Annotated in this window: 104 protein-coding genes and 1 pseudogene (2 of these 105 running past the window's edge); 61 read left to right on the top strand and 44 right to left on the bottom strand. The window is 67.2% G+C overall.

The annotated features are described in order from the left end of the window. Window positions 1-634, bottom strand: partial view of an aldo/keto reductase gene (locus tag HCU76_RS01780; RefSeq protein WP_218508466.1) — the 5' portion only. 224 nt of this gene lie to the left of the window's left edge; 634 of the gene's 858 nt are visible here — the first part of the coding sequence; the start codon lies at window positions 632-634; its stop codon lies beyond the left edge, outside the window. 247 nt (window positions 635-881) lie between these two features. On the opposite strand from HCU76_RS01780, the gene HCU76_RS01775 reads away from it, so the two are divergent. From HCU76_RS01775 to HCU76_RS01765, 3 genes are read left to right on the top strand one after another with little or no spacing between them, the layout of a single operon-like run. Then, window positions 882-2,210 (top strand): C4-dicarboxylate transporter DctA, encoded by a 1,329-nt coding sequence (locus HCU76_RS01775; RefSeq protein WP_213955424.1) that lies wholly within the window; start codon window positions 882-884, stop codon window positions 2,208-2,210. Between the two features lie 38 nt (window positions 2,211-2,248). Continuing rightward, window positions 2,249-2,947, top strand: coding sequence for a GntR family transcriptional regulator (locus tag HCU76_RS01770; protein WP_213955487.1), 699 nt, complete (start codon window positions 2,249-2,251; stop codon window positions 2,945-2,947). A 23-nt stretch (window positions 2,948-2,970) separates the two neighbouring features. Next, the gene (locus tag HCU76_RS01765) at window positions 2,971-4,056 is read left to right on the top strand and encodes an AI-2E family transporter (protein WP_213955423.1); all 1,086 of its coding nucleotides are present in this window, start codon (window positions 2,971-2,973) and stop codon (window positions 4,054-4,056) included. On the opposite strand, the gene HCU76_RS01760 is transcribed toward HCU76_RS01765, so the two are convergent. Continuing rightward, the gene (locus tag HCU76_RS01760; RefSeq protein ID WP_213955422.1) at window positions 4,057-4,959 is read right to left on the bottom strand and encodes a LysR family transcriptional regulator; all 903 of its coding nucleotides are present in this window, start codon (window positions 4,957-4,959) and stop codon (window positions 4,057-4,059) included. A 161-nt stretch (window positions 4,960-5,120) separates the two neighbouring features. Here HCU76_RS01760 and gcl point away from each other — a divergent pair, with 161 nt between their 5' ends. From gcl to HCU76_RS01745, 3 genes are all read left to right on the top strand, one after another. Beyond that, a complete protein-coding gene (gene gcl / locus HCU76_RS01755) occupies window positions 5,121-6,914 on the top strand; it encodes a glyoxylate carboligase (protein WP_218508264.1) in 1,794 nt (597 codons plus the stop codon). 184 nt (window positions 6,915-7,098) lie between these two features. Beyond that, complete coding sequence (gene hyi, locus HCU76_RS01750) at window positions 7,099-7,899, top strand: hydroxypyruvate isomerase (RefSeq protein ID WP_218508263.1); 801 nt, start codon at window positions 7,099-7,101, stop codon at window positions 7,897-7,899. Continuing rightward, window positions 7,896-8,795: a 2-hydroxy-3-oxopropionate reductase gene (locus HCU76_RS01745; protein WP_218508262.1), complete on the top strand. Its 900-nt coding sequence runs from the start codon at window positions 7,896-7,898 to the stop codon at window positions 8,793-8,795. The genes hyi and HCU76_RS01745 overlap by 4 nt, the downstream gene beginning before the upstream one ends. Before the next feature lie 199 nt (window positions 8,796-8,994). Here the strand turns inward: HCU76_RS01745 and HCU76_RS01740 are convergent, their stop codons facing one another. Continuing rightward, window positions 8,995-9,150, bottom strand: a complete 156-nt coding sequence (locus tag HCU76_RS01740) for a hypothetical protein (protein WP_218508261.1) — start codon at window positions 9,148-9,150, stop codon at window positions 8,995-8,997. A 114-nt stretch (window positions 9,151-9,264) separates the two neighbouring features. Here HCU76_RS01740 and HCU76_RS01735 point away from each other — a divergent pair, with 114 nt between their 5' ends. The 4 genes from HCU76_RS01735 to HCU76_RS01720 all read left to right on the top strand — a co-directional run bounded on the left by HCU76_RS01735 (window position 9,265) and on the right by HCU76_RS01720 (window position 13,727). Next, window positions 9,265-10,419, top strand: a complete 1,155-nt coding sequence (locus HCU76_RS01735; RefSeq protein ID WP_218508260.1) for an acyl-CoA dehydrogenase family protein — start codon at window positions 9,265-9,267, stop codon at window positions 10,417-10,419. A gap of 8 nt (window positions 10,420-10,427) precedes the next feature. Beyond that, window positions 10,428-11,618 (top strand): CaiB/BaiF CoA-transferase family protein, encoded by a 1,191-nt coding sequence (locus HCU76_RS01730; RefSeq protein ID WP_218508259.1) that lies wholly within the window; start codon window positions 10,428-10,430, stop codon window positions 11,616-11,618. A 40-nt stretch (window positions 11,619-11,658) separates the two neighbouring features. Continuing rightward, window positions 11,659-12,627 carry a tripartite tricarboxylate transporter substrate binding protein gene (locus HCU76_RS01725; protein WP_218508258.1) on the top strand — a complete coding sequence of 323 codons (969 nt, stop codon included), beginning with the start codon at window positions 11,659-11,661 and terminating at the stop codon, window positions 12,625-12,627. 131 nt (window positions 12,628-12,758) lie between these two features. Continuing rightward, a complete protein-coding gene (locus HCU76_RS01720) occupies window positions 12,759-13,727 on the top strand; it encodes a tripartite tricarboxylate transporter substrate binding protein (RefSeq protein ID WP_218508257.1) in 969 nt (322 codons plus the stop codon). Between the two features lie 6 nt (window positions 13,728-13,733). Here the strand turns inward: HCU76_RS01720 and HCU76_RS01715 are convergent, their stop codons facing one another. Next, window positions 13,734-14,639, bottom strand: coding sequence for a LysR family transcriptional regulator (locus HCU76_RS01715; RefSeq protein WP_218508256.1), 906 nt, complete (start codon window positions 14,637-14,639; stop codon window positions 13,734-13,736). A gap of 147 nt (window positions 14,640-14,786) precedes the next feature. Beyond that, window positions 14,787-16,157 carry an NAD(P)/FAD-dependent oxidoreductase gene (locus tag HCU76_RS01710; RefSeq protein WP_218508255.1) on the bottom strand — a complete coding sequence of 457 codons (1,371 nt, stop codon included), beginning with the start codon at window positions 16,155-16,157 and terminating at the stop codon, window positions 14,787-14,789. Between the two features lie 175 nt (window positions 16,158-16,332). Between HCU76_RS01710 and HCU76_RS01705 the strand changes: the two genes are divergently transcribed. After that, the gene (locus tag HCU76_RS01705) at window positions 16,333-18,633 is read left to right on the top strand and encodes an NADP-dependent malic enzyme (RefSeq protein ID WP_218508254.1); all 2,301 of its coding nucleotides are present in this window, start codon (window positions 16,333-16,335) and stop codon (window positions 18,631-18,633) included. A gap of 84 nt (window positions 18,634-18,717) precedes the next feature. Here the strand turns inward: HCU76_RS01705 and HCU76_RS01700 are convergent, their stop codons facing one another. Continuing rightward, window positions 18,718-19,782 (bottom strand): alpha/beta fold hydrolase, encoded by a 1,065-nt coding sequence (locus HCU76_RS01700; protein WP_213955416.1) that lies wholly within the window; start codon window positions 19,780-19,782, stop codon window positions 18,718-18,720. Window positions 19,783-19,983: 201 nt separating this feature from the next. Between HCU76_RS01700 and HCU76_RS01695 the strand changes: the two genes are divergently transcribed. From HCU76_RS01695 to HCU76_RS01660, 8 genes are all read left to right on the top strand, one after another. Next, window positions 19,984-21,018, top strand: coding sequence for an ABC transporter substrate-binding protein (locus HCU76_RS01695; RefSeq protein WP_218508253.1), 1,035 nt, complete (start codon window positions 19,984-19,986; stop codon window positions 21,016-21,018). Next, window positions 21,018-21,875, top strand: coding sequence for an ABC transporter ATP-binding protein (locus HCU76_RS01690; RefSeq protein WP_218508252.1), 858 nt, complete (start codon window positions 21,018-21,020; stop codon window positions 21,873-21,875). Before HCU76_RS01695 ends, HCU76_RS01690 begins: the two co-directional genes overlap by 1 nt. Beyond that, the gene (locus tag HCU76_RS01685; RefSeq protein WP_218508251.1) at window positions 21,872-22,642 is read left to right on the top strand and encodes an ABC transporter permease; all 771 of its coding nucleotides are present in this window, start codon (window positions 21,872-21,874) and stop codon (window positions 22,640-22,642) included. The genes HCU76_RS01690 and HCU76_RS01685 overlap by 4 nt, the downstream gene beginning before the upstream one ends. Before the next feature lie 325 nt (window positions 22,643-22,967). After that, window positions 22,968-24,041: a sensor histidine kinase gene (locus tag HCU76_RS01680; protein ID WP_218508250.1), complete on the top strand. Its 1,074-nt coding sequence runs from the start codon at window positions 22,968-22,970 to the stop codon at window positions 24,039-24,041. A 26-nt stretch (window positions 24,042-24,067) separates the two neighbouring features. Beyond that, window positions 24,068-25,201 carry a sensor histidine kinase gene (locus HCU76_RS01675; RefSeq protein WP_213955411.1) on the top strand — a complete coding sequence of 378 codons (1,134 nt, stop codon included), beginning with the start codon at window positions 24,068-24,070 and terminating at the stop codon, window positions 25,199-25,201. Next, window positions 25,179-25,919, top strand: a complete 741-nt coding sequence (locus HCU76_RS01670; RefSeq protein ID WP_213955410.1) for a LytTR family DNA-binding domain-containing protein — start codon at window positions 25,179-25,181, stop codon at window positions 25,917-25,919. The genes HCU76_RS01675 and HCU76_RS01670 overlap by 23 nt, the downstream gene beginning before the upstream one ends. Before the next feature lie 209 nt (window positions 25,920-26,128). Next, entirely contained in the window at window positions 26,129-26,623 is a 495-nt protein-coding gene (locus HCU76_RS01665; RefSeq protein WP_213955409.1) for a hypothetical protein, read from the top strand. An 85-nt stretch (window positions 26,624-26,708) separates the two neighbouring features. Continuing rightward, window positions 26,709-27,656: a hypothetical protein gene (locus HCU76_RS01660; RefSeq protein ID WP_213955408.1), complete on the top strand. Its 948-nt coding sequence runs from the start codon at window positions 26,709-26,711 to the stop codon at window positions 27,654-27,656. Here the strand turns inward: HCU76_RS01660 and HCU76_RS01655 are convergent. After that, complete coding sequence (locus HCU76_RS01655) at window positions 27,653-27,853, bottom strand: hypothetical protein (protein WP_213955407.1); 201 nt, start codon at window positions 27,851-27,853, stop codon at window positions 27,653-27,655. The two genes, HCU76_RS01660 and HCU76_RS01655, sit on opposite strands and share 4 nt — an antisense overlap. Window positions 27,854-28,216: 363 nt before the next feature. On the opposite strand from HCU76_RS01655, the gene HCU76_RS01650 reads away from it, so the two are divergent. Continuing rightward, window positions 28,217-28,801 (top strand): winged helix-turn-helix domain-containing protein, encoded by a 585-nt coding sequence (locus HCU76_RS01650; RefSeq protein ID WP_218508249.1) that lies wholly within the window; start codon window positions 28,217-28,219, stop codon window positions 28,799-28,801. Between the two features lie 59 nt (window positions 28,802-28,860). Further along, a complete protein-coding gene (locus HCU76_RS01645) occupies window positions 28,861-29,346 on the top strand; it encodes a nucleoside deaminase (protein ID WP_213955405.1) in 486 nt (161 codons plus the stop codon). 18 nt (window positions 29,347-29,364) lie between these two features. Here the strand turns inward: HCU76_RS01645 and HCU76_RS01640 are convergent, their stop codons facing one another. The 4 genes from HCU76_RS01640 to HCU76_RS01625 all read right to left on the bottom strand — a co-directional run bounded on the left by HCU76_RS01640 (window position 29,365) and on the right by HCU76_RS01625 (window position 33,911). Continuing rightward, complete coding sequence (locus HCU76_RS01640; RefSeq protein ID WP_213955404.1) at window positions 29,365-30,429, bottom strand: hypothetical protein; 1,065 nt, start codon at window positions 30,427-30,429, stop codon at window positions 29,365-29,367. Between the two features lie 235 nt (window positions 30,430-30,664). Continuing rightward, window positions 30,665-31,813, bottom strand: coding sequence for an aromatic ring-hydroxylating dioxygenase subunit alpha (locus HCU76_RS01635; protein WP_218508248.1), 1,149 nt, complete (start codon window positions 31,811-31,813; stop codon window positions 30,665-30,667). Between the two features lie 28 nt (window positions 31,814-31,841). After that, a complete protein-coding gene (locus tag HCU76_RS01630) occupies window positions 31,842-32,240 on the bottom strand; it encodes an OsmC family protein (protein ID WP_213955402.1) in 399 nt (132 codons plus the stop codon). A gap of 57 nt (window positions 32,241-32,297) precedes the next feature. Continuing rightward, complete coding sequence (locus HCU76_RS01625; RefSeq protein ID WP_218508465.1) at window positions 32,298-33,911, bottom strand: glucan biosynthesis protein G; 1,614 nt, start codon at window positions 33,909-33,911, stop codon at window positions 32,298-32,300. 246 nt (window positions 33,912-34,157) lie between these two features. Here HCU76_RS01625 and bglX point away from each other — a divergent pair, with 246 nt between their 5' ends. Together bglX and HCU76_RS01615 are read left to right on the top strand one after the other, a co-directional pair. Beyond that, window positions 34,158-36,488 (top strand): beta-glucosidase BglX, encoded by a 2,331-nt coding sequence (gene bglX / locus HCU76_RS01620; RefSeq protein ID WP_218508247.1) that lies wholly within the window; start codon window positions 34,158-34,160, stop codon window positions 36,486-36,488. Continuing rightward, window positions 36,485-37,120 carry a DNA-3-methyladenine glycosylase I gene (locus HCU76_RS01615; RefSeq protein WP_218508246.1) on the top strand — a complete coding sequence of 212 codons (636 nt, stop codon included), beginning with the start codon at window positions 36,485-36,487 and terminating at the stop codon, window positions 37,118-37,120. The genes bglX and HCU76_RS01615 overlap by 4 nt, the downstream gene beginning before the upstream one ends. 147 nt (window positions 37,121-37,267) lie before the next feature. On the opposite strand, the gene HCU76_RS01610 is transcribed toward HCU76_RS01615, so the two are convergent. Beyond that, window positions 37,268-37,477, bottom strand: a complete 210-nt coding sequence (locus HCU76_RS01610) for a hypothetical protein (RefSeq protein ID WP_218508245.1) — start codon at window positions 37,475-37,477, stop codon at window positions 37,268-37,270. A gap of 193 nt (window positions 37,478-37,670) precedes the next feature. Here HCU76_RS01610 and HCU76_RS01605 point away from each other — a divergent pair, with 193 nt between their 5' ends. From HCU76_RS01605 to HCU76_RS01580, 6 genes are all read left to right on the top strand, one after another. Then, window positions 37,671-38,192 carry a nucleoside deaminase gene (locus HCU76_RS01605; RefSeq protein ID WP_218508464.1) on the top strand — a complete coding sequence of 174 codons (522 nt, stop codon included), beginning with the start codon at window positions 37,671-37,673 and terminating at the stop codon, window positions 38,190-38,192. Between the two features lie 123 nt (window positions 38,193-38,315). Next, complete coding sequence (locus tag HCU76_RS01600; RefSeq protein ID WP_218508244.1) at window positions 38,316-39,077, top strand: SDR family NAD(P)-dependent oxidoreductase; 762 nt, start codon at window positions 38,316-38,318, stop codon at window positions 39,075-39,077. A gap of 58 nt (window positions 39,078-39,135) precedes the next feature. After that, the gene (locus tag HCU76_RS01595; protein WP_218508243.1) at window positions 39,136-39,903 is read left to right on the top strand and encodes an SDR family NAD(P)-dependent oxidoreductase; all 768 of its coding nucleotides are present in this window, start codon (window positions 39,136-39,138) and stop codon (window positions 39,901-39,903) included. A gap of 46 nt (window positions 39,904-39,949) precedes the next feature. Continuing rightward, the gene (locus HCU76_RS01590) at window positions 39,950-41,086 is read left to right on the top strand and encodes a DUF5938 domain-containing protein (protein ID WP_218508242.1); all 1,137 of its coding nucleotides are present in this window, start codon (window positions 39,950-39,952) and stop codon (window positions 41,084-41,086) included. Window positions 41,087-41,098: 12 nt separating this feature from the next. Further along, on the top strand, window positions 41,099-42,985 hold the full coding sequence (locus HCU76_RS01585) for an acyl-CoA synthetase (RefSeq protein ID WP_218508241.1): 1,887 nt from the start codon (window positions 41,099-41,101) through the stop codon (window positions 42,983-42,985). Window positions 42,986-43,252: 267 nt separating this feature from the next. After that, window positions 43,253-46,018 (top strand): LuxR C-terminal-related transcriptional regulator, encoded by a 2,766-nt coding sequence (locus tag HCU76_RS01580; protein ID WP_218508240.1) that lies wholly within the window; start codon window positions 43,253-43,255, stop codon window positions 46,016-46,018. Window positions 46,019-46,028: 10 nt separating this feature from the next. On the opposite strand, the gene HCU76_RS01575 is transcribed toward HCU76_RS01580, so the two are convergent. The 3 genes from HCU76_RS01575 to HCU76_RS01565 all read right to left on the bottom strand — a co-directional run bounded on the left by HCU76_RS01575 (window position 46,029) and on the right by HCU76_RS01565 (window position 49,494). Beyond that, window positions 46,029-48,272: a molybdopterin cofactor-binding domain-containing protein gene (locus HCU76_RS01575; protein ID WP_218508239.1), complete on the bottom strand. Its 2,244-nt coding sequence runs from the start codon at window positions 48,270-48,272 to the stop codon at window positions 46,029-46,031. Between the two features lie 2 nt (window positions 48,273-48,274). Beyond that, on the bottom strand, window positions 48,275-48,745 hold the full coding sequence (locus HCU76_RS01570; protein ID WP_218508238.1) for a (2Fe-2S)-binding protein: 471 nt from the start codon (window positions 48,743-48,745) through the stop codon (window positions 48,275-48,277). Window positions 48,746-48,993: 248 nt separating this feature from the next. Further along, window positions 48,994-49,494: a hypothetical protein gene (locus tag HCU76_RS01565; RefSeq protein WP_218508237.1), complete on the bottom strand. Its 501-nt coding sequence runs from the start codon at window positions 49,492-49,494 to the stop codon at window positions 48,994-48,996. 142 nt (window positions 49,495-49,636) lie between these two features. On the opposite strand from HCU76_RS01565, the gene HCU76_RS01560 reads away from it, so the two are divergent. Both HCU76_RS01560 and HCU76_RS01555 read left to right on the top strand, forming a co-directional pair. Further along, entirely contained in the window at window positions 49,637-49,969 is a 333-nt protein-coding gene (locus HCU76_RS01560) for a hypothetical protein (RefSeq protein ID WP_213955390.1), read from the top strand. Window positions 49,970-50,114: 145 nt separating this feature from the next. Then, window positions 50,115-50,945, top strand: coding sequence for an urease accessory protein UreD (locus HCU76_RS01555; RefSeq protein WP_218508236.1), 831 nt, complete (start codon window positions 50,115-50,117; stop codon window positions 50,943-50,945). A gap of 19 nt (window positions 50,946-50,964) precedes the next feature. On the opposite strand, the gene HCU76_RS01550 is transcribed toward HCU76_RS01555, so the two are convergent. The 3 genes from HCU76_RS01550 to HCU76_RS01540 all read right to left on the bottom strand — a co-directional run bounded on the left by HCU76_RS01550 (window position 50,965) and on the right by HCU76_RS01540 (window position 53,806). Then, a complete protein-coding gene (locus HCU76_RS01550; RefSeq protein WP_213955388.1) occupies window positions 50,965-51,462 on the bottom strand; it encodes a DUF4124 domain-containing protein in 498 nt (165 codons plus the stop codon). A 173-nt stretch (window positions 51,463-51,635) separates the two neighbouring features. Then, complete coding sequence (locus HCU76_RS01545; RefSeq protein ID WP_218508235.1) at window positions 51,636-52,508, bottom strand: plasmid replication/partition related protein; 873 nt, start codon at window positions 52,506-52,508, stop codon at window positions 51,636-51,638. Window positions 52,509-52,582: 74 nt separating this feature from the next. Further along, on the bottom strand, window positions 52,583-53,806 hold the full coding sequence (locus tag HCU76_RS01540) for an MFS transporter (protein WP_218508234.1): 1,224 nt from the start codon (window positions 53,804-53,806) through the stop codon (window positions 52,583-52,585). A gap of 137 nt (window positions 53,807-53,943) precedes the next feature. On the opposite strand from HCU76_RS01540, the gene HCU76_RS01535 reads away from it, so the two are divergent. The 3 genes from HCU76_RS01535 to HCU76_RS01525 all read left to right on the top strand — a co-directional run bounded on the left by HCU76_RS01535 (window position 53,944) and on the right by HCU76_RS01525 (window position 55,010). Beyond that, complete coding sequence (locus tag HCU76_RS01535; RefSeq protein ID WP_218508233.1) at window positions 53,944-54,327, top strand: tautomerase family protein; 384 nt, start codon at window positions 53,944-53,946, stop codon at window positions 54,325-54,327. 84 nt (window positions 54,328-54,411) lie between these two features. Next, complete coding sequence (locus tag HCU76_RS01530; protein ID WP_213955384.1) at window positions 54,412-54,711, top strand: CopG family ribbon-helix-helix protein; 300 nt, start codon at window positions 54,412-54,414, stop codon at window positions 54,709-54,711. After that, window positions 54,708-55,010 (top strand): type II toxin-antitoxin system RelE/ParE family toxin, encoded by a 303-nt coding sequence (locus HCU76_RS01525; RefSeq protein ID WP_213955383.1) that lies wholly within the window; start codon window positions 54,708-54,710, stop codon window positions 55,008-55,010. The genes HCU76_RS01530 and HCU76_RS01525 overlap by 4 nt, the downstream gene beginning before the upstream one ends. A gap of 12 nt (window positions 55,011-55,022) precedes the next feature. Here HCU76_RS01525 and HCU76_RS01520 read toward each other — a convergent pair whose 3' ends face one another. The 3 genes from HCU76_RS01520 to HCU76_RS01510 all read right to left on the bottom strand — a co-directional run bounded on the left by HCU76_RS01520 (window position 55,023) and on the right by HCU76_RS01510 (window position 57,722). Then, window positions 55,023-56,150, bottom strand: coding sequence for a zinc-binding dehydrogenase (locus tag HCU76_RS01520; RefSeq protein WP_218508463.1), 1,128 nt, complete (start codon window positions 56,148-56,150; stop codon window positions 55,023-55,025). Window positions 56,151-56,192: 42 nt separating this feature from the next. After that, window positions 56,193-57,203, bottom strand: a complete 1,011-nt coding sequence (locus HCU76_RS01515; protein ID WP_213955382.1) for an aldo/keto reductase — start codon at window positions 57,201-57,203, stop codon at window positions 56,193-56,195. Window positions 57,204-57,281: 78 nt separating this feature from the next. Next, window positions 57,282-57,722 (bottom strand): tautomerase family protein, encoded by a 441-nt coding sequence (locus HCU76_RS01510; protein ID WP_213955381.1) that lies wholly within the window; start codon window positions 57,720-57,722, stop codon window positions 57,282-57,284. A gap of 99 nt (window positions 57,723-57,821) precedes the next feature. Here HCU76_RS01510 and HCU76_RS01505 point away from each other — a divergent pair, with 99 nt between their 5' ends. Beyond that, entirely contained in the window at window positions 57,822-58,406 is a 585-nt protein-coding gene (locus tag HCU76_RS01505; protein WP_213955380.1) for a TetR/AcrR family transcriptional regulator, read from the top strand. Beyond that, the gene (locus HCU76_RS01500; protein ID WP_218508232.1) at window positions 58,403-59,239 is read left to right on the top strand and encodes an amidohydrolase; all 837 of its coding nucleotides are present in this window, start codon (window positions 58,403-58,405) and stop codon (window positions 59,237-59,239) included. The genes HCU76_RS01505 and HCU76_RS01500 overlap by 4 nt, the downstream gene beginning before the upstream one ends. A gap of 128 nt (window positions 59,240-59,367) precedes the next feature. Here the strand turns inward: HCU76_RS01500 and HCU76_RS01495 are convergent, their stop codons facing one another. After that, window positions 59,368-60,396 carry an HAD family phosphatase gene (locus HCU76_RS01495; protein ID WP_218508231.1) on the bottom strand — a complete coding sequence of 343 codons (1,029 nt, stop codon included), beginning with the start codon at window positions 60,394-60,396 and terminating at the stop codon, window positions 59,368-59,370. Window positions 60,397-60,786: 390 nt separating this feature from the next. On the opposite strand from HCU76_RS01495, the gene HCU76_RS01490 reads away from it, so the two are divergent. From HCU76_RS01490 to HCU76_RS36455, 9 genes and pseudogenes are all read left to right on the top strand, one after another. Further along, window positions 60,787-61,305 (top strand): hypothetical protein, encoded by a 519-nt coding sequence (locus HCU76_RS01490; RefSeq protein WP_218508230.1) that lies wholly within the window; start codon window positions 60,787-60,789, stop codon window positions 61,303-61,305. A 160-nt stretch (window positions 61,306-61,465) separates the two neighbouring features. After that, window positions 61,466-61,915, top strand: a complete 450-nt coding sequence (locus tag HCU76_RS01485) for a MarR family winged helix-turn-helix transcriptional regulator (protein ID WP_218508229.1) — start codon at window positions 61,466-61,468, stop codon at window positions 61,913-61,915. A gap of 30 nt (window positions 61,916-61,945) precedes the next feature. After that, entirely contained in the window at window positions 61,946-62,503 is a 558-nt protein-coding gene (locus tag HCU76_RS01480) for a cysteine hydrolase family protein (protein ID WP_218508228.1), read from the top strand. Further along, entirely contained in the window at window positions 62,500-63,858 is a 1,359-nt protein-coding gene (locus tag HCU76_RS01475; protein ID WP_218508227.1) for an MFS transporter, read from the top strand. Before HCU76_RS01480 ends, HCU76_RS01475 begins: the two co-directional genes overlap by 4 nt. 106 nt (window positions 63,859-63,964) lie before the next feature. After that, complete coding sequence (locus HCU76_RS01470; RefSeq protein ID WP_213955373.1) at window positions 63,965-64,681, top strand: MgtC/SapB family protein; 717 nt, start codon at window positions 63,965-63,967, stop codon at window positions 64,679-64,681. A gap of 76 nt (window positions 64,682-64,757) precedes the next feature. Continuing rightward, window positions 64,758-65,798, top strand: a complete 1,041-nt coding sequence (locus tag HCU76_RS01465) for a serine hydrolase (protein ID WP_218508226.1) — start codon at window positions 64,758-64,760, stop codon at window positions 65,796-65,798. A gap of 186 nt (window positions 65,799-65,984) precedes the next feature. Beyond that, window positions 65,985-66,152 (top strand): annotated as a pseudogene (locus tag HCU76_RS36465) (LysR family transcriptional regulator); the annotation flags it as partial. 154 nt (window positions 66,153-66,306) lie between these two features. Further along, the gene (locus HCU76_RS36460; protein WP_371319751.1) at window positions 66,307-66,909 is read left to right on the top strand and encodes a LysR substrate-binding domain-containing protein; all 603 of its coding nucleotides are present in this window, start codon (window positions 66,307-66,309) and stop codon (window positions 66,907-66,909) included. After that, window positions 66,816-67,037, top strand: coding sequence for a tripartite tricarboxylate transporter substrate-binding protein (locus tag HCU76_RS36455; protein WP_371319750.1), 222 nt, complete (start codon window positions 66,816-66,818; stop codon window positions 67,035-67,037). Before HCU76_RS36460 ends, HCU76_RS36455 begins: the two co-directional genes overlap by 94 nt. 78 nt (window positions 67,038-67,115) lie before the next feature. Here the strand turns inward: HCU76_RS36455 and HCU76_RS01450 are convergent, their stop codons facing one another. The 3 genes from HCU76_RS01450 to HCU76_RS01440 form a co-directional block, all read right to left on the bottom strand. Continuing rightward, on the bottom strand, window positions 67,116-68,342 hold the full coding sequence (locus tag HCU76_RS01450) for an acyl-CoA dehydrogenase family protein (protein ID WP_218508225.1): 1,227 nt from the start codon (window positions 68,340-68,342) through the stop codon (window positions 67,116-67,118). 130 nt (window positions 68,343-68,472) lie between these two features. Then, a complete protein-coding gene (locus HCU76_RS01445) occupies window positions 68,473-69,492 on the bottom strand; it encodes a tripartite tricarboxylate transporter substrate binding protein (RefSeq protein ID WP_256353912.1) in 1,020 nt (339 codons plus the stop codon). A 3-nt stretch (window positions 69,493-69,495) separates the two neighbouring features. After that, on the bottom strand, window positions 69,496-70,272 hold the full coding sequence (locus tag HCU76_RS01440) for an enoyl-CoA hydratase/isomerase family protein (protein ID WP_213955366.1): 777 nt from the start codon (window positions 70,270-70,272) through the stop codon (window positions 69,496-69,498). A gap of 471 nt (window positions 70,273-70,743) precedes the next feature. Here HCU76_RS01440 and HCU76_RS01435 point away from each other — a divergent pair, with 471 nt between their 5' ends. Both HCU76_RS01435 and HCU76_RS01430 read left to right on the top strand, forming a co-directional pair. Further along, window positions 70,744-71,433, top strand: a complete 690-nt coding sequence (locus HCU76_RS01435) for an MgtC/SapB family protein (protein WP_218508224.1) — start codon at window positions 70,744-70,746, stop codon at window positions 71,431-71,433. A 217-nt stretch (window positions 71,434-71,650) separates the two neighbouring features. Continuing rightward, window positions 71,651-73,066, top strand: coding sequence for an MFS transporter (locus HCU76_RS01430; RefSeq protein WP_371319737.1), 1,416 nt, complete (start codon window positions 71,651-71,653; stop codon window positions 73,064-73,066). Window positions 73,067-73,073: 7 nt separating this feature from the next. Here the strand turns inward: HCU76_RS01430 and HCU76_RS01425 are convergent, their stop codons facing one another. Then, window positions 73,074-73,568, bottom strand: coding sequence for an Lrp/AsnC family transcriptional regulator (locus tag HCU76_RS01425; protein ID WP_218508222.1), 495 nt, complete (start codon window positions 73,566-73,568; stop codon window positions 73,074-73,076). A 64-nt stretch (window positions 73,569-73,632) separates the two neighbouring features. Between HCU76_RS01425 and ilvB the strand changes: the two genes are divergently transcribed. Together ilvB and HCU76_RS01415 are read left to right on the top strand one after the other, a co-directional pair. Continuing rightward, on the top strand, window positions 73,633-75,414 hold the full coding sequence (gene ilvB / locus HCU76_RS01420) for a biosynthetic-type acetolactate synthase large subunit (RefSeq protein WP_218508221.1): 1,782 nt from the start codon (window positions 73,633-73,635) through the stop codon (window positions 75,412-75,414). Window positions 75,415-75,496: 82 nt separating this feature from the next. Next, a complete protein-coding gene (locus tag HCU76_RS01415) occupies window positions 75,497-76,339 on the top strand; it encodes a dienelactone hydrolase family protein (RefSeq protein ID WP_213955361.1) in 843 nt (280 codons plus the stop codon). A 162-nt stretch (window positions 76,340-76,501) separates the two neighbouring features. On the opposite strand, the gene HCU76_RS01410 is transcribed toward HCU76_RS01415, so the two are convergent. Then, entirely contained in the window at window positions 76,502-79,843 is a 3,342-nt protein-coding gene (locus tag HCU76_RS01410) for an adenylate/guanylate cyclase domain-containing protein (protein WP_218508220.1), read from the bottom strand. Window positions 79,844-79,997: 154 nt separating this feature from the next. On the opposite strand from HCU76_RS01410, the gene HCU76_RS01405 reads away from it, so the two are divergent. Continuing rightward, window positions 79,998-80,357: an SPW repeat protein gene (locus tag HCU76_RS01405; protein ID WP_213955359.1), complete on the top strand. Its 360-nt coding sequence runs from the start codon at window positions 79,998-80,000 to the stop codon at window positions 80,355-80,357. Between the two features lie 202 nt (window positions 80,358-80,559). Further along, a complete protein-coding gene (locus tag HCU76_RS01400) occupies window positions 80,560-80,739 on the top strand; it encodes a DUF3606 domain-containing protein (protein WP_213955358.1) in 180 nt (59 codons plus the stop codon). Window positions 80,740-80,766: 27 nt separating this feature from the next. On the opposite strand, the gene HCU76_RS01395 is transcribed toward HCU76_RS01400, so the two are convergent. Genes HCU76_RS01395 through HCU76_RS01385 form a run of 3 tightly spaced genes read right to left on the bottom strand, consistent with a single transcriptional unit; the run spans window position 80,767 to window position 82,596 of the window. Continuing rightward, a complete protein-coding gene (locus HCU76_RS01395; RefSeq protein ID WP_218508219.1) occupies window positions 80,767-81,399 on the bottom strand; it encodes a glutathione S-transferase family protein in 633 nt (210 codons plus the stop codon). Window positions 81,400-81,449: 50 nt separating this feature from the next. Next, the gene (yghU, locus tag HCU76_RS01390; protein WP_218508218.1) at window positions 81,450-82,322 is read right to left on the bottom strand and encodes a glutathione-dependent disulfide-bond oxidoreductase; all 873 of its coding nucleotides are present in this window, start codon (window positions 82,320-82,322) and stop codon (window positions 81,450-81,452) included. Between the two features lie 25 nt (window positions 82,323-82,347). Then, window positions 82,348-82,596 carry a DUF1272 domain-containing protein gene (locus HCU76_RS01385; RefSeq protein WP_213955355.1) on the bottom strand — a complete coding sequence of 83 codons (249 nt, stop codon included), beginning with the start codon at window positions 82,594-82,596 and terminating at the stop codon, window positions 82,348-82,350. A gap of 100 nt (window positions 82,597-82,696) precedes the next feature. On the opposite strand from HCU76_RS01385, the gene HCU76_RS01380 reads away from it, so the two are divergent. After that, the gene (locus HCU76_RS01380; RefSeq protein ID WP_218508217.1) at window positions 82,697-84,259 is read left to right on the top strand and encodes a sodium:proton antiporter; all 1,563 of its coding nucleotides are present in this window, start codon (window positions 82,697-82,699) and stop codon (window positions 84,257-84,259) included. A 52-nt stretch (window positions 84,260-84,311) separates the two neighbouring features. Here the strand turns inward: HCU76_RS01380 and HCU76_RS01375 are convergent, their stop codons facing one another. From HCU76_RS01375 to HCU76_RS01360, 4 genes are all read right to left on the bottom strand, one after another. Beyond that, on the bottom strand, window positions 84,312-85,562 hold the full coding sequence (locus tag HCU76_RS01375; RefSeq protein ID WP_371319736.1) for an MFS transporter: 1,251 nt from the start codon (window positions 85,560-85,562) through the stop codon (window positions 84,312-84,314). Window positions 85,563-85,720: 158 nt separating this feature from the next. Next, window positions 85,721-87,271 carry an alkaline phosphatase gene (locus HCU76_RS01370; RefSeq protein WP_218508216.1) on the bottom strand — a complete coding sequence of 517 codons (1,551 nt, stop codon included), beginning with the start codon at window positions 87,269-87,271 and terminating at the stop codon, window positions 85,721-85,723. Window positions 87,272-87,380: 109 nt separating this feature from the next. Continuing rightward, a complete protein-coding gene (locus HCU76_RS01365; RefSeq protein WP_256353908.1) occupies window positions 87,381-88,073 on the bottom strand; it encodes an anti-sigma factor in 693 nt (230 codons plus the stop codon). Next, window positions 88,070-88,654, bottom strand: a complete 585-nt coding sequence (locus HCU76_RS01360; RefSeq protein ID WP_218508215.1) for a sigma-70 family RNA polymerase sigma factor — start codon at window positions 88,652-88,654, stop codon at window positions 88,070-88,072. Before HCU76_RS01360 ends, HCU76_RS01365 begins: the two co-directional genes overlap by 4 nt. 153 nt (window positions 88,655-88,807) lie before the next feature. Between HCU76_RS01360 and HCU76_RS01355 the strand changes: the two genes are divergently transcribed. Next, window positions 88,808-90,073, top strand: coding sequence for a plastocyanin/azurin family copper-binding protein (locus HCU76_RS01355; protein WP_218508214.1), 1,266 nt, complete (start codon window positions 88,808-88,810; stop codon window positions 90,071-90,073). Here HCU76_RS01355 and alaC read toward each other — a convergent pair. Together alaC and HCU76_RS37110 are read right to left on the bottom strand one after the other, a co-directional pair. Further along, the gene (gene alaC, locus HCU76_RS01350) at window positions 90,045-91,256 is read right to left on the bottom strand and encodes an alanine transaminase (protein WP_218508213.1); all 1,212 of its coding nucleotides are present in this window, start codon (window positions 91,254-91,256) and stop codon (window positions 90,045-90,047) included. The genes HCU76_RS01355 and alaC overlap by 29 nt on opposite strands. A gap of 323 nt (window positions 91,257-91,579) precedes the next feature. Continuing rightward, the gene (locus HCU76_RS37110; RefSeq protein WP_218508212.1) at window positions 91,580-93,235 is read right to left on the bottom strand and encodes a 2Fe-2S iron-sulfur cluster-binding protein; all 1,656 of its coding nucleotides are present in this window, start codon (window positions 93,233-93,235) and stop codon (window positions 91,580-91,582) included. Between the two features lie 556 nt (window positions 93,236-93,791). Here HCU76_RS37110 and HCU76_RS01340 point away from each other — a divergent pair. Both HCU76_RS01340 and HCU76_RS01335 read left to right on the top strand, forming a co-directional pair. Then, entirely contained in the window at window positions 93,792-94,907 is a 1,116-nt protein-coding gene (locus HCU76_RS01340; protein ID WP_213955346.1) for an OmpA family protein, read from the top strand. Window positions 94,908-95,309: 402 nt separating this feature from the next. Further along, window positions 95,310-96,371, top strand: coding sequence for a class I SAM-dependent methyltransferase (locus HCU76_RS01335; RefSeq protein ID WP_218508211.1), 1,062 nt, complete (start codon window positions 95,310-95,312; stop codon window positions 96,369-96,371). Between the two features lie 9 nt (window positions 96,372-96,380). Here HCU76_RS01335 and HCU76_RS01330 read toward each other — a convergent pair whose 3' ends face one another. From HCU76_RS01330 to urtA, 6 genes are all read right to left on the bottom strand, one after another. Further along, window positions 96,381-97,307: an alpha/beta fold hydrolase gene (locus tag HCU76_RS01330; protein WP_218508210.1), complete on the bottom strand. Its 927-nt coding sequence runs from the start codon at window positions 97,305-97,307 to the stop codon at window positions 96,381-96,383. 129 nt (window positions 97,308-97,436) lie between these two features. Then, the gene (urtE, locus tag HCU76_RS01325) at window positions 97,437-98,129 is read right to left on the bottom strand and encodes an urea ABC transporter ATP-binding subunit UrtE (RefSeq protein WP_218508209.1); all 693 of its coding nucleotides are present in this window, start codon (window positions 98,127-98,129) and stop codon (window positions 97,437-97,439) included. A gap of 673 nt (window positions 98,130-98,802) precedes the next feature. Further along, window positions 98,803-99,678 (bottom strand): urea ABC transporter ATP-binding protein UrtD, encoded by an 876-nt coding sequence (gene urtD / locus HCU76_RS01320; protein ID WP_213955342.1) that lies wholly within the window; start codon window positions 99,676-99,678, stop codon window positions 98,803-98,805. Beyond that, complete coding sequence (gene urtC / locus HCU76_RS01315) at window positions 99,675-100,907, bottom strand: urea ABC transporter permease subunit UrtC (protein WP_213955341.1); 1,233 nt, start codon at window positions 100,905-100,907, stop codon at window positions 99,675-99,677. The genes urtD and urtC overlap by 4 nt, the downstream gene beginning before the upstream one ends. Continuing rightward, a complete protein-coding gene (gene urtB / locus HCU76_RS01310) occupies window positions 100,904-102,454 on the bottom strand; it encodes an urea ABC transporter permease subunit UrtB (protein ID WP_213955479.1) in 1,551 nt (516 codons plus the stop codon). Before urtB ends, urtC begins: the two co-directional genes overlap by 4 nt. Window positions 102,455-102,612: 158 nt before the next feature. After that, window positions 102,613-103,881, bottom strand: coding sequence for an urea ABC transporter substrate-binding protein (gene urtA, locus HCU76_RS01305; protein WP_213955340.1), 1,269 nt, complete (start codon window positions 103,879-103,881; stop codon window positions 102,613-102,615). Window positions 103,882-104,032: 151 nt separating this feature from the next. On the opposite strand from urtA, the gene HCU76_RS01300 reads away from it, so the two are divergent. Further along, on the top strand, window positions 104,033-104,869 hold the full coding sequence (locus HCU76_RS01300; protein WP_213955339.1) for an endonuclease NucS domain-containing protein: 837 nt from the start codon (window positions 104,033-104,035) through the stop codon (window positions 104,867-104,869). A gap of 28 nt (window positions 104,870-104,897) precedes the next feature. On the opposite strand, the gene HCU76_RS01295 is transcribed toward HCU76_RS01300, so the two are convergent. Beyond that, a complete protein-coding gene (locus HCU76_RS01295; RefSeq protein ID WP_213955338.1) occupies window positions 104,898-105,956 on the bottom strand; it encodes a PHB depolymerase family esterase in 1,059 nt (352 codons plus the stop codon). 109 nt (window positions 105,957-106,065) lie between these two features. After that, window positions 106,066-106,977, bottom strand: a complete 912-nt coding sequence (ppk2, locus tag HCU76_RS01290) for a polyphosphate kinase 2 (RefSeq protein ID WP_213955478.1) — start codon at window positions 106,975-106,977, stop codon at window positions 106,066-106,068. Between the two features lie 158 nt (window positions 106,978-107,135). Between ppk2 and HCU76_RS01285 the strand changes: the two genes are divergently transcribed. The 5 genes from HCU76_RS01285 to HCU76_RS01265 form a co-directional block, all read left to right on the top strand. Further along, entirely contained in the window at window positions 107,136-108,767 is a 1,632-nt protein-coding gene (locus HCU76_RS01285; protein WP_213955337.1) for an inorganic phosphate transporter, read from the top strand. A gap of 3 nt (window positions 108,768-108,770) precedes the next feature. After that, a complete protein-coding gene (locus HCU76_RS01280) occupies window positions 108,771-109,802 on the top strand; it encodes a transporter (RefSeq protein WP_213955336.1) in 1,032 nt (343 codons plus the stop codon). 100 nt (window positions 109,803-109,902) lie between these two features. Continuing rightward, window positions 109,903-110,757: a 3',5'-nucleoside bisphosphate phosphatase gene (locus HCU76_RS01275; RefSeq protein ID WP_213955335.1), complete on the top strand. Its 855-nt coding sequence runs from the start codon at window positions 109,903-109,905 to the stop codon at window positions 110,755-110,757. Between the two features lie 92 nt (window positions 110,758-110,849). Beyond that, window positions 110,850-111,782 carry a DMT family transporter gene (locus HCU76_RS01270; protein WP_218628216.1) on the top strand — a complete coding sequence of 311 codons (933 nt, stop codon included), beginning with the start codon at window positions 110,850-110,852 and terminating at the stop codon, window positions 111,780-111,782. 30 nt (window positions 111,783-111,812) lie between these two features. Then, a protein-coding gene (locus HCU76_RS01265) for an L-threonylcarbamoyladenylate synthase (RefSeq protein WP_213955334.1) crosses the window boundary here: on the top strand, window positions 111,813-112,324 show its 5' portion. 124 nt of this gene lie beyond the right edge of the window; the window shows 512 of its 636 coding nt (coding positions 1-512); the start codon lies at window positions 111,813-111,815; the stop codon falls past the right edge of the window.

Genomic DNA, 112,324 nt, shown 5'->3' with positions numbered 1-112,324 from the left:
CCGGGCTGGTGGCCAGCGCTCCCTGGTCGATGGGGCTGTAGGCCATCATCGGCTGGCCGTGGTTGCGCAGCCAGGGCAGCAAGCTGAACTCCGGACCTCGCTCGCCCAGCGAGTAGTAGACCTGGTTGGCGGCGCAAGCCTTGCCCTCGCCGAGCGCATTCAGTTCGGCCATGTCGTCGACGTCGAAATTGCTCACTCCCCATTGGCCGATGTCGCCCTGCGCCACCAGCGCCTGCAACGCTGCACAGGTATCGCGCAACGGGTGCGAGCCCTGCCAGTGCAGCAGGTACAGGTCGATGCGGTCGATCCCCAGCCTGCCCAGGCTCCGCGCGCAGGCCTGCACGGTGCCCTTGCGGCTGGCGTTGTGCGGCAGGACCTTGCTGACGATGAACAACTCATCACGCCGCACCTCGCCAGCGCGGATCGCCTCGGCGATCGCCAGCCCAACAACCTCCTCGGAACCGCCGTCGCCGTACATCTCGGCGGTATCGATCAGCCGGTACCCCATGGCGATGGCAGAACGCACGGCCGCGACTTCTGCATCCCGCCGATTCGCAACTTCGCCCAGCCGCCAGGTGCCCAGGCCGAGCACAGGCATCGAGCCGCCTGAAGGCAAGGAAACGGCGCGCGTCATGGCTTCATCCCGCAGAGCTGCAAGTCGTGTCCGGTTTTCATTCGTCGATCTCCCTGCGGCGGGGGTTCGCCGCGGCTGCGCCGTGGAACGGGTCTTGCGTTGGATGCAATGCGCGAGGCCACGTTCTAGCAGCTTGCGTGCTCCGGGAATACCCTCTGCGTTTTCATCGCAATCTTGCCTACATTTCTTGCATGCAAGATTGATCGATGTTGCATGCAACCTTGCACTTTGAACAGGAGCCTCTTTCATGCCCCGTTTCGCGAAATCCCTTTTTGGCCAGGTTGTCATCGCGCTGGTCATCGGCGTGCTGGTCGGCCTGTTCTGGCCCGCCTTCGGCACCAAGCTGCAGCCGCTCGGCGATGGCTTCATCAAGCTGATCAAGATGATCATTCCGGTGCTGGTGTTCTGCGTGGTGGTGCATGGCATTGCCGGCGCGGGCGACCTGAAGCGCGTCGGGCGCGTCGGCGTCAAGGCGCTGGTCTACTTCGAGGTGCTGACCACCATCGCGCTCGCGCTGGGCCTGGTGCTCGCCTTCGTGTTCAAGCCCGGCGTGGGCATGAACGTCGACCCCAAACTGCTCGACGCCTCGGCCATGAGCGCCTATGCGTCCAACGCCGACAAGCTCAGCAGCGGGGGCACGGTCGAGTTCCTGATGCGGCTGATCCCGACGACCGTGGTCAACGCCTTCGCCACCGGCGACGTGCTGCAGGTGCTGCTGTTCGCGGTGCTGTTCGGCTGTGCGCTGACGCTGCTCGGCGACCTCGGCAAGCCGGTCGCGCAGGTGGTGGACGCGCTCTCGCTGGTGCTCTTCAAGATCATGGGCATTCTCATCAAGCTGGCACCGCTCGGCGTGCTCGGCGCCATCGCCTTCACGGTGGGCAAGTACGGCATCGGCTCGCTCAAGCAGCTCGGCATGCTGGTGGCGCTGTACTACGCGTCGGTGCTGATCTTCGTGTTCGGGGTGCTCGGGCTGATCATGCGCATGTCGGGCTTCAGCCTGGTCAAGCTGCTGCGTTACCTGCGCGAGGAACTGACCATCGTCTTCGCCACCACCTCGTCCGACAGCGTGCTGCCGCAGATCATGGCCAAGCTGCGCCACATGGGCATCCGCGACTCGACGGTGGGCCTGGTGATCCCGACCGGCTATTCGTTCAACCTCGACGCCTTCTCGATCTACATCACGCTGGCGGCCGTGTTCATCGCTCAAGCGACCAACACGCCGATCTCGATGTCCGACCTGCTGACCATCCTCGCGATCGCGCTGGTCACCTCCAAGGGCGCGCACGGCGTGCCGGGCTCCGCGATCGTGGTGCTGGCGGCCACGCTGCATGCCATCCCGGCCATCCCCGCGATCGGGCTGGTGCTGGTGCTGTCGGTCGACTGGTTCATGGGCATCGCCCGAGCACTCGGCAACCTGGTCGGCAACTGCGTTGCCACCGTCGCCATCGCGGCATGGGAAGGCGACATCGACCGCAAGCGCGCGCATGCGGTGCTCGACGGCAACTATTCCCCGGACGACGAACCGCTGGCCGAACCCGGCGTGGTCGTGTCGCCCGCACTCACACCCAGCCATTGAAGATGAAGGACCAAGAAGTGCCTGGCGTGGTGCCTCCGATGGCGGCCGTGTCCCCGACGGTCATCGCCGAGCAGGTGGTCGAGTCCATCCTTGCGCAGAAGCTGGCCCCCGGCGAGCGGCTCGGCGAGCAGGCCCTGGCCACCCACTTCGGCGTGAGCCGCACGATGGTGCGCGAGGCGTTGATGCAATTGCAGGCGCGCGGCTTCGTCGAGGTGCAATCGAAGCGCGGCTGGTTCGTGGTGGAGCCGTCGGCCGAGGAGGCGCGCGACGCGTTCTCGGCGCGGCGCATCGTCGAGTCGGGCATCCTCGGCGACGCCGGCAAGCCGCTGCAAAGGGTGATCAAGCGGCTGCGCGAGCACATCGCCGACGAGCAGCGCGCGATCGATGGCGCCGATGCCGCCACCCGCGCCTTCCTGCTGGCCGACTTCCACGTCTGCCTGGCCGAGCAGATGGGCCATCGCCTGCTCAGCGACATGCTGCGCGACCTCACCGCCCGCACCACGCTGGCCGCGACGCTCTACCAGTCGAAGCACGAGGCCGCGCAATCATGCGCAGAGCACGCGGCCATCGTCGCGGCGCTCGAGCGCGGCAACAACGAGGCGGCGCGCACGCTCATGCTCGAGCACATCGGCAACGTCGAGAAGGAACTCGAGGTCGAACGCGCGGTGGAACCTGACGCGCCGACGCGGCTTCGGGCCACGCTGGCGCCGGTTGCCCGGCGACGCATCGCCACCTGAGCGCCCGCTACGCTGCGGTGAATATGAATTCATCGCAACTTCAGCGCGGCGTTTTCCTGGCGTTGCTGGCGGCTGTCACTGCAGGCTTCGCCTGGATCCTGCTCCCCTTCTTCGGCGCCGTGTTCTGGGCCATGGCGCTGGCCATCCTGTTCACGCCGATGTACCGCTGGCTGCTGAAGCGGCTGCCCAAGGGGCACAACTTCGCGGCGCTGGTGACGCTGGCGCTTTGCCTGGTGGTGGTGATCCTGCCGCTGGTCATGATCACCCTGTCCGTGATCGAGCAGGTCACCTTGCTGGCGCAGGCGATCGGTTCGGGGAAAATCAACTTCGCCGCCTACTTCCAGCAGATCCTCGACGCAACGCCGCGCTGGCTGATGGACCTGGCGCGGCGTTTCAACCTCGGCGACATGGGGGCATGGCAGGCACGCATCTCGGCCGGCGCGTCGCAGGCGAGCCAGTCGATCGCGACGCATGCGCTGTCGATCGGGCAGAACACCTTCGAGTTCCTTGTCAGCTTCTTCGTCATGCTGTACCTGTTGTACTTCCTGCTGCGCGACGGCGCGGACCTGTCGAAGACGGTGCGCAACGCCTTGCCGATGGCCCGGCCGCACACGCACTACCTGCTCAACAAGTTCACCACCGTGATCCGCGCGACCATCAAGGGCAACGTGGCCGTGGCCATCGCGCAGGGCACGATCGGCGGGCTGGCCTTCGGGTTCCTGGGCGTGCAGGGCGCGCTGCTGTGGGCGGTGCTGATGGCCTTCCTGTCGCTGCTGCCGGCCGTGGGCGCGGCGCTGATCTGGGGGCCGGTGGCGCTCTACTTTCTCGCGACCGCCCACTACTGGCAGGCCGGCGTGCTGGTGTTCGTGGGCGTGGGCGTGATCGGCCTGGTCGACAACATCCTGCGGCCGCTGCTGGTCGGCAAGGACACGCAGATGCCGGACTACGTCGTGCTGATGGCGACCATCGGCGGCATGTCGATCTTCGGCATCAACGGCTTCGTGATCGGGCCGGCGATTGCGGCGCTGTTCATGGCGGCGTGGGGCCTGTTCGTGGACTCGGGCAACCTGGACGACATGCCGGACGAAGTGGTCACGCCGCCGAAATGATCAGCCCGCCCACCAGCCTTCGGCAAAGCGGCCCTGCATGAACGCGATCAGGCTCAGCACCTTGCCAGGCACCAGCTTCGGCGACGGGAAGACCGCGTGAATCTCCTGCTCGGCCAGCGCATGGTCGGCGAGCACCCGAACCACCTTGCCGGTGGCCAGGGATTCGCTTGCCACGTAGTGCGGCATCATCGCGACGCCCAGGCCGTTGCGGGCCGCGACCAGCACCGCGGAGACGTTGTTGGAGCGCAGGCGGCCCGACACCGACACCGTCACCGGCTCGCCCTTGGGCGTGTGCATCTGCCAGACGTCGTCGCCGACCACGCTGCTGTAGATCAGCGCCACATGCGCGCTCAGGTCCTGCGCCCGCTTCGGCGTGCCATGCGCCTTGAGGTAGCTCGGCGCAGCCACCATGACCCACGGATTGCGGCCGAGGAAGCGCGCACCCAGCGACGAGTCGGCCAGCTTGCCCATGCGGATGGCGACATCGATGCCCTGCGCCACCAGGTCCACATAGCGGTCCTCGAAGCTCAGGTCCACCTGCACCTGCGGATGCCGCGCCATGAACTCCAGCACCTGCGGCACCACCACGCGGCGCCCGAAGGCCACCGACGTGCCGATGCGAAGCAGCCCCTGCGCCTGCGTCTGGCGCAACTGCACCGAGTTGTCGGCCTCCTCCGCATTGCGCACGATGTCCTTGCACTTCTCGTAGTAGAGCGCACCGGTCTCAGTGAGGCTCACGCCGCGCGTGTTGCGGTTGAGCAGGCGCACCTTCAGGCGCGACTCGATCGCGGCCACCTGCTTGGTCACGGTGGGCTGCGTGGTGTTGAACTCGCGCGCAGCCTTGGAGAAGCTGCCGGTCTCCACGACACGCACGAACATTTCCATGGCAAGAAGGCGATCCATTCCATCCACTCCTCGGGCGGGTTGCTGCCGACCGCGGGCCGGCCTGGCAGCGATCGATGGTACTCACTCATTCCGGATTGGAATAGGTTTTATGGCTGCGTACCCACTTCTTGGAAAGCCCTTTGATTCCCAGAATCGAGCCATTCACAAGGAGCTACGACATGGCAAAGATGACAGCGGCGCAGGCCGCAGTGCTGGTGATGGAAAAAGAGGGCGTGACGCAGGCGTTCGGTGTGCCGGGTGCGGCCATCAATCCGCTGTACTCGGCGTTGCGCAAGCAAGGGACGATCGCGCACATCCTGGCGCGCCACGTCGAGGGCGCGTCCCACATGGCCGAGGGCTACACCCGCGCGGTGGCCGGCAACATCGGCGTGTGCATCGGCACCTCCGGCCCGGCCGGCACCGACATGATCACCGGGCTCTACTCGGCCTCGGCGGATTCGATCCCGATCCTCTGCATCACCGGCCAGGCGCCGCGTGCGCGGATCTACAAGGAAGACTTCCAGGCGGTCGATATCGAGTCGATCTCCAAGCCCGTCACCAAGTGGTCCGTCACCGTGCGCGAGCCGGGCCAGGTGCCGCAGGTGTTCCAGCAGGCCTTCCACATCATGCGGTCCGGCCGCCCGGGCCCGGTTCTGATCGACCTGCCCTTCGACGTGCAGATGGCGCAGATCGAGTTCGACATCGACACGTACGAACCGCTCAAGCCCTACAAGCCGGCCGCCTCGCGCGCCCAGATCGAGAAGGCCATCAGCATGCTCAACGCGGCAGAGCGCCCGTTGATCGTCGCCGGCGGCGGCATCATCAACGCCGACGCGGCCGACCTGCTCGTGCGCTTCGCCGAAGCGACCGGCGTGCCGGTGATCCCGACGCTCATGGCCTGGGGCGCGATCCCCGACGACCATCCGCTCATGGCCGGCATGTGCGGCTTGCAGACCAGCCACCGCTACGGCAACGCAACGATGCTCGCGAGCGACTTCGTGCTCGGCATCGGCAACCGCTGGGCCAACCGCCACACCGGCTCGGTCGAGGTCTACACCAAGGGCCGCACCTTCGTGCACGTCGACATCGAGCCGACGCAGATCGGCCGCGTCTTCACGCCCGATTTCGGCATCGTGTCGGACGCCAAGGCCGCCCTGGAGCTCTTCGTCGAAGTGGCCGAGGAGATGAAGGCCAAGGGCCAGTTGCCCGACCGCGGCACCTGGGCCGGCGAATGCCGCCAGCGCAAGAAGACGATGCTGCGCAAGACCAACTTCGCCGACGTGCCGATGAAGCCGCAGCGCGTGTACCAGTGCATGAACAACAACTTCAGCCACGACACCTGCTACGTGAGCACCATCGGCCTGTCGCAGATCGCGGCCGCGCAGTTCCTGCACGTCTACAACCCGCGCCACTGGATCAACTGCGGCCAGGCCGGCCCGCTCGGCTGGACCATCTCGGCAGCGCTCGGCGTTCGCGCCGCGGACCCGACTCGCAAGATCGTCGCGCTCTCGGGCGACTACGACTTCCAGTTCATGATCGAGGAGCTGGCCGTGGGCGCGCAATTCAAGCTGCCCTACATCCACATCGTGGTGAACAACAGCTACCTCGGCCTGATCCGCCAAAGCCAGCGCGGCTTCGAGATGGACTACTGCGTGCAGCTCGGCTTCGACAACCTCAATGCCGGGCCGGACGCGGGCATCGAGGCCAGCTACGGCGTCGACCACATGAAGGTGGTCGAGGGCCTGGGCTGCAAGGGCATCCGCGTCTACAAGCAGGGCGAGATGCAGGGTGCCATCCAGCGCGCCGAGCAACTCATGGCCGAGTACGGCGTGCCGGTGGTGATCGAGGTGATGCTCGAACGCGTGACCAACATCGCGATGGGCACCGAGATCGATGCGATCAACGAGTTCGAGCCGTTGGCCGAAGGGCTCGAGGACGCACCAACTGCCGTTGCGGCAGCCATGCTGGACTGAGAAAGCGCGAATCCTTCTACTGCGGCCGCCGATCTCGGGCCCCTGGTGCTCACCGTACCTGCGTACGGTTCCGCTCCTCGACCCGACCTCGGCGCCCTCGCTACGAAATCTTCACACCTTACGAGCCCCGGGCATCAAGAGCCCAGGCTCCGCGCACCTTCGTATTTCATATCAAGTTGAACCCATGCCCAAATTTGCAGCCAACCTGACGATGCTCTTCACCGAGCTACCGTTCATGCAACGCTTCGAAGCCGCCGCCAATGCCGGCTTCGAGGCTGTCGAATACCTGTTCCCCTATGCCTTCAGCAAACAGGAACTGACTGCCGCGCTGCGCGACAACAAGCTGCAGCAAGTCCTGCACAACCTGCCCGCGGGCAACTGGGACGGCGGCGATCGCGGCATCGCCTGCGACCCGGCCCGCACCGCGGAATTCCGCGACGGCGTGGCCAAGGCCATCGACTACGCTAGCGCGCTGGGTTGCCCGCGCGTGAACTGCCTGGCCGGCAAGCTGCCGGCCGGCGTGAGCCCGCAAGTCGCCAGGGCCACTCTGATCGAGAACCTGCGCTTTGCCGCGAAGGAGTTGCAGGCGGCCGGCATCCAGTTGCTGATCGAGCCCATCAACAGCTTCGACATTCCCGGCTTCTTCCTGACGCGCACCGACCAGGCGCTGGCCATCATCGACGAGGTCGGCTCGCCCAATCTCTTCGTCCAGTACGACATCTACCACGCGCAGCGCATGGAAGGCGAGCTGGGCAACACGCTCAGCAAGCAGCTCGCGCGCATCGGCCACATCCAGCTGGCCGACAACCCCGGCCGCGGCGAGCCCGGCACCGGCGAGATCAACTACGCCTGGCTTTTCAAGCACATCGACGCGATTGGCTATGACGGCTGGATCGGCTGCGAATACAAGCCGCGCACCACCACCGCCGATGGCCTCGGCTGGCGCGAGGCGCTGGCCCCACAAGAGGAGGAGACCAACGCATGAGCACCACCACACCCCAGAAGATCGGCTTCATCGGCCTAGGCATCATGGGCGCCCCCATGGCCGGCCACCTGCTCGAAGCAGGCCACCAGCTTTTCGTCAACACGCATGGCAAGGCGCCCGAGCCCTTCGCGTCGAAGGCCACCGTCTGCCTGACGGCCACCGAGGTCGCACGCCAGGCCGACATCATCTTCGTGATGGTGCCCGACACGCCCGACGTCGAACTCGTGCTGTTCGGCGAAGGCGGCGTCGCGGCCGGATTGTCGAAGGGCAAGACCGTGGTGGACTGCAGTTCCATCGACCCCGTAGCCACCAAGGGATTCGGCAAGAAGATCGAGGCGCTCGGCTGCGGCTACGTGGACGCGCCGGTGTCCGGCGGCGAAGTCGGCGCGAAGGCCGCGAGCCTCACCATCATGTGCGGCGGCCAGGATGCCGAGTTCGAAAAGGTGAAGCCCCTGCTCGACAAGATGGGCAAGAACATCACGCTGGTCGGCGGCATCGGCGACGGCCAGGTCTGCAAGGTCGCCAACCAGATCATCGTGGCGCTCAACATCGCGGCGGTGGGCGAAGCGCTGGTGTTTGCCAGCAAGGCAGGCGCCGACCCGGCCAAGGTGCGTCAGGCATTGATGGGCGGATTTGCGTCATCGCGCATCCTCGAAGTGCATGGCGAACGCATGATCAAGCGAACCTTCGCGCCGGGCTTTCGCATCGCGCTGCACCAGAAGGACCTGAACCTGGCGATGCAGAGTGCACGCGCGCTCGGCGTGGCCTTACCCCAAACGGCCGGCGCCGCGCAACTCATGAACGCCTGCGCCGCGATGGGCCACGGCCAGTCCGACCACTCGGCGCTGGTGCGAGCGCTCGAAGCGCTGGCGCAGCACCCGGTCCAACCGGACTGAGCGTCAAGCCCAAGCCCGAAGCGCCTTCGGCGCTCCGGGCGGCCGAGACAGGCGGCTGCTTTTTCGGGCCGCGGCTCCAAAAGGGGGCACACCCAGCGGCCCCGCAGAGCCGCTTCCGCGGGTGCCCACGAACATCCTTCGCTGTGCTCGCCCCGAGGGGTTCAAGCCGTCAGGGGGCGCCGGCGTGAGGGCCGTCGGGTCAAGCCGTCGCATCCCCTCCTCGCGAATCGCATCCCTGGCTGGACGCCTCCAGCCCCGACGCAGCCAGCGGCGTCTCCAGCTTCCTGCGCCGCCCAGCCCAGGTCGCGAAGGCGCGCACCACGCTGGCCCGCGCCAGTTCGATCATGAATTCCATTCACAGATGATGTGCTGGCGCGATTCTTTTCAAAGGTCCGCCCGAATCGCACGATGGGGGCTAACGACAGGCGCATTCGCATCCTGTCATTCCCACCGACGATACGGAGACATCATGGAAGAACGGACCGAACTTCAGGAAGCCCTGCTCGACAGCTTGCAACGCGTGGTCGACAAGGAAATCGCGCCTATCGCGCAACAGATGGATGAAGAGGAAAAATTTCCCGTCCACCTCGTCAAGATCTTCGGCGAAATGGGGCTCATGCAGGCCCGGGTGCCCGAGGAATACGGCGGCCCCGGCCTCGACCTCACCACCACCTGCATGGCCAAGGAACTCGTGGCCCGCGTGTCGATGACAGGCGCACAGCTCATCAACCAGAACACCATTTCCTTCGTGCTGCCCTTGCTGCACTTCGGCACCGATGAACAGCGCAAGAAGTGGCTGCCGCTGGTGGCCAACGGCGGCGTGGTGAGCTCGGTGGCCATCACCGAGCCGCATGCGGGCTCCGATGTCGGCGCAATGAAGACCACGGCCGTGCGCGACGGCGATCACTATGTCGTCAACGGCCAGAAGTGCTTCATCACCATGGCGCCGCTGGCCGACTACATCACGCTCTTCGCCAAGACTGGCGACACGGGCAAGCGCGGCGTGGACAACATCAGCTGTTTCATCGTCGACATGAAATCAGCCGGCATCACGCTCGGCGGCAGCGAGAAGATGATGGGCCAGCGCGGCACGCCGCATGCGGACATCTTTTTCGACAACGTTCGCGTGCCGGTGGAAAACCGCATGGGCGACGAAGGCCGCGGCTTCACCTCGTGCATGCACATCCTCGACCTGAACCGGCCCACGGTGGCGGCCAGCGCGGTCGGGGTGGCGCAAGGCGCATTCGACATCGCTGTGGCCTATGCCAAGGAACGCAAGGCCTTCGGCCGCGCCATCGGCGAGTTCCAGGGCCTGCAGTTCATGCTGGCCGACATGCACATCCAGATCGAGGCTGCGCGCGCACTGCTCTACAAGTGCACCCGCGCCATTGACGCAGGGCAACTCGACCGCCTGACGGAGATGGCGTCGATGGTGAAGTGCTTCTGCACCGACATGGCCATGAAGGTGACGACGGATGCGGTCCAGATCCTGGGTGGACATGGGTACATCCGCGGCAATCACGTGGAGCGCATGATGCGCGACGCCAAGGTACTGCAGATCTACGAGGGCACCAACCAGATCCAGCGCATGGTCATCGCGCGCCGCGCCCTCGGTTTCCGCTGAGTAGCGCGATGGCAACCGTTGCTGCCGGCGCGCCCGGCGCGCTCTCAGGCATCCGCGTGCTCGACTTCACCTTCGTGATGTCGGGCCCCTACTGCACGCGACTGATGGCCGACCTGGGCGCCGAAGTCATCAAGATCGAATCGAAGAACGGCGACCTCACGCGCAGCCGCCCGCCATTTCGCGAGGGGCGCAGCAGCTACTACGCGTCGCTGAACTGCGGCAAGCGCAGCATCGTGCTCGACCTGAAGACCGATGAAGCGCGGGAGATCGTGCACGCGTTGGTCAAGCAGGCCGATGTCGTGGTGGAGAACTTCCGCCCCGGCGTGATGAAGCGGCTGGGCCTGGGCTACGAGGCGCTCAGCGAGATCAACCCTCGCCTGGTGTACTGCTCGATCTCCGGCTTCGGCCAGGGCAAATCGGGCGACGGCAAGGGCGCGTATGCGCCCACGTTGCACGCGCTCTCGGGTTTCGACGACGCCATGCGCGGCTACCAGGACGATGCGAGCCGCCCGCCCAACACCGGCATCTTCGTGGCCGACGTGCTTGGCGGCTCGCTGGCCTTCGGCGGCATCCAGGCCGCGCTGGTGCAGCGCCAGCGCACCGGCCAAGGCGACCTGGTCGATTTGTCGCTGCTCGATTCGATGGTGAGCCTGCTGGTGTGCGAAGTCGGCGAAGCCCAGTTCCCCGAACAGCCGCTGCACTTCGTCTACAAGCCCACTCCCGCGCGCGACGGTCACCTTGTCGTCGCGCCGACCACGCAGGACAACTTCATCGCACTGTGCAAGGCCGCCGGCCATCCCGAGTGGCTGGAGGACGAACGCTTTGCCACGGGTCGCGGACGCCAGGTGCACTGGGACGCCTTCCTGGCCGAGCTTGCCAAGTGGGCGATGCAGCACACCGCAGAGGAATGCGAACGCATTCTCGACGTGCATCAAGTCCCGTGCTCGCGCTACCTGAACATCGGCGAGACGATGCAGTTGGACGTGGTGAAGGAGCGCGGAACGATGTGCGAGATGGATGACGGTGCCGGCCCCTTCCTGGTCGCGGGAACGCCATTTCGCATGAAGAAGGGCAACGCCGGTCCGCGCGCGCACCTGCCAGCGCTGGGCGAGGACGGCCCCGGGATCCTCGGCGAATTGCTCGGCAAGGACGCCGGCGGCATCGCGCGGCTGCGTGCCGCCGGCGTGCTAGGCGGATGAACGCAAGAACACAAGCCAAGAACCCCGGAGACAAGTTGCAATGAACAACCCGATGACGGCGCTCCTCGCCGGCGCCTGCGCGATGGCGCTGGCGTGCCACGCGACTGCGCAGACCGCCTTTCCTGAAAAACCGATCCGTGTCGTCTTGCCCTTTGCGGCCGGCGGCGTGACCGACGCGATGCTGCGCCTGCTGCAGGAGCCTGTGGCGCGCAGCCTTGGACAGCCGCTGATCATCGACAACCGCCCGGGCGCCGCAGGCATGATCGGCGCGCGGCTCGTTGCCGATGCACCCGCGGACGGCTACACCGTGATGGTGGTGAACACCGGCGTGATCTCGATCACGCCCTTCGTGCAGAAGAGCGCAGGCATCGATCCGCAGAAGCGCTTCGTTCCCGTGGCCGGCCTGTCGAGCGCGCCATCGGTGCTGCTGGTCCATCCATCGGTGCCTGCCAACGACCTGCGTCAGTTCCTCGACTATGCCAAGGCCCATCCCGGCAAGCTCGAATATGCGGTGGTCGGCAAGGGTGCCTACGGCGACGTGGCGACAGCGCTGTTCCAGCGCCAGGCCGGCATACAGATGCTGCCTGTGCCCTACCAGGGTAACGCGCAGACGACGACGGCACTGCTGACCGGTGAAGTGAAGGTTCAGCTCACCATCCTCTCAGGCCCGATGAATGACTACGTGAAGGCAGGCCGCATCAAGGCACTGGGCGTGGCAACGGCGGCGCCGAGTCCCCTCGTGCCCGGCGTGGCGCCGATTGCCACGCAACTGGCCGGCTTCGATGCAGTGGTCTATACCGGCATCGTCGCACCGGCGCGCACGCCACCTGCCATTGCCGAGAAGATCGGCCGCGCCTTCACCAGCGCCCTGGCCGATCCCGCGATTCGGCACCAGCTGAACACGATGGGCATGGAAGCATCGCCGCTGGACGGCAAGGCCTATGGCGAGCGTATCGCGCGCGAGATCGGCACATTCGCGCCTATCGTCAAGGAACTGGGCACTGAATGAACCCGAACAACTTTGTAGTGAATGCAAGGCCGGGGCCATGAAGACTCTAGTTCCGACGGCAGTGATCGCCGTGCACGCACCCGACCAGCAACCAGGCTGACAACCAGATTCAAAAAACCGGAGACATAAAAATGCCCTCGATCATCCGCACGTGCGGCCTTGTTGTCGCATTCGCCCTGCCCATCGCGACCTCGGCGGCCTACCCCGACAAACCGATCCACCTGGTCGTCCCCTATGCAGCAGGCGGCCCGACCGACGCAATGGCCCGCATCCTGCAGGGCCCGTTGCAGCAGGCCCTGGGCGGCGCCACGATCGTCGTGGAAAACGTGCCCGGTGTCGGCGGCGCCTTGGGCGCCCAGCAGGTGCTCCGCGCACCCGCCGACGGCTACACGCTCTTCCTCGGCAACAACGGCCCCAGCGCCGTCACGCCGCTGCTGCAGAAGAACGCGGGCTTCGATCCGGTGAAGGACTTCGCGCCCATCTCCATGGTCGCCAGGTCGACCATGGTGCTGGCGGTGAGCTCAGCCGTTCCCGCGACCAACATGAGCACGTTCCTGGACTGGGCCCGCAAGACGCAAGGCAAGGCCAACTACGCCAGCGCGGGCGTGGGCTCGCTCGGCCACCTCGGTACCGAGTTGCTCATCAAGCAGGCCGGCATCAAGATGACGCACGTGCCCTACAAGGGACAGGCACCCACGCTCAACGCCTTGATGGGCGGCGAGGTGCAGGTGCTGCTGACCACGCCGACCGAAGCCATGCGCGGCCAGATCGCCACCGGCAGGATCAAGCTCGTGGGCGTGACCTCCGACACCACGTCGCCACACGACCCGAAGACCGATGTGGTCGGCAAGTACGTCCCGGGCTATTCGCTGTACTCGTGGTTCGCGCTGCTCGCCAAGGCCGGCACGCCACCGGCCGTCGTCGAACAACTGCATGCCGCCGTCGTCAAGGCGGTGGCATCCGAAGACGTGAGAAAGCGCTTCGATGCGCTCGGCGTCGATGCCGAGAGCAGCGCGCCCGCCCAGGTGATGGACTACGTCAAGCAGGACGTTGCGCGCTGGAGCGTGATCATCCGCGAGCAGAACATCGAACCCGAATAGGCGAGATCACAAACTGGCCCAGCCAGCCTCGAACTTTTCGTTCAGGAAATCGAGGAACGCCCGCACCCTCGGGCTCAGGTTCCGCTTGCTCGGGTAGACCACGTAGATGGGTTCGTCCGAGGCCATCTGGAACTTCTCCAGCACCGGAACCAGACGGCCCGCCGCCAGGTCGGCACCCACGTGCACGTGCGACAGGCTGACGATGCCTACGCCCGCGACGGCATAGGCGCGGAGCAGTTCGGCCGAGTTGCTGCCGATGTTGCCCGTCACGCTCAGCGACACCGGTTCGCTTCCGTCATGCAGTGTCCACGTGCTGCGCACCGAGCCCGGCAGGAAGTTCATGCAGTTGTGATGCTGCAGGTCTTCGAGGGATGTGGGAATGCCCGCCTTGGCAAGGTAGCTGGGTGACGCGCACAAGGTCCAGCGCGTCGTGGAAATGCGCCGGGCGACGAGCGAGGAATCGGGAATCTCGCCGCTGCGGATGGCCACGTCGATATGGTTCTCGAACAGATCGATGGGGCTGGCCGTGAGGATGAACTCCACGCGCATGCCTGGGTGGCGTTCGAGGAACTCCGGAATCACGGGCGAGAGTTGATGCTGTGCGAGCAGCAGGGTTGAATTGAAGCGCAGCACCCCGCTGGCTTGCGCCTTGGTGTTCTGTAGCCCGTTCTCCGCCTCCTCGAGCGCGTCGAGCACGCGGTGCGCGCCCTCCAGGAATTGCTCGCCTTCGCGCGTGAGCTTGAGCACACGCGACGTGCGATGAAACAGCCGCACGCGCAGGCGGTCTTCCAGCCGCTGGATCAGCTTGCTCACGGTCGACGGGTCGCAGTCCAGGCTGCGCGCGGCCGCGGAAAAGCTGGTCTCCTCGGTCACGCGGAGGAACACGTCGAGCTCTCGGATGCGGTCGTTCATGGGTGGCTCTTCGTCGGCGCTGCGAGCTCGGACGTGCGCTGCGGGAAAAACTGCCGCGCGCACGCGCCGCTCAGGTCGTGCAGGATTCGGTACGACCATCGAAGCGACGGCCTGCGCTCGAGATTCACGGAGGCAGGCGGCAACCCGTCACCCCTTCTCGTACACCGCGTCCCTAGGCGCCTCCAGCCCCGACACAGCCAGCGACGCCTTCAAATTCTTCCTCCGCCAGGCCCACGTCGCAAAGGACTGCTTCATGATCGTGATGCACGAGATGTAGTAGATGAGCTTGAAGCCCATCAGCCGCGGCCAGATCGGTGTCTTGCGGAACAGGTCGCCGGCCAGGATCGAGATCAGCGCCTCCTGCATGCGCCACATGTTGCGCGGGTTCATGAAGATGTTGCGGATCGCCGGCGAGGTGATGCGGTAGATGAACCACGAGAACATCTTCGGCCCGTGCCGCATGGTCCGCTCGAATTGGCGGAAGGCCTGCTCCGCTTCCTTTGCCTCGCCCTTGAGCCAGTGGTCCACCGCGGTCGCGCTCGCAAAGGCGCTGTTCATCGCAAGGTACACGCCCGACGAGAACATCGGGTCGACGAAGGCATAGGCGTCGCCGATCATCGCGAAGCGGTCGCCGCGGCAGAACTTGGAGTCGTAGGCGTAGTTACCGGTGGTGGTCGCGCCTTCCAGCAGCGTCGCATCCTTGAGACGCTCGGCCAGCTTGGGCGCCAGCGCAATCGTCTCCATGAGGAAGTCGGTCAGCGTACCGGTGCGCCGCTTGAAGTAGGCGGGCGAAGCCACCGCACCGACGCTGGTGGTGCCGTCGCGCAGCGGGATGAACCAGAACCAGCCATGGTCGAACCAGAACAGCGTGACGTTGCCCTCGTACTTGCCGGGCGTGCGCCTGGCATTGGCGAAGTGGCCGAAGATCGCCGCGCTCGCATGCTTGGGGTTGCGCTTCTTGGCGTCGAGTTGGTTCGACAGCACCGTGTCGCGGCCGCTGGCATCGATGACGAAGCGCGGGCGCCATTCGGTTTCGGCGCCGTCGTCGGCCTTCACCTTGATCAGCGCACGGTTGTCGGGCGTGCCCTTGCCAGCATTCATGTCGACATGCGTGACCTTGTGTCCTTCGAAGGTGCGCGCGCCGCGCTTGCCGGCATTGCGAAACAACAGCTCGTCGAACTCGGAGCGGCGCACGTGCACCGCATAGGGGAAGGACTTGTCCATCGCCTCGCCGAACAGGAACAGGCTGGTGTGGTCGTGCCAGGGCGAGACGAATTCGCCGCCGTGCTTCGTGATGCCGATGTTCTCGACTTCCTTGCGCACGCCCAGGCGATCGAACAGGGGCATGTTCATCGGCAACAGCGACTCGCCGATGTGAAAGCGCGGGTGCTGCGCTTTCTCGAGGAGAACCACGTCGTACCCCTTCTCCGCCAGCAGGGCCGACACCGTCGAGCCCGCCGGGCCGCCGCCGATCACGACGACATCGGGCGATGCTTCATCAAGATTCTGTATTGCCATGAAAGCGCGCCTCCTCCGGCGCATTGTGATCCCAGCCCTCCCCGATTGCGGACTGGAGTTTATCCACCGGCGCACCCCGACTGACTGCCAAAACATGCCACCGTGCTTCCACTACGCGAACGCAGAGCACTTTTGGAGTAGCCTTCCGAGCCCAGAGAACGAAGGAGATTTTCAAATGGCCGCCCCCCTGTCACCGGCAGAAGAAGCGCTGCGCGAAGCAGCCCGCGAATACCACCGCAGCCCCGTCAAGGGCAAGATATCCGTCACGCCCACCAAGCCGCTGATGAACCAGCGCGACCTGTCGCTGGCCTATTCGCCGGGCGTCGCCTACCCCTGCCTCGACATCGAGGCCGACCCTGCGATGGCAGCCGAGTACACCTCGCGCGGCAACCTGGTGGGGGTGGTCACCAATGGCACCGCCGTGCTGGGCCTGGGCAACATCGGCCCGCTGGCGAGCAAGCCGGTGATGGAGGGCAAGGGTTGCCTGTTCAAGAAGTTCGCCGGCATCGACGTGTTCGACATCGAACTGGCCGAGAACGACCCCGACAAGCTGGTCGACATCATCGCCGCGCTGGAACCCACGCTCGGCGGCATCAACCTCGAGGACATCAAGGCGCCCGAGTGCTTCTACATCGAGAAGAAGCTGCGCGAGCGCATGAACATCCCGGTGTTCCACGACGACCAGCACGGCACCGCCATCATCTCGGCCGCCGCCTTGCTCAACGGGCTGGAACTGGTCGGCAAGAAGATCGAGGACGTGAAGATCGCCGTCTCCGGCGCGGGCGCGGCGGCCATCGCCTGCCTGGACGTGATGGTCGGCCTGGGCGCGAAGATCGCGAACATCTACGCGGTCGATTCCAAGGGCCTGATCTACGAAGGACGTGCCGGCGGCTTCGACGAATCGAAGAAGCGCTACGCCCAGAAAGATACGGGTGCGCGCACTTTGGCCGACGTGGTCGACGGTGCGGACGTGTTCCTCGGCTGCTCGGCGCCCGGCGTGCTGTCGGCCGACATGGTCAAGACCATGGGCACGCAACCGATCATCTTGGCGCTGGCCAACCCGGAGCCCGAGATCCGGCCCGAGCTGGCCAAGTCCGTGCGGCCCGACTGCATCATCGCCACCGGCCGCTCGGACTATCCGAACCAGGTCAACAACGTGCTGTGCTTCCCCTACATCTTCCGCGGCGCGCTCGATTGCGGCGCGAGCAAGATCACGGAAGAGATGAAGCTGGCCTGCGTGCGCGAGATCGCCGACCTGACCAAGGCCGACATCAGCGAGGAAGTGGCCACTGCCTACGAAGGCCAGGAGTTGGCTTTCGGCCCCGACTACATCATTCCGAAGCCCTTCGACTCGCGCCTGATCCTGCGCATCGCGCCGGCCGTGGCCAAGGCCGCTGCGGAATCTGGCGTGGCGGCACGACCCATCGAGGACATAGAGGCCTATCGGCAGCACCTGATGCGCTTCGTCTACCAGACCGGCATGTTCATGCGCCCGGTGTTCAGTGCGGCCAAGGTTGCCACCGCCAAGCGCGTGGCATACGCCGAAGGCGAGGACGACCGCGTGCTGCGCGCCGCGCAACTGGCCGTGGACGAAGGCCTGGCGCGACCCATCCTCATCGGGCGCCCGAACATCATCGAGGCACGCGTGAAGAAGGCCGGCCTGCACCTGCGGCTGGGCGAGGACGCCGAGGTCGTCGACCCCGAGAACGATCCGCGCTTCCGCAACTACTGGGAGGCGTACCACAAGATCATGGGCCGCCGCGGCATCACGCCCGACGCCGCCAAGGCCATGGTGCGCCGCTCCAACACCACCATCGCGGCGCTGATGGTGCACCTGGGCGACGCCGACGCGATGCTCTGCGGCCTGGTGGGCCGCTTCGACAGCCATCTGAAGATCCTGCGCGAGGTCACGGGCCTGAAGCGCGGCGCCCCCGGCTTCGCCGCGCTGAACGCGCTGACGCTCGACAAAGGCACGCTGTTCATCGCCGACACCTTCATCCACGAGGACCCGAGCGCCGAGATGCTCGCCAGCATCGCCGTGATGGCCGCCGAGGAGGTGCGCCACTTCGGACTGCCGCCCAAGGTGGCGTTCCTGTCGCATTCCAATTTCGGCTCGTCGGAGCGGGCCTCCGCACGCAAGATGCGGCTGGCGCGCGACCTGTTCTCGCGCATGGCGCCCGACGTCGAGTGCGACGGCGAGATGAACGGCGACGCCGCGCTGTCGGACGAAGTGCGCAACAAGGCGCTGCCCGAGAGCTCGCTCAAGGGCGAAGCCAACCTGCTGATCTGCCCGAACCTCGACGCCGCGAACATCCTGTTCAACGTGCTGAAGATGACCGGCAGCAACGGTGTGACGGTGGGCCCGATCCTGATGGGTGCGGCAGCTTCCGTGCACATCCTCACGCCGAGCGCCACGGTGCGGCGCGTGGTCAACATGACGGCGCTGGCGGTGGCGAACGCGGGGATCCACAAGTAGGGAGCCGCCTCGAGGCCGCAGGCCGGGGGACATTCGCGGAGGGGAATACCCGCTGTCCCCGGCCCGCGCTCCGCCGGACGCACCTCACGGCTTCGGCAGCGCCTCCAGCCACTGCTGCATCTGCGTCTTCCAGAACTTCGCCATGCCGGTGGTGCCGTGGCCGCGCGTGTCCTTGCTGGCCGGGATCAGGTAGAGCTTCGCGTTCTTCACGCGTTTGAGTTCGCGCTCCATGATGCCCAGCTCCGGCGGGTTGCGTTCATCGTCGGCGGAGTTGATCGCGAGCACCGGTACGCGGATGCGCTCGAGCTGCGGCGATGGGTTGTAGTCGCGCGATGAATCCCACTGGTAGAGGAAGTCGTTCGCATCGGGGGTGAACGGCGCCGCCAGCCGCGCGTCCAGCAACTTGTCGGCGGCTGCGCGTGTCGGCGCCTGGTCCTGGTAGGCCAGCGTACCGCCGATGGAGACGATGCCGAAGAACGCATTCGCCACGCGAACGGCCTGCGGTTGCGTGGTGTAGTTGCCGTTGTTCCATGCGGGGTCGTTGCGGATCGAATCGATGACCATGCGCCGCATCATCCAATTGCGGCCGGACATCTCGGAAGGCTGCGAGGCCATCGGCACCAGCGCGTCCATGAAGTCGGGATGCTGCTCGCCCCACATCCAGGTCTGCATGCCGCCCATCGAATTGCCGATGACGAGGCGCAGGTGCTTCACGCCAAGCCCTTCGGCGAGCAGGCGATATTGGCCCTGCACCATGTCGTCGTAGTTGTAGCGCGGGAACTTCGTGCGCAGCCCGTCCGATGGCTTGGCCGACTTGCCGTGGCCCACCGCATCCGGAAGGATGATGAAGTACTTCGCGGCATCGAGCGGCTGGCCCGGACCGAACAGTTCCTCCCCGAAGGCCGGCGACAACATGCTGCCGCCGGAGCCCGCCGTGCCGTGCAGCACGAGCACCGCCTCATTGGCGGGCGAGCCGAGCGTGGTGTAGTGCAGGCGCACCTCCGGCAGGACCTCGCCGGTGCTGAAGCGGAAGTCTTTCGCGACCCAGTCACCCTCGCTCGCGGGCGGCAAGGCGGCGGCCGATGCGGTGAGCGCGACGGATGCAAGGAGGAACAGGGCAGCGCAGGCCCGGCGCAGTGTTGTTGTCATGGGGTGTCTCCGTGAAAGCCGCGGTCGCGGCCAGGCCACTTTAGGCACGACATCGAGCGCTTGCCCATCAGGGAGTGCACCGAGGTGCGATGACGCCCCGCACCGACACAAGGCACGCTCGCGGGTTGGCACCATTTGCGTGCGGCCCCGTTTTTGCTTGAATCCCTCGCACTGCTCTCCCTCTCTCCATCGGATTCAAGAATGAACAAGCGTCAGCTGATCAAGAATTTCCTCGCCGTGTCGGCCCTTGGCCTGGGCCTCGCCGCCACGGCCATTGCCCAGACCGCCACGCCCATCAAGTTCCAGCTCGACTGGCGCTTCGAAGGCCCCGCTGCCCTCTTTCTGCACCCCGCCGCCAAGGGCTACTTCAAGCAGGCCGGCCTGGACGTGACCATCGACGCGGGCAACGGCTCGGGCGGCGCCGTCACGCGCGTGGCTTCGGGCGCCTACGACATGGGCTTTGCCGACCTGGCCGCGCTGATGGAATTCCACGCCAACAACCCCGACAGCCCGAACAAGCCGGTCGCGGTGATGATGGTCTACAACAACACGCCGGCGTCGGTCATGGCGCTCAAGAAGAGCGGCATCACCAAGCCCTCCGACCTCAACGGCAAGAAGCTGGGCGCGCCGGTGTTCGACGCAGGCCGCCGCGCGTTCCCGATCTTTGCCAAGGCCAACAACATCACCGGGGTCAACTGGACTGCGATGGACCCGACGCTGCGCGAAACCATGCTGATGCGCGGCGACATCGACGCCATCACCGGCTTCACGTTCACCTCGCTGCTGAACCTGGAAGCGCGCGGCACCAAGGCCGCCGACGTGGTGATCCTGCCCTACGCCGATAACGGCGTGAAGCTGTATGGCAACGTGATCATCGCGTCGCCCAAGCTCATCAAGGAGAACCCGGCCGCCATCAAGGCTTTCCTCGCCGCCTTCACCAAGGGCGCGAAGGAAGTCCTCGCGAACCCGGCCGTGGCCGTCGAGTCGGTGAAGGCGCGCGACGGCATCATCGACAGCGCACTCGAGACGCGCCGGCTCAAGCTGGCGATCGACACCGTCATCAACAGCCCCGATGCACGTGCCGAAGGCTTCGGCGCGGTGAACTCGGGGCGGCTGTCGCTCATGGCATCGCAGGTGTCCGACGCCTTCAACACCAAGAGCCGCGTGAACCCGGATGCCGTGTGGACTGCGGCCCTGCTGCCGCCCGCCGCCGAGCTGAACATCCTGCGCAAGTGATGGGCGCCGCCGACGCGACGCCCGAAGCGCCCTTCGTCGACTTCCAGGACGTCTGGCTCGCCTACAACGAGGAATTGCTGCGCGCCAATCACTTCGCGGTCGAGGCCATCGACCTGAAGGTGAAGCGCGGCGAGTTCATCGCCATCGTCGGGCCGTCGGGCTGCGGCAAGTCGACCTTCATGAAGCTGGCGACGGGGCTGAGGATGCCCTCGATCGGCAGGATCCGTATCGATGGCGCACCCGTGACGGGGCCGCTCAAGATCTCGGGTATGGCTTTCCAGGCGCCGTCGCTGTTGCCCTGGCGCACGACCGTGGACAACGTGCTGCTGCCGCTGGAGATCGTCGAGCCCTATCGCTCGTCGTTCAAGGCCAGGCGCAAGGAATACGTGGAGCGTGCGCGCACGCTGCTGCAGAAGGTCGGCCTGGCCGGCTATGAAGACAAGTTCCCGTGGCAGCTTTCCGGCGGCATGCAGCAACGCGCGAGCATCTGCCGCGCGCTCATCCACGAGCCGAAGATGCTGCTCCTCGACGAGCCCTTCGGCGCGCTCGACGCGTTCACGCGCGAGGAGCTATGGTGCATCCTGCGCGACCTCTGGACCGAGCAGCGGTTCAACGTGATCCTGGTCACGCATGACCTGCGCGAGTCGGTGTTCCTGGCCGACACGGTGTATGTGATGAGCAAGAGCCCGGGGCGTTTCGTAGTGCGGCGCGAGATCGACCTGCCGCGCCCGCGTGAGCTGGAACTGACCTACACCAAGGAGTTCACCGACATCGTGCTGGAGCTGCGCGGGCACATCGGCGCGATCCGAAATACCGGCATCGGCGCGGCGCAGGCCGCAGCGGCGGTTTCTTCATGAAGAACAGCAGGCAGATCGAGCGCTGGTCGCCGTGGATCCTGCTGGTGGCAGTGCTGGTGCTGTGGCAGGTGATCTGCGCGGGCTTCGAGGTGTCGGAGTTCATCTTCCCGAGCCCGTGGCGCATCTGGACCCAGTTCTGGGAGTTCAAGCTGATCATCGCGGGGCACGCGTGGCGCACCTTCTGGGTGACGATGGCGGGCTTCGGCCTGGCGATCGTGGTGGGCGTGCTGCTGGGCTTCGTGGTCGGCAGCTCGCGCCTGGCCTATGCGGCGATGTACCCGTTGATGACCGCGTTCAACGCGCTGCCGAAGGCGGCCTTCGTGCCGATCCTGGTGGTGTGGTTCGGCATCGGCGCGGGCCCTGCCATCCTGACCGCGTTCCTCATCAGCTTCTTCCCGATCATGGTCAACATCGCCACCGGGCTGGCCACGCTGGAGCCGGAACTGGAAGACGTGCTGCGCGTGCTCGGCGCGAAGCGCTTGGACGTGTTGATGAAGATCGGCCTGCCACGCTCCATGCCCTACTTCTACGCCTCCCTCAAGGTCGCGATCACGCTGGCGTTCGTGGGCACGACGGTGAGCGAGATGACGGCGGCGAACGAAGGCATCGGCTACCTGCTGATCTCGGCCGGCTCGGCCATGCAGATGGGGCTGGCCTTTGCGGGGCTGGTGGTGGTGGGCGCGATGGCGATGGTGATGTACGAGATCTTCAGCGCGATAGAGAAGCACACGACGGGCTGGGCGCACCGCGGTTCACAGGGCGAGTGAGTCGGGTCTTCTTCCCCTCCCCTCCGGGGAGAGGGAGCAAATCCCGGCGATGCCCATGGCGCTGAGGTCGAGCGGCTCGACGGGCCCGGATGTCGGATTCGGCGGGAACTGGCACCGGAAATCGGGCACTTCATCGGATTCGGCTGGAGCCGCCTCCTGGCCCGTCCTAAGCTGCGCAGATCCACGTTGGCCTTGACAGCCGGCGGCAATGATGTCAAACCGGCGCGCAGCCCCCAGCGTGGGAGGCGAACAGGCTCCGCGAAGACTCCTGGCTCGAGGCTCGCATGCGAGATCGGCCGATAACCACAGGATCAAAGGCAATGTCATGGCCGGTGTTCCGTTCCAGCGCCATCGCTCGTGGTTCGAGAACGTCGCGATCTGGCTGACGGCCGGCGTCGCCTGCGCGCTGATGCTCGCGTCGTTCGAAAGCCTGTGGCTCTTCTTCCTCGAGTCCTTCTCGGACGCGTGGCCTGAGTTTGCCTGGTGCTTTCTGCGTGCCCTGGTGGCGGTGGCGGCATTGCTTCTGGTCTTGCGGCTCGGCACGGCATGGCTGCCCGAGCGCCGGGCGCTGCGCTGGCCGGCGTTGGCGCTGGTGATCTTCACGGCCGCCGCTGCGGGTTGGTTCGCCGAAGACGGCCTGACGCTTGTGCTGAGCGGCGAGCCCGTCTCGGATGGCGAGCGGCCCTACATGCTGCACACGATGTTCGTGCTCGCGCTGCTGGTGGGCGTGCTCGGTGAATATCGCTGGGCAAGCCTTCGCGCGGCGGCGGCGCTGCATGAAGCCGAATTGAATCGCGTCCGGCTGGAGAGCGAACTGGCGGCGGGGCGCTTGCAGGTGCTGCAGGCGCAGATCGAGCCGCACTTTCTCTTCAATTCGCTGGCTAACGTGCGCCGGCTGTTGCGCACGGACGGCAGGGCGGGCCGCGCGATGCTCGTCGACTTGATGCTCTACCTCGAAAGCGCGCTCCCGCGGATGCGCGGTGACAGCTCGACGCTTGCGCGCGAGGCCGAGCTGATCCGGGCGTTCCTCGCCGTGCACCAGGTCCGCATGGGCGCGCGGCTCCAGTTTCACATCGACGTTCCACACGCTCTCGGCCGGCACATCGTGCCGCCGATGATGCTGCTGACGTTGATCGAGAACGCGCTGAAACACGGGTTGAGTCCGCTCGCCGAGGGCGGATCGATCAGCATCGTCGCCACCGAAGCCAACGACATGCTCGTGCTCCAGGTGGCCGATACGGGGCACGGTCTCGTGCCGGGGTCGGGCGGTGGCACCGGCCTGGCCAACATCCGTGCGCGCCTGAGGGCGATGTACGGTGCGGCGGCGGGCTTGTCGCTGCAACTCAACCAGCCGCGTGGTGTCGTGGCGCAAATTCACTTCCCTGTGCATGCGGTGTGAAGGTGCTCTCACACAAGAGACTCACGATGCCGCGCTCGTGCCTCGGCGCGTGGGCGGCGCGAGCCTGGCGTCGGATGGGTTGGCGGCACGTGCTGCTGGCGCTGCTGATCTCCATCGTGCGTAATGCAATCAATCCGCTCGGGGGGATTTTCTTTCCGCCAGTGGAACTGGTCGACCCCCTTGTTCCTTACCTCGAAGGCGCTTGGGCGGTCGCCAATATTCCAGTCATATATGCCGTGCTGATCGCCGACGAGGCTTTCGATGATGGTGTATCCCCGCTGCGTGCATACGGGTTGGCCGTCATCGCGCTCGTCGTTTTCGATCCGGCCATCACACGGCTGTACGGCCTTGTCTTCGAATTCCAACGATCCGCTGAACCGGGTCCAAGCAATTTCATCACGGGGCAGGATGAGGGCGTGGCACAGCTCGTGTGGTGGATGTTGGTCGCGTTGTACGAATTCGGCTTTGGCGTGTCGATCTACGCCTACTGGCGCGTCACGCAACGGACGACGCGCCGGGCCCAGGCTGCCGAAACCGAACGCGTGCGCAGCGAGCAGCGGGTGCAGACGGCGCGATTGCTCGCCCTTCAGTCGCGCGTCGAGCCGCAATTGCTGTTCGATGCGCTCCGGCGGGTTGGCGACTTGCACGATCGCGAACCACAGGCTGCAGATGCCTTGTTGGCCGAACTGATCACGTTGCTGCGCGCCATGCAGCCCGGTGGGGGCGCCGACACCTCCACCATCGAGCGGGAGTTTGCGCTCGTCGAGGCCTGGCTGCGGGTGTCGGGGAGTGCGGGGCGCGCGCGTAACCGAATCCGGCTGCACATGACGCCCGATAGCGCCAAGATCGGCATCGCTCCCATGCTGGTGCTGCCGCTGCTGCGCGAAGTGCTGGCGGTGCCGCGTGCCACGGAGGTCGAGTGGTGCCTGGACGCAGAACTCGTCGGGCAGCGTCTGATCGTCACGCTGCAGCCGAGCCCCGCTGACCTGACCGGGATCCCGGGCGTGCTGGCGCAGCCCAATCTCGCGCCGCTGCACGAGCAGCTCTGGCGGCTGTTCGGGCAGACCGCCCGCCTGGCCGTCTCGGCGGCCCCGCCGTGCCTGACGCTCGATCTGCCTCTTCTGCTGGGAGACCACGATGACCACGGCATTGATCGCTGAAGACGAACCGGTACTGGCCGCGGAAATCCGCGAGGAACTGGGGCGCCTGTGGCCCGGGCTGGTCATCTGCGCCATGGTGCACGATGGCCACGAGGCGCTGCGCCAGATCGAGCGGCATCGGCCGCAGGTGCTGTTCCTGGACGTCAAGATGCCGGGCCTCACCGGGATCGAGGTTGCGCGTGCGATGGGCACGCGCGCCCATGTGGTCTTCATCACGGCGTTCGACCAGTACGCGGTGCAGGCCTTCGAGGAGGGCGCCGTCGACTACCTGCTCAAGCCCCTCGACCCGGCACGCCTGGCGCGGGCGCTGCACCGCGTGAAGGAGCGCCTGGCCGCGCCGCCGGCCGACATGAGCGGCCTGCTCGAGCAACTCCAGCGTCGAGCCACCAGCGATCGCTTGCGCTGGATCACCGTCCTGCGCGGCGCGGACATCCACCTGATCACCGTGGAGGACGTCTGCTACTTCCGGGCCGACAACAAGTACATCGCCGTCGTCACGGCCGAGAGCGAATCGCTGATCACGACGCCGCTGAAGGAGTTGGTCGAGCGGCTGGATCCGGAGATGTTCTGGCAGATCCACCGCGGCGTGATCGTCAACATCAATGCGATCAAGAGCGTGCGGCGCGCGCTGGCAGGCCATCTCGATCTCCGCCTGAAGGAGCGTCCGGAGACGCTGCGGGTCAGCGCGGCAAACGCGCATCTGTTCAAGCACATGTAGCGCCATGAACTGGATTCGTCCGCGCCTGTCGCGGTTCGTCCGGGATTTCGGGGCGTTCGTCGGAAGAGCCCGCCGCTACGGGCGGCAATGCCTATGCTGGCACCGCGTAGCCGGGGCGCTTGACCATCGACGATCGTCGAGGCGAGGTGTACAGTGCCCTACCCCCCGGTCAACGTAGTCCACGGCCCGTATGTTCCAGGAGAACAGCGATGAATGCCCTTAGAAGGAAGACATCGGCAGTCTTGGTCGTCACCCTCTGCGCCGCCGCATCGCGGGCCCAAGCCTGCGGCGAAGTGATGCTTCGCGCGCTCGGTACGATGCGCTACCACGCCTTCGTGACCCACAATCCAGCGGCCATACTTCTGTACTCGGACGGTCCGGCGGGCAACGCCAGGCGCCCTGCGGCCACCGATGCCAGGCTCCATGACAACCTGGAGAAGGTGGGCCACAAGGTCAGCATGGCGCGAGGATCGGGCGAACTGGGGCATGCGCTGGCGCAGAATCACTACGACGTGATCGTCGCCTACGTAGACGACATGCTGGCAGCAACCGGCCAGATCGCGAAGGCCGCTCCCGAGCCAAAGCTGATCCCGGTGCTCGACGAGGCTTCGCACGAGCGCGAAATGCGAGCGCGCTTTCCGCGGCTCGTGACCGGGAACTTCAACGACCTGCTCAAGGCCATCGAGCAGGCGATGAGTGCCTAGCGAACCCACCGTGTGCTCGAAACACGAACGAGGGCGCCCCTCTCGGCGCATGGGGCTGCCCGTCCGTGGGGGCTTGCTGCCAACCTTGCTGACCACCATGGGCGCGATCTGCGCAATGCCGTGTGCCGCGCAGATCGGCAATGCCTTCGTGGTGCCCGCGCTCGATCTGACCGAGCAAGACAGCACCGCCAAGGGACACGGCTGGATGTCCATCGGCTATCAGAACACCTACATCGACGGTTTTTTCGCGCCGGTACCAGGCGGAAAAGCGCCGATTGGTGCTGTGCGAGTGCAAAGCCTCTCGCTCAACGCGGAATACTTCTTTGCGGACAGCTGGTCAGCGTACTTGGGCATTCCGTTCATCGAAAGCCGCTACGGCGGCGACTCGCCGCACTGCGTCTCCCAGGCGCCGCCGCAATGCCGAGGCGCAACGGTGCCCGTGCAGCCGCACCCCGAATCGAAATTCCTCGACGACGGCCATTACCACGGCACGTGGCAGGACTGGAACGTCGGCGTGGCCTATCACACCAATGTCGGCGACTATCTGATCAAACCGTCGGTCACGGCGTACATACCCAGCCACAACTACACCTTCTTCGCGCAAGCCGCGCCCGGCCAGGATTTGCGGAAACTGGAAGTCGCGGTGGAGGTCGCGCATCAATTCGAATTGAGCAATATCTATTACCGCGTGAACGTGGGTCACGTCTTCGCCGAGAAGACGCTGGGCCAAAGCATCGACCACAACCGGCTGGACCTTGAACTGGGCTACTTTCTCAACGATGCATGGACGGTCAAGGCGTTTGCTCTCGGCAAGAAGGGCCATGGCTACACCGGGGACTATGACCAGACCACCGAGCTCTGGTATCACCACGATCAGCGCGCCATGCACAACTACGCCAGTGTCGGCGCCGGTTTTGACTACCGCGTCGGGGAAAAGGACACGCTGTCCGTGACGGTGCAAAGGCTTGTCTGGGGACAATTCGTCTTCGACTTCAAGTATTCGATCGACGCCCACCTGACGCACTCTTTCTAGAGTGACGCGATGCCGGCGTTGCCCAGGAAGCGGTCCGACGCCGTCTCCACGAGGCGGCGCTGCACGAACGAATGGCGCGCGGCACCGGCGAGTTCCGCGTCCGGGACCGCTGCCAAGGTGTCTTGCGCGTGCGTGCCGAAGGGCGCGAAACTGAGGATCGCGATTCGCAGGATGGCGAGGAGCCCGTTGCGTGTCATGTCGACTCTCCGAGGGTGGCCTGGGATCAAAGGTACCCAGGTCCAGCACGAGCGGCCAGCCCGATCCGATGAATGCACGCCGGTACAGGACGAATCGAAACCTGCGTGGATCAACGCATGCCTGTGTCACCGGCGCGATCACGCAGAGCCTGAACGCCTGCTACGAAACCCAGACATCACTTCGCATCGCCAGCACGGAGACGGGCTCGACTCGCCCGCGAGTCGACACGGCGCCGAGGCCAGCTTCGTCGCCGCGGATTCTGGTTCGTCGCCCGGTTTGCCGCTTTCGTCGCTCCGGGATCGCGAGCGCCAGCGGGTTGCGCGATGCTGGCGCACGGATTCCAGGTCCCAAGGAGCAGCCGAATGATCGCCAAACGAACGATGATCCATCGTCTCCTCATGGATGAGCCGCTGAGCGAAGCGCCTGGCGCCCAGGTTGCTGTCCTCCTGGTCTTTGCCGGCTTCGAGTTCGATCCGCGGCGAGACGAGTTGCGCAAGGGCGGCGCCCCGATAGCGCTGCGGCCCAAGCCGCTCGCCTTGTTGCGGCATTTGCTGAAGAATCCCGCACGCCTGCTCATGAAGGATGAGCTGATCGCAGCACTGTGGGGCCCGACGGTGGTTACCGACGATTCGCTCGTTCAGTGCGTGGGAGATCTGCGTGCTGCTCTTGACGATCGGGACTTGCGCTTGATCAAGACCCTGCCGCGTCGGGGTTACATGCTCGACACCACCGTCGAGGTGGTAACGCCGGGACCTGTCAAGGCTGCTGCTGCGGCAACCCGACCAGTTTGGTTGCTCGGCACGTCCGCTTTCATGCCAGCGGACGCAGGCGAGATGGACCAAAGCCTGCTCGAGCTATTTCACGCGATGCCCCGCGAGAGTCGGCTAAAGCTGCTCTCGCTTCTCGTCAGGCCCAACCCTCGCAACGCTTTGTCTCGTCGGGCATAGCCCGGATTTGCCCCCTCTCCCCGAGGGGAGAGGGAGTAAAGCGCTGGCACACTGCGCCGATGACCCAAGACCAGATCCTCCGCGCGCTGCGCCGCGCCAACGAAGTCGCCCAACGCGCCATGACCATGGGCCGCCACCCGTTCGGCGCGGTGCTCGTCGCCCCCGATGGCGAGACCGTCATCGCCGAGCAAGGCAACATCGACACCGTGCATCACGCCGAGGCCACGCTGGCGCGCACCGCCTCGCTCAACTACCCCGCCGATTACCTCTGGCAGTGCACGCTGGTCACTACCTTCGAGCCCTGCGCGATGTGCGCCGGCACCGCCTACTGGGCCAACATCGGCCGCGTGGTCTACGGCGCGGAAGAGGCGGCGCTGCTCGCGCTCACCGGCGACCATCCGGAGAACCCGACGCTGTCGCTGCCTTGCCGCGAGGTCTTCGCGCGCGGGCAGAAGAAGATCGAGGTGGTCGGGCCGGTGGCCGCGGTCGAGGAAGAAATGATCGCCACGCACCGCGGCTTCTGGGAGCGCCGGGGGCGGAGCTGAAGCTCTTCCCGCAGCCGCCTACCCAGCCGGAATCGTCACCAGCGGCATCACCTCCCTCGCCCCCGTCTCGGCCAGCGTGGACAGGATCATCACCATCGCGAAGGTGCGCTTGGACGGGATGTCGCGGTCGTCGATCCAGAACCATTGGGTGCGGTAGGGCACCGCGACCAGCGCGTCCCCCGGTCGCTCCGCACTCGCCTTGATCTTCAGCAACCGCCCCAGCGTCGCGCTCGATGGCGCCTGGCTCGCACCGGCCCGGCCGTCGCGCAAATCGACCTCCGGCACCTCCACATATTCGCCCAGGCTCACGAGGATCTGCAGCATCGAACGCGTGAGCATCGCGATCTCGCCGGTGCTGGCAGACGCCGCGCCGAAGCCCACCCGGAATTCATTGCGGCCCGTGGTCAGGCGCAACAGGGTGCGCAGTTCCTGGAGCATGGCCTCTTCATCGGGCGAGCGTGTCCGCGAACTGAAGAACAGGACCACCGCCTGGTCGGCCTTGTCACCCTGCACCCGCATGCCCAGCACTTCCGAGTCCTGCAGCCTGCGCATCAGGTCGACCAATCGTTCATAGCGCCCGGCTTCCCGGCCGGTGCTGTCGATGCCGTTGACGCTGCGCACCACCACGCGCAGCACCAGGTCGATCGGCCAGCCCGCCTGCATGGCGAACAGCACGGCCGCCGGCGGAATCGGCGTGAGCATGCTGCGATTGAATTGCGCGCCGGTCAGCGGCGAATAGGTGATGGTCGGGCGGTCGGTCCACTTGCCCTGCGCGCCGAAACTCAGGTTGCTGGACGGCGGGACCAGCGTGTCATGGGCTCGCACGCCACCGAAGGACACGGTGCTTTCCAGCGTGTAGCCGCTGACGATCTGCGAGACCTCCAGGAACACCGGCATGTCGGAGTAGCGCGTGCGCACGATGTTGAGCAGCGTCTGCTCCTTCCATGAGCGCGCGACTTCGCCGTTGTAGTCGAAGCGGTCGCGCGCCACGGTGGGCGGGCCGACCCCCGCACAGCCCGCCAGCGACAGTGCGGTCATGCACAGCGGCGCCTTCAGGAATCGCCTGCGGTCGGACAAGGTCATGCGTTGCTCCTCGCGGTGCTGGCGCGGCCCGCGCTGCGCCGGGCGGCATGCTCGTTCGCGTTGTTGCGCGCGATCTTGAACGCAGGCCCGGTGGCGGTCAAGCGCCGCAGCGGCCACCTGAGGGCGCTCGGGTCTCATGCGACTTTGCAATCGAGCGCAGAACAAGGCGGAGCGCCGCAGGCAGTACCGCAGCACGGCAAGGCAACGCCGCCATGCGTTGGATTGCGAAGTCGTATCAGGCCCTGAGCGCGGCCTCGACGTCGCGGTGGAACCGGGCCGCGCCGCACTCCGTGGCGCCGAAGTACAAGGCCTCGTGCGCACCGCTGGCCAGCGTGGATTGCGCCGACACGCCCAGCGCGAAGTCCTCGTCGAGCGCACCCCAGAACGACGCCACGTTCTTGCGCCAGTAGTTGACGGACTTCTCGGTCGTCGGCAGTTCGGGTACCAGCGTGCTGCCGATCACGCGGCAGCGATCCAGCGCCTCCGGCAGCACGGTGAACGCATTGGCATGGTCACCCTCGTGCAGGATGAAGGTGGCCGGGAAGAAGTAATAGATGATGTTCGCGTGCGGGCCGACCTGCCATTCGCCGGTGGGCCGCCCGCGCAGGCCTTCGATGCTGCGCTTGGGCAGGAACATGCGCTGGTGCTGCCGGTCGTGGTCTGCCACCAGCAGGTTGTCGTAGAACATCGGCGCAATGCTGTCGCGGTGCGCGTACTGGAAGTGATACGACTCGAGGTTGCCCTCGAACGGGATCTTCCAGTTGGTGGCGTTGTCGAACGCGCGTTCGCTCACCGGCTTCCAGCTGTCATAACCCCAGTTGCGCAGGTCGTTGCCGAAGCGACCGAGCCAGGCGGCCATGTCGATGGCACCGCTCTCGCCCGCCTTGACCACGCGCGGCACCACCCACACCAGCCCCAGTGCCTCTGCCACCGGCACGCGCGCCAGTGAGCAATCCGATGCGGGCGCATGCGGGAACTCGTTCGCGTGCGGCCGGCCGCGCAAGGCGCCATCGAGGCCATAGGTCCAGCTGTGATAGGGGCAGATCATCACGCGCTGGCTCGACAGGCCCGGCGCCTTGATGCGTGCGCCCCGGTGGCGGCAGGCGTTGACGAAGGCATTGATCTCGCCGCCCTCGGCGCGCACGATGACCAGCGGAATGCCCGCCACGTCGATGGCGAACGTATCGCCGGCCTTGCCCAGCGATGCCGATGGGCACACGGCCAGCGGGTACTGCCGGAAGATCTTCTCCACTTCCTGCTGGTAGCGCGACGCATCGAGGTAGCGCGACACCGGGCTGATATCGGGCTCGCCACGCTCGCTGCCTCTGGATTCGATCAGCGCGAGGGCGCGCTGGATCATTGCGACTTGTTCTTCGTGTCTCATTGGGGCTGTCTCCTGCCCCGGAATTCTGTCAGATCAATACCGTCTCGATCTCGGTCTTGACCTCCGTCATGAGCCGATGCAGCGGGCACTTTCCGGCCACGCGCAGCAACTCGGCGCGCTGGTCTTCACTGAGTGGGCCGGTGAGCTTCAGGGAGGTCTTCAGGCGATAGGTGCCCTGGCGCTCCTGCGAGTTGTCGCGATCGACCGTCACCTCGATGTCCTCCAGCGGCATCTGCTTGCGCCGCGCATAGAGCAGCACGGTGAGCGCCTTGCACGAGGCCAGCGAGGCGTCGTAGAGGTCGTGCGGCTCCGGGCCTTCGTCCTTGCCACCGCCCGCGGGCGACGCGTCCAGGGCGATCTCGTGGTTGCGGATCTTCAGGATGTGGCGCGTGCCGGCCATGTCGTCGCGACGTACCGTGATGCTCATGGGAATTCCTTTGTGGGGGCGGGTGGATCAGGCGCCACCATAGCGCTCTCCGACTGCCTACTTGACGGGCGCAGCAACGGGCGGTGCTGCCGGAGGCGCTGCAGGCGCTACGGGCGTCGCGGGCGCCGGCGCAGGCGGTGCGGTGGAAGCAGCCGGCGCCGGCGCGGCCGCGGCCACCACCGTGGGCGTCAACTGGTAGCTCCAGGTCTCGCTGAGTTGCTTGCCGCCGCCGACAAGCGCCGCGCGCAGCTCGACGGGAATCTTCGGGTCCTTCACCTTGATGCGGATCGTCACGCGCCAGCCCTTGATCGTGGGATTGCGCTCCAGCGTGCTGCTGATCAGGTCGGCGTTGCCGTCCACGCTCACCTGCGGCGTCACTGCGGCATCGGCCGGCATCGCCATCGGCGACGGGCCTTCGAAGTCGATGAGGAAGGCGGTCGTTCCGTCGGGCTGGCGGATCAGGTTGGCCTGGGTCTGCTCGCCGGTGGTGTGGATGGTCTGGCGGACCCAGGCCAGGTTGCGCGGCATCAGCGCGGCCTCGTCCATGGTCCAGTGCATGCGGTAGTCGAACTGCAGGGCCTGGCCTGCTTCGGGCTGCACGTCGGGCGTCCAGAAGGCGACGATGTTGTCGTTGGTCTCGTCGGCCGTGGGCAGCTCGACCAGCTCGACCTTGCCCTTGCCCCAGTCGCCCTTGGGCTCGATCCAGGCGGTCGGCCGCAGGTCGTAGCGGTCCTTGAGGTCTTCGAAGCGGGAGAACTCGCGGCCGCGTTGCTGCAGGCCGAAGCCGCGCGGGTTCTCGACGCTGAAGGTGCTGATCGCGACGGCCAGCGGATCGTTGAGCGGACGCCACAGGCGCTCGCCGCTGCCGGTGTGGATGGCCAGCCCGTTGGAGTCGTGGATGGCCGGGCGGTAGCTGCGCTTGTCGGTCTGCTGGTTGGGGCCGTAGAGGAACATGCTGGTCAGCGGCGCGATGCCCAGCGTGCCGACCTTGCCGCGCATGAAGATGCGGGCCTGCACATCGAGCACCGTATCGGCGCCGGGTCGCAGGGTGAACTGGTAGGCGCCGGTCGCGCGTGGCGAATCCAGCAGTGCGTAGATCACCAGTTGCTGGTCTTGCGCCGCGGGCCGCTGCACCCAGAACTCGCGGAAGTTGGGGAACTCCTCGCCGCCCGGCGGCGCGGTGTCGATGGCCAGGCCGCGACCCGACAGGCCATACACCTGGTCCTTGCCGATCACGCGGAAGTAGCTCGCGCCCAGCAAGCTCATGATCTCGTCTTCCTTGCCGGGCTGGTTGATCGGGTACAGCACGCGGAAGCCGGCGTAGCCGAGGTTCTGCGTGGCGCTCTTGTCCAGCGACAAGCCGCCGAAGTCGAAGCGCTGCGCGTCGTACCTGATCTCGCTCACGTCGTTGCCGACGATCTCGTTGATGGTCACCGGCGCATTGAACTGCATGCCCTGGTGATAGAAGTTGAGCTTGAAGGGCGTGGGCTGGTCGCGCCATCCGAACTTCGCCGGCAGCGGCTGGATCTTCGCGTAGTCGGCGAACTGCATCTGCGCGAAGGCCGGCGGCAGGTTGCTCACCGGCGCCACGTAGGGCGTCGCCATCAGGTAGCGCGCCTTGGCCACCACGTCGTCGAGCGAGAAGGCATGGGCCTGGGCAACGCACAGCATCAGCGAAGCGGCAGCAATGCATTTCGAGGCGGTAGGCAGCGTGCGGCGCACGAGGCGCGCGGCGGCGATAGGTACCACTGAATCTCTCCTTTGGGAACGAACGCCAATGTAGCAAGCCATCGAGCAAATCCCACGCCAAGACCCCAATGCGGGGCAATGGCTGACAGTAGACTCCGCCTTTCTGCAACACCATCGCAGCGACGTAAATCGATACCCCGCCCGCCGGGACCACAAGACATTCATCGAATGAAAAAACTCTACGTGCTGGGTCTGGTTGCGAGCCTTGCCTGCCATTCGGCACTGGCCCAGACGGGCAGCACGCCCGCCTCGACGCCAGCCCCCGCCGCAGCGACCCCGCTGCTCAACGACAAGCCCGCCTTCATCGCCGAACTGATGTCGCGCATGACGCTCGACGAGAAGGTGGGCCAACTCCGGCTCATCAGCATCGGCGGCGACATGCCTCTCACACGGCTGGCCGACGAGATCGCTGCCGGCCGCGTCGGCGGCACCTTCAACTCGGTCACGCGCAAGGACAACCGCCCGTTGCAGGATGCCGCCATCCAGCGCAGCCGGCTGAAGATCCCGATGTCCTTCGCCTACGACGTCGTGCACGGGCATCGCACGATCTTCCCGATCCCGCTGGGACTGGCGTCGAGCTGGGACATGGACGCGATCACGCTGACCATGCGCACCGCGGCCATCGAGGCCAGCAGCGATGCGGTGGACATGAGCTTCGCGCCGATGGTCGACATCTCGCGCGACCCGCGCTGGGGCCGCACCTCGGAAGGCTTCGGCGAAGACCCCTACCTCGTTTCCGCCGCGGCGCGTGCGGCGGTCAAGGGCTTCCAGGGCCCATCGACGAAGAACGCCGACAGCGTGATGTCCGCCGTCAAGCACTTCGCGCTGTATGGCGCGGTCGAGGGTGGCCGCGACTACGCCACGGTGGACATGAGCCCGATGCGCATGTACCAGGACTACCTGCCGCCCTACAAGGCCGCGATCGATGCCGGCTCCGGCGGCGTGATGGTGGCGCTGAACTCCATCAACGGCGTGCCCGCCTCCTCCAACATGTGGCTGATGCAGGACTTGCTGCGCAAGGACTGGGGCTTCAAGGGCGTGGCCTTCAGCGACCACGGCGCCATCGTCGAGCTGATCCGCCACGGCGTGGCCAAGGACGAGCGCGAAGCGGCCAAGCTCGCGATCAAGGCCGGCATCGACATGAGCATGGCCGACGAGGTGTACCTGAAGGAACTGCCAGGGCTGGTGAAGTCGGGCGAGGTTTCCCAGCAGGAGATCGACAACGCCGTGCGCGAGGTGCTCAGCGCCAAGTACGACATGGGCCTGTTCCACGACCCGTACCGCCGCATCGGCAAGCCCGCCGACGACCCGGCCGACGTCAACGCCGAAAGCCGCCTGCACCGCGCCGAGACGCGCGACGTGGCGCGCAGGTCGATGGTGCTGCTGGAGAACAGGAAGCAGACGCTGCCGTTGAAGAAGGCCGGCACCATCGCCCTGGTCGGCCCGCTGGCCGACGCGAAGATCGACATGATGGGCAGCTGGTCGGCCGCCGGCGTGGCGGCGCAGTCGGTCACCTTGCTGGAAGGCATGCGCAATGCGGTGGGCGACAAGGCGCGCCTCGTCTACGCGCGCGGCGCCAACATCACGACCGACGAGAAGATCGTCGAGTACCTCAACTTCATGAACTGGGACAAGCCGGAGGTCACGCAGGACAAGCGCACACCGGCAGCGATGATCGCCGAAGCGGTCAAGGTCGCGAAGCAGGCCGACGTGGTGGTGCTGGCCGTCGGCGAATCGCGCGGCATGTCGCATGAAAGCTCCAGCCGCGTCAGCCTCGACCTGCCGGCCGGCCAGCGCGCGCTGGTCACGGCCCTCAAGGCCACCGGCAAGCCGCTGGTGATGGTGCTGATGAACGGCCGCCCGCTGACGCTGGCGCGCGAGCAGAAGGAAGCCGACGCCATCCTCGAGACCTGGTACACCGGCACCGAAGGCGGCAACGCGATCAGCGACGTGCTGTTCGGCGACTACAACCCCTCCGGCAAGCTGCCCATCTCGTTCCCGCGCTCGCTCGGCCAGATTCCCACCTACTACAACAAGCCGCGCCTCGGGCGCCCGTTCACCGAGGGCAAGCCGGGCAACTACACCTCGCAGTATTTCGAGGAAGTGACAGGGCCGTTGTATCCGTTCGGCTATGGCCTGAGCTACACCGACTTCAGCCTGTCGGACGTGACGCTGTCGAGCAGGACGATGGCGCGCAATGCCAGGCTGGAAGCGAGCGTGACCGTGAAGAACACCGGCCAGCGCGCCGGCGAGACGGTGGTGCAGCTCTACATCCAGGACGTGGCCGCGTCGGTGGTGCGGCCGGTCAAGGAGCTGAAGGATTTCCGCAAGCTGATGCTGCAACCTGGCGAGGAGAAGGTCGTGCGATTCACCATCGATGAAGACAAGCTGAAATTCTTCAACGCGCAACTGAAGTACGCCGCGGAGGCGGGCCAGTTCAACGTGCAGATCGGGCTGGATTCGGTGGCCGTGAAGCAGCAAGGATTCGAACTGCAATGACACTCCCCTCCGGCCTCTTCGACAGCGGCGACGGCCAGATGCGCTGCAGCTGGTGCGCCGCCACGCCGCTCTACCAGCGCTACCACGACGAGGAGTGGGGCTTTCCGGTGACGGACGACCGACGCCTGTTCGAGAAGCTGTGCCTGGAAGGCTTCCAGGCCGGGCTGAGTTGGCTCACCATCCTCAACAAGCGCGAGGCCTTCCGCGCCGCGTTCGCGAACTTCGAGGCCGAGAAGATGGTGCGCTTCGGCGAGAAGGACGTGGCGCGGCTGCTGGCCGACGCCGGCATCGTGCGGCATCGGGGCAAGATCGAGTCGGCCATCAACAACGCGCGCCGTGTGCTGGAACTGCGCGAGCAGCACGGTTCGCTGGCGGCGTACTGCTGGGGCTTCGAGCCCGACCCGAAGAGCAGGCCGAAGCGTTTCACGCTGGCCAATGTGAAGGCCATGACCACCTCGCCCGAATCGGTGGCGCTCTCGAAGGATCTGAAGAAGAAGGGCTGGACCTTCGTGGGGCCGACCACGATGTATGCGCTGATGCAGGCGATGGGGCTGGTCAACGACCACTTCGATGGGTGCCATGCGCGGGAGAAGGCGTTGAAGGTGCGGCGCGAGTTGAAGGTGCCCGAGTAGCGATTGCGTGCTGCGCGCCGCGATCGAGGCGCGCATCGCCTCGCTGCGTTGAAGGTACGTGCCCGCGCTTGCCCCACCTTCGAAAGCCGCCCCGGACGAACCGCGCGGACTACCTGCCCAGGGCCGTGCGTCGGGAGACTCAGGACCCTACCAGAGCCGCCACCACTTGCGGCGCTGCGCCCGTCCCTGCGCCAAGGGCGCACCCTTGGTGGTCGCGCCGCCAAGACGGCGGCGCATCTCGATCTCGTGTGCACGCGCGATGGAGCCCGCGTCGCGCGACCCCATCATCGACTTCCTGCGCCACAAGTGGGCGCGCGCCATCAGTTGGCTGTCGGAAAGTGCGCTGGGTTCGGTCATGGGGCGCATTCTGCGTGCGCCCGGCAACGCGGCGTATGTGGATGTGCTTGCATACAACACTTCGGCCCGCCCCGCCACGACATAGTTGCCCGCGGCGTGAACTATGTTGCATGGCGCGGCAGGAGGAGCCCGATTGCCGGGCACGTACCGTGCATGGCATATTGAAGACATCCAGGCGCCCCGCAGCGAACGCATGAACCCCGGCGACAACAACACATTCCCCCCGGAAACCTCTCTCGAAGAACGCGATGGCCGCTACCTGCGCAAGGCCATCGGCTGGTCGCATGCGGCTGCACGCCGCGGCAACCGGCCGTTCGGCGCCGTCATCGTCTCGGCCCACAACGAGGTGATCTGCGAGGCCTACAACAACACTGTCGAGACCGGCGACTGCACCGGTCATGCGGAGACCAACGCCGTGCGCGCGCTGGCCGGGCGCGGCCTCACGCGGGAAGACCTGGCGGGCGCCACGCTGTACGCGTCGGGTGAGCCCTGCGTGATGTGCGCCGGCGCCATCTTCTGGTCGAACATCGGCCGCGTGGTCTTCGGCATCGACGCCGCGCGGCTGCGCGTGTTCCGCGGGGAGCGGCAGGACCAGCGCGATGCGGAGCTGTCCTGCCGCGATGTGTTCCGTGCGTCGCCGCATGCGATCGAATGCATCGGGCCGGCGCTGCTGGACGAGGCGAGTGCGCCGCATGTGGGGGCGTGGAAGCGCTGATGTCCCGGTAGGCAGGTGCTGCATCGCAGCACGAAAAACCAACCTTTAGTTGGGCGGCGGCACAAGCCCGCCGCTGTTCGAATGCCTCCACCCGCCGACCACAGGCGGACAGGAGACAAGCACATGATCGAACTGCAGGGCCGCAAGGCCCTCATCTCCGGCGCGGCGCAGGGGCTTGGCCTCGCGATCGCGCGGCTCTTCGTCGAGCGGGGCGCGAAGGTGATGCTCGCCGACATCGACGAAGCGGGTGCCGCGAAGGCCGCCGCCGACCTCGGACCGATGGCGCGCTCCGTGCGCTGCGACGTCACGAAGGCTCCTGACTGGGCCGCCGCCGTCGAAGCCACGACCACCGCTTTCGGCGGCCTCGACACGCTCGTCAACAACGCCGGCATCGAGATCGTCAAGCCACTGTTCGACCAGACCGAGGAAGAGATCGGCCGGCTCATGAACATCAACGTGATGGGCGTGTTCCTCGGCATGCGCGCCGCGCTCGGCGCGCTGGTGGCGTCGGGCAAGGGCTCGGTGGTCAACATCTCGTCGCTGGCGGGCACCAATGGCGTGCCGCTGTTCGGTTCGTATGCGGCCTCGAAGGCGGCGGTGCTGCAGCTCACGCGCACGGCCGCGGCCGAGCTCAAGCCCACCGGCATCCGCGTCAACGCGGTGTGCCCCGGCTTCATCGGTACGGCGATGGTCGACCGGCTGATACCGACCGTCGAAGCCATCGTCGGCGTGCCCTTCAGCGCGCTGGTCGCGGTGAAGCAATTGCGACTCGGCACGCCGCAGGAGGTGGCCGAGATGACGGCCTTCCTCGCCTCCGACGCCGCCAGCTGGACCACCGGCTCCCACTACATCCTGGACGGCGGCCTGTCTGCCGGATTGCTATGAGCGCCGCTCGGCCGCCAGCAGGCGCTGGCACCGCAGTACGCAGCACGGAGGTTACCCAATGAGCACGAAACTTCTTCAGGGCAAGGTCGCCATCGTCACGGGCGCGGGGCGTGGGCTCGGCGAGGCCATCGCGCGTGCCTACGCGGCCGAGGGCGCAAAGGTCATCGTGTCGGACGTCGATGCCGGCGCGGCACAGAAGGTGGCGGCTTCGCTGCCAGGCGCGACGGCCGTGGCTTGCGACGTGCGCGTGCCGGAGCAGGTCGAGGCGCTGGTGGCCACTGCCGTGAAGCAGCATGGCCGGCTCGACATCATGGTGCCCAACGCGGGCATCGCCACGCTCTCTTCACTGGCCGCGATGAGCTACGAGCAGTGGCGCGAAGTGACGTCGATCAACCTCGACGGCGTGTTCCTCTGCATCCGCTACGCGGCGCCGGCGCTGATCGCCGCAGGCGGCGGCGCGATCGTGACGATGGCCTCGGTCACGGCGAAGGCGGCCGTCCCGCTGATCGGCAGCTACGCCGCGGCCAAGGCCGGCGTCATGTCGCTCACGCAGACGGCCGCGGTCGAACTGCGCGCGCACAACATCCGCGTCAACGCGATCCTGCCGGCCTTCGTCGACACCGACATGGTCAAGCCGCGCAAGAAGGATTTCGAGCAGATGCTCAACATCCCGGACTTCGACGCCGTGGTCGCGCAGCGCCAGGGCCGCTATGGCACGCCCGAAGAAGTGGCCCACCTGGCCGTGTTCCTGGCCTCCGAGCGGGCCAGCTTCTCGAACGGCAGCGGCTTCGTGCTGGACGGCGGCGTGAGTTCGTCGCTGCTCTGATCTTTCCGCATCTATCTGTCACCGTCACTTGGCAAGGAAACACAACATGAGCGACAACAACAAGAAGCCCGTCGTCGTCTACGGCGCGAGCGGCTACACCGGCCGGCTGGTCTGCGAGTACCTGCGCGAGTTCGGCATCCCCTTCATCGCGGCCGGCCGCAGCGCCGACAAGCTCAACGCAGCGATGAAATCCAACGTCGCCGGCATCGAGACAGCAACGTATCAAGTGGTCGAAGTGGCGCACACGGTCGAGGCGTTGACCGCCCTCTTCACCGGCGCCTCCGTGGTGCTCAACACCGTCGGGCCGTTCGCCAAGTTCGGCCCCGAGGTGGTGGACGCCTGCCTGGCCGCGAAGTGCCACTACACCGACACCACCGGCGAACAGGACTGGCTCATCACGTTGGAAGCGAAGTACGGCGCCAGCTTTGCGCAAGCCGGCCTGCTGCTGTCGCCCGGCCTCGCGCAGATGTACACCACCGGCGAGATCGCCGCGCAGCTCTGCCTGGAAACGCCGGGCCTCGACACGCTCGACATCGCCGTGTTCTGGGGCGGCAGCCCGACCATCGCGTCGACGCAGACCATTCTGGTCAACGCGGCCACGTCGAAGGCCTTCCACCTCTACCAGAACCAGTACGTCGAATGGCAGCCCGACGCGGGCCTCTACAGCCTCGCGATCCCGGGCCAGCACGAGATGGCGCTTGCATTGCCCTGGGGCGGCACCTCGCATCCGGTGTGGTTCAAGAAGGATCCGCGCGTGTCCAACGTCAAGGTCCTGGGCGGCGTGTTCAACAAGCCGCTGATGCTGGGCGTGCCGCAGATCGTCGCCGCCGCGCTCAAGGCGACCGAAGGCATGAATCCCGACGACCGCTATGCCGCGCTGGCGCAGACGGCAGCCGGCGTGATGAACAGCATGCCGCCGCGCGAAAACCCACGCCTGAACAAGTCGGTCGATTCGGTGCACGCCACCGGGCCGCTGGGCCGCGCGCACTGCGTGATCTTCGGCAACTGCAACTACAAGCAGACCGGCTTGCTGCAGGCCTATGCCGCGCATTCGCTGCTGCAGCAGCCGCCGAAGCGCATCGGCTTCGCATCGGGCTGCCAGGCTTTCGGGCACCACGAGTTGCTGGGCGTGCTGCGCAGCTTCGGGCTGGTGGCCAAGCCCGAGCTGACCGTGCAGGACTGAAGGCGTTCATCGATGACGACGAGCGCTCACGCGCCACTGCGCACGCTGGCCGACGTCGAGGCGCTGGAGCAGTTGCCGATCGAGACCCGGCTGGAGCAGCCGGTGTCCAGCCATGCCGCCATCGCGCGGCAGGCCGAGGCCACGCCCGAAGCGCCGGCGCTGACCTTCGTGCCGAGCGGTGATGCGGCCGACGGGGAAACGCGCTACGACTACGGCACGCTGTACCGCCGCGTCACGCAGGCGGCCAATGCGTTCATTGCGCTCGGCGTGGGGCGGACGGACGTGGTCTCGTACCTGCTTCCGAACCTGCCCGAAACGCATTTCACGCTCTGGGGCGCCGAGGCGGCAGGCATCGTGAACCCGGTGAATCCCTTCCTCGAAGTCGAGCACATGGTCGGCATCCTGAACGCGGCGGGCACGGTGGTGATCGTGGCGCTGGGCCGGCAAGAACAACCCGGCATCTGGGAAAAGGTCGAAGCCCTGCGCGACCGGGTGCCGACGCTGCGCGCCGTCGTGCGCGTGGGCGGCCATGGCCCCTGCCCGCCGTGGGCGCTGGACTTCGATGCGCTGCTGGCGCAGCAACCCGGCGACGCACTGGTTGGCGCCGCGCCGCCGCAAGGTGACGACGTGGCCTCGTACTTCCACACCGGCGGCACCACCGGCACGCCCAAGCTGGCGCGCCGCACGCATTTCAACGAGGCGGCCAATGCCTGGGCCGTGTCGACCGCCCTCTCCATGGGACCGCAGGACACGCTGCTGTGCGGCCTGCCGCTGTTCCACTCCAACGCCATGCTGATCACCGGGCTGGCGCCCTTCAGCGTCGGCGCGCATGTGGTGATGCTGTCGAGCGCGGGCTACCGGGATGCGCGCACCATCGGCGGCTTCTGGCGCTCGGTGGAACGCTACAAGGCGACCCTGTTCAGTTCCGTGCCAACGGTGCTGTCGGCGCTGCTCAACGTGCCGCGAGAGGGCGTCGACGTGAGCTCGTTGCGCTTCGCGGTCTGCGGCGCGGCGCCGCTCTCGATCGAATTGTTCAACCGCTTCGAGGCGGCCACCGGGCTCAAGTTGCTCGAGGGCTATGGCATGACCGAGGCCACCTGCGTGAGCTCTCTGAACCCGCGCGACGGGCACCGCGCCATCGGCTCGATCGGATTGCGCCTGCCCTACCAGCAGATGAAGGTCGCGCAGCTCGGCGCCGATGGCGAGCCGCAGCGCGATGCCGCGGTCGACGAGATCGGCACCATCCTGCTGCGCGGCCCGTACGTGTTCTCCGGCTACGTGAAAGACAGCGACAACAAGGGCATCTGCCTGGCCGATGGCTGGCTCAACACCGGCGACCTCGGGCGGCAGGATGCGCAAGGCTATTTCTGGCTGACCGGACGGGCCAAGGACCTGATCATTCGCGGCGGCCACAACATCGATCCCGCGATGATCGAGGAAGGCCTGATGCGGCACCCTGCCGTCGAGATGGCCGCGGCGGTCGGCAAGCCCGACGGCCATGCGGGCGAACTGCCGATGGCCTACGTCACCTTGCGCAAGGGCGCAAGCTGCGATGCCGCCGACTTGCTGGCGCACGCGCGCGCCGTGATCACCGAGCGTGCTGCCGTGCCGGTCGACGTGGTGGTGCTCGATGCGCTGCCGCTCACGGCGGTGAACAAGATCTTCAAGCCGAAGCTGCGCGAACTGGCGATCGAGAAGGCGCTGCGCGAAACGCTGCGCAAGGTGTGCGGGGATGTCGATGTCGAAGTGGCGGTGGCGCCGCATCCGAAGCACGGGCTGGAGGCGCGGATCGTGGCGCAGCGGCCTGGAGGTTCAGACGGCATGGCACTTGTGCAGCAGGCCGAAGCGGAACTCGGGCGGCTTCCGGTGCGCTGGACGATCGACTGGAAGCCGACGTGAGCAGGCGCGTTCGCTCCACCGAGCGCTGACTTGATGCCGGGAATACGGGATCGGACTTGACCGTACGCGAAGGACGCGAAGGTTCCGCGAAGGACGCGAAAGGAAACCGAAAGATTCCTTCTGGATTTCCTTTTGTATTTTTTGCGTCCTTCGCGTTTCTTCGCGTCTTTCGCGTACGGTCAAGTCCGCATTCCAGCAACCGACGAATCCCTGCAAACTCCATGTTCCAACGCTGACCAGCATCAGCCCAAACCAGAGGCAACAAACATGGCGCAAGGCAGCAGCGCAATGGGCAACGCAGGCGCGGCCGAGGCATCGGCCGCGGTGCTCGTCGAATCGCGGCTCGCGCCGCCACAGCTCTCGCTGCGGCTGCTCGCACGTTCGCAGTTGTCCGCCCTGCTGCATGCGGGCCTCACGCGGCGCCTGCTGAGCGTCACCGCGCCAGCCGGCTACGGCAAGACCACCGCCCTCGCACAGTTCGTGTCGCAGCTCGACGCGCGCGGCATCACCACCGCATGGCTCAGCCTCGATGCCGAGGACAACGACCCGCTGCGCTTCCTGCGCTACCTGGCCGCCGCGCTGCACCATGCCGACGCGCGCCTCGGCCGCCACGCGCTGGCCCAGGCCGACGGCGGCAGCATGGCCTCGCCGGACGCCATCGTGGCCTCGCTGCTGCACGACCTGGTGAACCATGACCGGCGCCTGATTCTGGTGCTGGACGACTTCCACCTGGTGCAGCAGCAAGCCGTGCACCGCAAGCTCGAATGGCTGCTGGCGCACCTGCCGCAGAACGTCTGCCTGGTGATCGCCAGCCGCACGCGCCTGCCCTTGCAGGTGAGCCAGTTGCGCCTGCGCGGCGAGCTGCTCGAACTGGATGCCGCGCACTTCGGCCTCGGCCTCGACGAAGCCGCCGATTTCGTCGGGCGCGTGAGCGGCGCGCCGCTCGACCGCGCGCAGGTCGAGACGCTGCACGACCTCACCGAAGGCTGGATCGCCGGCCTGCAACTGGCCTCGCTCGCCCTGCGCGAGAGCGACGACCGCGGCGCCTTCCTCGCCGATTTCTCCGGCACCGACCGCGACATCACCGACTACCTCGGCGAGCAGGTGCTCGACAGCCTGCGGCCCGACCTGCGCGACTTCCTGCTCGACACCGCGGGCCTGGAGCGCTTCTGCGCCGAACTCTGCGATGAGGTGCTCGGCCGCCAGGACAGCCGCGCCATGCTGGCCGAGGTGCAGAGCCGCAACCTGTTCCTCTCGGGGCTGGACCGTTCCCGCACCTGGTTCCGGTATCACCACCTGTTCGCCGACTACCTGCGCGGCCGCAGCCGCGAGCGGCCCGGCGATGCGGCGCGCGCCATCAGCCTGCGCGCCAGCGACTGGTTCCAGCGCCATCGCCTGCCGCACGAGGCGGTGCGCTATGCGTTCGAAGGGCAGGACCTGGAGCGCGCGGCCGACCTGGTCGCCGACTTCTCCGCCGAACTGGTGCAGCACCGCGGCGAGCACGCGACCCTGCTGGCCTGGCTCACGCGGCTGCCGCAAGCCCTGGTTCATGCGCGCCCGAAGATCCGCACCGGCCACGCATGGTCGCTGGTGCTGACGCGACACTATCCGGAGGCCGAGCAGGAGTTGCGCGCGCTGGAAAGCGCTTGTGCGGAAGACGGTGACGATGACCTGCGCTGCGTGGTCGAGATGATCCGATGCGTCTACTGGGCCCACACCGGCGAGCCCTTGCTGGCCAAGTCGCGCAGCGAGGGCTGGCTCAAGTCATGGCCGCGTGCCAACGCCTTCCGCACCGGCGTGGTGGCCAACGTGCTGGCCAGCGGCTGCTGCGCCTCCGATGCCTTCGAACAGGGCCAGCAGGCGCTCGCCATCGCACGCCGCGCTTTCGAGGAGTGCGATGCCGACTACGGCCTGGCTTGGGCATCGGCGCTGGCCATGATGCTGGCCATGCGGCGCGGCGATTTCAACGATGCGATGGCGCAGGCCCGCACCGGCATCGCGACCGTGGAGCGCAGCCTGGGCCTCGCTTCGTACGCGGGCTCCATGCTCACGCTGCTGGCCGCGGAGGTCTGCTACGAGCAAGGCGACTTGCAGCAGGCCCGGCGCTTCGTCGAGCTGGGCCTGCCCTTCATCGACGAGCACGGGCTGGTGGAGATGACGACCGCCGGCTACCTGACGCGGGCGCGGCTGTCGCGGCTTGCGGGCGACCTGGCCGCGGCCGATGCCTGCCTGCTCGAAGGCGAATCGCTCGGCCACCGGCTCAAGCTGCCGCGCCTGGCGCGCATCCTCGCGGCGGAGCGCTGCACCTTGCGCCTGCAGGCCGGCGCGCTCGACGAGGCACACAAGCTGGCTCAGTCCTACGGGCTGGTCGGCCCGGCCGCCACCGCGGCCGTCGATGAGGACGACAGCGTCTGCCTGTCCACGCTGCGGCTGCGGCTCACGGCCCAGCAAGGCGCAAACCCCGCCGGTGCGCTCAACGATGCGATCCGGCGCGCCCAGCGCGACGGCCACCAGGCCCAGCTCGCGCGGCTGCTGGCAATGAAGGCCATGCACCAGCACCGCGCCCTCGACCGCGCACAGGCGCTGCGCACGCTCGACGAGGCGCTCGCGCTCGGCGCCCGCTGCGGGCTGCTTCGAAGCTGGCTCGACGGCGATGCGCTGTTGCTCGACATGGTGGAGACGATCCACGCCAGCCGAGGCGAACTGCGCACAGCCAGCGGCGACCTTCGTCCAGCCAGCGGCGACAAGCTGGTGCCCTTCGCTTACCTCGAGCAACTATTGCAAGCCGCCGGCCGCACCACGCCCCTGCCGCAACGGCCCGCCGCCGCGCGCAGCGAGACCGAGGAACTGACCGAGCGCGAACTCAAGATCCTGCGCCTGCTGAAGGCGGGACTCGGCAACCGCGAACTGGCGCAAAGCCTGTTCCTGTCGGAGGCCACGGTGAAATGGCACCTGCACAACATCTTCACCAAGCTCGGCGTGAAGAACCGCACCAGTGCGCTGGCGCGGGCGCAGGAGATCTCGTTGATCTGACCGCGGCCCACTACGCCATCAGCGCCTTCAACTTGTCGCTCAGCAAGGGCACGCTGCGCATCCTCACCCCCGTCGCGTCGAAGATCGCATTCGCCAGGGCCGCCGGCACCGGGCTTGAGGCCGCCTCCCCGGCGCCCAGCGGCGGCTCGTCGCGACGATCGATCAGCGCGATCTCGATGCGCGGCACCGCCGGGAAGCGCAGCAGCGGATAGCTCTGCCAATCGACGCTCGTGACGCGCGAGCGGTCGAAGGTGGTCTCCTCGTACAAGGTGCGCGACAGGGTCTGCAGGATGTTGCCTTCCACCTGCGCACGCACCGCGTCGGGGTTGATCATCAGCCCGCAGTCGTGCGCGCAGCAGACGCGCCGCACCGCGATCCGGCCGCTGTCGCGATCCACCTCGACCTCCATCGCCACCGCGACATGGGTCTCGCTGTTCTTGTAGTGGATGAAAGCCATGCCGCGGCCCATCGCGATGGCGCCGCGTGTCGGCGCGACACTGGGTGATGGCCGGGGCTTCCAGTCCATCATCTGCCCGACGCGGCGAATCACCTCCGCGCTGCGCGGGTTAGACACGCGCTGCAGCCTGAATGCCAGCGGATCGGCCTTGGCCTTCGCCGCCAGTTCGTCGACGAAGCTCTCGACCGCGAAGCAGTTTGCCACCTTGCCCGGTGCACGGATGTTCGACGGCCGCAGAGGCGCCGGGCCGAGCCAGTGCGCCTTCACAACCACGGCCTTGGGCGCGTAGGGCGGATCGCCGTTCTGCGACACCAGGCCGGTCGACTGGCCGACGGGCTGGCGCATGCCCGCAGCGAGCGGCGACAGCAACGGAATCCATTCGAGGTTCGCGGTCGCGCGCGGCACCCACATGTCGGTCTGCCAGGCATCGATGCCGCCCTCGGGCGTGAGCGTCGCGGCCATGTCGAGCAGTTGCGGCGGGCCCTTCGGGTCCCAGCCGAGTTCGTCCTCGCGGCTCCATTGCACGCGCACCGGCTTGCCGACGGCCTTCGACAGCAGCACCGCATCGGCGGCGGCATCGTCGCTGCCGTTCATGCCATAGCAGCCGGGGCCGTCGAGGTAGATCACGCGCAGCTTGTCGCGCGGCACGTCGACCAGCGCGGCGAAGATGTTGAGGAAGCGGTGGCTCGCCTGCGACGCGGTCCACACCGTGCCCGCATCCGCGCGCACATCGGCCACCGCGCACGACGGCCCGATGGAACCGTGCGACTGGATCGGCCACGAATAGGTTGCGCGCAGCACGTCGGGCGCATCGCGCAAGGCATCGACGCGCGCGGCATCGCCCTTGGCCGTGATGACTTCCTCGGCCACGAACGGACCGCTGCGCGCCCAGTCGACCAGCGCGGCATGGCCGACCAGCGGCGCACTCTCGCTCCACTGCACCTTGAGTTTGCGCGCCGCGCGCACCGTGGCCCATTCGTCCGCACCGACAACGCCGACGAAATCCGCGATGCGGACCGCGCGCACGCCCGGCAGCCTGGCGACCGACGACTCGTCGACGGCCAGCACCTTCGCACCCACCGACGGCGGCCGCACGACGCGCCCGTGCAGCATGCCCTGCACCACCAGGTCATGCACATAGACATGCCGCCCCGTCACCTTGGCGGGAATGTCCGGACGCGGCAGCGACTGGCCGACCAGCTTGTAGTCGGCCGGCTTCTTCAGCGGCGCCTTCGGGTTCATCTTGACGTCGAAGCTGCGGCCACCGACCAGCGATGCAACGCCGACGCTGCGGCCATCGGCCGCCCTCACCTCGCCGCTGGCCAGCAACAGTTGCTCGACCGGCGCCTGCAGCCGTTGTGCGCCCAGGGCCAGCAGCGCCTCGCGCGCCGTCGCGGCGGCCTGGCGCAGTTGGACACCGCCGCGCATGATGCCGGTGCTGCCGGCGGTTGGTCCCTGGTCGGGCGTGAGTGCGGTGTCGCCTTCGATGAGTTCGATGCGCTCGACGCCGATACCCAGCTCCTCGCCCACCATCTGGCGGATCGCGATGCGATGGCCGGTGCCGAGGTCGACCTTGCCGGAATAGATGACCACCGTGCCGTCGGTGCCGATCGCGAGGAAGGAGTCGACGTTGTCGAGCGCCAGGCTGCGCGCTGCGCCCGCCGATGCGCCCGCAGCCTGCCCAAGTGCCGGGCCGCCCGGCGCCAGGCAGAAGCCGACGAAGAGCGCGCCGGCCTTGAGCGCGGCGCGGCGCGACAACGCGCCGGGGAGTGCGATCGCAGGGAGGAGATGCGCCATGGTCACGCCCTCCCCGCATCCGCCGCACGCTGCACTGCGCGCAGCACGCGGTCATGCGAGCCGCATCGACACAGGTTGCCGGCCAGCGCCTGCTGCGCCTGCTCGCGTGTGGGCCTGGGCGTGTGCGCCAGCAGCGCCACGGTGGACATCACCATGCCGTTGGTGCAGTAGCCGCACTGCGCGGCCTGCTCGGCGATGAAGGCGGCCTGCACCGGATGCGGCTTCGCGGGCGCGCCAAGGCCCTCGGCGGTGACGATGCGCTTGCCGGCCGCCGCGCCCACACTGGTCAGGCACGAGCGCGCCGCCGCCCCATCGAGCAGCACGGTGCACGAGCCGCATTGCCCCAGCCCGCAGCCGAACTTGGCCGCGTGCAGGCCGAGGTCGTTGCGCAAGGCATAGAGCAAGGGCATATCGGCGTCCCACGCGTCGATGGAACGCGGGGCGCCATTGATGTCCAGCGTGATGTTCGGCATGAACCCACTCCTTTGCAATTCATCGGGGAAGGGCAGCGTGCCACGCTTCGGTGGCACCGGCAATGGCGCTTTCGAGGGCCGGCGCCAAGGAGGCTCTGAACAAGTCCCCGCGAGGGCGCGCGCGTCGGCTCGGGATGGGATGCAAGGCGCGAACCGCAGCCATAGCCGAAGCTATGGCGAGGATTTGCAACGCCGCAGACCGCCCGAGCCGAGGATGCGCGGTCCGCGGAGGACTTGTTCAGAGCCTCCTAAGCCGGGGCCGCCGCCCGACCGGCGCCGCGCAGGCGCAGCACCTGCAGCACCATGCCGATCGCGAACAGCACGAACACGACACCGATCACTGGCTGCAGGCCCGGGTCGTCCGGGCCCGAGAACACCGGCGAGCCCGCGGGCAGCCGCGTCAGCGATTCGGTAAAGCCCGGGATCATGTGGAAGAAGAAGGTCAGGGTGTAGCTGAGGGTCTCGACGTACTTCGACGCCCGGCCGAACAGCGGGGTGCGCCCCGCCACGGCGGCGATCGCCAGCACGATCAAGGTCAGGATGCCCAGCGCATGCGGCTTGCCGAAGCCGCCATGCTGGAAGATGCCGAAGCCGGTGAGGCAGGTCAGCACGGTGGTCCAGATGTAGACCTGCCCCACCCGCGTGCCGGGCGGAATCTCCTTGTAGCGAAGCACGGCGATCACGGCCGCCGCGACCGCGACCAGGCTGATCGCCGTGTGAACGATGCCGAGGGATGTCAGTCCGAACATGGGCAGTTCCTCATCTTGAGAGACCGGCAGAATGGTCCGATCAGGCTGTGACACGCAAATATCGCGCCGAGCCTGGCGTGCAGCACGCTGGTGCAGCGATCATCGGCACTGTTGTGCCATCCAGCAACGGGGACAGGAAACCATGCGAAACGGAATCTACGAATCGAGCTTCACCACCGACAAGGGCATGCTGGGCACCGGCGCGGTGCTGATCCGCAACCAGCACGTCTACGGCGCGGACGACCTGCAGTTCTTTCGCGGTGAGATCGAGCAGGACGGCGAAGACCTGCGCGTCATCATGGAAGTCAACCGCCACAACTTCGCGGCCGCCTCCGCGTTCGGCGACGCCACCGTGTTCACGCTGACCTGGGTCGGCAAGTCGCTCGCCGACACGGAGTTCAGGATGAGTTGCCGGCCCGAGGGCGTGGAGGTGAAGGTGTACGTCTCTGGCCGATTGCTGAAGGAACACGAGTAGCACGCCCGCGACCGGCGGCGCAGGCCGGCGCGACGCGAAGTCTGGTTACATTCGACCGGCCGCCCTTCGCGCTTCGAGAGCGCTTCGATCCACGCGCCCGCCGGATGGACCTTCCGTCCGGCCACGCACCCGCTTCCCTCCATTCATGCCCTGGCACGCCCGCCTCCAACTCGACTACCAACAGGAATCCGGCCGCAGCGTTGCCCGTCATCGCCACGACGGGCCGCTGCGCATCCTGCAGAGCCTCTATCCGGAAGGCGACGCAATCTGTCACAACGTGCTGGTGCACCCGCCCGGTGGCCTGGTCGGCGGCGACACCCTGACCATCGACATCCACGGCGCGCCCGGCAGCCACGGCCTGCTGACCACGCCGGGCGCCACGCGCTTCTATCGCTCCGAGGGCGAGGTGGCGCTGCAGGACACGCGCATCCGGCTCGACGCCGATGCGCGCCTCGAATGGCTGCCGCTCGAAGCGCTCTGCTACAGCGGCTGCAAAGCGGAGAACCGCCTGCGCATCGAGGCAGCGCCGGGGGCGGAACTCATCGGCTGGGACGTCACGGCGCTGGGCCTGCCGAATGCAAACCTGCCTTTCGAGCGCGGCTCGCTGCTGCAGCACATCGAGGCGCCGGGCGTGTGGCTGGAACGCGGGCGCATCGACGCGAGCGACCAGCGCCTGCTGGCCAGCCCGATCGGACTGGCGGGGCACCGGTGCATGGCTTCCTTGTTCGTCGTCTCGGGCACGCCGATGGGAAAGGCGCGGCGCGATGCACTGCTGGAAATCGCGCGCGGGCTGGCCGATGCCGATGTGCTCGCCGAGAGCGCTGGCGCCACCAGCCCGCATGCGGAGATCGTGGTGCTGCGCGTGCTGGCGCCGGTGGTCGAGCCGGCGATGCAATTGCTGCGCCGCGTGTGGCAGGCCTGGCGCGCCGAACTGTGGAGACTGCCCGCGTCCAGCCCGCGCATCTGGGCGATGTAGCCGGCCTTTTCGTCCAGGCTCAGCGGCAGACGACCGTGGTGCCCACCGGCGTGCAGGTCCTGCCGTCGAGGCTCTTGTAGCGGTTCAAGGTGCCGGTGCGGTCGTAGTGATTGCCCTGCTTGTCGCTGCAGCCCGCGGCGTCGCAGTTGCGCAGGCGCGGACCCATGTTGCGCGGCGGAACGGGCCGGTAGCCGCCGTAGGGATAGCCGTAGTCGGCGACGACGGGGTCGCCGCCGTAGTCGCCGATGACGGGCGCCGGGGGCGCCGGCACCACGGCATGCGGGGGCGGCAGCGGGGCTGGCGCCGGGGTCGCAGGGCGGTCGGGAGGAACGGCATCGGACTCGCCGCGGTTCACCACCATCGGTTCCGGCAAGGTCAGGCGCGTGACCTTCGTGCTCGCAGGGCACTTGCCATCGGTGTAGCTCACATGACCCGCAGCGTCGGTGCAACGGACCACCTCGGCACTGCACAGCGGGCCGAACAGGCTCAAGGCAAGGAGGACGAGGATGCGGCGCATCGGACCACGATTGTGCGCCGGGGATGCGCGGCATGCATGCCGTCAGGGGCTTTGGGAAGGCCGCTCGGCGGTCTCGAGTCGATGTGGCTTTGCCATCTCGACTTGATCCCCCTCGGGGGGCGGGTGGGGCGCAGCACGGCCCTGGGGGCTCTCAAGTCGATGTGGCTTTGCCATCAGAACGGCGCGGACGCGTCCTCGGCCTCCGGCGCATCGGCGCCCGGACGCGCCAGCAATTGATTCAGCAGGTTCGCCACCTGCTTGCGCAACGCGGTGTTCTCACTGGTCAGCTCCGCCACACGCTTGCGCAACGATTCCACGGTGTCCGCCGAGGGATCGGCCTGCTCCAGGGGCGTCTCCGCGTCAGCGGGCGCTTCCTCGCGTGGCTTGCGCTTGGCCTCGCGCACGCGCTTGGCGGCCTGCTTCAGTTCGTCCTTGCCGGCGGCCGCGGCGGCAACCTGCTCCTGCGCCGGCAAGCTGGCCACGGCCGCGCCCGCGCTCAGCGAGATCGTGCCGGCCTTGATCGCCTCGACCAGTTCGGGCGTGGCCTGCTTCTGGATCTTCTCGATCATCACGACCTGGCTGCTGCTCAGGCGCGCGGCCCGGGCCAGCGCCTCGCGGGAATCGAGCGGTTCGAGCGGCGGCACTGCGTGGTCGGCGCTGGCCGTTTCAGCCACAGCCGCGGTTGCCTCTTCCGTCGCGGGCGCCGCGGGAGGTGCGGAACGGCGCGCCGCCACGATCTCGCGCTTGCGCAGCGCCAGCACGCCGCGCTGGAAGTCGGAGATGCTGCGCCGTCCCAGGTGCTGGTCGATCATCCACAGGTGCACGTCCTCCATCGACTGGAAACGCGTGTTCTGCACCGTCTGGAAAGGAAGGCCGTGCTTCTGGCAGATGCCATAGCGGTTGTGGCCGTCGACCAGCACGTCGCCCCAGAGCACCAGGGCATCGCGGCAGCCTTCGGCCAGGATGCTGCGCTCCAGCGATTCGTATTCCTCCGGGGTCAACGGGTCGATATAGGCTTTGAGTTCTTCGTTGACGACGATGTCCATGGGGCGCGAGATCCGGGCAGTTGCAAAGGGGGCGCAATTGTAGAGATCCGCGCCGGAGGGGTCGTCAGGGAGCCTCAGGTGGCCGCCAGCTCCGGCCGGCGCCGCATGAACTCGGTGGCGTAGAAGGCCAGGGCCAGCGCCACATAGGCCCCGCCCAGCAGGCAAAGGCCCGTCCATCCGTGGAAGGTGTAGACCGCGGCCGCCAGGGCCGATGCCACGGCCGCACAGAGGAAGATGAAGGTCATGAACAGCCCGTTGAGCCGGCCGCGCAACTCGGGCGCCAGCACGTAGAGGCTGCGCAGGCTCAGCACCTGGCACAACTGCACCGCGCCGTCGAGCAGCACGCCCGCCGCCACCAGGCCGATCATCGAATGGAACCGGGCCGACACGGCGCCCAGCACAAAGGACAGCAGCGCGATCGCCATCGCGATGCCGGTCGCGGGTCGCGTCAGGCCCCGGTCCGCCAGCCGGCCCGACAGGGGCGCGGCCAGCGCACCCGCCGCACCCGCCAGCGCAAAGGCCGCGATGCCGCCCTGCCCCAGGCCGAACTCATGCGCCAGCAGCAAGGGCACGGCGGTCCAGAAGGTCTGGAAGGCCGCGAACATCATTCCCTGGTACGCGGCGCGCCGGCGCAGCACCGGTGTGCGCCAGGCGATGCCCGGCAGCGAGGCCATGGTGCGCGCATAGCCGACCGAGCCGTGCGGCTCGCGCCGGGGCAGCGCGCGCCACAGCACGACGATCAACACCGTCATCAGCACCGCCGAGATGCCGAACACCGCGCGCCAGCCGAACGCCGCCGCCACGATGCTGGAAAACGGCCGCGCCAGCATGATGCCGGCGAGCAGCCCCGCCATGATGTTGCCCACCACCTTGCCGCGCGTGGCCTCGGGTGCGAGGTGCGATGCGAAGGGCACCAGCACCTGCGCCGCGACCGCGCCCGCGCCGACCAGCAGCGAGGCCGCCAGGAACCCGGCAGCCGAGGTCGAGAGCGTGATGCCGACCAGCCCCATCACCGTGCCCACCAGCGCCGTGGCCACGAGCCGCCGGTTCTCGACCACGTCCGCCAGCGGCACGATGAGCAGCAGGCCCAGGCCATAGCCCAGTTGCGTCAGCGTCATGATCAGGCCGGCAAGCCCGGCATGCAGGTTCAGGCTGAGCGCGATCGGCCCGAGCAGCGGCTGCGCGTAGTAGATGTTGGCCACGCAGAGGCCGCAAGCCACGGCGAAGAGCCAGGTGAGGGCCGGGGAAAGGCCTGGAGCCGCAACGCGGCCGGAATCATGAGAGGGGGAACGGGGCACGGGGAGCCTTCTGGATGCGTTCCGGGTTCGAGCCGGGGCGGCGACCTTAGCATTCGCGCAATGACGGCGCAGCGCGCGGGGAATTCACGCAAGGCGCCGCCGGTCGCCATAATTTCTGCCCACTCCAAGGACTCGCCATGCCCCTCGTTCGCATCGATCTCGCCGCCGGCAAGAGCGCCGACCATCGCCGCACCATTGGCGATGTCATCTACGACGCCATGGTCAGCACCATCAACGTGCCGAAGAACGACCGCTTCCAGATCATCACGGAGCATGCGCCCGCGGATTTCATCGTCGACCCGACCTACATGGACATTGCGAGATCGCCGGACTGCGTCATCCTCCAGATCACGCTGAGCGAGGGGCGCACCGTCGAGCAGAAGCGCACGTTCTACAAGGCCATCGTCGACGGCCTGCATGAGCGGCTCGGCATGCGCCGCGAGGATGTGTTCATCAACCTGGTCGAAGTGCGCAAGGAGAACTGGTCCTTCGGCAATGGCGAGGCGCAGTACGCCGTCTGAACGCAGTCGCCCTGGACCTACCAAGCCTCACTTGGCATCTGTAGCACAACCGTGCTACATTCGAAGTCAATAGAGGGCCGAAACATGTCGACAACCACTATCCGCATCGAAGACGATCTCAAGGAGCGCATTGCTTCTGCCGCAGAGCGCGCGGGGAAGACTGCGCATGCCTTCATCGTGGAAGCAATCGCACAGACGGTCGAGCGGGTCGAAGCCGAAGAAGCGCTCCATGCCGTTGCGGAAAAGCGTTGGGCCAAGTTCCTGGCGACTGAAGAGACGGTGTCCTGGGACGAGGCGAAGGCTTATCTCGGTGCAAGGGCAAAGGGAGCCAAGCCGGCAAGGCCTGCGGCGCGACGGCTTGACCTGCCAACGAAGCCTGGATGACCCGCATTGAACTCGCCCCGGCGGTCTTCGATGACCTCGATCGATTCATCGACCACATGGAGCAATTCGAAGTTGCGAACTTCGCGCAGCGCATCAAAGATCTTGTCGCGGCGTTCGACATCCTTCGCCACAGTCCGTTGATCGGTCGGCCCGTGAAGAATGGCAGGCGCGAACTGCTCGTCGGCCGCGACTCATACGCCTATGTCGCGCGCTACCAATACATTCCAAACATTGACATGGTCCTCGTTCTTGCCCTTCGAAGCCAACGGGAATCCGGATTCAAACAAAAGCGACGATAGGTCGAACGGTTTCTACAACCCCCTGTTCGGATTGATCAGGTACTTCGTCCCCGTCGCCCGCTGGTTGTAGACCGCGATCGTGCCCAGGTCCAGCACGTCCGCCAGCGAGATCTCCTTCGAGTAGTGGCTTGCAAAGGTCGTCTTCAGTTCCGACGCCACACGCCGCTTGAGCACCTCCGCCGCGGCCGGCCCGATCTTGTTCAGGAACGGGAACAGCAGCCATCCGCCCATGCCCCAGGCCGTGCCGAAATTGCGCACGAACTCCGTCGGGCGCATGTCCAGGCCGCCGTAGAGGTACACCTGCTTGTGCGTGGCCGAGCCGTAGCGGCTGTATTCCCTGGCGGTCCTGTTGATCGCGGCTTCCATGCAGCCGAGGATCTGGCCGCCGAGCCTGCCGCCGCCGGTGGCGTCGAAGGCGATGGTGGCGCCAGTCTCGGCCAGTGCGTCGGTCAGGTCCTGCAGGAAGGTGGGCGCGCTCGAATCGCAGACATGCTTCGCGCCCATTGCCTTGAGCAGGTCGGCCTGCTCCTGCTTGCGCACGATGTTCACCAGCGCAATGCCGTCCTTCATGCAGATGCGATTCAGCATCTGGCCGAGGTTGGACGCGGCTGCCGTGTGCACGAGTGCGGAATGGCCTTCGCGGCGCATCGTCTCGACCATGCCGAGCGCGGTCAGCGGATTGACGAAGGACGAGGCGCCGTCCACCGCCGTCGCGCCTTCGGGCAGCAGCAGCGTCTGCGCAACGGGCACGGCGCGGTACTGCGCATACATCGCCCCGCCAATGGCCGCCACCGTCTTGCCGAGCAATGCCTGCGCGGCCGGCGAGGAACCGGCCTCCACGACCACACCGGCGCCTTCATTGCCCACGGGCATCGATTCATCGAGCCGGCCGGCCGTGGCACGCAGGCCGGCCTCGGGAACGGTGGCGGTGACGACGGGGCGATCCGCCGCCGAGCCCGATGCCTTGGCCGTGCTCATGTCGGCCGCGCCGAACAACAGCCCCAGGTCCGACGGATTCAGCGGCGAGCCCTCGACGCGAATCAGCACCTCGTCCGGTCCGGGCGCGGGCACCGGCACGCTGGCCAGCGACAGTTCAAGCTCGCCGTTTTTCTTGACGAGCGAACGCAGTTGCAGAGCCATGCGGTCTTCTGGAATGCTCATGAAAGTCGTGTCCTCTGGGTATCAACGGGGCGCATCGCCCTTGCGGTATTCGGCGGTCAGCTCATCGAGCCGTTGCTTGAGATCGGCGGGCAGCTGGTATTCGGCCGCGGCGAGCGTGGCATCGAGTTGCTCGGGCTTGCTCGCGCCGAGCAGCGGCGCGGTGATCAGCGGGTTGGCCATCACCCAGGCGACGGAAAGCGTCGCGAGCGGCACGCCGGCTTCCTCGGCCAGCTTGTGCAGTTGGCTCACGGTGTTGAAGCTGCGCTCGTTCCAGTAGCGGTCCTGGTACATCGAGCCGGCCGTGCCGAGCGTGAAGCGCGTGTTGTCCTCCGGCTTGGCGCCGGGCGCGTACTTGCCGGTGAGCAGGCCGCCGGCGAGCGGGTTGTAGGGGATCACGCCCAGGCCTTCCTCGCGCGCCAGCGGCAGCAGTTCGCGCTCGATCTCGCGGAACAACAGGCTGTAGCGCGGCTGCACCGACACGAACTGCGTCAGCCGCTTCACTGCCGCAATGCCGATGGAACGGGCGAGCCGGTACGACAGGAAATTCGACACGCCGATGTAGCGCGCGCGGCCTGAACGCACGATCACGTCAAGCGCCTCCAGGCTTTCGTCGAGCGGCGTGTTCGGGTCGTCGTGGTGAAGCTGGTAGAGGTCGACGTGGTCGGTCTGCAGCCGCTTCAGCGACACGTCGATCGCATCGAGCAAGTGCTTGCGCGAGTTGCCCTGGTCCCACGGATTGGGGCCGACCTTGTTGGCCGCCTTGGTCGCCACGATGAACTCGCTGCGCCGGCTCTTGCCCTGCTGGTTGAGCCAGCGGCCGATGATCTCCTCGGTGCGCCCGGTGGTCTCGACGGTGCCGCCGAGCGGGTACACGTCGGCCGTGTCGAGGAAGTTGATGCCGCCATCGGTGGCCTTGTCCAGGATGCGGAAGGAAGTGGCCTCGTCGGTCTGCAGCCCGAAGGTCATGGTGCCCAGTGCAAGGCGCGACACGATGAGGCCGGTGCGGCCCAGGCGGGTAGTGGGGAGGCTCATGGGATGGCTCGCAGTGTTGGGGCGGCCATCTTAGTCAGCACCGCGAAATCGTGCTCGCGGCGTGCCAATCGCGCTCGGTCAGGCGCCTGCAGCCGCCTTCGCCCTGGCCGCCAGCGCGCCGAATTCCTCCTTGCCGAAGGCCGTGCCGAACATGCCCCAGCCGCCCTCCACCGCCTCGGTCAGCAGCACCCAGGTACGGGCCGGCAACGTCGCGTCGCCAGAGACCTTCGCGACGATCTCGGTCGCTTCCTTCACGATCTGCTTCTGCCCTTCGCGGTTCAGCGAGCCGGGCGGCGTGATGATCTGGATGCGTACCGTGCGAGCTTGCGCCGTAGCGGCCGTCTGCACTGCCGATGGCGCCATGCGGTGGATGTACGCCGCGGTGTTGTTCGTGTGGAATGGCCCGGGCGTTGCCACACCTTCGGCGCGCAGGACGGCCATCGAGAGGGCTTCGCCCAGTTCGCGGTCGGCGTCGGCGGGGAAGATGTCTGCGGCTGCGTAGACGTCGATCATGGGCATGGAAAGCTCCTTCGAGGGTTGACTATGATGGTGTGCATATATTCTTGACTATGACGATCATCATAGTCAAGCAATTATTCCAACGTGGAGAGAAATGCAATGGCAGCAGACGTTCGCAGCAAGATGGTCCTGGGCGCGGTGCAGTTGCTCGCCCAGCGCGGGCTGCAATCCACGTCGTTCTCGGAGGTGCTGGCGCTCACGGGTGCGCCGCGCGGCTCGGTCTATCACCACTTTCCCGACGGCAAGGACCAGCTCGTCGGCGCGGCGGTCGACCTGGCGGGCGATTTCCTGGTCGGCGCGCTGGAGCAAAAGGCCGGCGCGTCGGCCGAGGCTGTCACAGATCACTTCCTGGCGATCTGGCGCGCGGTGCTCACCCGCTCCGGCAACGGCGCGGGCTGCGCGGTGTTGGCGGTGACGGTCGCGACCGATTCACCGGCGCTGCTGGCGCATGCCACGAACGTGTTCCGCACCTGGCGCACGCGCCTGGGCACACTGCTTCAGCAAGGTGGCCTGACACCCGCCATCGCCCGGCAATTTGCCACCACGCTGATCGCCTCGGCTGAAGGTGCGGTGGTGTTGAGCCGCGCCGAGCAGGACATCGAACCTTTCGATACCGTGGCGAAGCAGTTGCGGGACCAGATTCGCAGGATGATGGCGGCGACCAAGGAGAAGGACAAGAAATGAGCATCTTCAACGAGCCCAAGATCGACTGCCACAACCATATCTTCGACCCCGTTCGTTTTCCGTACCAATCCGACACGCACTACCGCCCTGCCGGCCAGGAATGCGGCTCGGCGCAGCTCTTCATGCAGGTGCTCGATGCCTATGGCGTCGGGCATGCGCTGGTGGTCGGGCCCAACTCGGGCTACGACACCGACAACCGTTGCCTGCTCGATGCCATCGCGCAAAGCGGTGGGCGCTTCAAGGGCATTGCAGTGGTGGAGAACTACTGCAGCCTGGAGACGCTGGCGGCGCTGCAGGCGCAGGGCATCGTCGGCGTGGCGTTCAACCCGGCCTTCCTGGGCGTGGCCTACTACACCGGCACCGCGCCGCTGCTGAAGATGCTGCAGCAGCTGGGCATGCTGTTGCAGGTGCAGGTCGAGAAGGACCAGTTGCCGGACCTGCTGCCGCTGTTGAACGAATCGGGCGTGCGCATCCTCATCGACCACTGCGGCCGTCCGGAGCCGCGCGCCGGCCTGTCGAACCGGGCCTTCCAGGCGCTGCTGCAACTGGGCCGCAGCGGGCGCGCATGGATCAAGCTGTCGGGCCTCACCAAGTTCTCGCACGAGCCGCATCCGCATGCGGACACGTGGCCGTTCATTCACGAGCTGGTGCGGGCCTTCACGCTCGATCGCTGCGTGTGGGGATCGGACTGGCCCTACCTGCGCGCGCCGGAGCGCGTCGAGTACGGGCCGCAACTCAAGCTGATCGAGCAGCTGTTTCCGAATCCGGTGGACCGGAACAAGCTGCTGTGGGACACGCCGCGGCAGTTGCTCGGGTGGGCTTCAGACACTTAGCGCAAGAAGGTGTGAAGATTTCGTAGCGAGGGCGCCGAGGTCGGGCTGAGGACCGGAACCGCACTCTCGTGCGGTGAGGACCGCAGGCCCGAGATCGGTGGCCGCAGTAGAAAGATTCACGCCTCCGATCAGGGCTTGGGATCCGCGAAGACTCGCTTCCAGTCGTTCTTCATGCTGACCACGACCCAGTTCCGGCGCACGGCCTCGTCCCAGGCCTTGTCCAGCTTGCCGAAAGGCGACGTGCGGTCGTAGGCGAACTCGCGTGCGGCATCGTCGTGGTGCACCAGCAGCGCAAGGCTACGTCCGGGGCCGGCAACCGTGTACTGCAGCATCTGCAGGTCGCCGTCCGAATTGCCGAAGGCCAGGATGGGCCGCTGGCCGATGTGCATGTAGATGCCGACCGGCTTGCCCGGGCCGTCATTCAGGAAAGCCAGGCTGGGCTCACGCATCAGCGCGCCGTTGCCGTCGAACTTGACGCCCTGCGAGGAGCCAACCACCTGCTCCGGCGGAATGCCATACACGGCCTGGCTCCAGGGGCGCATCACTTCCATCGTCCCGCCCGAGACGATGAAAGTCTTGAAGCCCTTGGCCCTCAGGTAGGCCAGCAGTTCGAGTTGCGGCTGGTAGACCGTCTCGATGTAGGGCCGCTTGAGCACCGGATGCCGCGCCGTGGCCAGCCACTGGCGCACGGCCTTGTCGTACTCGTCGACCGTCATGCCGCTGTTGCCCTGGACCAGCAGTTCCAGCAGCGGTTTCTCGCCGCCTGCCAGCGCGCCGCGCAGGTCGTTGGCGGCCAGCGCCTTGTAGACCGGGTTGTTGGCCCACTCCGGATGCTTCGGTGCGGCGGCCTTGACCTGGTCGATCATGAAGGCGAACTGCGTGTAGATGGGCTGCTCGGCCCACAACGTGCCGTCGTTGTCGAAGGTGGCGATGCGCTGCGCCGGCGGCACGAAGCCTGGCGAGCCGTCCCGCGTCACGTCGTCGACAAAGGCGACGATCGCCTTCTTGGCCGGGCCGTCGTTCCACGACGGCAACGGATCGCCGCCGCCGGCAACGCTCGCGCAGCCCGCCAGCAGGAGCGCGACACAGGCCGAAGTGAAGACCGCCGTGGCGTGTTGCCAGCCACGGGCAAAGGGGTTGGAGCTTTTCGGGGTCATGATGCGGCAGGCTAGCGGGCACCGGGCGATCCGGACATTGCCCTTTGGGGCAGAGCTTGCGTGCGTCGCGGCCCGGCTTCCGCCTCCGGCCGGTGCCTGCCGCGCAGCGCCGGCCCTTCGTGCCCGGCGACCGAGGCGCCAAGCGGCACCATCCGAAACGCGACGCGGGAAGATAATGCGAACTTCCTACCTATCTCAGCCTGGAATGCGCGCTTTCAGTGCCAATCAGTCGCCTGGTGAATGCATTGCGGCGGGTGCGCCGATGCGGGCGCGCGCGCCAATCTGCCGAAGGGCACCCTGCGGCGTTGCAGATGCTCGCCATGCGCCCGGCATGGCAGTGCCTTGCGCCCTGCCCACTGTCCAGTGCGGCGCGCCGGCGAGACTTGCACCATGACGAAGTTCTGCGAATCCTGCCATTCGGCCAACAAGGACAACGCGAAGTACTGCACCGGCTGCAAGGGCAGGTTCTCGGGCTTCCGCTTTTCCGCCAATACCGTGGCCGCCGAATTTGCCGATACGCGCGAGCCATCGACGGCGATGTACCTGCCGCCATGGAAGCCGGAGCCGAACAGCGGCATCCCGACGGGCAAGATCCTGCTGGTGATGTTCGTGCTCTTGCTGGCCGGCGCCTTCGCATATTGGTATGCGCTGCGTCCTGAAGAGGGGCGCTTGCCGCTCAAGGGCCTCACCACCAACCTCGGGCAGACCACCGCAACGCCATCGGAACCCGCGCGGCCGGTGGTGATCATCGAGCACCGGGCCACGTCGCGGCGGCTCGTCGAAGGCCCGCCGCCGATGGATGCCGCAACGGCTGCAGCGCCCGGGACAGCTGCCGCAGGCGCGGCCCCTCCAAGGCAAAGACCTTGCACCGAGGCCCACGTGGCGCTGGGACTTTGCCCGAGGCGCTGAGCGGCGGTCTCCGGCATCGGCACAGGCGGCTGCACGCCGACGCCCTCTAGCGGCCCTGGTGCGTCAGCAACACATGCCCAAGCGCCAGCGAGGGGCAATATAGGAAGCTAAACTTCGTAGTTGTCCTGTCCAATGCTCGTCGATCCGGGAGACCCTTCCCATGCCCGCCCCATCCGCCGACCCGGCCACCGAAGCCGCCCATGCCTTGGCGGTCGACCTGCGCATGCTGGCGTCGCAGTTGCGCCGCCGGTTGCGGCAGGAGGCCTCTGTCGCCGACTGGACCGAATCCCAGCGTTCCACGCTGCTGAGACTGGAGCGCCAGGAGGCCGCCACGGTGACCGAGCTGGCGACGGCCGAAGGCGTGCGTTCCCAGTCCATGGGCGCCACCGTGGCCTCGTTGATCGAAGCGGGCTATGTCAAGGGCGCGCCAGACCCCGCGGACGGCAGGCGCACCCTGCTGTCGCTCACCCCGCAGGCACGCAAGACGATTCGCCAGGTTCGCGCCGCGCGTGAAGACTGGTTGCAGCGCACGATCTCGGCCCGCTACTCGCCGACAGAACAGAAGCAACTGACATCCGCCGTGCGCCTGCTACAGCGCCTGCTCGATTGAAGCCGCCCCCACTCCCACCGAAAGACTCCCATGCCCCTGTCCAGGCTCGACGCCCATCCCGCCCTCCTCCTCATCGACCTCCAGCAAGGCATCGTCGCCCTGCCGACGGCGCATCCCACGCCCGGCGTGGTGGCGCACGCCGCCGAACTGGCCGCCGCCTTCAGGCGCCGCGGCTGGCCGGTGGTGCTGGTGAACGTGGTAGGCGGTGCGCCCGGTCGCACCGACCCGCAAGCCGCGCGACCGGCGCCGGGCGCCGATTGGGCCCAACTCCTGCCCGAACTCGATGCGCAAGCGCAGGACATCCGCATCAGCAAGAAGACCTGGGGCGCCTTCACCGGCACCGGACTGGAATCCGCCTTGCGCGAACGCGGCGTGACACAGGTCGTGCTGGCGGGCATTGCCACCAGCATCGGCGTCGAGTCGACGGCGCGGCAGGCGCATGAGCTCGGCTTCCACGTCGCCCTGGTGGTCGACGCGATGACCGACCTCAACGAGCAGGCGCACGCGAACAGCCTGGCGCGCATCTTCCCGCGCCTGGGCGAGACCTGCCGCACACGTGACGTACTGGCGCTGCTGGAAACCCTTTGAGCGAAACCTTCCGCTCGCTGCGCATCCGCAACTACCGCCTGTGGGCGGCGGGTGCGATGGTTTCCAACATCGGCACCTGGATGCAACGCACGGCGCAGGACTGGCTCGTCCTGACGCACCTGACCCACCACAACGCCACGGCCGTCGGCATCGTGATGGCGCTGCAGTTCGGGCCGCAACTGGTGCTGCTGCCCTTCACCGGGCTCGCCGCCGATAGGTTGAACCGGCGCAAGCTGCTGATGGTCACCCAGGCCGCGATGGGGACGCTGGCACTGGGCCTGGGCCTGCTCACCATCAGCGGCATGGTGCAGCTATGGCATGTCTACGTGTTCGCGCTGCTGCTGGGTTGCGTGGCGGCATTCGACGCGCCGGCGCGCCAGACCTTCGTGGCCGAACTGGTGTCCGATACCGATCTCTCGAACGCGGTGGCGCTCAATTCCACCTCCTTCAATGCGGCGCGCATGGTGGGCCCGGCCGTGGCCGGCATGGTGATCGCCGCCACCGGTCCCGGCGAAGCCTTCCTGCTCAATGCGCTGTCCTTCGTGGCAGTGCTCGTATCGCTGGCCTGCCTGCGCAAGAGCGAGCTGTTCTCGAGGCAAGGCGCGGTGGGGCGCAGGAGCGCAAGCCTGATGGAGGGCTTTCGCTATGTGTGGATGCGGCCGGATCTTCGCGCGGTGCTGGCGATGCTGTTCCTGGTGGCCACCTTCGGCCTGAACTTTCCGATCTTCATCTCCACCATGTCGGTCGGCGCCTTCCATGGCGGGCCGGGGCAGTACGGCCTGCTGTCCTCGACGATGGCGATCGGCTCGGTCACGGGCGCCCTGCTCGCGGCGCGCCGGGCGAAGCCGCGATTCGGGCTCCTCGTGCTCGGCTCGGCGGTGTTCGGCTTCGGCACCCTCGCTGCCGCGCTGATGCCGAATGTGATGGCGTTCGGCATGGCCCTGGTCGTCACCGGCGTGGCGGCGCAGACGATCACGACCTCCACCAACAGCCTGGTGCAGCTCTCGACCGAGCCCGCGCTGCGCGGCCGTGTCATCGCGATCCTGCTGGCGACGCTGCTGGGCAGCACGCCCATCGGCGCGCCGGTGGTGGGCTGGGTCGCCGACACCTTCGGCCCGCGCTGGGCGCTGGGCGTGGCCGCCGCCGCGGGGCTGGCGTCCGCGGCCATCGGGTTGCGCTACCTGGTCAGACACCACGGATTGCGTCTGCGCGTGGAAGGGTGGCGGCTGCGATGGAGCATGCAGGCCGCTGCGAGCCCGGGGGCGGTGCGCGCGGAGGTGGCGGCGGAGGTGGCGGCGGAGGCGGCGGCAGAGGTGGCGGCAACGGGGACGGAGGCGGGGCGCGTGGCTGGCTGATCGGCTGCAGGAGTGGGGGGACGCAGCGCGAGGTGGTGGCTGGACGCCGTGGTGCGCCGCCCTGACAAGATGGTGACGCAGGCCATCGCTGTGGACACAATGGCGCATGCAAGCGCTGCAACACATCGATCCGCGGTCCATGCTCGACACCTTGGTGAGCCTGGGCTCCGCCTTCATCCTCGGCGGGCTCATCGGGCTCGAAAGGCAGGTGCGACAGCGCACTGCCGGCTTGCGCACCAACACCCTGGTGGCGGTGGGCGCCGCCTCCTTCGTCGACCTGGCGCAGGGACTGTCGGGTGACGATGGCGCCGTGCGCGTGATCGCCTACGTGGTGTCCGGCGTCGGGTTCCTGGGCGCCGGGGCGATCATGAAGGAAGGCGCCAACATCTTCGGCATCAACACCGCGGCCACGCTCTGGGGCTCCGCCGCGGTGGGGGCCTGCGCCGGCGCCGACCGCATCGGCGAAGCCTTCGTGGCGGCGCTGTTCGTGCTGGCCAGCAACACGCTGCTGCGGCCCGTGGCCGACCGCATCAACCGCAAGCCGATGCGGGAAGAAGACAGCGAGGCCAACTACACGGTGCACGTGGTCTGCCAGAAGGCCGTGAGCGCCGAGGTGCACGACCGGCTGATCGAATGGCTCGAGGCGCAAGACTACCCCGCGCGCCACGTGGAGCAGAGTCCCTTCGGCCGGGAGGACGTGGAGACCCGGGTTGTCCTCTACGCCTCCTCGGTCGTCCCTGAGCAGCTGGACGCGGTGATGGACAAGCTGGAAGCGCTGCCGGGCGTGACCCATGCGTTCTGGAATGCGAGCGCGCAGTCGTGACCAGGACGCATCTGCTTGCCGGTTCCTTGCCAGTCGCTGGACAGTCCACGTTGACGGCCATCCACGTGGTCGCCGAGTGCAAGCGCTTCCAGCCATGCGACTGACGCAGGCCCTGCCGCTGGGGACCTTCGGACTGGCGCGGTTGGCCGCGGGGGTGCTGGCCGCGCTCTGCATCGCCGCGCCCACGCTCGTCGTCGCGCAACAGGTCTTCCCCGGCGCCTCGTGGCACACGCCGGCCGACAACGGGCAGCCCAGTGGATGGTCCGCGGACAAGCTCAAGCTGGCGGATGACTATGCCGATTCGCTTCGCTCCGATGCCTACCTCGTGGTCCACCGCGGCGTGCTGGTGCATGCCTATGGGGACACCCGTCGGCCGATGAACCTCGCGTCGGTTCGCAAGAGCGTGATGAGCGTGCTCTACGGCATCCAGGCGGATCGCGGCGTCATCGACCTGAACCAGACGCTGGGCACGCTGGACATCACGGACAAGGGCGGCCTGTCGGAGCGCGAGCGGACCGCCACGGTCCGGCAACTGCTGCAATCGCGCTCGGGGGTCTACCACGAGGCGGCTTACGAAACGCCGGAGGCGAAGAAGCGCCGGCCCGAGCGCGGCAGCCACGACCCCGGCGCCTTCTGGTACTACAACAACTGGGACTTCAACACGCTCGGCACCATCTTCCAGCGCCGCACCGGCCAGGACGTGTTCCAGGCCCTGAAGACCGACCTCGCCGAGCCCCTGCAGTTCGAGGACTTCCGCTACCCGCAAGACACGAAGTTCGAATACGAGCGCAGCTCGGAACACCCTGCCTACCTGATGTACCTGTCCGCGCGGGACCTGGCGCGCGTCGGGCTGCTGGTGAGCCGCGATGGCCAGTGGAACGGGCGCCAGGTCGTGTCGACCGCCTGGCTGCGCGAGAGCACGAAGTCGTACAGCGCCGTGTTGGGCGGCAACGGGTACGGCTACATGTGGTGGCTGCCGTTCGTCGCATTCCCCGCATGGCGGCTGCCGGGCAACCATCCGCTGGTACTGGCGGACGGGGCCGGCGGCCAGTTCATGCTGATCGACCGGACGCGGGACATCGTGGTCGTTCATCGCGTGGACAACAGCAGGCTCTGATACAGGCGCAACGCCGTGGATGTGGGTCAGTTCGCCGTGCTCGCCGCACGCATCATCGCGGCGGCGCCTGATGAAAAGTAGTGGGCAGCGCGTACCGACCGGGGGCGCGCCCTGCGGGAAAGCCGGCATTCGCATGCGCCTCGCACGCAGCACAATCGGCGCATCCCACGCTGAGAGCAAGGCCTCATGCAATCCGGCAAAGCCACCCAAATCCAACTCGACATCACGTCGGACCTGCAGAAGTGGCGCGCCTTCCTGGCCATTGCCGAACTCGGGAGCCTGACGCGCGCGGCGCTGTTCCTGGACAGCAACCAGTCGCTGCTGAGCCGTCACCTGAACGCGCTGGAGCGTGAATGCAAGGCCCGTCTCTTCAACCGCACCGGACGCGGCGTCGCGCTGTCGGACGTGGGCCAGCGCATCTTTCCTCTGGTGAAGGCCCTGCTCTCCGACGCCGAGCAACTGGAACTGGAAATCCGGCGAGGCGCGCGAGCCAGCGGGGCGGGTCACCATCGGCTCGCTGCCCTCCATCACCAATCCGATCGTCGGGCGCCTGTTCAAGCAACTGCGCGATCGTCACCCCGGCATCCAGCTGAAGATCCTCGAAGGCTCCAGCGGGCAGGTGGAGGAATGGCTGGCCGATGCGCGCGTCGACATCGCGATCCTCTACCGCTACGGCACGGCGCTGCACGAGCAGGAGCAGGCGCTGGCCACGGTCGACAGCTACCTCATCGGCGCCGCGGGCGACCGGCTGACAGCGAAGCCGGAGATTCCCTTTTCGTCGCTGCATGAGCTGCCCTTCATCCTGCCGAGCGCGCCGAACGGACTGCGCACCGCGCTCGACGCGATGGCACGTCAGGAACACATCACGCTGGCGCCGGTGCTCGAGGCCGATTCGCTGCCGCTCATGCGATCGACGGTCGCCGAGGCGCTGGCCGTGACCAACGCAAAGCGGATCCCGGTGCTCAAGGATGTGCCCACCATCGGCGAGCTGGGCTTTCCAAAGGCCGAGGCCTACAACTGGTACGGCATCTCGCGCCGGCCCGCACTTCGCCCGAGATCATCAACAAGCTGTACACCTCCGTCGGTGCTGCATTGCGTTCGCCGGAACTGAAGCAGCAGTTCGACCAGCAAGGCGTGGAAGTCGTGGGCAGCAAGCCTGAGGAGTTCGGCGCCTTCATCGCCGCGGAATCGGAGCGTTGGGGCAGCCTGGCCAAGGCGGTGGGTGCCAAGATGGAATGAAAAAAAGCGGCCGGGTGGCCGCCTTTCTTGCCTTCATGGGCTTCAGCGACTCGTCACGGGCGCTGAAGCCTTTTTCCTTTACGCCGTCACGCGCCGCTTCGCGAGTTCGAGCTTGGCGATCGCATTGCGGTGCACTTCGTCCGGCCCGTCGACGATGCGCACGGTGCGCTGGTGCGCATAGGCCTCGGCCAGCCAGAAGTCCTGGCTGACACCGGCCGCGCCGTGCGCCTGGATGGCCCAGTCGACCACCTTGCATGACATGTTGGGCGCCACCACCTTGATCATCGCGATCTCGGCACGCGCTTCCTTGTTGCCCACGGTGTCCATCTTCCAGGCCGCATTGAGCGTCAGCAGGCGCGCCTGGTCGATCAGGCAGCGCGACTCGGCAATGCGTTCATGCCAGACCGATTGCTCGGCAAGCGGCTTGCCGAAGGCGATGCGCGAACGCAGGCGGTCGCACATCAGCTCGAGCGCACGTTCCGCGGCGCCGATGGAGCGCATGCAATGGTGGATGCGCCCCGGGCCAAGGCGGCCTTGCGCGATCTCGAAGCCGCGGCCTTCGCCCAGCAGGATGTTGCCCACCGGGACGCGCACGTTCTCCAGCAGGACTTCCATGTGGCCGTGCGGCGCATCGTCGTAGCCGAACACCGACAGGTGGCGCAGCACGCTCACGCCGGGCGTGTCGCGCGGCACCAGCACCATCGACTGCTGCGCATGGCGCGGCGCCTCGGTGTCGGTCTTGCCCATCACGATGTAGATCTTGCAGCGCGGGCTGCCGGCGCCCGAGGAGAACCACTTGCGGCCGTTGATGACGTACTCGTCGCCATCGCGCGTGATGGTGCACTGGATGTTGGTGGCGTCCGAGGACGCGACGGCCGGCTCGGTCATGAGGAAGCCGGAACGGATCTGGCCCGCGAGCAGGGGCTCGAGCCATTCGTCCTTCTGCGCCTCGGTGCCGTAGCGCTCGATGGTCTCCATGTTGCCGGTGTCGGGCGCCGAGCAGTTGAACACCTCGCCGGACCACGACACGCGACCCATGAGCTCGCACAGTGGCGCGTAGTCGAGGTTGGAGATGCCGGGCACGCCGCGATGTTCGTGCGGCAGGAACATGTTCCACAGGCCGGCCGCGCGCGCCAGCGGCTTCAGCTCCTCGATCAATGGCGAGACCTGCCAGGCGTTGCCGCCGCGGCGGAACGCGTCCATCTCCTCGTGGTAACGCGCCTCGTTGGGATAGATGTGCTGGTCGAAGAACTGCCGCATGCGGTGCAGCAGGTCCTGGGTCTTGGGGGAAGGGTCGGCAAACATGATGTGTCCTTGGTCTTGAAGTGAGGCTGCGTCCGGTCCTGACGCTGCTGTTCAAGATTGGAACGCCGCCGATGGAAGATGGCCGTCCCGCGTGCGACGCGACGACCGAGGGAAACCCGGAGGCCGGAGGTCAGTCGAGGCGCACGCCGGAGCGCTTCACCACCTCGGACCACCGGGCCGTATCCGTGCGAATCAGCGCTGCGAATTCCTTCGGCGTGCTCAGGCGAATGTCGATGCCGGCATCGGCCATCTGGCGAACGATGTCTGGCGACGACATGGCTGCGCCGATCTCGTCATGCAGCCTGGCGACGATGGCGCCGGGCGTGCCGGCGGGCGCGAGCACGCCGAGCCATAGCGACATCTCGTAGTCGCTCATGCCGGGGGTCTCGGAGATGCTGGGCACGTTCGGCATCGACGGCAGGCGCTTGCGGCCGGTGACGCCGAGCGGGCGCACCTTGCCGGTTTTGACGTAGTCGACGAAGTTCGACGCGGTGTCGAACATCATGGAGGTGCGGCCGCCGAGGAAGTCGGTCATCGCGGGCGCACTTCCCTTGTACGGCACGTGGGTCAGGTCGACCTTGGCCAGGCTCTTGAAGAGTTCGCCCGACAGCTGGCTGGTGGTGCCGTTGCCCGCAGATGCAAAGCTCAGCTCGCCGGGCGACTTGCGCGCCAGCGCGATGAGTTCGGTGACCGACTTCGCGGGGATTTCCCGGTTGAGCACCAGCAGGTTCGACGTGCTGTGCGTCAGCGTGATCGGGTCGAAACTCTTGACGGGGTCGTAGCGCAGGCTCTTGTACAGGCTCGGGTTGATGGTGAGCGAACCCATCGTGGCGAACAGCAGCGTGTAGCCATCGGGCGCAGAGGTCGCCACCGCTTCGGTGCCGAGGCCACCGCCGGCCCCTGCGCGGTTGTCGATGACCACGGGCTGGCCCAGTCGCTCCGCCAGTTTCTGGCCCATCGTGCGTGCCATGAGGTCGGTCGCGCCGCCGGCGGGGAATGGGACCACGAGTCGGATCGGCTTGTCCGGATAGCCGGCCGCACGGGCGGGCAGCCCCAGCGCCGAGAGGCCGAGCGATGCGCCGGCGAGCAGCATCCGGCGCCGGGTCGGCAGAAGGTCGCGCGGATACCTGGGTGCGCCAGCGGCCGTCATGGCTCAGCGCCCCGTGAAGACAGGTGCGCGCTTCTCGGCAAAGGCGCGCTGTGCTTCCTTCGCGTCGTCGGTCTTGCCGATCAGCGCCGTCATGTCCTGCTCGTAGCGATAGCCGTCGCGCAGGCTCATGTCCTCGATCACGTTGAGCGTGTGCTTGCCCATGCGCGTCGACACCGGGCTCTTGGAGGCGATGGTCGCGGCGAGTTCGAGCGCCTTCGGCATCAGGTCCTCCGGCGTCGTGCACTCCTCGATGATGCCCAGGCGATAGAGCTCCGCGGCCGGCACGCGCATGCCGGTCAGCATCATGCGACGCAGGCGGGAGTGGCTGAACAGGCGCATCGCGTGGCGGCAACCTCCGAGCAGTCCCACGTCGACTTCGGGCAAGCCCAGCGATGCCTTTTCCGATGCGATCAGGATGTCGCTGGAAGCGGCCATCGCCACGCCGGAGCCCAGCGCGGCGCCGTTGATCGCGCAGATCACCGGCTTGGCGCACTCGCGGATCGCATGGAAGCACTCACGCGTGCGGCGCGAATGCGCGGGCAGGTCGCCCGGCCCCTTGATGACCGAGGCGCGGCCCTTGAGGTCGGCGCCGGCACAGAACACCTTGCCCGCGCCGGTCAGCACGACGACGCGGACCTCATCCATCTCGGAGATGCGGTCGAGCGCGAGCGTGAGTTCGTCGTTGAGCGTGCGCGTGAGCGCGTTCACCGGCGGTGCGTTGAGCGTGAGGGTGGCGACGAAGTTGTCGAGCGCGTAGTCGAGTTGGGTCAGGTCGTTCATGGTCTCCGTTTCAGGCGCGAAGCGCGCTCGTCTTGTGGGGTGCGGCCAGTCTATTGAACGGGCTGCGGTGACGAAGCCATCGCGCCGGCAGAGCTGGTATGCGCTATCTGGCAAGTCTCGATTCGCCGGCTTCCGCCTCGACATCTCTTGGTGGCTAGTGTTTCCCAGGAGAGCGGTATGGCCCAAAGATGGTTCTGTGGAGAGCGATAAACGACAGTTCACTTGCGCGCCCTGTTTTTCGAGCACGAGGCGCTCGAGGAAGCGCGGTTGGTGCTGCGCCAAGGATCCCCAGCCTCCGGACTGGGAGGCTGCGATACCGAGTCATGCCTACCCCGATACGTTCGGGGTATCGGGCATTCGGCCCCAGCCTCCAGATCGCGCACAACCCTTCTCAACGAGCCACACCGACTGCCCCCGCGCGCAAATCGGCGAATATCGGCTTCTCCATCGGCCATCTCCGACATCGTCACCATGATCCATCAACTCGAATTGGTTTCCCGACTTCTTCTGGCGGCTGCTCTTGGAAGCGTGATCGGCTTCGAGCGGGAGCGCTTGTCCTGGGCGGCGGGCCTCAGAACCCATATGTTGGTCTGCGTGGGTTCCGCGCTCGTCATGATCGTCTCGGCGTACGGGTTCCAGGATGTCCTGAATTCGGATCATGTGTCTCTGGATCCGTCCCGGGTTGCCGCCCAAGTGGTCTCGGGCATCGGGTTCCTCGGTGCCGGCACCATCCTGTTGCGCGGCGAGGTCATCCGCGGGCTGACCACGGCGGCAAGCCTGTGGTCTGTCGCGGCGGTCGGCCTGGCCATCGGCGGCGGCCTGTACACGCCGGCGATAGCGGCCACGATCATCATTCTTGCCATCCTTGCGGGACTGAAGCCCTTCGAAGAAAAGTACTTCGCGGCCAAGAAGGGACGAGTCTTCCGGCTCGCTGCAGCGCGCGGCACCTTGACGATGACCCATGTCAACACAGCTCTCGGACCTCGCAGCCGGCTGGTGAGGCAGTTCATCGTCCAGAGCCACTCTGAACTGGCGGAGCAGGACGAGATCAGCATCGCGTTCACGCGGCTTTCGCCAGCCGATGTGCAGTTCGTCCGGGACAAGCTCCAGTCGCTCGAAGGCGTCTCTGAAGTCACGGATACCGAAGCGACGCTGCAGTAGAGAAGCGCTTTGGGCGCCACGCGCTCGGGCAGAAGTAGCCGCAAAGCCCGGTGTGCGCCTGAGCGCGCCGTCCTCACCGGCTTGCGCAAGGCAACAAGGCAACGCATGCCCGCATCGGCCGCGCGGTAGCGCACACGGTGCCCCGGCGCGCGTCCTCTCATCCCCCTCGGCGCATTTCCGTACACCGCCAGTGCCCGCGCCGGTGCACCATAAAGCCGTGCTCCACACCGACATCCCCGCCCGCCTCGACCGGCTCCCGTGGTCGCGCTGGCACTGGCGCGTCGTGATCGCGCTCGGCGTGGCCTGGGTGCTCGACGGCCTGGAGGTGACGCTGGTCGGCTCGGTGGGCGGCGTGCTGGAACGGCCGGACACCCTCGGCCTCACTGCCGCGCAGATCGGCGGGGCAGGCTCGCTCTACATCGGCGGCGCGGTCGTCGGCGCGCTGGTGTTCGGCCGGCTCGCCGACAAGCTCGGGCGCAAGCGGCTGTTCCTGGCCACGCTGGTCGTCTACACGCTGGCGACGCTCGCCACGGCCTTCTCGCCCAGCTTCGCCTTCTTCGCGGTGTGCCGCTTCGTCACCGGTCTGGGCATCGGCGGCGAATATGCGGCCATCAACTCGGCCATCGACGAACTGATCCCGGCGCGCGTGCGCGGCCGTGTCAACCTTGCGATCAATGGCAGCTTCTGGATCGGCGCGGCGCTGGGCGCGGGCGTGAGCCTGGTGCTGCTCGACCCGCGCGTGCTCGGCCCGGTGTGGGGCTGGCGTGGGGGCTTCGCGCTGGGCGCGCTACTGGCCATCGCGATCCTGCTGGTGCGGCGCGACGTGCCGGAAAGCCCGCGCTGGCTGATCTCGCACGGCCGCGCCGACGAGGCCGACGCGATCATGGCGCGCATCGAGACAGAGGTGTCGGCGCAACACGGCCCTCTGCCCGCCGTCACCACGCGGCTGAGCTTCGTGCAGCAGGCCGCGCCGACGATCCGGCAGGTCGCCGACGTGCTGTTTCATCGCTACCGCCGCCGCAGCGTGGTGGCGCTCTCGCTGATGATTTCGCAGGCCTTCTTCTACAACGCGATCTTCTTCACCTATGCGCTGGTGCTGACGCGCTTCCATGGCGTGCCGGAAGGCCGCGTGGCGCTCTACATCTTTCCGTTCGCATTGGGCAACGTGCTGGGGCCGCTGCTCCTCGGGCCGCTGTTCGACCGGGTCGGGCGGCGCCGGATGATCGGCGCGACCTATGTGCTCTCGGGCGTCGGGCTGGCGCTGACCGGTGCCGCGTTCATGGCCGGGTGGCTCGACGCGCTGAGCCAGGCGCTGTGCTGGTCCGCGGTGTTTTTCCTGGCGTCGGCGGCGGCGAGTTCGGCGTATCTCACGGTGAGCGAGGTGTTCCCGCTGGAGATGCGGGCATTGGCCATCTCGGTCTTCTTCGCGGTGGGCACCGGGGCCGGGGGCTTCGCGGCGCCGTGGTTGTTCGGCCTGCTGATCGAGACGGGCAGCCGGGGCGCGGTGGCCGTGGGCTATGGCATCGGCGCCGCGCTCGTGATCGCTGCCGGGCTGATCGCTTGGCGCTACGCGGTGGATGCCGAGCGGCGATCGCTGGAGGACATCGCGCCGCCGATGGGTTCCGGCGGTTGATTCAGCCCTACCCAAGCGGCACGCTCGCCTCCTTCAACACGCGCAGCACGAAGCTCGACTTGCTGTGCCGGATGCCGGGAATCTTGTAGAGCTTCTCGCGCAGCAGCCGCTCGTAGTCGCGCGTGTCGCGCACCGCGATGCGGATGTAGTAGTCGTAGTCGCCCGAGACCAGGTAGGCCTCCTGGATCTCGGGGATGGTGGCGAGCACGCGGCCGAACTCATAGAGCGTCTCGTCGGTGTGGCTCTCGAGCGTGAGCTGCACGATGACGAAGTCGTTGTAGCCGAGCTTGGCCGGATCGAGGTCCACCGTGTAGCGCTTGATGACGCCCTGCGCCTCCAGCTTCTTGATGCGCGTCCAGCAGCTGGTGGCCGACAGCCCCACCATCGCGCCGATCTCCTGCAAGGTGTGGCGCGAGTCATCGCGCAGCACGCGCAGGATGGCCAGGTCGACAGGATCCGTGGATTCTTCGGCAGGAGTGAGTTCTTGGCGATTGTTTTTCATCGTTCGGCCCAAACGAGACGGAAATATGAAGCCTATTCTGCGCCGAACGCAGAAAAATGAAGGCATGGAACTGCTCGCAACCGAAGGTCTTTCCCCGGCACAGCCGGCCCGCCTGCGCAATGGCGCCGTCGCCCTGCTCGACACCCTGGTCGAATGCGGCGTCGATACGATCTTCGGCTACCCCGGCGGCGCCGCGCTGCCGCTCTACGATGCGCTGCACGGCGAGCCGCGGCTGCGCCACGTGCTGGTGCGGCACGAGCAGGCCGCCGTGCATGCGGCCGAGGGCTATGCGCGCACCACGGGCCGCGTCGGCGTGGTGCTGGTCACCTCGGGGCCGGGCGTGGGCAACACCATCACCGGGCTCCTCGATGCGATGAGCGACTCGGTGCCGGTGCTGTGCATCAGCGGGCAGGTCGCCACCGCCGCCATCGGCACCAGCGCCTTCCAGGAGAGCGACGCGCTGGGCATGTCGAGGCCGGTGACGAAGTGGAACCACCAGCCGCGCGTGGCCGACGAGATCCCGAACGTGATCCGGCGTGCGCTAGACATCGCGGCATCGGGCCGGCCCGGGCCCGTGCTGGTCGATGTGCCGAAGGATGTGCAACTGGCGCCCTTGCGCAATGCACCGGTCGCGGCCGTGAAGCGCTCGCGCACGCTGCGTACCGCCATGCCGCCGGCCGCGATGCTGCAACGCGCGGCGGACCTGCTCTCCACCGCGCGGCGGCCGATCGTCTACGGCGGCGGAGGCCTCGTGAATTCAGGTCCTGCGGCCTGCGAGGCTTTCACGCGGCTGGTGAGAAAGCTCGATGCCCCTTGCACGCTCACGTTGATGGGCCTGGGCGCATTCCCCGCATCCGACCCGCGCTTCATCGGCATGCTGGGCATGCACGGCGCGCTGGAGGCCAACATGGCGATGCACGAGTCCGACCTGGTGGTGTGCATCGGCGCGCGCTTCGACGACCGTGTCACCGGCAAGCTCGACGAGTTCTGCCCGCGCGCGCGCAAGATCCACATCGACATCGATCCAACCAGCATCAACAAGGTGGTGAAGGTCGATGTGCCGATGGTCGGCGACTGCGGCGCGGTGCTGGATGCCCTGCTTGCGATGCCGCAACTCGACGGGCTCGCGCCGCAGAGACTCGCACCGTGGTGGCAGCGCATCGCGCGTTGGCGGGGCGAGCGCTGCTTCGACTTCGCGCCGCGCGCCGGCGAGATCCTGCCGCAGCAGTTGATGAGCGCGCTGCAGCAGGCGCTGCAGGGCCGCGATGCCATCGTCTCCACCGACGTCGGCCAGCACCAGATGTGGGCCGCGCAGTACCTTCGCTTCGAGCGGCCCGGTCGCTGGCTCACCTCGGGCGGCGCCGGCACCATGGGCTACGGACTGCCGGCAGCCATCGGCGCGCAGATCGCGCACCCCGATGCACTGGTGGTCTGCGTGAGCGGCGATGCGTCGGTGCTCATGAACATCCAGGAGTTGTCGACCGCGGCGCAGCACCGCACGCCCGTCAAGCTCGTGCTGTCGAACAACGGCTACATGGGCATGGTTCGCCAGTGGCAGGAACTGAACCACGGCAATCGCCTGAGCCACAGCTGGAACGAGGCGCTGCCGGATTTCGTGGCGCTGGCGAAGGCCTTCGGCTGGGGTGCGCGCCGCGTGTCGGACCCAGCGGAACTCGAGGATGCGCTTGCCGAGTGCCTGGCCTATGCCGGCGCGTTCTTCCTCGACGTGCAGGTGGCCGCGCAGGAGAACTGCTTTCCGATGATGCCGTCCGGGCATGGCCACCACCGGGTGATGCTGGCCAAGGACCGTTGGTACCAGGACGAGGACGGGGAGAGAGCCGATTGATGAGGGGGAATCGTGCTTGCTTCCCGCCCTGACTCGTGGCACAAGCTGACGTTTGACATGATCCTGATGAGGTGAACCAACCATGTGTGATCTGAATGACCAGGAAGAACTGAAGAAATACACGCGCCGCGACTTCGCTGCATGGACCGCATCCGCCGGCCTGCTGTCGACGCTGCCCAGCGTGGCCAATGCCGTCGCCGTGACCGAGCGCGAGGTGACCATCACCACGCCAGATGGCAGTTGCGACGCGTACTTTGTCGCACCCACGGCGGGCGCCGCACCCGGCGTGCTGGTGTGGCCCGACATCTTTGGACTTCGCCCAGCCTTCAGGCAGATGGGGCGGCGCCTGGCCGAATCGGGCTACAGCGTGCTGGTGGTGAACCCCTTCTACCGGCAGAAGAAGGCGCCTACCGCGGCGCAGGGCGGCAAGACGCCAATCCCCGAAGTGTTGCCGCTGATGCAGGCGCTGACGCCGGCCATGCACCTGAGCGACGGGAAGGCCTTCGTGGCCTGGCTCGATGCCCAACGCGAGGTGGACAAGGCGCGCAAATTGGGTACCACCGGCTATTGCATGGGCGGGCCGATGGCGGTGCGTACGGCCACCGTGGCGCCCAACCGCGTGGGCGCCGTTGGAACCTTCCACGGCGCCGCCATGGTGACCGCCGCGCCCGACAGCCCGCATCGCCTGGTCGCCCAGACACAGGCGCGTTACCTGATTGCAGTGGCCCAGAATGACGATGCAAAGGAGCCCGATGCCAAGGTTGCCCTGCGCACCGCGTTCGACAGCGCGAAGCTGGCGGCCGAGGTGGAGGTCTACCCCGCGGCCCACGGCTGGTGCCCGCCCGACACGCAGGTCTACGATGCCGCCCAGGCCGAACGAGCCTGGACGCGCCTGCTGGCGACATTCAGCACGGCGCTGGCCTGATCGCAGCGATCGGCTGACGAACCCACCCGGGGCGCGCCAGTGTCTCGGCCGATGTTCCGCGCGTCGAAAAACTACCTCGACGTGATCACTTCGGCTTGAGCGGATACAAGCCGCCGTCGTGGTCGTCCTCGATTGGGCCGCCGATGGAGCCCGGCAGTTGATTCAGTTCGCCAGCGCGTGGTCGATGCCCGCCAGCACCCAGCCATTGCCAGCCGCCACGGCCGCCGCACGAACCGCCTGCAGCCGGGCGATCGCCGCCGCGTCGTGGCCCGACTTCGCCGCCGCGATGATGGCGCGCGCCCGCTCCACCATCAACGCGACCCAGGGCAAGGGCTCGACCTGGAACTTCTGCTCCAGCAGGTCCGCATAGTGCAGCGCACGCGGCCAGTCGCGGGCCGCGAGGCAGGCCTCCATCGCGCTGCGGTAGAACCAGAGGTAGTTGTGCGCGATCCCGGTTTGCAGCAGCAAGGCTTCGCCTTCGGCGAGGTGCGCGACCCGTTCTTCGGCGGAATCCGCAACGCGCGCCAATGCACCTTCGAGCGCGGCGCCAATGAAGCCGAGGCCGGTCTGGCGCGCAAGCTCCAGCGCCAGGTCCAGGTCGCGGCGGGCCTGCGCGCGGTCGCCCCGCCGCAGGCTGTGGTCGGCGGAGAAGGACAGCACGGTCGCCTCGTAGCGCCGTGAACCGGCCAGTCGTGCGAGTGCAAGCGACTTCTCGGCCGACGCGGTGGCTTCCTGCAGGCTGCCCGACTCGGTGAGCAACTGGGTCAGCGAGGCATGCGCGAAGACCAGCACGGAAACGATGCCGAAGCGTTGCGCGTCCTCGCAGACCGACCGGGCCTCGGCAACGGCGGCTGGCAACTGGTTGGCATACCAGAGGCAGTGGCCGATCATGCAGCGGTTGGGGCCGGTGGTACGGATCTGATCCTCGTCGCACAGCGCGACACAGCGCCTGAAGTAATCGAGCGCGCTGGACATGCGGCCCTGGGCATAGCGCGCATCGCCAAGGCCGCTCAGCGCCCGCGCCTGGCTCTCCGGGTCGGCGCATTGCTCGGCCAATTGCAGCGCCAGGAGATGCTCCGCGTCGCATTCGGCGATCCGGCCCTGGGCGAAATAAAGATTGCCTTGCGTGTGATGAATGCGCGAGCGTTCGATGGTCAGGCCGAGCCGCTCGGCCATCGGCCGCGCCTCGCCGAGCGCGTGCATCGCCGCCACGAATTCGCCGGTCACGCGGTAGCCGGCGGCGATGCCCATCAAGGCGCGGCAGCGCAGCAGGTCGTCGCCGGCCAGTTCGAGCGCACGCTGGAACGCGGCGATCGATTCGGTCGAGCGTCCGATCTCGCGCAGCATCTCGCCGCACAGCAACGCCAGCTCGCAGCCGACCGCGGCATTGCCCCGCGCCGGGTCGGCCGCCACCGTACCGCCGCGCTCGGCCAGCCGCAACGCGCTTTCGAAGCGCAGGCGCGCGGCCTCCTGCGCCGCGGCGCGCAGGTAGGCCGCCGCGGCCGTCGCGTCCTCGGCCCGGTCGAGATGCTCGGCCTGCAGCAACGGGTCGTCGGTGTCGAACCAGCGCGCCGCGGCAAGGTGCAGTTCGCGCCGCCGGCTCTTGAGCGTCGAGGCGTAGACAGCCTCCTGGATCAGCGCATGTGCGAAAAGGAAATCCGGGCCGTCGGGCCGCACGATGTCGGCCGCCACCAGCACGTCGCAACGCGCGTCCGGCACGCCCGCGACGCCGCGCAGGTTGGCCAGCGAGAAGCGCTTGCCGATCACCGCGGCGGCCTGCAGCGCGGTGCGGTCGGGTGCGGCCAGGCGGTCCATGCGCTCCAGCACCAGGCTCTGGATGGTCGGCGGCACGGAAGGCAGGAGGCCGGGCGTCTCGCCGGCACGCGCGGTCCGCAGCAGTTGTTCGAGGAACAGCGGGTTGCCCTCCGCGCGCTCGATGCACATCAGCGCGAAGCGGCTCGTCGCCTCCACCAGCCCACCAGCCAGCAGGCGGGCCTCCTGCGGCCGCAGCGGCGCGAGATCAATGGTCATGAAGGCGCTGCCATGGATCGATGCCCGCCAGGCCTTGTCGATCGGATCGCCCTCGATGCGCGAGGTGAGCAGCAGGATCATCGGCGCGCGCGCGGCCGCCAGGGTGATCGCCGCCACCAGCCGAAGCAGTTCCGGCGAGGCCCAATGCAGGTCCTCGATCAGCACCAGTTGAGGGCGCGCCGCGGCGGCCCGCTGCAGCAAGGCGCCCAGCGCCTCGCCCGCGCGCCGCTGGCGGGTGGCGTTGTCCATCGCCTCGAAGATCGCCTCCAGCGGCTTCGGTTGCGGCAGGCCGAGCCACTCGTTGACGAACATCACTTCGGCATCCGTCACCAGGCCGCGCGCAATAGCTGCCTGCAGCGCCGCGCTGCGCTGGCCCTCGTCGTCGGGCGCGCCCACCTGCAGCATCGCCTTCAGCAGGGTCGAGATGGCGTCCTGCCCCTTGCCCACGCCGAAGTCCAGCACCTGGCCCGAGGGCGTGTCGAAACCCATGTCGCGCGCACGCGCCTGGAACTCTTCCACCAAGCGCGACTTGCCGATGCCCGCATCGCCACGCACCAGCACGGTCGCGCCGGCGCCCGTCTCGCGCACGGCGTCGAGCGCACCTACCAGTTGCCCCAACTCGGCATGGCGTCCGACGAAGGGCATGCGTTCGCCGCGCGCCTGGCGCAGGCGGAGTACGCGCCACAGCTCCATCGGCGCGCCGAAGCCCTTCACCACCTGGCTGCCTGCGGCCTCCACCTCGACGCTGGCGGCGACCTCGCGGTACAGCGCATCGGAGATCAGCGTCTCGCCCGCCTGGGCCAGCGCGTCGAGCCGGGCGGCCAGGTTGACCGCGTCGCCGGTGACCGAATACTTGGCCTTGCCGCCGCCGCTGATCACCGCGGCCACCACCTCGCCCTTGGCGATGCCGATGTGCAGCCGCAGCGGCACGCCGTGGCAGTCCGGAACACCGGCAGCCGCGCCGTGCATCGCCAACGCGGCATGCAGCGCGCGCTGCGCATCGTTGCCATGCGCGACCGGTGCGCCGAAGACTGCCATGACGGCGTCGCCGGCCCGGTCGAGGACGCGGCCGCCGTGCGATTCAACGACGCCGTCCATGGCATCGAAAAAGCGCCCGAGCATCTCCTGGATCTGCTCCGGATCGGCGCTGGCGCACAGCGCGGTGTAGCCGGTGATGTCGGCGAAGAGCACGGCGGCCTGGCGCCGGTCTGCGGTGGCCGTGTCGGGCGCCGCCCAGACGTTGCGCGCGGGCTGCTGCGGCGGTTGCGCCGGGACGAGTGAGGACGGGACGACTGCTGGTGCGGCGACCGCTGGTGCAGCGCCCTGCGTCGGCGCGCCGCATTCGCTGCAGAACTTCGCCAGCGCCGCCAGCGCGTGGCCGCAGTTCGCACATTGGCGCGGCAGTGCCGTGCCACATTCCGCGCAGAACTTGGCCCCCTGCGCATGTGGATGGCGACACTGAGGGCACTGCATCCGGCGAGTGTCATCCCTGTCGCGCGCCGTGTCGAGGGACGCGGGCCAATCTTCAGGGAGTCGAAGCCAAGCCCGCTGAACTTGGCACTTTGCCGGTTGTCAAACGCATGTCGCCGCGAACCGGTTCTTGATGCGACGACAGGAGGTAAACACCATGAAGCACGTGAAGCATTGGCAGGATCCCCTGAACGCCGCGCTCGGCATTTGGCTGATCCTCTCGCCCTGGCTGGTGGGCTTTCAGGACCAGTCGACTCCGACGATGAATGCGGTGGCGGTCGGGATCCTGCTGGGCGCAGCTGCACTGGGCGCGACCTTCGTGCCCCGTGCATGGGAAGAATGGACCGAAGGTGCATTGGGCTTGTGGATGCTCATCTCGCCCTGGGCGCTCGGCTTCGCGGCGATGCGCGATCCGATGATGAACGCCGTGGTCACGGGCATTGCCGTGGTGGTGCTGGCCGCGTGGGTGCTGGCGACCGACAAGGACTATGTCCACTGGCGCAGGCCGGCGCATTGACCGATTCGACAGGTTTCCAGCGCCAGTAGAACTGGCGTGCCGAGGGCGTCAGCATCGGGCATACCGTGCGACAGCGATCGTCCTGAAGCCCGGTTCGTCGCACCCGGCTGCGGATGATGCGGGTGCCGGCCACCGACTGCGCTTGCAAGCGCGCCGGGGCCGCCCTATAAGAGTCGGCCGCAGTTCGACCGAAGGAGCACCTATGTCAGACGACCTGAGCCACTTCAAGCCCCTCGACCCGGGCCGCGTCAACGGCCACGATCCGGTGGAGATGCAGTACTGGTGCCAGCAGCTCCATTGCACGGAGGCGCAGTTGAAAGACGCGTTGACGAAGGTCGGCGACCACGTGACCGCGGTGCGCAATCAACTGGCCTCGAAGTGACGGCGCTTGCGTAGTTGGGTTGGACAGCTACAGCGCTGTCGATGGCCGCTGCGCCATGGCCGTCCGCCAGCGCTGCAGGTGCGGGTGCCCTTCCCCCGGCTTGACCTTCACGATGCGTGCGAAGTCGACGGCCACCACCGCGGTGATGTCGGCAATGCTGAACCGATCCGCGGCAATGAAGTCGCGCCCGGCCAGGCGCTCGTTCAAGGTGACGAAGAACTGCTGCACCCTGGCCAGGCCGCGCTGGGCCAGTTCGGGAATCTGGCCATAGTCCACCGGCCCCGGCAGAGCCCGATTGGCCATCGCCGGCACGCTGTTGCGCAAGGCCTCGGCAATGGCGACCAGGCCCTCGAACTCCACGCGCCAGTTCCAGCTCGCGATCTCGGCCTTTTCAGCCGGCGTGCTTCCCAGCAGCGGCGGCTCCGGAAAGCGCGCCTCCAGCCAGGCAGTGATCGATGCGTTGTCGGTGAGAAGCAAGCCGTCGTCGGTCTGCAGCACGGGCACGGTGCACTGCGGATTCAACTTGCGGAAGGCCTCGCCGAGTTGCTCCCCGCTCCTCAGGTCCACCTGGACCGTTTCATGCGCCACGCCTTTTTCGGCGAGCAGGATGCGGGCGCGACGCGGGCTCGGCGCCGTGGCGCAGTCGTAGAGGGTGATCATGGTGTGGATGTCTCGTCTTGGTGGTTTTCGTTCTGGGAGGGAGTACGGCGTCAGCTCGCCGGTGCGAGCTTGTCCTGGGTTTGCGTATCGAAGTCGGCGGCCTCGTGGCGCTCGTGCAGCTGGCTGGCCGGATTGCCCCAGGTGCGGTTGACCATGCGTCCGCGCTGCACGGCCGGACGCCTGGCGATCTCGTCGGTCCAGCGCAGCACGTTCGTGTATTCCTGCACCTGGAGGAACTCGCCCGACTCGTAGAGCTGGCCCTTGACGAGCGTGCCGTACCAGGGCCAGACGGCCATGTCGGCGATCGAATACTCATCGCCTGCGAGATACGGGCTCTCGGCAAGCCGCCGGTCCAGCACGTCGAGCTGGCGCTTGACCTCCATCGCGTAGCGGTCGATGGCGTATTCGATCTTGCTTGGCGCGTAGGCGTAGAAGTGGCCGAAGCCGCCGCCAAGGAACGGCGCGCTGCCCATTTGCCAGAACACCCACGACAGGCACCCGGCGCGCTCGGCGCCGGCCGCCGGCATGAAGGCGCCGCCGAACTTCTCGGCCAGGTACATCAGGATCGCGCCGGACTCGAACACGCGCACCGGCGTCGGCCCGCTGCGGTCCAGCAGCGCGGGGATCTTGGAGTTGGGATTGACTGCGACGAAGCCGCTGCCGAACTGCTCGCCCTCGTTGATGCGAATGAGCCAGGCGTCGTACTCCGCGCCCTGGTGGCCCAGCGCCAGCAGCTCCTCCAGCATGACCGTGACCTTGACGCCGTTGGGCGTGGCCAGCGAATACAGCTGGAGCGGATGGCGACCGACCGGCAAATCCTTGTCATGCGTCGCACCGGCGATCGGGCGATTGATGTTGGCGAAGCGGCCGCCGCTGTCCTTGTTCCAGGACCAGACGGAGGGTGGCGTGTAGGGGGCATTCATGCGTTGGTCTTTTCAGGAGAGGAATTCAGGGTGCCGTGGCGCAGCCTTCGGGCTTGAACACGCGCGTGGTCGAAGCCGGGAACTTCGCGACCTTGTCGGCCGCCCGGCGAGGCCGCGGCAGCAACTCGCCGCCGCAGTTGGGACAACGTCCGGCCAGGCGCGTCTCGGCGCAGTCGCTGCAGAAGGTGCACTCGAAGGAGCAAATGCGGGCGGCTGCGTCGTCGGGTGGCAGGTCGCGGTCGCAGCATTCGCAACCTGGGCGCATTTGAAGCATGGCAGGAACCTCGGTCAGTTGGGTCGCTGCATTCTGCCTTTGGCTCGCGGATGGTGCCCGGGCTCTTGGCAAAGCCGCCCGTGGCTGCTACACAAGCCGCATGGCCACCTTCGAATGGATCATCGTGCTGCTGCTCGGCGCCGCGCTCCTTGCCGCGCTGGCGCGCAACCTCGGCGCACCCTACCCCACCTTCCTCGCGCTGGGCGGCACGCTGCTCGCGTTCGTGCCCTCGAGCCCGAACTGGACGCTCGACCCGCATCTTGCATTGACGCTGTTCGTCGCGCCGGTGCTGGTCGACGCGGCCTACGACACCTCCTTGCGCGACCTGCGCCTGAACTGGCGGCCGGTGGCCGGCCTGGTCATCGCGGCGGTCGGCACCACCGTCCTCGCCGTCGCCTTCGTGGCCCGCTGGCTGGTGCCCGACATGCCGTGGCCCGTGGCGATCGCGCTGGGCGCCATCGTCGCCCCGCCTGATGCGGCCGCGGCCACCGCCGTGATGCGACAGGTGAAGCTGCCGCACAAGCTGCTGAAGATCCTCGAGGGCGAAAGCCTGCTGAACGATGCGAGCGCGCTGCTCGTCTACCGGCTCGCGATCATGACGATGATGGCCGGGCACCTGGGCTTCGGCAGCGTGGCGCCCGTGTTCCTGTTGACGCTGTTCGGCAGCCTGGCGGCCGGCGTGGGCTGCGCCTATGTGCTGCGGCCGATGATGGGCGTGATCCACGACGTGCCGATCGCGCTGATCGTGCAGTTCGCGCTGGTCTTCGGCGTGTGGATCGCGGCCGAGGCGATCGGCCTCTCCGGCATCCTGACCCTGGTCGCCTACGCGATGGCGGTCGCGCGGAGCGGCTCGCAGATGGCCGCGCGCATGCGGGTGCCGATCTTCGCGGTGTGGGAGTCGGTGGTCTTCGTGCTGAATGCCTTCGCCTTCGTGCTGATCGGCATGCAGTTGCGGCCGATCTGGTCGCGGCTGGAAGCTGGCGGCGGCCAGGCGCATGCGCTGGCCACTGCTGCGGTGGTGCTGGTCGTCACCATCGCGGCGCGCTTTGCGTGGGTGATGGTCTATTACGCATTCAAGCGCCGGCGGGCCGATGCCTCGGCCGATCCATTGCGGCCACGGCCCACCCTCGGCGGCGGCATCGTGCTGTCATGGGCGGGCATGCGCGGCATCGTCACGCTGGCCGCGGCCTTCGCGATTCCGGAGACGCTGCCCGACGGCACGCCCTTCCCTTTCCGCGACCTGGTGCTGCTGTGCGCCTTCGCGGTCGTGCTCGGCACGCTGGTGCTGCAGGGCCTGACGATGGCGCCGCTGATCCGCGCCATGGTCCTGACCGACGACGACCCGGTCGGCCGCGAGATCCGGCTTGGCCGCACGCACGCGTACACCACGCTGCTCGACGCGATCAAGGACGACGACACGCTGTCGGGCAAGCTGCTGCGCAAGGAATACGGCGCGGTGGTCGAGCTGAATTCGAGCCATGCCGCGGATGCGCCAGTCGATGACGTCCCCGGCGGGCCGCTCCGGCGTCGTGCGATCGCGGTGGCACGGCAACGCGCGTTCGAGTTGCGGCGCGACGACGTGATCGGCGACGACGCCTACCGGGTGCTGGTGCAGGAGCTGGATTGGGCGGAACTGAGCGCGGGCGGCGGCAGGCAGGGCTGACACGGAACAGACGCCGCCACCAGCGCTCGCCGCGCCGCAGCGGCAATCGCCATCAACCCACCGACGCTTCCCTCGCCACCGTCGCCGGCGGCCTTGCCGCGGCCCGCGCGCTCGTGATCGACCACCCGAAGATGCCCATGCCCACCACGGCCAGCAAGGCGCCGACCCAGCCGGTCGAAGTCCAGCCCAGGCCGGCGCTGATCGCCAGCCCGCCCAGCCACGCGCCCAGCGCATTGGCGGTGTTGAAGGCCGAATGGTTCAGCGCCGCGGCCAGCGTCTGCGCGTCGCCGGCCACATCCATCAGGCGGATCTGCAGGGCCGGCCCGATCGCCACGGTGGTGCCGATCAGGAACACGCAGATGCCGGCCGTGACCACGTGGTGCGCGGCAAAGGTGAAGGCCACGAGCACGAAGAAGGCATACACGAGCAGTCCGCCGATGGTCTTCGTCAGCGACTTGTCCGCCAGCCGCGCGCCGACCAGGTTGCCCGTGACCATGCCCAACCCGAACAGCGCCAGCACGAAGGGCACCCCGGCCACCGACATGCCGGCCACTTCGGTCAGCGTCGGCTTGATGTAGCTGAACACCGAGAACATGCCGCCGAAGCCGATCGCGCCGATGCCGAGCGTGAACCAGACCTGCTTGCGCTTCAAGGCGCCCAGTTCGCGCCACGGGCTCGCACCGATGGCCGGCTGGATGTCGGGGATGTCGCGCCGCAGCAGCGCCACCGCGATCAACGCGACGATGCCGACGAACACGAAGGCCGCGCGCCAGCCGAACACCTGGCCCAGCCAGGCCGCGATGGGCACGCCGACCAGCGTGGCGCCGGTGAGCCCCAGCATGACCAGCCCCACCGCGCGCGCCCGTCGGCCGGGCGGCGCCAGCGCCGCGGCCACCAGCGCAGCCACGCCGAAGTAGGTGCCGTGCGGCAGCCCGGAGGCAAAGCGCAGCAGGTTGAGCGAGAAGTACCCCGGCGCCACCGCGCTCGCGAAATTGCCGAGCGCGAAGAAGGCCATCAGCGCGATCAGCAGCATGCGGCGGTGCCAGCTCGCGGCCGCCACAGCCAGCACCGGCGCACCGATCACGACGCCCAGCGCGTAGGCGCTGATCACATGGCCGGCCTGCGGGATGCTCACGCCGATGTCGCGCGCGACTTCGGGCAGCAGGCCCATGATGACGAACTCGCCCGTGCCGATGGCGAAGCCGCCGACGCCGAGCGCAAGGATCGCGCGGAGGAAGTTGACCTTGTCGGGATCGATGGACGGGGAATCCACGCCGTCGGGCATGGGAGTGGCAGCGTTCAAGACCGGTTCCTCCTGGGAGGCCCGGCGAAGGCTGCGGGCCAGGCCGCGATTTTAGGGAAAACCCCTAAACCTTTGCTTCTCGTCGGAATCGGCCCGGGCTCTGCCCGATCGCCCGCTCGTGTCGTGGCTGGCGCTGCGCCTTGGCGCCGATGCCCGCATCAGGTCGATGCCACCTGCACACCCGGCGCACCCGGCTCGACCGTGAAGCGCGCGATGCGAGTCACTGGCGAAGTCGCCAGCTTCACGTCATCGACCGCCATGAAGTCCACCGTGCAGGCGCGCGCATCGAGCGACATCAGGGCATAGCCGCGAACGTCGCCACGGCCGTAGCGCAGGTGCGGGTTCTTCGCGAGCAGGTTGGCGACTTTCGAAGGGCTCGGCCCTTCGGAGGTGATGGAGCCGCCCACGAACTCGGTGGCCACGGGCCCGCCGTCCGGCGTGCGCTTCAGGTCAGTCGCGAAGAAGGCGTGCACGTCGCCGCTGATCACCAGCGGGTTGCGGCGCGGGTCGGCGGCCAATGCATCGAGCAGCCGGCCGCGGGCTGCCGCATAGCCGTCCCATCCGTCCATCCAGTACCCGTGCTCCGGGCCGCTCTTGCGGTCGGCTTCGGCCATCAGGGTCTGTTGCGCGATGACGGTCCATCGGGTGGGCGGGAGTTGCAGTTCCTGCGCAAGCCAGGCCTCTTGCGCCTTGCCGAAAAAGGAGCGCTCCGGCGCGAGCCGATCGGCGCAATCGGTCAGGGGCGAGGCGCTGCGCTTGATCAGGCAGGCGTGATGCGAGCGGTACTGGCGCCCGTCCATCAGCAGCACGTCGAGCATCTGGCCGAAGCGGTAGCGGCCGTAGATGGTCGTCGACGGGCCGCGCGGCCGCATGCGCATCGGAACGGGCATGTGCTCGAACCATGCCTGGTATGCGGCGGCGCGCATGGCCAGGAACTCGTCGGCGTCGACGCTGCGCGGCGATACGTCGTCGGTGTAGTCGTTGGCGACCTCGTGGTCGTCCCAGGTCACGAGCCACGGATGCGCGGCGTGGGCGGCCTGCAGGTCGGGGTCGGTCTTGTAGTGCGCATGGCGCGTGCGGAATCCGGGCAGGTCGGTCGGGATGCCGCCCGCGTGCTTGCGCACATGGCGCGAGCCCCAGGAGCTTTCGTAGATGTAGTCGCCGAGGTGCACCACCAGGTCGAGCGATTGAGCGGCGATGTCGCGATAGGCTGCGTAGAAGCCTTGCTCGAATTGCTGGCAGGAGGCGAACGCGAAGCGCGCGGGCGTGGCGGTGTCGTCCTCGGCGGGCGCGGTGCGCGTGCGGCCGACGGGGCTGCGCGCATCGCCCGAGGTGAAGCGGTACCAGTAGAAGCGCGCGGGCGCCAGGCCCTGCAATTCCACGCGCACCGAATGGGCCAGCTCCGCCGTGGCGCGCACCGTTCCACGCTGCACGATGCGGTGGAAGCGCTCGTCCTCCGCCAGCTCCCAGGCGACGTCCACTGGCGCATCGTCCATGCCGCCAGTCGGCTGGAGCGGATCGGGCGCGAGGCGGGTCCACAGCACTATGCCGCCCGGTCGCGGGCAGCCCGAAGCCACGCCGAGCGTGAAGGGGTCGCGCCCGCGCCAGGTCTGCGCATGCAGTTGCAGGAAGGGCTGGCCGAGCGATGCGGCTGCCAGGGCGCCGCCGAGGATGCGTCGACGCGAGAGCGTGGGGAATGAAGTCGTCATGGCGAATCACGCCGACGGGATGCCGGCACGGTGCCAGTGTATTGAGGGAGGCGCTGATCGAGTCCTCCGCTGACCGCGCGCCCTGGCGGCGGCCTTGCCCGGAATCTCCTTACTGCGGCGCCATCGCCGTGCGAGCGCGCACCAGGTCGACGAAGCTTTGGAGCTCGGCGGGGTCGACGTCCGAGATGGCCCAGGCGTTCATGCCGGCCGCGGACCAATGGACCAGGTTGTAGCCTTGGCGAGTCAGGCGTCGAGGCGGCTGGTCGCGCTGGCCCGGCGCGGCCGGCCAGGTGAAGAGGTTGATGACATGCGAGCCATGCCCGTAGACCATCGCGGCCACGGTGCGGCCATCGATGTAGTCCAGCCTGCCTCCCGACATCGGAAAGCCCTGCTCGGCCAGGTCGATGACGGGCGGCGAGAAATCGATCTTGCCGGCGAACCACGGCTTGACCGTGTGGTGGTTGGTCGCGCGGATGTCGGCCAGGTGATCGGCCAGCAGCGAGCGCACATGGCTGGCGGTGACTTCGTCCTGGATGTCATTCGTCGGGGGCGCGACGAGCAGGATGCTTGCCGCGATCCACGCGGTGGCGAGGCCGGCGCCAAAGAGCGCCAGCGATTCGAGCACACGGCGCCAGCGCGCGGGCAAGCCGGCCCGAGCCTGCAGCGCCTGCGTCTCCTGCATCGTCTGCGGCATGCCGGCGCGAATGCGCAGGGCCAGCGCCTCAGGCGGCGCATGGCGCACCGCATGCTGGCGAAGCAGTTGCGACAGGGCGGTGTCTTCGGCGTTTTCCATGGTCTTCATGCTTTCCTTTCGCGCAGCGCGGCCGGGCTTGCAGTCGTTGTCGCCGTCGTCGCGGGTCGCTCGCCCTGCAAGGACTTTCGCAACATCGCACGCGCCCGCGACAGCCGCGACATGACGGTGCCCACCGGCACGCCGGCCACGCGGGCGATGTCCTCGTAGCTCATCTCCTCCAACTCGCGCAGCACGATGACTTCGCGGAAGGCAGGGGCCAGGTCCGCGATGGCCTGGTTGACGCGCGCGGCCTGGTCGCGGTGGTCGAGCAGGAGGAGCGGGTCCGCATGGCTCGCGTCCGCCTGCGCCATGATCGCGTCGCTGTCGCGCACCTCGTCGAACTCGACCTGGTCGTCGAGATGACGGTTCTGCCGCAGCCAGTCATGGCAGGCATTGCGGACGATGCCCAGCAGCCATGGCCGCACGTCCTCGCCGCGCACGTCCTTGAAGAATCGGAAGGCGCGCAGGTAGGCCTCCTGCACCGCATCCTCGGCGCTGCGGTCGTCGCGCAGCAACCAGCGCGCAAGGTTGTACGCGGCATGCAGGTGCGGCATGACGGTGGCGTCGAAGGTTCTGGCGGTCGGGGTCAACGGCTGCTCTTGATCAGGGGACGGGGCGCAGGCCGGTTTTATTCCAATCCCGACCGACATGCACGGGCTTTGCGCGGACCGGGAATGCGGCGCGCTGGCCGCGCGTCATGCATGGGTCCATCCAACGACTGATCCCTTGAAAGAGGTTCGCCCATGCGCTTCATCCAACTTGCCTCCGTCCTGCGGCGCGGCGCCGTCGCCGCGGGCATTGCCATGCTGGCCGCCACGGCCCTTGCCGCCGGGCCCAAGGTCTACGTCGGCAACTTCAAGGACAACACGATCAGCGTCGTGGACATCGATGCGGCCAAGGTCGTCGCGACCGTGCCGGTGGCGGCGGGCCCCGACGGCATCGTGGTCAGCGCCGACGGCAAGAGCGTGTTCGTGAGCGGGTCCAGCGCGTCGTCGCTCAGCGTGATCGATGCCGGCAAGGACAGCGTCGGCAAGACCATCGAGGTCGGCAGCGGACCCCAAGGCCTGGCGCTCCGGCCCGACGGCAAGCAGGTGCTGGTGGCGGTCAACGGCGCGGACCGTGTCGCGTTCATCGACGTGGCATCCGGCGCGGTGGCCGATACGGTGCCCGTGCCGAAGCCCCACACCATCGCGATCAAGCCCGATGGCAGCCAGGCGTACGTGTCGTCGCAACAGCCGGGCAGCTTTGCCGTGGCCATCGTCGACATGGCGACGCACAAGGTGAGCGGCGCCATCGCGCTCGACAAGCCGCCGCGCGACCTGGAGTTCTCCCCCGACGGCAAGCGGCTCTACCTCACGCTGGCCGGCGCGCCCGCGGTCCAGGTGGTCGATGCCGTCGCGAACAAGATCGTGGCGCAGATTGCCACCGGCGTCTCGCCGCACATCGCGCAGCACTTCGCTTCGCTGGCGCAAGGCGTGGTCGTCGTGCAGGGCCCGGGCGAACTCCAGTTCTTCGACCCGGCGACGAATGCGGTGGCGCGCAGCATCGCGGTCGGCAAGCAGCCGCACTGGGTCGACATCACGCCGGACGGCAAGCGCCTCGTGGTCAGCAACGAAGGCGGCAATTCGATCAGCATCGTCGACCCCGCGTCTGGCCAGTCGCAGACGGTGGATGTCGGCAATGCGCCGCGCAAGGTCGCGATGCAGCACGCGTCCTCTGCCGGTCATGCCGACATGGGCGGCGGCGTCAAGGTGTCGATTGCCAACTTCGCCTTCGTGCCGGGGCCGACGACCATCACCGCCGGCCAGAGCGTGACCTGGCGCAACGACGACGGCGCGCCGCATGGCGTCGCCTTCCAGGACAAGGCGCCCGGCGCGCCGCTGCTGCTGCCCGGCGAGCAGTTCAGCCGCCGCTTCGACAAGCCCGGCAGCTACGAGTACGTGTGCTCCGTGCACGCGTACATGACGGGCGTGGTGGTGGTCAAGCCGGAGCCGGCGCGTCAGCTTTGAACATGAGCTTGATGCCGCGCACCGCCTGGCGGATGCGCGCCTCGTTCTCGATCAACGCAAAGCGCACATGCCCGTCGCCGTGGTCGCCGAAGCCGATGCCGGGCGACACACAGACCTTTGCTTCTTCCAGCAGCTTGCGCGAGAAGGCCAGCGAGCCCATGTCGCGGTACTGCGGTGGAATGCGCGCCCAGATGTACATCGAGGCCTTCGGCAGGTCGACCTCCCAGCCGGCTTCGGTCAGGCCCTTGTGGAGCACGTCGCGCCGGCGCTGGTACTGCGCGGCGATGTCCTTCACGCATTGCTGGTCGCCTTCCAGCGCCGCGATCGCCGCGACCTGCAAGGGCGTGAAGGTGCCGTAGTCGTGGTAGCTCTTGATGCGGGCGAGCGCGGCCACGAGGTCCGGGTTGCCGACCATGAAGCCGATGCGCCAGCCCGCCATGTTGTAGCTCTTGGAGAGCGTGAAGAACTCGACCGCCACGTCCTTCGCGCCCGGCACCTGCATGATCGACGGCGCCTTCCAGCCGTCGAACACGATGTCGGCATAGGCGAGGTCATGCACCACGAAGATGTCGTGCTTCTTCGCCAGCGCGACGACGCGTTCGAAGAAGCCGAGCTCCACGCACTGCGCCGTCGGGTTCGACGGAAAGCCCAGCACGATCATCTTCGGCTTGGGGTAGCTGCCGCGGATGGCCTTCTCCAGCTCGGCGAAGAAGTCGACGTCCGGCGACACCGGCACCGAGCGGATGTCGGCGCCGGCGATGACGGCACCGTAGATGTGGATCGGGTAGCTCGGGTCGGGCACCAGCACGGTGTCGCCGCGGTCCAGCGTGGCGAGCATCAGGTGCGCCAGGCCTTCCTTGGAGCCGATGGTGACGATGGCTTCGCTGTCGGGGTCGATGTCGACGGCGTAGCGGTCCTTGTACCAATGCGTGATGGCGCGGCGCAGTCGCGGGATGCCCTTGCTGGCCGAGTAGCCGTGCGTGTCGGGCCGCTTCGCCACTTCGGTGAGCTTGGCCACGATGTGCGCGGGCGTCGCGCCATCGGGGTTGCCCATGCTCATGTCGATGATGTCTTCGCCGCGTTGCCGCGCCACGAGCTTGAGCTCGGCCGTGATGTTGAAGACGTAGGGAGGAAGGCGGTCGATGCGCGCAAAGCGGCGCCTGCCTGACGAAGCTGCAGTCATGTGTGGAACTCTCACGTAAGCGCCCGGAACCGTCCGAGCGACGTGGCCTGCCGTGAGGGCGGACCCGCGACGATCTTAGCGGGTTCAACCTGGAAAAAGCAGTTGGATGCGCCCGAGTGCGCCGTGATCGGCGCGCCAGGCAAGGCGCGAGAACGCGGCGGGCTGATGCCCGCAAGGCCGAGCAACGCCGCATGGCGCGTCGAGCGCGGTGCAATCGGGTGCATAGCGCTTTCACCTCATCGGTGAACGTGATCGAAGCCGGGAACGTCAAGGACCATGCTGCGTGTCTGAGGGTTCAGCGCGGTCAACTGCTTTTTCCAGGTTCAATGATCCGGCAGGCGAATTTCGGCCCACGCTTCGTCTTGCGATGGGCCGCCATCTCCAAGCGGACCCGGATCCCAGGCAAGGCCTTCCTGCGAAATACCTGCCGCGCTGGCAGCGCTCCTGGAGACCAGGAAGCTGCCGCTCGCAGCTGTCAGTCTGCTGCGGATGCGTTCGAGATCCTCGACCGGTCCGCCGACGATCGCCATCGTCGCGGCGCCGAGGGTCCCGACCACGACCCTGCCGCCGTGCATGGCCAACGACGAGCTTGCGTGCAGTCCCAGGTCCCGGGCGAGTTCGTGGCACAGGCTGGCCGCATCGGTGTCGATCCTGCGAGACACCGACAGCGCGCTGGCCGAAGCCGCCCGCGGGTCGTCGCCGCAGCGGAACAGGAGGATCCAGCTCGACGCTGCGTGCCTGAAGACTTCGGCGCGCGAGACCGCTGCTGCTTCCGCGATGGCTTGAAAGTGGCTGAGCGCATAGATCGCGTCATGCGAGGCCGCGCTCGGCGCGACCGAGCCGATGTCGAGCCTGGCATCCAGCAGAAGCAGGACCGCCTCGAACTCCGTCGCACCGGATGACGGCTGTATCGCGGGCCGTCCCGCGCGCGCGCCGGACAGGATCGGCACGACTTCCACATTGCCCACGGGCCGCAACTGGCACGCGAGCCGGATCGTTCCCTTCGTCGCGGCAAGACGGTGCAGGGCCCGTGCCTCGTCCACCTGCGGATCGGGGCAGTGCGACACGCCTTCGATGACGCGGACCCGGCATGTCGTGCACCGGGCGCGCCCGCCGCACAGGGCCTGATGGGGAATGCCGAAGCTTCGGCTCGCCTCCAGCACCGACCAGCCGCGCGGCACGCTGACGGTCCGGTCCGGATAGGAGATCCAGACCACCGACTTGCGCCGCCGCTCGTTGAGGCTGCGCGCCATGCGGCCGACCACGATCAGCAGCAGCAATGCAAGGTAGGTCCAGTGCGCGTCACCGCCAGACTGGTCCAGGCGGGCTTCCTGCGCGGCGTCTCCGTAAGGCGCCGGGATGACACGCCCGGACGACGGGGCGGACAGTTCCCTGCCCATGTTGACGAATCCCAGCGCGGCCAGCACCGGCAGGAGCAGCGCCGCACCGAACAGCGCGAGCTTGACGCGCTGGGACGAGACGCGGTGGCCGAATGCGAACCGAAGCCCCAGGCATCCGTGGATCCAGCCGGGCGCCAGCAGCCCGAGCGCCAGGCCCGATGCGCCGCCGGCCCAGAGTCCCGCCGCGACTCGCGTGTATTCCGCGGAAAGGCCGAACCTGTCGTGCGCATAGCGGGTGACGATGAAATGCGCGATCAAGCCGATCGGCATCACCAGTCCCAGGATGATGCGTATACCCTGGACCGGCGGCATGCGAAAGGTTCTCCGCTCGTAGACGGCCAGCAGCGCCAGCGAGACATGAACGGCCGCCGCGGCGTACAGGAGCACCGTGCCGGGCAGGCTGTGCCAGAAGCGCACGGTGAGCCGCAGCGCTTCCTCCGCGGTGTCCAGCGACACCAGTCCCAGTGCATGACAGGAAAGATGCACGGCCACGTAACTGAACAGCACCAGCCCGCTGGCCAGGCGCAGGTCGCGGCGGCTATGCGGAATGAAGCGCAGGACTCGTTGTGAGAGATCCACCAGATGTTGCCCGCAGGGTGAGTGAAGAGATGCAGAGGCCGGCCTGCGCAAAGCCGGTGGCTTCACGCGATGCGAGCGAGTATTTCGCGGATCCGGATCACGGCGCAAGTCGTGCCGCAAGGCAGCGGTCCGCAACAATGCCGGACCACCACGGGGGAATTGTCCAGATGAGAAACACCGCATCGAACCCAGAACTGCGAATCCGCGACGGGAGCGGCGAAGAGCTTCTCCAACTGGGGCAGCTCCTGGTCCGTGTCTATTCAGCGTCGTGTACTTCGGCGACATGGCGCATTACGGCTCCGCCGGTACGGCAACGATTTCTTCCAGCAGGCGTTGCAGGTATTCGGATTCCGCCTGAAGTTCGGGTAATTCAACGTTGCCGCCCCACGACCTGCACGGTACGAATCCTGCAAGTTCTGCAACTGCAAGTACTCACTCTCCCCTGAGGGCTACACACTTGGTTGCGAGTCGGCGACGAGCGCACCCGGCCACCGGAGTTTTTGGGCTTCAATGAACCTCCGCTGCGGTTTCATCAACCCTTCTTCGAGAGGCTCTTATGCTCGACCGACGCACTCTTGCGGCCTGCCTTGTGCTTGCCGCCCCGTATGCCGCCTGCCTGGCGCAGAACACCTTCACGGCGGACACGTACTTCGACAACCGCTGGTACATCACGCCCTTCGGCGCGTACGTCCATCCGGACAGCAATCGCAATGCCGAAAACGGGTGGGGCGGAGGACTGGCCGTTGGCAAGCCGATCAACCCGTACTGGAATATCGAGCTGCGCACCCAGTACGAGCAGCTCGATGGCAGGCTTGACACCACCCGTGGCATCTTCGACACCCAGAACAAATACAAGAACTGGAGCGGCACGATCGACGCGCAGTGGTTCTTCCTGGGCCGGCAGGGGCTGAGCAAATGGCAGTTGAAGAGTGTGCAACCCTATCTGGTGGCCGGCATCGGTGCGATCGACAACAAGACGGAGACGGCATTCGCCGCCAACAGCAGCCATACGAGCTTCATGGCCAATGCGGGCATCGGTATCGTCTGGCCGTTTGCCAACTGGGGCCGCCTGGTGAGCGACGTGCGCTACCGCTATGTCGACAACGCCAACAACACCAGGCTGGCGAGCCGGAGCAGTTCGAACGACTGGCTGTTCACGGTGGGCCTGCAAATCCCGATCGGGGCCCCGCCGATGGTGGCGGCGGCGTCGGTCCCACCCCCGCCGATGGCGGTGGCCCCACCTCCACCGCCGCCTCCGCCAGCGCCAGTGCGCAACTTCAACCTGGCCGCCGACGGCACCTTCGAGTTCGACAAGGCCGTGCTGACACCGACAGGCCGCAGCCGCATCGACGCCATGCTGCAGGAACTCCGGTCCGCCGGTTTCCGGGCGCGCTCGATCGTCATCGTCGGCTACACCGACCCGCTCGGCGGCGTCGAGTACAACCAGCGCCTGTCCGTGGCGCGGGCCAATGCCGTGCGCGACTACATGTCGGCCCAGGGCGTACCTGCCGGTGTGATCCAGACCGAAGGCCGCGGCAAGACGGAGCTCAAGGTCACTGAAGCCGATTGCAAGGCACAGGGCAAGGCGAAAAAGCGCAGTGATCTCATCGCCTGCCTGCAACCGGACCGTCGCGTGGAGATCCACGCCACGGGCGAACAGGCCGGGCCCTGAGCTACGCCAGTCAACCTTGAAGACCCGTCCTGCCATCGGGTGAGACCGATGAAGGACGGATAGCCGGCAGGACCCGACCGGCCCCGGACGCCCGATGACAAGCCCATCGGGCGTTTTTCATTGGCGTCCCACGCGATGCCGCACGGCCGACCCGGCGCAACGGCCACGTGAACGCGCGTTGCAACCGTTGATTTGTGTATTCCCGCGTAACCAACCGGCGCCGGCAATCGAATAATCCGTGCAGACCAATGCAACCGGCCTGTTTCCAGGGCGGCGCCATCCGACGGTTGGCGAAGCAGATCGATGAATTGGCCTCGCTGTTGTTCGATTGGAATCCGGCGCGCGCATGGGCCTTCATTGCGGACCGCCATGCATCGCCACACCAACATGAGGAGTGAAGCCATGCAGATCGATGAAGACAAGCTCAATGCCCTGATGGGCAGGATGGTCGCGGAGTTCGGTGCGCTGGCCGGCGCGCCACTGGTCATCCTCGGTGACCGGCTCGGACTGTACAAGGCGATGGCCGGCGCCGGGCCGATGACGCTCGACCAGTTCAGCGACAAGACGGGCCTGCGATTGCGCTATGCGCAGGAGTGGCTCAGCGCACAGGCCGCGAGCGGCTTCGTCGATTACGACCCCAAGGCGCAGACCTTCGCGCTCTCGCCCGAGACGGCGCTGGTACTTGCCGACGACAACAGCCCGGCCTTCATGGTGGGTGGTTTCGAAGTCCTGATGTCGATGTTCAATGACATCGACAAGATCCAGAAGGCCTTTCGCGACGGCATCGGCCTCGGCTGGCATGAACACCATCCCGCCCTGTTCAGCGGCACCGAACGCTTCTTCCGGGCCGGCTACAACGCCAACCTGGAGCCGAGCTGGATTCCGTCGCTCGACGGCATGCGCGAACGACTGCAGGCCGGCGCACGCGTGGCCGATGTCGGCTGCGGCTTCGGCGCCTCGACCATCGTGCTGGCGCAGGCGTATCCGCAGTCGACCTTCGTCGGCTATGACTATCACGAGCCTTCGGTCAACGCCGCGCGCGAGCGCGCCGCTGCGGCGGGTGTCGCCGACCGGGTGCGCTTCGAGGTGGCGGGGGCGAAGACCTATCCGGGCAAGGACTTCGACCTGGTGGCTTTCTTCGACTGCCTGCACGACATGGGGGACCCGGTGGGGGCGGCGCGCCATGTGCGCGAGACGCTGGCGCCGGACGGCATCTGGATGATCGTCGAGCCCTTCGCCAACGATCGCCTGGAGGACAACCTGAATCCGGTCGGGCGCATCTTCTATTCCGCCTCGACGATGGTCTGCACGCCCTGCTCCCTGTCGCAGGAAGTGGGGCGCGGGCTGGGCGCGCAGGCTGGCGAGGAGCGCCTGCGCGAGGTGGTGGTGAAGGAAGGCGGCTTCACGCGCTTCCGGCGTGCGGCGCAGACGCCGTTCAACCTGGTGTTCGAGGCGCGGCCGTAGCCAGGCTGGCTATCGCGCGGCCGGCAGGAAGCTGCCCACCAGCCCCACGGTCGTCGCCGTGCTCTCTTCCATCAACCAATGCCCCGCGCCCGGCACCACTTCCTGCTGGACGTTGGTGGCGGCATTGCGCATGACGATCGCCATGTTCGCGCCAAATGACTTCTCGCCGCCGATGGCCAGCACCGGCATCGGAAGCTTGTTCTTCGAGAAGGCGATGTTGTCGGCCACGTCCTTGGTCGCGATGGTGTTGAACTGCGCGAAGGCGGCGCGCATCGCGCCGGGTTGCGCGTACAGCTTCGTGTAGTGCCGCCGCGTCGCCTCGTCGATCTTCGACGGGGTGCCGGCGAACTCGTTCCAGAAGCGGTCGAGGTAGATGCGCTCGCGGCCCGCCACCAGTCGCTCGGCATTGGGGCCGCCGAAATTGAAGTGCCACAGCGCCGGCCACAGGATGATCTGGTCCCACGGCGCGATGCCCGGCACGGGCGCGTCCATCACGACCAGCTTGCCGACCTTGTCGGGGTAGCTGGCCGCATAGGCATACGCGACCATCGTGCCGATGTCATGGCCAACGACGTCGGTGTGGTCCTGCTGGAACGCCGTCACGACGGTGCGGATGTCGACGGCCTGCGACTTCTTGTCGTAGCCGCTCGGCGCCTTCGACGATTTGCCCATGCCGCGCAGGTCGGGCACGATGACCAGGTGCGTCTTCGCCAGTTCCTGCGCCAGCGGCGCCCACATGTCGCCGGTGTCGCCAAAGCCATGAATGAGCACGACGGCCGGGCCGCTGCCCCCGGAGCGCACGAAGATCGTCGCGCCATCCGCCATGGCGACGGTCCGGTTCTTGAAGCTGCCGGGGAACGCAGGCTCGGCGCTGGCATTGCCGATGCAGAGTGCAGCAATCAACAGCGCCAGGAACGGCACGACGCGAATCTTCATGAGGGAACTCCAGTGGTGGCGACGAAATGGTCCGACGCAGTGTGATGGCTCGCGACGCCGCGCGCCAGCCATATTCGAAGTAGGTCGTCCAGGCTCGCCTCTCCACTTGGCGGGGTTCAGCGCACAGGTTCAGATCGCGACGAGTTGCCGCACGCCCTGTGCTTCCATGTCCTTGCCGAGGCCGCGCGCGATCACTTCGCCGCGCTCCATCACCATGTAGTCGTCGGCCAGTTCCTGCGCGAAGTCGTAGTACTGCTCGCACAGCACGATGGCCATGTCGCCACGATCGGCCAGCATGCGGATGACGCGCCCGATGTCCTTGATGATGCTGGGCTGGATGCCTTCGGTGGGCTCATCGAGGATCAGCAGCTTGGGCTTGGGCGCGAGCGCGCGGGCGATGGCAAGCTGCTGCTGCTGCCCGCCGGAGAGGTCGCCGCCGCGGCGGTTGATCATCTGCTTGAGCACGGGGAACAGGTCGAACAGTTCCGACGGAATGGGCGTGCCGCCGCTCTTGTAGGCCAGGCCCATGCGAAGGTTCTCTTCCACGGTGAGTCGAGCGAAGATCTCGCGCCCTTGCGGCACGAAGCCCATGCCGGCGCGCGCGCGTTCGTAGGGGGTCTTCTTCTGGATCGGATGGCCGTCGAACTCGATGCTGCCGCTCTTGATGGGCACCAGGCCCATGAGCGACTTGAGCAGCGTGGTCTTGCCAACGCCATTGCGGCCGAGCAGCACCGTGACCTTGCCGAGCGTGGCGGTGAAGCTCACGTCGCGCAGGATGTGTGAGCCGCCGTAGTACTGGTGGACGTTCTTGACTGTGAGCATGTCTTTGTGTTCCGTCTTGGTTGGTCGCGAATGCCGCTATGACGAGCGCCCGGTACGCGGTACGGGCCGTGCGACCCTGCTGCGCCGGCCGCTTCGCGGCTCCCCTGTGCTGCTCGCGTTTCGCGGGGTCCCCATGAACTCGCTTCGCTCAAACAGCATGTGGCCCTGATCCGCGAAACACTGCGCTGCTCGGCGGCGCAGAAGGGATCGCCCGACCCGCACCGCGCACCGGGCTTGGGGGTGGTTCGGACGACATGCCCGCTTTTGGGGGCGGCAGCCCTCACCCCGGCCCTCTCCCAGAGGGAGAGGGAGGAAGACCGGGAGCCCGTCCACGGCGACGAATGATCGGAGGAAGGTCAAGGCGCTGTCCACCGCGGAGGCCGAGCGCGACACCAGCGCGTCCACGTCGGCGGGCGGTATGCGGTGCGGGTTGGTCGATCCCTTCTGCGCTGCCGAAGCGCGCAGCGTTTGGCGGATCAGGGCCACATGCTGTCTGAGCGAAGCGAGTTCATGTGGACCCCGCCGAACGCGAGCACTGCAGGGGAGTCGCGCAGCGACCAGCGCAGTAGGGTCGGCCGGCCCGTACCGCATGCCGACCGCCGACGCACCCCTAACCGACGCACCCCAGGCCGTCGCGCGCAACGCCCCCACACGCCTGTCAATGAACGACAAGTCAGCGCCCAAGATAAACCTCGATCACCCGCTCGTCGGACTGCACCTCGTCAAGCGTGCCTTGCGCAAGAACAGACCCATCGCAAAGCACCGTCACGATCTCCGAGATGGTCCGGATGAAGCTCATGTCGTGCTCCACCACCATCAGCGAATGCTTGCCCTTCAACGTGAGGAACAGTTCCGCCGTGCGCGCCGTCTCTTCGTCGGTCATGCCTGCCACCGGCTCGTCGAGCAGCAACAGCTTCGGGTCCTGCATCAGCAGCATCCCGATCTCCAGCCACTGCTTCTGCCCGTGGCTCAGGTTGCCGGCCATGCGCGCCACGCTGTCGCGCAGGTGGATTGTCTCCAGCACCTCCGCGAGTCGATCGCTCTGCTCCGAATCGAGCTTGAACAGCATCGAATGCTTCACGCCCTTGTTCGTCTTCAGCGCCAGCTCCAGGTTCTCGAACACCGTCAGTTGCTCGAACACCGTCGGCTTCTGGAACTTGCGCCCGATGCCCAACTGCGCAATGTCCGCCTCGCGATGCCGCAGCAGGTCGATCGTGCTGCCGAAGAACACCGTGCCCGAATCGGGCCGCGTCTTGCCGGTGATGATGTCCATCATGGTCGTCTTGCCGGCGCCGTTGGGGCCGATGATGCAGCGCAGCTCACCCGGCGCGATATCGAGCGACAGCTTGTTGATCGCCTTGAAGCCGTCGAAGCTCACGCTCACGTCCTCGAGGTACAAGATGCGGCCGTGCGTCACGTCCACTTCGCCTTCGGTCACGTGCCGGCCGAAGCCGGCCTCGCGGCCGCCCGATTCCGTCATGCCTTCGATGTCGATGCCTTCGTGGCGGGCGATGCGCAGCGCGCCCTCTTCCATCAGGTCCGGGGTCATGCGCGTGCTCCTTCGGGTTGGGCGGCGATCGACGACAAGGCCGCGGGCTCGACGCCTTCGGAAGTCGCGAGCGAGCGCTGTGCCTCCAGCCGCCCTTCGCTCAGTTCGGGGGCCGCGTCCTTCGGCGCCTTCATGCGCGCGATCCACTTCTTCACCAGGCCCACCACACCATCCGGCAGGAACAGCGTCACCGCGATGAACAGCGCGCCCAGGAAGTACAGCCAGTATTCCGGCGCCACCACCGTCAGCCAGCTCTTCGCGCCGTTCACGATGAAGGCGCCGATGATCGGCCCGATCAGCGTGGCACGCCCACCCACCGCGGCCCAGATCGCAATCTCGATCGAGTTGGCCGCGCTCATCTCGCCGGGGTTGATGATGCCGACCTGCGGCACGTACAACGCCCCCGCGACGCCGCACATGATGGCCGAGATGACCCAGATCGTGAGCTTGTAGGGCAGCGGGTTGTAGCCCGAGAACATCACGCGCGTCTCGGCATCGCGGATGGCCTGTAGCACGCGGCCGAACTTGCTGCCGATCAGCCACTTGCCGAACAGGAAGAAGCCCAGCAAGGTGCAGCCGGTCAACACGAACAGCGTCATGCGCATGCTCTGCGTGGCGATCGGGATGCCCAGGATGCGCTTGAAATCCGTGAAGCCGTTGTTGCCGCCGAAGCCCGTCTCGTTGCGGAAGAACAGCAGCATCGCCGCGAAGGTCATGGCCTGCGTGATGATCGAGAAGTACACGCCCTTGATGCGCGAGCGGAAGGCGAAGAAGCCGAACACGAAGGCGATCAGGCCCGGCACCGCGACGATCAGGATCAGCGTCATCACGAAGCTGCCGCTGAAGGTCCAGTGCCAGGGCAGCGCCTTCCAGTCGAGGAACACCATGAAGTCCGGCAGGTCGCTCTTGTAGTTGCCGTCGCGGCCGATCTGGCGCATGAGGTACATGCCCATCATGTAGCCGCCGAGCGCGAAGAACATGCCATGGCCCAGCGACAGGATGCCGGTGTAGCCCCAGATCAGGTCCATCGCCAGCGCGCAGATCGCGTAGCACATGATCTTGCCGAGCAGCGCCACCGCGTAGTCGCTCATATAGAACATGCTCTCGTGCGGCACCCAGAGGTTCAGCACCGGCGCCACGGCGCACACGGCAATCAGCGCGATGCAGAAGGCCGTCCAGCCCTTGCCGCTCAGCAGCGGACCTTTGGGGGGTAGTGCAATCTTGCTCATGCTTCTGCGCTCCGGCCCTTCATGGCAAAGATCCCTTGGGGTCTCTTCTGGATGAAGATGATGATGAAGACCAGCACCGCGATCTTCGCGAGCACCGCGCCGGCCCAGCCCTCGATGAACTTGTTCAGGATGCCCAGGCCCATCGCGGCGTAGACGGTACCGGCCAGTTGCCCGACGCCGCCCATCACCACCACCATGAACGAATCCACGATGTAGTTCTGGCCAAGGTCCGGGCCGACGTTGCCGATCTGGCTCAACGCGCAACCCGCCAGGCCCGCGATACCGGAACCCAGCGCGAAGGCGTAGGTGTCGATGCGCGCCGTGTTCACGCCCATGCACGATGCGATCGGCCGGTTCTGCGTCACGCCGCGCACGAACAGGCCCAGCCGCGTCTTGCCGATCAGCCATCCCATCGCCAGCAGCACCAGCCCCGCGAAGATGATGATGCAGATGCGGTTCCACGGCAGCGTGACGTTGCTCAGCATCGTGAAGCCGCCGCTCATCCAGGCGGGGTTCTCCACGCCGACGTTCTGAGCGCCGAAGAAGGTGCGCACCAGTTGCTGAAGCATCAGGCTGATGCCCCAGGTGGCCAGCAGCGTCTCCAGCGGCCGGCCGTAGAGGAAGCGGATCACGCCGCGCTCCAGGATCGCGCCAACCAGCGCGGACGCCAGGAACGACACCGGGATCGCCGCCACCAGGTACAGGCCGAAGGCGGACTCCGGCAGGTACTTCTGGAAGATGCCCTGCATCACGTAGGTTGCGTAGGCGCCGATCATCATCAGTTCCCCGTGCGCCATGTTGATCACGCCCATCAGACCGTAGGTGATGGCCAGGCCGAGGGCGGCCAGCAGCAGCACCGAGCCCAGGCTGATGCCGCTGAAAATGGCATTGATGCGGTCGCCCCAGACCAGTGCGCCGTCGATGTTGGCAATGGCTTTCTGGAGCGCAGCCTTGACGTCGGGCTCGGTCTCGTCGGTCAAGCGCTCGTTCAGCAGCAGCTTGGTTTCCGGGCTCTTGCTTTCGCCGAGCGCGGTGGCCGCCGCGATCCGCTTGGTCTTGTCGGTGCTGTTCAGCAGCGATGCGGCACGCACCAGTTCGAGCTTGGCCTTGATGTTGTCGTTGGTCTCGATCGACAGCACTTTCTCCACCATCGGGATGCGCGATTCGTCAGGGTTCTTCAGCAGCGCATTGGCGGCTTCGAGGCGCACCGCCTCGTCCTTGCTGTTGACCAGCTTCAGCACCGATTGCGCCGCGTCGAAGGCGCCGCGCATGAGGTTGTTGTTCACCACGTCCTCGGCGTCGTCGGGCACCTTCAGTTCCGCGCCGGTCACGGGGTCGTAGCCCTTGTCGCCCTTCATCAGGAAGACCTTGTCGGCGGTGAACTTGACCGAATCGTCAGCCATCGCCTGGATGAAGGCCGAGGTCTTGTCGTCGGCCGTGGCAACGGCCTTGTTCAGCGCCGCGACGCGCTCCTCGGTCTCGCCGGAGGCGATCGCCTTCGCCTCTTCCGCGGTCAACGCATGGGCCGCGCCGGCCACCAGCAGCATGGCCGCGACTGCGCCCTCGAGAAATCGCCGGTACATGGCATTTGAGTGCATGGTTCCATCCAAAAAGAAGGCCCGCCCTTGCGGCAGGGAACGCAGCAAGGAACGGGCCAGAGGCTCCGCAATGCGCCCCGGTAAAGAGGCGCTTGGGCGAAGGCTTCTTACATCGACTTGCCAGCCGGGTAGTCAGGCTTCTTGTCGTTGCCTTCGATGTACGGGCTCCACGGCTTGGCCTTGACCGGACCCGGCGTCTTCCAGACCACGTTGAACTGGCCGTCGGCCTTGATCTCGCCGATGAACACGCTCTTGTGCAGGTGATGGTTCTTCTCATCCATCTTCGACACGATGCCCGAGGGCGCCGTGAAGGTCTGGCCCGCCATCGCGGCGACGACCTTGTCGGTGTCGGTCGACTTGGCCTTCTCGACGGCCTGCTTCCACATGTGGATGCCGATCCAGGTGGCTTCCATCGGGTCGTTGGTGAGCGGCTTGTCCATCTGGCCGGGGATCTTCTTTTCCTTGGCGTAGTCGCTCCACTGCTTGATCCAGGCCGCGTTGGTCGGGTTCTTGATCGACATGAAGTAGTTCCATGCGGCCAGGTGCCCAACCAGCGGCTTGGTGTCCACGCCGCGCAGTTCTTCCTCGCCCACCGAGAAGGCGACGACCGGCACGTCCTTGGCCTTCAGGCCGGCATTGCCCAGTTCCTTGTAGAAGGGCACGTTGGAGTCGCCATTGATGGTCGATACCACCGCCGTCTTGCCGCCTGCCGAGAACTTCTTGATGTCGGCCACGATGGTCTGGTAGTCGCTGTGGCCGAACGGGGTGTACTTCTCGTCGATGTCGGTGTCCTTCACGCCCTTGCTCTTCAGGTAGGCACGCAGGATCTTGTTGGTGGTGCGGGGATACACGTAGTCCGTGCCCAGCAGCACCCAGCGCTTGGCGCCGCCGCCTTCCTTGCTCATCAGGTAGTCGACAGCCGGGATGGCTTGCTGGTTGGGCGCGGCACCCGTGTAGAACACGTTCTTGCTCAGCTCTTCACCCTCGTACTGCACGGGGTAGAACAGCAGGCCGTTCATTTCTTCCAGCACCGGCAGCACCGACTTGCGCGACACCGAGGTCCAGCAGCCGAAGATGACGGCGACCTTGTCCTGGCCCAGCAGCTGCTTGGTCTTCTCGGCGAAGAGCGGCCAGTTCGAAGCCGGATCGACGACCACGGGCTCGAGTTGCTTGCCCATCACGCCGCCATGCTTGTTGATGTCGTCGATCGACATCAGCACCATGTCCTTGAGCGCGGTTTCCGAGATCGCCATCGTGCCCGACAGCGAGTGCAGGATGCCGACCTTGATGGTGTCGGCAGCGAATGCGGGCGCAGCGCCAAGGGCGGCAAGCGCGACGCTGGCGGTGAGCGCCTTGAGAGTGAATCGACGTTGCATGAGCATCCTTCTCCGGTGGTGGTTGAGTTTTTTCGCCAGCGCTTTGCTGACGATGGACGGAGTTTGCGGATGACATGGGTTGCCAGAAATACGCCGGGTGGCGTACAGGGCGGCTCGCGTAGCATGCCGCACCCGTTTCCTCCTGCCCCACATGACTTACGACCCATCGCTACCAAATTGGCAACTCGTGCTGCAGGCCATCGAAGCTCTTGGGGGACGAGCGACCGTCCCCGAACTCGAGGCTTACTTTCGCGAGAACTTTCCAGACCGGAATGTCATCAATGTGCGGCCCGACACGACGCTGCTCACGGTGAATGCAAACACGCGCGTCCACTACAGCGGTGGCAAGCTGCCGAGGCGAACCGACGCTGGGAACAAGTACGACAAGCTCTTTCGCCGGGCAGATGGCTCGTATGAGCTTTACGACCCCAAGATTCACGGGGTTTGGGAAATTGCACAGGACGCAAGCGGCACACGGAGCGTGCGGCAAGCCACAGACGTCCCGGCTGCTGGGCGCGCCGAACAAGTGGTCGCGCCGGTGGACGCGCCAGCGACGGAATCTTCGGCTGACGGCGGCGGCCGATTTGCCCTTGAAGCTCACCTTCGTGACTATCTCGCGCAAAACCTCGCGACCGTCCCCGATCTGCCCTCCCGGCTCACTCTCTTCGTCGATGAATCTGGCGTTCCAGGGGTGGAGTACCGAACCGAAGTCGGGGTCGTAGATATCCTCGCACGCGGCGATGACGGCGCGTTCTATGTACTTGAATTGAAGCTTGGCCGTGGACCGGATGCAGCACTCGGCCAGACGCTTCGCTATATGGGGTGGGTCAGACACCGGCTTGCCGGTGATCACGCCGTCTACGGAGTGGTCATCGCTGCCGAGATCTCGGACAAGCTCCGTTACGCGGCTTCTGTTGCAACGGGAATTTTCCTGATGGAGTACGACCTCAAGGTCGCGCTGCGAATCTCGAAGCCTGTGGGTGCCTGAGTCTCGATACAGGCAAGCAAGCCCCAAATCAGGACTTTGAAGGCGGGAGCATCCGGAACGCCCGCGCCACGAACGCCCACACCAGCTTCGACGCATCCGGCCCGCCCGCATCGCTGAACGCCAGCCGCGACGCGCCGCCACTCCAGGCATGCCCCAGCGACTCGACCTGGTACAGCGTGACGCAGACGCGCCCGCTGCGCCTGAAGTCCGTGACCCGCGCGGGATAGCGCTTGCCCCGCTGCAACAACCGCTCGGCGGCGGGGCGCGCGCCGCAAGCAGTCGCCCAAACCGCTGCCGCGTTCGTGGCGTTGCTGGCCGCAACGACCGCATCGCGGTCCCCGTGCAGCACCAGCATCGGCGGCAGGCTGGCGCCGACCACCGCCGCGCCGAAGGCCTTGCCCACGGCCACGGCCGGCACCAGCGGCACGCGCCGGCCGCTCATCGCGCCGATGGCCGTCGCGCTCGACCGCGCCGCACCCGGCGCCACGCCCGAATGCATGGCCACCGCCTTGAAGCGCGTCGGATACCGCGTGGCCAGCAGCGCCGCCATGCCCGCGCCGGCCGAGAGCCCCGCCACCGCCACGCGTTCGCGGTCGATCGGGTAAAGCAGGCTGACCTGGTCCACCGCCGTCATCAAGGTCGCGGCCTCGCGGTCCGCATGGCCGGAGCGCGTGTCATACCAGTTCCAGCAGCCCTGCGGATGGTGCAGCCTGTCCTGCTCGGGGTAGAGAACCATGAAGCCTTCGCGTGCGGCGATGCGGTTCATGCGGGTGCTTGCGGCAAAGTCGCGGCCGGTCTGGCCGCAGCCGTGCAGCATCACCATCAGCGGCATCTTTTCACCAGCGGCGAGTTCGACGTGCGGCCTGAACAGGTGGTAGCCGCGCGTGCCGCCCGGCCCCATCGCCATGCCGGTGAGCCAGTCTCCGTTGCCGGGCGGCGGCTTGCGCTGCTGCGCGGCCGCGCGCGCCACTTGCTTGCCCACCTGCTTCGCCAGGCGCTTGCTGGTGCCCACCGCAACCTTGGTGAGCGCCTTCAGGTTGCGCTGATACGCACGCGTGAGCGTGGAGGAAGAAGATCGACGTGCCACATGCCAACCGTAGCAGCTTCCGCGCCTCAGCGCGGTTCCGCTATGGTTCCAATAGCACGTGGGTCCCGGTGCCCGGGCGCGTGCCGTCGATTTCGTGGTGCCGGGTCGCTCAATAGATGTCCGGCACGTACATGTCCGCCGGCACCGGCTGGCGCAGGTAGTCCGCATTGCGCACCCGCGGCGGGAGCACCACCGGCGCATGCGGCACTTCCTCGTACGGAAACTGCCCCAGCAGGTGCGTGATGCAGTTGAGCCGCGCGGCCTTCTTGTCGACCGCCTGCACCACCCACCACGGCGCCTCGGGGATGTGCGTGCGCTCCAGCATGATCTCCTTCGCCTTGGTGTATTCCTCCCAGCGGCGGCGGCTTTCCAGGTCCATCGGGCTCAGCTTCCACTGCTTGAGCGGATCGTGGATGCGGCCGAGGAAACGCATGTGCTGTTCTTCGTCGGTGATGGAGAACCAGTACTTGATCACCTTGATGCCAGAGCGCACCAGCATGCGCTCGAACTCCGGCACCGAGCGGAAGAACTCCTCGTACTCGGCGTCGGAGCAGAAGCCCATCACGCGCTCCACGCCGGCGCGGTTGTACCAGCTGCGGTCGAACAGCACCATCTCGCCGGCGGCCGGCAGGTGCGTCACGTAGCGCTGGAAGTACCACTGCGTGCGCTCGCGGTCGTTCGGCGCAGGCAGTGCCGCGACGCGGGCCACGCGCGGATTGAGGCGCTGCGTGATGCGCTTGATCACGCCGCCCTTGCCGGCCGCGTCGCGCCCCTCGAACAGGATCACCACCTTCTGCCGGGTGTGCTGGACCCAGTCCTGCAGCTTCACCAGTTCGCCCTGCAGCCGGAACAGCTCCTTGAAGTAGTGCTGGCGCGCGGCCTTGTCGGCGCCGACGGGCGCGCCGTCCGCGTCGATCTCGCGGTCCTCGATCTCCAGTTCCAGCTCTTCGTCATAGCTGTCGATCAGGTCGCGCGCGATGCGATCCATCAGGGCGTCGTGGTCTTGCAGTGTGGCGGGCATCGTCGTCATGGCAGGTTCCTCCGGGAAAAGCGGCGAACTCCCGATGCTGACGCCGCCCCATGACTGATCCGTGACAGACAAGGCCGCGATCGCCGGCCGTCACACCACTGTCATGCAGCGGCGAGACGATGCCCACAACTTTTTTCAGGGAAACCGCCATGGCTTCGCTCGCCGACAACGCCCCGCTTTCGATCCACCCGCCCGCGACAGCGCGCCTCTCGCTCGACACCAGGCCCAGCCCGGTGACCTTGGTCGTGTTCGTCGGCCTGCTGGCCGCCGGGCTGCTCTACACGGCATGGAGCCTGGTCGAGGACGTGAGCGCCTCCGGCGCGCCGATGACGACCTGGGTGCCTTACCTGCTGCTGGGCGTGGCGTTGCTCATCGCGCTGGGCTTCGAATTCGTCAATGGCTTCCACGACACGGCCAACGCGGTCGCCACCGTGATCTACACCCACTCGTTGCCCCCCAATTTCGCGGTCGTTTGGTCGGGCTTCTTCAACTTCCTGGGCGTGCTGGTGTCGAGCGGCGCGGTGGCCTTCGGCATCATCTCGCTGCTGCCGGTGGAACTGATCCTGCAGGTCGGCTCCAGCGCCGGCTTCGCGATGGTGTTCGCGCTGCTGATCGCCGCGATCATCTGGAACCTCGGCACCTGGTGGCTCGGCCTGCCGGCGTCGTCGTCGCACACGCTGATCGGCTCCATCATCGGCGTCGGCATCGCCAACGCGCTGATGCACGGCCGCGACGGCACCAGCGGTGTCGACTGGTCGCAGGCCACCAAGGTCGGCTATTCGCTGCTGCTGTCGCCGCTGGTCGGCTTCGGCTGTGCCGCCCTGCTGCTGCTGGCGCTGCGCGCCTTCGTCAAGAACCGCGCGCTCTACGAGGAGCCGCGCGGCAACGCGCCGCCGCCGTGGTGGATCCGCGGCCTGCTGGTGCTGACCTGCACCGGCGTCTCCTTCGCCCACGGCTCCAACGACGGCCAGAAGGGCATGGGCCTGATCATGCTGATCCTGGTCGGCACCGTGCCGATGGCCTATGCGCTGAACCGCGCAATGCCGGCCGACAAGACCGTGCAGTTCGTGGCCGTGGCCGAACTGGCGCAAGGTGCAATGAACCGCACCGTTCCCACGTCGCTGCCGGCCGCCGGCGTGCCCGCCGCACGCGAGACGCTGTCGACCTACCTGCGCACCCGCGAATACGGCCCGACCGTGGTGCCCGCCATCTCCCAGCTCACCGGCAGCATCGCCGCCCAGGTGCGCGAGAACGGCTCGCTGGCCCAGTTGCCGGCCAGCGCCGTGGCCAACGTGCGCAACGACATGTACCTCAGCTCCGAATCGATCCGCCTGCTGGACAAGTCCGGCGCCGTGAAGTTCGAGGGCGACGCCAGGGCCGCCCTGACCGCCTACCGCCAGGAACTCGACGACGCGACCCGCTTCATCCCGCTGTGGGTGAAGGTGGCGGTCGCGATCGCGCTGGGCCTGGGCACCATGATCGGCTGGAAGCGCATCGTCGTCACCGTCGGCGAGAAGATCGGCAAGACGCATCTCACCTACGCGCAAGGCGCCTCGGCGGAACTGGTCGCGATGCTGACGATCGGCGCGGCGGACATCTACGGCCTGCCGGTGTCGACCACGCACGTGCTCTCCTCGGGCGTCGCGGGCACGATGGCGGCCAATCGCTCCGGCCTGCAATGGGGCACCTTGCGCAGCCTCGCCATGGCCTGGGTGCTGACGCTGCCGGTGGCGATGCTGCTGTCGGGCTCGCTGTACTGGCTGTTCACCAAGTTGTTCTGATCCTTGCCCTTGTTCCATGAACTCGCCGCCGCCAACTACGGCGGCGACGAAGCCGGCCTGATCTGCGGCTACCTGTTCGACCCGGCTGCGGCCGAGCCCTCGCGCGAGCTCGACTCGGCGCAGGCCGCGCAGTGGCTCGGCGCCGCGGCGCAGGCTCCAACCGGCGCCTACCTCTGGCTGCACTTCAACCTGAGCCACGCCCAGGCCGAGCGCTGGCTCATCCGCCATGCAGCCCTGCCCGACACCTTCTACGAAGCGCTGCGCGACGGCCTGCATTCAACCCGCATCGAGCGCGCCGACGATGCGCTGGTCGCCGTCATCAACGACGTGCATTTCGAGTTCGGCTTCGAGCCCTCGGACATCTCGACCCTGTGGATCAGCGTCGGCCCGCGCCTCGTGGTCACCGCGCGCACCAAGCCCCTGCGCTCCGTCGACGCGCTGCGCACGGCGGTCAAGGCGGGCGACGCCCCGCGCAGCAGCACCGAACTGCTCGAGCACCTGCTGCGCACCCAGGCCGAGGTGCTGATGAACATCGTGCGCGACGTCACCACGCGCATCGACGAGATCGAAGACAAGCAACTCGCCGGCCGCCTCGAACACAAGCGCGTGCGCCTCGGCGCGCAACGCCGCCTGCTGGTGCGGCTGCAGCGGCTGCTCGCACCCGAGCCGGCGGCGCTGTTCCGCCTGCTGCAGCGCCCGCCCCGCTGGATGGCCCATGCCGACGCCGACGAACTGCGCAGCGCCACCGAGGAGTTCTCGCTGGTGCTGCACGACATGCAGGCGCTGCAGGAGCGCATCAAGCTGCTGCAGGAGGAGATCGCCGCCAACGTCAACGAGGACAACAACCGCAGCCTGTTCGTGCTGACCGTGGTCACCGTGCTGGCACTGCCGATCAACATCGTCGCCGGCCTGCTCGGCATGAACGTCGGCGGCGTGCCGCTGGCCGAACACAAGCAGGGCTTCTGGATCGTGGTGGCCATCATCGCCACCTTCACCGGCCTCGCGGCCTGGCTGGCGCTGCGCAAGAAACGCTGAAAACACCAGTGCACGGCCCTTCGTTGCTATATTTTTCATAGCGTTTGGAATAGCGGCCATGCGCCCTGCACGCTCATTCGATCCGAAATAGAATCGAGGCGTGCCCTCCATCCTCAACGCCGATCTTCACTGCCACTCCGTGGTATCCGACGGCACCCTGACCCCCGAAGCGCTTGCCGAGCGCGCCGCGGCCAACGGTGTCGAACTCTGGGCCCTGACGGACCATGACGAGATCGGCGGCCAGCACCGCGCCGCCGCCGCGGCCCATGCCAACGGCATGAAGTACCTCACCGGCACCGAGATCTCCGTCACCTTCGCGAATGAAACCGTGCACATCGTCGGCCTGGGCTTCGACCCCGACGACGAAGGCATGAAGAAGGGCCTGGTCGCGACGCGCGGCGGCCGCGGCGTGCGGGCGCAGGAAATGTCGGAGGGCCTGGCCAAGGTCGGCATCCATGGGGCATACGACGGCGCGCTGAAGTTCGTCGGCAACCCGGAACTGATCTCGCGTACCCACTTTGCGCGCTTCCTGGTCGAGAGCGGCCACTGCAAGGACACGCACGAGGTGTTCCGCAAGTTCCTCACCGAGGGCAAGCCCGGCTACGTGCCGCACCGCTGGGCTAGCCTGAAAGATGCGGTGCACTGGATCACCGCCGCCAAGGGCGTCGCCGTCATCGCGCATCCCGGCCGCTACAAGTTCACCGCCAACGAGGAATACGCGCTGTTCCTCGAATTCAAGACGCACGGCGGCCAGGCGGTCGAGGTCGTCACCGGCAGCCACACGGCGGCCGAGTACGTCGAGTACGCCGACAAGGCGCTCGAATTCGGCTTCGCGGCCTCGCGCGGCAGCGACTTCCACAGCCCCGACGAAAGTCACATCGACCTCGGCAAGCTCCCACTGCTGCCCGGCAAGCTCACGCCGGTCTGGGAACTGCTCGAAGACCGAATCCAGTGAGCGCCCCCGAGCGCACGGCAACCGCCACGTCGCGGCTGCTCCAGGGCACTGCGCCGTTCGAAGGTGGCGAGGTCGGGGGCGAAGTGGTCAGCCTGCCAACACCCACCCCACGCGTCTCGAGCCCCGAGCGCGACCGCGAGTCGGAGCGAATCCTCGGGGCCATCGGCCTGGTGCTGCTGGCCATCGCCTGCTTTGCCACGCTCGACACCGCCACCAAGATTTCCGTCACCGCCGTTCCGGTACTGATGGGCGTGTGGTTCCGCTATGCGTTCCAGGCGGTCGCCACCACCGCCGTGCTGTTGCCGCTGCATGGCACGTCGCTGCTGCGTACGGCCCACCCCGGCTACCAGGTGCTGCGCGGTGCACTGCTGCTGGTCACCAGCGTGCTCGCCTTCCTGAGCCTGCGCTACATGCCGCTGGCCGAATTCACCGCCATCGTGCTGATCGCGCCGCTGGCGGTCACGCTGCTGGCCGCCACCACGCTCAAGGAGCATGTGTCGCCGCTGCGCTGGGCGCTGGTCGCGGGCGGCTTCGCCGGCACGCTGGTCATCCTGCGGCCGGGCGGCGGCACCTTCAGCTGGGCCATCCTGCTGCCGATCGGCCTGGTGCTGACCAACGCCTGCTTCCAGGTGCTGACCAGCAAGCTCGCGCGCACCGAGAACCCGCTGACCATGCACTTCTACACCGGCTGGGTCGGCACGCTGATCGCATCGGTCCCGCTGCCCTTCGTCTGGACCGCGCTGCCCTCCTGGCAATGGTGGGCGCTGCTGCTCATGATGGGCGCAGGCGGCACCATCGGCCACTTCTTCCTGATCCTGGCGTACCAGCGCGCGCCGGCCTCCACGCTCACGCCCTACCTCTACGCGCAGATCGCCTTCGCCATGCTGGGCGGCTGGGTCATGTTCTCGCACATCCCCGACCATGTCTCGCTGATCGGCATGGGCATGATCGCCGCCTGCGGCGCGGCCGGCGCATGGCTCACCGTGCGCGAACGGCGCATTCCGATCGAGCCCGCGGAGTCATGAAGCCACCTCGCGCCTGAGCAAGAATCCCCCATGGCCCAGTACTTCGAAGTCCACCCCGACAACCCGCAGCCGCGCCTGCTGAAGCAGGCCGCCGTGCTGCTCGCGCGCGGCGAGATCATCGCGGTGCCCACCGACTCCAGCTACGCACTCGTCTGCCACCTCGACGACAAGGACGCCGTCGACAAGCTGCGCCGCATCCGCCAGGTCGACGACAAGCACCATCTCACCCTGCTCTGTCGCGACCTGAGCGAGCTGGCCAACTACGCGCGGGTCGACAACAAGCAGTACCGCCTGCTGAAGGCCGCCACGCCCGGTGCCTACACCTTCCTGCTGGAAGCCACCAAGGAAGTGCCCCGCCGCGTGAGCCACCCGCAACGCAAGACCATCGGCCTGCGGGTGCCCGACTGCACCGTGCTGTGCGAACTCCTCGCGCTGCATGGCGAGCCGCTGCTCGCCACCACGCTCATCCCGCCAGGCGAGACCGAGCCCATGAATGACGCCCAGCAGATCCGCGAGCGCTTCGAGAAGCAGATCGGCGGCGT

The sequence above is a fragment of the Variovorax sp. dw_308 genome (assembly GCF_019207085.1).
GTDB lineage: Bacteria > Pseudomonadota > Gammaproteobacteria > Burkholderiales > Burkholderiaceae_C > Variovorax.
This window is presented reverse-complemented; position numbering and strand designations above follow the sequence as displayed.

Excerpts from the sequence above, each read along its gene's own strand:
- HCU76_RS01505 (WP_213955380.1), top strand. The coding sequence starts at position 57,822 with ATGGCAGCAGACGTTCGCAGCAAGATGGTCCTGGGCGCGGTGCAGTTG.
- HCU76_RS01500 (WP_218508232.1), top strand. The coding sequence starts at position 58,403 with ATGAGCATCTTCAACGAGCCCAAGATCGACTGCCACAACCATATCTTC.
- HCU76_RS01615 (WP_218508246.1), top strand. The coding sequence starts at position 36,485 with ATGACACTCCCCTCCGGCCTCTTCGACAGCGGCGACGGCCAGATGCGC.
- HCU76_RS01525 (WP_213955383.1), top strand. The coding sequence starts at position 54,708 with ATGACCCGCATTGAACTCGCCCCGGCGGTCTTCGATGACCTCGATCGA.
- alaC (WP_218508213.1), bottom strand. The coding sequence starts at position 91,256 with ATGACTGCAGCTTCGTCAGGCAGGCGCCGCTTTGCGCGCATCGACCGC.
- gcl (WP_218508264.1), top strand. The coding sequence starts at position 5,121 with ATGGCAAAGATGACAGCGGCGCAGGCCGCAGTGCTGGTGATGGAAAAA.
- HCU76_RS01650 (WP_218508249.1), top strand. The coding sequence starts at position 28,217 with ATGATCGCCAAACGAACGATGATCCATCGTCTCCTCATGGATGAGCCG.
- HCU76_RS01575 (WP_218508239.1), bottom strand. The coding sequence starts at position 48,272 with ATGGCGCATCTCCTCCCTGCGATCGCACTCCCCGGCGCGTTGTCGCGC.
- HCU76_RS01635 (WP_218508248.1), bottom strand. The coding sequence starts at position 31,813 with ATGAGACACGAAGAACAAGTCGCAATGATCCAGCGCGCCCTCGCGCTG.
- HCU76_RS01675 (WP_213955411.1), top strand. The coding sequence starts at position 24,068 with ATGCCGCGCTCGTGCCTCGGCGCGTGGGCGGCGCGAGCCTGGCGTCGG.
- HCU76_RS01570 (WP_218508238.1), bottom strand. The coding sequence starts at position 48,745 with ATGCCGAACATCACGCTGGACATCAATGGCGCCCCGCGTTCCATCGAC.
- HCU76_RS01415 (WP_213955361.1), top strand. The coding sequence starts at position 75,497 with ATGTGTGATCTGAATGACCAGGAAGAACTGAAGAAATACACGCGCCGC.
- ppk2 (WP_213955478.1), bottom strand. The coding sequence starts at position 106,977 with ATGCCCGCCACACTGCAAGACCACGACGCCCTGATGGATCGCATCGCG.
- HCU76_RS01515 (WP_213955382.1), bottom strand. The coding sequence starts at position 57,203 with ATGAGCCTCCCCACTACCCGCCTGGGCCGCACCGGCCTCATCGTGTCG.
- HCU76_RS01740 (WP_218508261.1), bottom strand. The coding sequence starts at position 9,150 with ATGGAATTCATGATCGAACTGGCGCGGGCCAGCGTGGTGCGCGCCTTC.
- yghU (WP_218508218.1), bottom strand. The coding sequence starts at position 82,322 with ATGAATGCCCCCTACACGCCACCCTCCGTCTGGTCCTGGAACAAGGAC.
- HCU76_RS01550 (WP_213955388.1), bottom strand. The coding sequence starts at position 51,462 with ATGCGCCGCATCCTCGTCCTCCTTGCCTTGAGCCTGTTCGGCCCGCTG.
- urtD (WP_213955342.1), bottom strand. The coding sequence starts at position 99,678 with ATGACCCCGGACCTGATGGAAGAGGGCGCGCTGCGCATCGCCCGCCAC.
- HCU76_RS01700 (WP_213955416.1), bottom strand. The coding sequence starts at position 19,782 with ATGACAACAACACTGCGCCGGGCCTGCGCTGCCCTGTTCCTCCTTGCA.
- HCU76_RS01440 (WP_213955366.1), bottom strand. The coding sequence starts at position 70,272 with ATGAACGACCTGACCCAACTCGACTACGCGCTCGACAACTTCGTCGCC.
- HCU76_RS01425 (WP_218508222.1), bottom strand. The coding sequence starts at position 73,568 with ATGAAAAACAATCGCCAAGAACTCACTCCTGCCGAAGAATCCACGGAT.
- HCU76_RS01630 (WP_213955402.1), bottom strand. The coding sequence starts at position 32,240 with ATGAGCATCACGGTACGTCGCGACGACATGGCCGGCACGCGCCACATC.
- HCU76_RS01510 (WP_213955381.1), bottom strand. The coding sequence starts at position 57,722 with ATGCCCATGATCGACGTCTACGCAGCCGCAGACATCTTCCCCGCCGAC.
- HCU76_RS01695 (WP_218508253.1), top strand. The coding sequence starts at position 19,984 with ATGAACAAGCGTCAGCTGATCAAGAATTTCCTCGCCGTGTCGGCCCTT.
- HCU76_RS01595 (WP_218508243.1), top strand. The coding sequence starts at position 39,136 with ATGAGCACGAAACTTCTTCAGGGCAAGGTCGCCATCGTCACGGGCGCG.
- HCU76_RS01485 (WP_218508229.1), top strand. The coding sequence starts at position 61,466 with ATGCCCGCCCCATCCGCCGACCCGGCCACCGAAGCCGCCCATGCCTTG.
- HCU76_RS01530 (WP_213955384.1), top strand. The coding sequence starts at position 54,412 with ATGTCGACAACCACTATCCGCATCGAAGACGATCTCAAGGAGCGCATT.
- HCU76_RS01590 (WP_218508242.1), top strand. The coding sequence starts at position 39,950 with ATGAGCGACAACAACAAGAAGCCCGTCGTCGTCTACGGCGCGAGCGGC.
- HCU76_RS01715 (WP_218508256.1), bottom strand. The coding sequence starts at position 14,639 with ATGAACGACCGCATCCGAGAGCTCGACGTGTTCCTCCGCGTGACCGAG.
- HCU76_RS01775 (WP_213955424.1), top strand. The coding sequence starts at position 882 with ATGCCCCGTTTCGCGAAATCCCTTTTTGGCCAGGTTGTCATCGCGCTG.
- HCU76_RS01480 (WP_218508228.1), top strand. The coding sequence starts at position 61,946 with ATGCCCCTGTCCAGGCTCGACGCCCATCCCGCCCTCCTCCTCATCGAC.
- HCU76_RS01495 (WP_218508231.1), bottom strand. The coding sequence starts at position 60,396 with ATGACCCCGAAAAGCTCCAACCCCTTTGCCCGTGGCTGGCAACACGCC.
- HCU76_RS01640 (WP_213955404.1), bottom strand. The coding sequence starts at position 30,429 with ATGACCTTGTCCGACCGCAGGCGATTCCTGAAGGCGCCGCTGTGCATG.
- HCU76_RS01565 (WP_218508237.1), bottom strand. The coding sequence starts at position 49,494 with ATGTTCGGACTGACATCCCTCGGCATCGTTCACACGGCGATCAGCCTG.
- HCU76_RS01680 (WP_218508250.1), top strand. The coding sequence starts at position 22,968 with ATGGCCGGTGTTCCGTTCCAGCGCCATCGCTCGTGGTTCGAGAACGTC.
- HCU76_RS01705 (WP_218508254.1), top strand. The coding sequence starts at position 16,333 with ATGGCCGCCCCCCTGTCACCGGCAGAAGAAGCGCTGCGCGAAGCAGCC.
- HCU76_RS01745 (WP_218508262.1), top strand. The coding sequence starts at position 7,896 with ATGAGCACCACCACACCCCAGAAGATCGGCTTCATCGGCCTAGGCATC.
- HCU76_RS01655 (WP_213955407.1), bottom strand. The coding sequence starts at position 27,853 with ATGACACGCAACGGGCTCCTCGCCATCCTGCGAATCGCGATCCTCAGT.
- urtA (WP_213955340.1), bottom strand. The coding sequence starts at position 103,881 with ATGCAACGTCGATTCACTCTCAAGGCGCTCACCGCCAGCGTCGCGCTT.
- HCU76_RS01770 (WP_213955487.1), top strand. The coding sequence starts at position 2,249 with ATGGCGGCCGTGTCCCCGACGGTCATCGCCGAGCAGGTGGTCGAGTCC.
- urtC (WP_213955341.1), bottom strand. The coding sequence starts at position 100,907 with ATGAGCAAGATTGCACTACCCCCCAAAGGTCCGCTGCTGAGCGGCAAG.
- HCU76_RS01645 (WP_213955405.1), top strand. The coding sequence starts at position 28,861 with ATGACCCAAGACCAGATCCTCCGCGCGCTGCGCCGCGCCAACGAAGTC.
- HCU76_RS01535 (WP_218508233.1), top strand. The coding sequence starts at position 53,944 with ATGCCCCTCGTTCGCATCGATCTCGCCGCCGGCAAGAGCGCCGACCAT.
- urtE (WP_218508209.1), bottom strand. The coding sequence starts at position 98,129 with ATGCTCACAGTCAAGAACGTCCACCAGTACTACGGCGGCTCACACATC.
- HCU76_RS01445 (WP_256353912.1), bottom strand. The coding sequence starts at position 69,492 with ATGACGGCCGCTGGCGCACCCAGGTATCCGCGCGACCTTCTGCCGACC.
- HCU76_RS01405 (WP_213955359.1), top strand. The coding sequence starts at position 79,998 with ATGAAGCACGTGAAGCATTGGCAGGATCCCCTGAACGCCGCGCTCGGC.
- HCU76_RS01760 (WP_213955422.1), bottom strand. The coding sequence starts at position 4,959 with ATGGATCGCCTTCTTGCCATGGAAATGTTCGTGCGTGTCGTGGAGACC.
- HCU76_RS01765 (WP_213955423.1), top strand. The coding sequence starts at position 2,971 with ATGAATTCATCGCAACTTCAGCGCGGCGTTTTCCTGGCGTTGCTGGCG.
- hyi (WP_218508263.1), top strand. The coding sequence starts at position 7,099 with ATGCCCAAATTTGCAGCCAACCTGACGATGCTCTTCACCGAGCTACCG.
- HCU76_RS01610 (WP_218508245.1), bottom strand. The coding sequence starts at position 37,477 with ATGACCGAACCCAGCGCACTTTCCGACAGCCAACTGATGGCGCGCGCC.
- urtB (WP_213955479.1), bottom strand. The coding sequence starts at position 102,454 with ATGCTGCTGGTGGCCGGCGCGGCCCATGCGTTGACCGCGGAAGAGGCG.
- bglX (WP_218508247.1), top strand. The coding sequence starts at position 34,158 with ATGAAAAAACTCTACGTGCTGGGTCTGGTTGCGAGCCTTGCCTGCCAT.
- HCU76_RS01520 (WP_218508463.1), bottom strand. The coding sequence starts at position 56,150 with ATGGCTCTGCAACTGCGTTCGCTCGTCAAGAAAAACGGCGAGCTTGAA.
- HCU76_RS01400 (WP_213955358.1), top strand. The coding sequence starts at position 80,560 with ATGTCAGACGACCTGAGCCACTTCAAGCCCCTCGACCCGGGCCGCGTC.
- HCU76_RS01450 (WP_218508225.1), bottom strand. The coding sequence starts at position 68,342 with ATGTTTGCCGACCCTTCCCCCAAGACCCAGGACCTGCTGCACCGCATG.
- HCU76_RS01410 (WP_218508220.1), bottom strand. The coding sequence starts at position 79,843 with ATGCAGTGCCCTCAGTGTCGCCATCCACATGCGCAGGGGGCCAAGTTC.
- HCU76_RS01605 (WP_218508464.1), top strand. The coding sequence starts at position 37,671 with ATGAACCCCGGCGACAACAACACATTCCCCCCGGAAACCTCTCTCGAA.
- HCU76_RS01435 (WP_218508224.1), top strand. The coding sequence starts at position 70,744 with ATGATCCATCAACTCGAATTGGTTTCCCGACTTCTTCTGGCGGCTGCT.
- HCU76_RS01585 (WP_218508241.1), top strand. The coding sequence starts at position 41,099 with ATGACGACGAGCGCTCACGCGCCACTGCGCACGCTGGCCGACGTCGAG.
- HCU76_RS01710 (WP_218508255.1), bottom strand. The coding sequence starts at position 16,157 with ATGGCAATACAGAATCTTGATGAAGCATCGCCCGATGTCGTCGTGATC.
- HCU76_RS01665 (WP_213955409.1), top strand. The coding sequence starts at position 26,129 with ATGAATGCCCTTAGAAGGAAGACATCGGCAGTCTTGGTCGTCACCCTC.
- HCU76_RS01365 (WP_256353908.1), bottom strand. The coding sequence starts at position 88,073 with ATGAAGACCATGGAAAACGCCGAAGACACCGCCCTGTCGCAACTGCTT.
- HCU76_RS01395 (WP_218508219.1), bottom strand. The coding sequence starts at position 81,399 with ATGATCACCCTCTACGACTGCGCCACGGCGCCGAGCCCGCGTCGCGCC.
- HCU76_RS01555 (WP_218508236.1), top strand. The coding sequence starts at position 50,115 with ATGCCCTGGCACGCCCGCCTCCAACTCGACTACCAACAGGAATCCGGC.
- ilvB (WP_218508221.1), top strand. The coding sequence starts at position 73,633 with ATGGAACTGCTCGCAACCGAAGGTCTTTCCCCGGCACAGCCGGCCCGC.
- HCU76_RS01685 (WP_218508251.1), top strand. The coding sequence starts at position 21,872 with ATGAAGAACAGCAGGCAGATCGAGCGCTGGTCGCCGTGGATCCTGCTG.
- HCU76_RS01580 (WP_218508240.1), top strand. The coding sequence starts at position 43,253 with ATGGCGCAAGGCAGCAGCGCAATGGGCAACGCAGGCGCGGCCGAGGCA.
- HCU76_RS01600 (WP_218508244.1), top strand. The coding sequence starts at position 38,316 with ATGATCGAACTGCAGGGCCGCAAGGCCCTCATCTCCGGCGCGGCGCAG.
- HCU76_RS01385 (WP_213955355.1), bottom strand. The coding sequence starts at position 82,596 with ATGCTTCAAATGCGCCCAGGTTGCGAATGCTGCGACCGCGACCTGCCA.
- HCU76_RS01370 (WP_218508216.1), bottom strand. The coding sequence starts at position 87,271 with ATGACGACTTCATTCCCCACGCTCTCGCGTCGACGCATCCTCGGCGGC.
- HCU76_RS01285 (WP_213955337.1), top strand. The coding sequence starts at position 107,136 with ATGGCTTCGCTCGCCGACAACGCCCCGCTTTCGATCCACCCGCCCGCG.
- HCU76_RS01560 (WP_213955390.1), top strand. The coding sequence starts at position 49,637 with ATGCGAAACGGAATCTACGAATCGAGCTTCACCACCGACAAGGGCATG.
- HCU76_RS01490 (WP_218508230.1), top strand. The coding sequence starts at position 60,787 with ATGACGAAGTTCTGCGAATCCTGCCATTCGGCCAACAAGGACAACGCG.
- HCU76_RS01335 (WP_218508211.1), top strand. The coding sequence starts at position 95,310 with ATGCAGATCGATGAAGACAAGCTCAATGCCCTGATGGGCAGGATGGTC.
- HCU76_RS01380 (WP_218508217.1), top strand. The coding sequence starts at position 82,697 with ATGGCCACCTTCGAATGGATCATCGTGCTGCTGCTCGGCGCCGCGCTC.
- HCU76_RS01300 (WP_213955339.1), top strand. The coding sequence starts at position 104,033 with ATGACTTACGACCCATCGCTACCAAATTGGCAACTCGTGCTGCAGGCC.
- HCU76_RS01470 (WP_213955373.1), top strand. The coding sequence starts at position 63,965 with ATGCAAGCGCTGCAACACATCGATCCGCGGTCCATGCTCGACACCTTG.
- HCU76_RS01340 (WP_213955346.1), top strand. The coding sequence starts at position 93,792 with ATGCTCGACCGACGCACTCTTGCGGCCTGCCTTGTGCTTGCCGCCCCG.
- HCU76_RS01690 (WP_218508252.1), top strand. The coding sequence starts at position 21,018 with ATGGGCGCCGCCGACGCGACGCCCGAAGCGCCCTTCGTCGACTTCCAG.
- HCU76_RS01670 (WP_213955410.1), top strand. The coding sequence starts at position 25,179 with ATGACCACGGCATTGATCGCTGAAGACGAACCGGTACTGGCCGCGGAA.
- HCU76_RS01725 (WP_218508258.1), top strand. The coding sequence starts at position 11,659 with ATGAACAACCCGATGACGGCGCTCCTCGCCGGCGCCTGCGCGATGGCG.
- HCU76_RS01735 (WP_218508260.1), top strand. The coding sequence starts at position 9,265 with ATGGAAGAACGGACCGAACTTCAGGAAGCCCTGCTCGACAGCTTGCAA.
- HCU76_RS01625 (WP_218508465.1), bottom strand. The coding sequence starts at position 33,911 with ATGCTGTGCGTTGCCCAGGCCCATGCCTTCTCGCTCGACGACGTGGTG.
- HCU76_RS01355 (WP_218508214.1), top strand. The coding sequence starts at position 88,808 with ATGCGCTTCATCCAACTTGCCTCCGTCCTGCGGCGCGGCGCCGTCGCC.
- HCU76_RS01730 (WP_218508259.1), top strand. The coding sequence starts at position 10,428 with ATGGCAACCGTTGCTGCCGGCGCGCCCGGCGCGCTCTCAGGCATCCGC.
- HCU76_RS01330 (WP_218508210.1), bottom strand. The coding sequence starts at position 97,307 with ATGAAGATTCGCGTCGTGCCGTTCCTGGCGCTGTTGATTGCTGCACTC.
- HCU76_RS01720 (WP_218508257.1), top strand. The coding sequence starts at position 12,759 with ATGCCCTCGATCATCCGCACGTGCGGCCTTGTTGTCGCATTCGCCCTG.
- HCU76_RS01545 (WP_218508235.1), bottom strand. The coding sequence starts at position 52,508 with ATGGACATCGTCGTCAACGAAGAACTCAAAGCCTATATCGACCCGTTG.